This is a genomic window from Enterococcus sp. AZ080, from assembly GCF_051714945.1.
GTDB lineage: Bacteria > Bacillota > Bacilli > Lactobacillales > Enterococcaceae > Enterococcus_B > Enterococcus_B pernyi.
In genome coordinates, this window is record NZ_JBIOSV010000001.1 from 2,472,028 (window position 1) to 2,587,370 (window position 115,343).

General features: G+C 38.4%; 102 protein-coding genes, 1 tRNA gene, 2 pseudogenes and 1 other annotated feature (1 of these 106 running past the window's edge). Of the genes and pseudogenes, 22 read left to right on the top strand and 83 right to left on the bottom strand.

Translation table 11 applies throughout. From position 1 onward, the window contains the following. Window positions 1-159: 159 nt before the first annotated feature. Together groL and groES are read right to left on the bottom strand one after the other, a co-directional pair. Window positions 160-1,785: a chaperonin GroEL gene (gene groL, locus IGK01_RS11770; protein WP_010736685.1), complete on the bottom strand. Its 1,626-nt coding sequence runs from the start codon at window positions 1,783-1,785 to the stop codon at window positions 160-162. A gap of 36 nt (window positions 1,786-1,821) precedes the next feature. Then, a complete protein-coding gene (groES, locus tag IGK01_RS11775; RefSeq protein WP_019723198.1) occupies window positions 1,822-2,106 on the bottom strand; it encodes a co-chaperone GroES in 285 nt (94 codons plus the stop codon). A gap of 466 nt (window positions 2,107-2,572) precedes the next feature. Between groES and IGK01_RS11780 the strand changes: the two genes are divergently transcribed. Continuing rightward, a complete protein-coding gene (locus tag IGK01_RS11780; RefSeq protein WP_010736687.1) occupies window positions 2,573-3,235 on the top strand; it encodes a CPBP family intramembrane glutamic endopeptidase in 663 nt (220 codons plus the stop codon). A gap of 171 nt (window positions 3,236-3,406) precedes the next feature. Here IGK01_RS11780 and IGK01_RS11785 read toward each other — a convergent pair whose 3' ends face one another. The 9 genes from IGK01_RS11785 to IGK01_RS11825 all read right to left on the bottom strand — a co-directional run bounded on the left by IGK01_RS11785 (window position 3,407) and on the right by IGK01_RS11825 (window position 13,422). Continuing rightward, complete coding sequence (locus IGK01_RS11785) at window positions 3,407-4,216, bottom strand: MBL fold metallo-hydrolase (protein WP_023520314.1); 810 nt, start codon at window positions 4,214-4,216, stop codon at window positions 3,407-3,409. Window positions 4,217-4,270: 54 nt separating this feature from the next. After that, window positions 4,271-5,143 carry a two-component system regulatory protein YycI gene (locus tag IGK01_RS11790; RefSeq protein ID WP_010736689.1) on the bottom strand — a complete coding sequence of 291 codons (873 nt, stop codon included), beginning with the start codon at window positions 5,141-5,143 and terminating at the stop codon, window positions 4,271-4,273. Between the two features lie 2 nt (window positions 5,144-5,145). Then, a complete protein-coding gene (locus IGK01_RS11795; RefSeq protein WP_409173607.1) occupies window positions 5,146-6,453 on the bottom strand; it encodes a YycH family regulatory protein in 1,308 nt (435 codons plus the stop codon). Beyond that, window positions 6,450-8,291: a cell wall metabolism sensor histidine kinase WalK gene (gene walK / locus IGK01_RS11800; protein ID WP_010736691.1), complete on the bottom strand. Its 1,842-nt coding sequence runs from the start codon at window positions 8,289-8,291 to the stop codon at window positions 6,450-6,452. The genes IGK01_RS11795 and walK overlap by 4 nt, the downstream gene beginning before the upstream one ends. A gap of 4 nt (window positions 8,292-8,295) precedes the next feature. Beyond that, entirely contained in the window at window positions 8,296-9,000 is a 705-nt protein-coding gene (gene yycF, locus IGK01_RS11805) for a response regulator YycF (protein WP_019723593.1), read from the bottom strand. 301 nt (window positions 9,001-9,301) lie between these two features. Beyond that, window positions 9,302-10,309, bottom strand: coding sequence for a DUF1002 domain-containing protein (locus IGK01_RS11810; protein ID WP_010736693.1), 1,008 nt, complete (start codon window positions 10,307-10,309; stop codon window positions 9,302-9,304). A gap of 256 nt (window positions 10,310-10,565) precedes the next feature. After that, window positions 10,566-11,636: a baeRF3 domain-containing protein gene (locus IGK01_RS11815; protein WP_010736694.1), complete on the bottom strand. Its 1,071-nt coding sequence runs from the start codon at window positions 11,634-11,636 to the stop codon at window positions 10,566-10,568. Window positions 11,637-11,999: 363 nt separating this feature from the next. Next, on the bottom strand, window positions 12,000-12,857 hold the full coding sequence (locus IGK01_RS11820; protein ID WP_409173608.1) for a DegV family protein: 858 nt from the start codon (window positions 12,855-12,857) through the stop codon (window positions 12,000-12,002). Further along, window positions 12,847-13,422, bottom strand: coding sequence for a DUF1836 domain-containing protein (locus IGK01_RS11825; RefSeq protein WP_010736696.1), 576 nt, complete (start codon window positions 13,420-13,422; stop codon window positions 12,847-12,849). Before IGK01_RS11825 ends, IGK01_RS11820 begins: the two co-directional genes overlap by 11 nt. A gap of 382 nt (window positions 13,423-13,804) precedes the next feature. On the opposite strand from IGK01_RS11825, the gene IGK01_RS11830 reads away from it, so the two are divergent. Further along, window positions 13,805-13,877: transfer RNA gene (locus IGK01_RS11830), tRNA-Lys, on the top strand. 709 nt (window positions 13,878-14,586) lie between these two features. Here IGK01_RS11830 and IGK01_RS11835 read toward each other — a convergent pair. The 11 genes from IGK01_RS11835 to IGK01_RS11885 all read right to left on the bottom strand — a co-directional run bounded on the left by IGK01_RS11835 (window position 14,587) and on the right by IGK01_RS11885 (window position 27,408). Further along, window positions 14,587-15,591: an SIS domain-containing protein gene (locus tag IGK01_RS11835; protein WP_438840783.1), complete on the bottom strand. Its 1,005-nt coding sequence runs from the start codon at window positions 15,589-15,591 to the stop codon at window positions 14,587-14,589. An 11-nt stretch (window positions 15,592-15,602) separates the two neighbouring features. After that, window positions 15,603-16,652 (bottom strand): SIS domain-containing protein, encoded by a 1,050-nt coding sequence (locus IGK01_RS11840; RefSeq protein ID WP_023520316.1) that lies wholly within the window; start codon window positions 16,650-16,652, stop codon window positions 15,603-15,605. A 12-nt stretch (window positions 16,653-16,664) separates the two neighbouring features. Then, window positions 16,665-17,483 (bottom strand): PTS system mannose/fructose/sorbose family transporter subunit IID, encoded by an 819-nt coding sequence (locus IGK01_RS11845; protein ID WP_175401369.1) that lies wholly within the window; start codon window positions 17,481-17,483, stop codon window positions 16,665-16,667. Next, window positions 17,470-18,255, bottom strand: a complete 786-nt coding sequence (locus IGK01_RS11850) for a PTS mannose/fructose/sorbose/N-acetylgalactosamine transporter subunit IIC (protein ID WP_023520318.1) — start codon at window positions 18,253-18,255, stop codon at window positions 17,470-17,472. Before IGK01_RS11850 ends, IGK01_RS11845 begins: the two co-directional genes overlap by 14 nt. Before the next feature lie 17 nt (window positions 18,256-18,272). Continuing rightward, a complete protein-coding gene (locus IGK01_RS11855) occupies window positions 18,273-18,743 on the bottom strand; it encodes a PTS sugar transporter subunit IIB (RefSeq protein WP_010734330.1) in 471 nt (156 codons plus the stop codon). Between the two features lie 10 nt (window positions 18,744-18,753). After that, entirely contained in the window at window positions 18,754-19,173 is a 420-nt protein-coding gene (locus IGK01_RS11860; RefSeq protein WP_041684509.1) for a PTS sugar transporter subunit IIA, read from the bottom strand. A gap of 83 nt (window positions 19,174-19,256) precedes the next feature. Beyond that, window positions 19,257-22,031, bottom strand: a complete 2,775-nt coding sequence (locus IGK01_RS11865) for a sigma 54-interacting transcriptional regulator (RefSeq protein WP_438840784.1) — start codon at window positions 22,029-22,031, stop codon at window positions 19,257-19,259. A gap of 581 nt (window positions 22,032-22,612) precedes the next feature. Further along, window positions 22,613-25,288, bottom strand: a complete 2,676-nt coding sequence (mngB, locus tag IGK01_RS11870; RefSeq protein ID WP_153830029.1) for a mannosylglycerate hydrolase — start codon at window positions 25,286-25,288, stop codon at window positions 22,613-22,615. A 219-nt stretch (window positions 25,289-25,507) separates the two neighbouring features. Beyond that, on the bottom strand, window positions 25,508-26,608 hold the full coding sequence (locus IGK01_RS11875) for a PTS fructose transporter subunit IIC (RefSeq protein ID WP_010734326.1): 1,101 nt from the start codon (window positions 26,606-26,608) through the stop codon (window positions 25,508-25,510). Window positions 26,609-26,626: 18 nt separating this feature from the next. Continuing rightward, window positions 26,627-26,950, bottom strand: a complete 324-nt coding sequence (locus IGK01_RS11880) for a PTS fructose transporter subunit IIB (RefSeq protein ID WP_005225262.1) — start codon at window positions 26,948-26,950, stop codon at window positions 26,627-26,629. Then, entirely contained in the window at window positions 26,947-27,408 is a 462-nt protein-coding gene (locus IGK01_RS11885; RefSeq protein ID WP_010734325.1) for a PTS sugar transporter subunit IIA, read from the bottom strand. Before IGK01_RS11885 ends, IGK01_RS11880 begins: the two co-directional genes overlap by 4 nt. 247 nt (window positions 27,409-27,655) lie before the next feature. On the opposite strand from IGK01_RS11885, the gene IGK01_RS11890 reads away from it, so the two are divergent. Further along, window positions 27,656-29,590, top strand: coding sequence for a BglG family transcription antiterminator (locus IGK01_RS11890; RefSeq protein ID WP_023520324.1), 1,935 nt, complete (start codon window positions 27,656-27,658; stop codon window positions 29,588-29,590). A gap of 203 nt (window positions 29,591-29,793) precedes the next feature. Here the strand turns inward: IGK01_RS11890 and IGK01_RS11895 are convergent. The 5 genes and pseudogenes from IGK01_RS11895 to IGK01_RS11915 form a co-directional block, all read right to left on the bottom strand. Beyond that, window positions 29,794-30,160, bottom strand: a pseudogene (locus tag IGK01_RS11895) (HAD hydrolase family protein); the annotation flags it as partial. A gap of 55 nt (window positions 30,161-30,215) precedes the next feature. Continuing rightward, the gene (locus tag IGK01_RS11900) at window positions 30,216-31,946 is read right to left on the bottom strand and encodes an ABC transporter permease/substrate binding protein (RefSeq protein WP_010734322.1); all 1,731 of its coding nucleotides are present in this window, start codon (window positions 31,944-31,946) and stop codon (window positions 30,216-30,218) included. Then, on the bottom strand, window positions 31,939-33,132 hold the full coding sequence (locus IGK01_RS11905; protein ID WP_019723090.1) for a quaternary amine ABC transporter ATP-binding protein: 1,194 nt from the start codon (window positions 33,130-33,132) through the stop codon (window positions 31,939-31,941). Before IGK01_RS11905 ends, IGK01_RS11900 begins: the two co-directional genes overlap by 8 nt. A gap of 196 nt (window positions 33,133-33,328) precedes the next feature. Beyond that, on the bottom strand, window positions 33,329-33,964 hold the full coding sequence (locus IGK01_RS11910; RefSeq protein WP_010734320.1) for a GntR family transcriptional regulator: 636 nt from the start codon (window positions 33,962-33,964) through the stop codon (window positions 33,329-33,331). Window positions 33,965-34,199: 235 nt separating this feature from the next. Beyond that, window positions 34,200-35,018 (bottom strand): GH25 family lysozyme, encoded by an 819-nt coding sequence (locus tag IGK01_RS11915; protein ID WP_023520326.1) that lies wholly within the window; start codon window positions 35,016-35,018, stop codon window positions 34,200-34,202. 649 nt (window positions 35,019-35,667) lie between these two features. Between IGK01_RS11915 and nrdH the strand changes: the two genes are divergently transcribed. The 3 genes from nrdH (at window position 35,668) to nrdF (ending at window position 39,250) form a co-directional block, all read left to right on the top strand. Continuing rightward, window positions 35,668-35,892: a glutaredoxin-like protein NrdH gene (gene nrdH, locus IGK01_RS11920; protein ID WP_010734318.1), complete on the top strand. Its 225-nt coding sequence runs from the start codon at window positions 35,668-35,670 to the stop codon at window positions 35,890-35,892. 181 nt (window positions 35,893-36,073) lie between these two features. Then, window positions 36,074-38,233, top strand: a complete 2,160-nt coding sequence (gene nrdE, locus IGK01_RS11925; protein ID WP_062806161.1) for a class 1b ribonucleoside-diphosphate reductase subunit alpha — start codon at window positions 36,074-36,076, stop codon at window positions 38,231-38,233. 51 nt (window positions 38,234-38,284) lie between these two features. Next, window positions 38,285-39,250 (top strand): class 1b ribonucleoside-diphosphate reductase subunit beta, encoded by a 966-nt coding sequence (nrdF, locus tag IGK01_RS11930; protein ID WP_010734316.1) that lies wholly within the window; start codon window positions 38,285-38,287, stop codon window positions 39,248-39,250. Between the two features lie 76 nt (window positions 39,251-39,326). Here nrdF and IGK01_RS11935 read toward each other — a convergent pair whose 3' ends face one another. From IGK01_RS11935 to IGK01_RS11945, 3 genes are read right to left on the bottom strand one after another with little or no spacing between them, the layout of a single operon-like run. Continuing rightward, on the bottom strand, window positions 39,327-40,361 hold the full coding sequence (locus IGK01_RS11935) for an NAD(P)H-dependent amine dehydrogenase family protein (RefSeq protein ID WP_077151979.1): 1,035 nt from the start codon (window positions 40,359-40,361) through the stop codon (window positions 39,327-39,329). Between the two features lie 28 nt (window positions 40,362-40,389). After that, window positions 40,390-41,490, bottom strand: a complete 1,101-nt coding sequence (gene ald, locus IGK01_RS11940) for an alanine dehydrogenase (RefSeq protein ID WP_023520329.1) — start codon at window positions 41,488-41,490, stop codon at window positions 40,390-40,392. 18 nt (window positions 41,491-41,508) lie between these two features. Continuing rightward, window positions 41,509-42,849 (bottom strand): aminotransferase class III-fold pyridoxal phosphate-dependent enzyme, encoded by a 1,341-nt coding sequence (locus IGK01_RS11945; RefSeq protein WP_096081791.1) that lies wholly within the window; start codon window positions 42,847-42,849, stop codon window positions 41,509-41,511. 286 nt (window positions 42,850-43,135) lie between these two features. Here IGK01_RS11945 and IGK01_RS11950 point away from each other — a divergent pair, with 286 nt between their 5' ends. Together IGK01_RS11950 and IGK01_RS11955 are read left to right on the top strand one after the other, a co-directional pair. Next, window positions 43,136-44,164, top strand: coding sequence for an AEC family transporter (locus IGK01_RS11950; protein WP_077151978.1), 1,029 nt, complete (start codon window positions 43,136-43,138; stop codon window positions 44,162-44,164). 39 nt (window positions 44,165-44,203) lie between these two features. After that, window positions 44,204-45,220 carry an NAD(P)-dependent oxidoreductase gene (locus IGK01_RS11955; RefSeq protein WP_077151977.1) on the top strand — a complete coding sequence of 339 codons (1,017 nt, stop codon included), beginning with the start codon at window positions 44,204-44,206 and terminating at the stop codon, window positions 45,218-45,220. Window positions 45,221-45,530: 310 nt separating this feature from the next. Here IGK01_RS11955 and IGK01_RS11960 read toward each other — a convergent pair whose 3' ends face one another. Next, window positions 45,531-46,163, bottom strand: a complete 633-nt coding sequence (locus IGK01_RS11960; protein WP_062806156.1) for an NAD(P)H-binding protein — start codon at window positions 46,161-46,163, stop codon at window positions 45,531-45,533. Between the two features lie 171 nt (window positions 46,164-46,334). Between IGK01_RS11960 and IGK01_RS11965 the strand changes: the two genes are divergently transcribed. Then, window positions 46,335-47,243, top strand: coding sequence for a cation transporter (locus IGK01_RS11965; protein WP_438840785.1), 909 nt, complete (start codon window positions 46,335-46,337; stop codon window positions 47,241-47,243). Window positions 47,244-47,353: 110 nt separating this feature from the next. Here IGK01_RS11965 and IGK01_RS11970 read toward each other — a convergent pair whose 3' ends face one another. From IGK01_RS11970 to IGK01_RS11985, 4 genes are all read right to left on the bottom strand, one after another. Beyond that, a complete protein-coding gene (locus tag IGK01_RS11970; RefSeq protein WP_349520401.1) occupies window positions 47,354-50,371 on the bottom strand; it encodes a polysaccharide lyase 8 family protein in 3,018 nt (1,005 codons plus the stop codon). Window positions 50,372-50,508: 137 nt separating this feature from the next. Beyond that, complete coding sequence (locus tag IGK01_RS11975; protein WP_029593929.1) at window positions 50,509-51,309, bottom strand: PTS system mannose/fructose/sorbose family transporter subunit IID; 801 nt, start codon at window positions 51,307-51,309, stop codon at window positions 50,509-50,511. Next, window positions 51,302-52,099, bottom strand: coding sequence for a PTS mannose/fructose/sorbose/N-acetylgalactosamine transporter subunit IIC (locus tag IGK01_RS11980; protein WP_010734299.1), 798 nt, complete (start codon window positions 52,097-52,099; stop codon window positions 51,302-51,304). The genes IGK01_RS11975 and IGK01_RS11980 overlap by 8 nt, the downstream gene beginning before the upstream one ends. Window positions 52,100-52,116: 17 nt before the next feature. Beyond that, complete coding sequence (locus IGK01_RS11985; protein WP_375152505.1) at window positions 52,117-53,040, bottom strand: PTS mannose/fructose/sorbose transporter subunit IIAB; 924 nt, start codon at window positions 53,038-53,040, stop codon at window positions 52,117-52,119. Window positions 53,041-53,257: 217 nt separating this feature from the next. On the opposite strand from IGK01_RS11985, the gene IGK01_RS11990 reads away from it, so the two are divergent. From IGK01_RS11990 to IGK01_RS12000, 3 genes are all read left to right on the top strand, one after another. After that, window positions 53,258-53,965: a GntR family transcriptional regulator gene (locus IGK01_RS11990; RefSeq protein WP_023520339.1), complete on the top strand. Its 708-nt coding sequence runs from the start codon at window positions 53,258-53,260 to the stop codon at window positions 53,963-53,965. Window positions 53,966-54,232: 267 nt separating this feature from the next. Beyond that, on the top strand, window positions 54,233-55,396 hold the full coding sequence (locus IGK01_RS11995) for a glycoside hydrolase family 88 protein (protein WP_375152507.1): 1,164 nt from the start codon (window positions 54,233-54,235) through the stop codon (window positions 55,394-55,396). 12 nt (window positions 55,397-55,408) lie between these two features. Beyond that, window positions 55,409-57,196 (top strand): glycoside hydrolase family 35 protein, encoded by a 1,788-nt coding sequence (locus IGK01_RS12000; protein ID WP_438840786.1) that lies wholly within the window; start codon window positions 55,409-55,411, stop codon window positions 57,194-57,196. Window positions 57,197-57,259: 63 nt separating this feature from the next. Here IGK01_RS12000 and IGK01_RS12005 read toward each other — a convergent pair whose 3' ends face one another. From IGK01_RS12005 to IGK01_RS12035, 7 genes are all read right to left on the bottom strand, one after another. Continuing rightward, window positions 57,260-58,396: an AI-2E family transporter gene (locus tag IGK01_RS12005; protein ID WP_010734294.1), complete on the bottom strand. Its 1,137-nt coding sequence runs from the start codon at window positions 58,394-58,396 to the stop codon at window positions 57,260-57,262. Between the two features lie 107 nt (window positions 58,397-58,503). Beyond that, complete coding sequence (locus IGK01_RS12010) at window positions 58,504-59,217, bottom strand: MgtC/SapB family protein (RefSeq protein WP_010734293.1); 714 nt, start codon at window positions 59,215-59,217, stop codon at window positions 58,504-58,506. A 141-nt stretch (window positions 59,218-59,358) separates the two neighbouring features. Continuing rightward, complete coding sequence (gene nagB, locus IGK01_RS12015) at window positions 59,359-60,060, bottom strand: glucosamine-6-phosphate deaminase (protein ID WP_023520342.1); 702 nt, start codon at window positions 60,058-60,060, stop codon at window positions 59,359-59,361. Window positions 60,061-60,279: 219 nt separating this feature from the next. Then, window positions 60,280-61,494 (bottom strand): MFS transporter, encoded by a 1,215-nt coding sequence (locus IGK01_RS12020; RefSeq protein WP_409173612.1) that lies wholly within the window; start codon window positions 61,492-61,494, stop codon window positions 60,280-60,282. Between the two features lie 80 nt (window positions 61,495-61,574). Next, entirely contained in the window at window positions 61,575-62,252 is a 678-nt protein-coding gene (locus IGK01_RS12025; RefSeq protein WP_010734290.1) for a TVP38/TMEM64 family protein, read from the bottom strand. A gap of 615 nt (window positions 62,253-62,867) precedes the next feature. Beyond that, window positions 62,868-63,218, bottom strand: coding sequence for a hypothetical protein (locus tag IGK01_RS12030; RefSeq protein WP_010734288.1), 351 nt, complete (start codon window positions 63,216-63,218; stop codon window positions 62,868-62,870). A 123-nt stretch (window positions 63,219-63,341) separates the two neighbouring features. Beyond that, window positions 63,342-63,536, bottom strand: a complete 195-nt coding sequence (locus tag IGK01_RS12035; RefSeq protein WP_010734287.1) for a hypothetical protein — start codon at window positions 63,534-63,536, stop codon at window positions 63,342-63,344. Between the two features lie 560 nt (window positions 63,537-64,096). Between IGK01_RS12035 and IGK01_RS12040 the strand changes: the two genes are divergently transcribed. Next, a complete protein-coding gene (locus IGK01_RS12040; RefSeq protein ID WP_010734286.1) occupies window positions 64,097-64,354 on the top strand; it encodes a hypothetical protein in 258 nt (85 codons plus the stop codon). Between the two features lie 334 nt (window positions 64,355-64,688). Here the strand turns inward: IGK01_RS12040 and rplL are convergent, their stop codons facing one another. From rplL to rplK, 4 genes are all read right to left on the bottom strand, one after another. After that, window positions 64,689-65,057, bottom strand: coding sequence for a 50S ribosomal protein L7/L12 (gene rplL / locus IGK01_RS12045; RefSeq protein WP_010734285.1), 369 nt, complete (start codon window positions 65,055-65,057; stop codon window positions 64,689-64,691). 58 nt (window positions 65,058-65,115) lie between these two features. Continuing rightward, window positions 65,116-65,619 (bottom strand): 50S ribosomal protein L10, encoded by a 504-nt coding sequence (gene rplJ, locus IGK01_RS12050; RefSeq protein ID WP_010734284.1) that lies wholly within the window; start codon window positions 65,617-65,619, stop codon window positions 65,116-65,118. A 170-nt stretch (window positions 65,620-65,789) separates the two neighbouring features. Then, window positions 65,790-65,915, bottom strand: a sequence feature (ribosomal protein L10 leader region). A gap of 79 nt (window positions 65,916-65,994) precedes the next feature. Then, window positions 65,995-66,684 carry a 50S ribosomal protein L1 gene (gene rplA / locus IGK01_RS12055; protein ID WP_010734283.1) on the bottom strand — a complete coding sequence of 230 codons (690 nt, stop codon included), beginning with the start codon at window positions 66,682-66,684 and terminating at the stop codon, window positions 65,995-65,997. A 101-nt stretch (window positions 66,685-66,785) separates the two neighbouring features. Next, the gene (gene rplK, locus IGK01_RS12060; RefSeq protein ID WP_010734282.1) at window positions 66,786-67,208 is read right to left on the bottom strand and encodes a 50S ribosomal protein L11; all 423 of its coding nucleotides are present in this window, start codon (window positions 67,206-67,208) and stop codon (window positions 66,786-66,788) included. 320 nt (window positions 67,209-67,528) lie between these two features. Here rplK and sdaAB point away from each other — a divergent pair, with 320 nt between their 5' ends. Continuing rightward, a complete protein-coding gene (gene sdaAB / locus IGK01_RS12065; RefSeq protein ID WP_010734281.1) occupies window positions 67,529-68,197 on the top strand; it encodes an L-serine ammonia-lyase, iron-sulfur-dependent subunit beta in 669 nt (222 codons plus the stop codon). Window positions 68,198-68,212: 15 nt separating this feature from the next. Then, a complete protein-coding gene (gene sdaAA / locus IGK01_RS12070; protein WP_153830524.1) occupies window positions 68,213-69,085 on the top strand; it encodes an L-serine ammonia-lyase, iron-sulfur-dependent, subunit alpha in 873 nt (290 codons plus the stop codon). A 113-nt stretch (window positions 69,086-69,198) separates the two neighbouring features. Here sdaAA and IGK01_RS12075 read toward each other — a convergent pair whose 3' ends face one another. From IGK01_RS12075 to nusG, 8 genes are all read right to left on the bottom strand, one after another. After that, window positions 69,199-70,509, bottom strand: a complete 1,311-nt coding sequence (locus IGK01_RS12075; protein ID WP_096081795.1) for an amidohydrolase — start codon at window positions 70,507-70,509, stop codon at window positions 69,199-69,201. Next, the gene (locus IGK01_RS12080) at window positions 70,506-72,230 is read right to left on the bottom strand and encodes an adenine deaminase C-terminal domain-containing protein (RefSeq protein ID WP_062806143.1); all 1,725 of its coding nucleotides are present in this window, start codon (window positions 72,228-72,230) and stop codon (window positions 70,506-70,508) included. Before IGK01_RS12080 ends, IGK01_RS12075 begins: the two co-directional genes overlap by 4 nt. A gap of 109 nt (window positions 72,231-72,339) precedes the next feature. After that, complete coding sequence (locus tag IGK01_RS12085) at window positions 72,340-73,401, bottom strand: ABC transporter substrate-binding protein (protein WP_023520403.1); 1,062 nt, start codon at window positions 73,399-73,401, stop codon at window positions 72,340-72,342. 22 nt (window positions 73,402-73,423) lie between these two features. Then, window positions 73,424-74,464: an ABC transporter ATP-binding protein gene (locus IGK01_RS12090; RefSeq protein WP_010734276.1), complete on the bottom strand. Its 1,041-nt coding sequence runs from the start codon at window positions 74,462-74,464 to the stop codon at window positions 73,424-73,426. Between the two features lie 61 nt (window positions 74,465-74,525). Continuing rightward, entirely contained in the window at window positions 74,526-75,305 is a 780-nt protein-coding gene (locus IGK01_RS12095) for an ABC transporter permease (protein WP_010734275.1), read from the bottom strand. Further along, window positions 75,298-76,134, bottom strand: a complete 837-nt coding sequence (locus IGK01_RS12100) for an ABC transporter permease (protein ID WP_438840787.1) — start codon at window positions 76,132-76,134, stop codon at window positions 75,298-75,300. Before IGK01_RS12100 ends, IGK01_RS12095 begins: the two co-directional genes overlap by 8 nt. 343 nt (window positions 76,135-76,477) lie before the next feature. Continuing rightward, window positions 76,478-77,323, bottom strand: coding sequence for an alpha/beta fold hydrolase (locus IGK01_RS12105; protein WP_153830555.1), 846 nt, complete (start codon window positions 77,321-77,323; stop codon window positions 76,478-76,480). A gap of 125 nt (window positions 77,324-77,448) precedes the next feature. Next, the gene (gene nusG / locus IGK01_RS12110; RefSeq protein ID WP_010734272.1) at window positions 77,449-77,994 is read right to left on the bottom strand and encodes a transcription termination/antitermination protein NusG; all 546 of its coding nucleotides are present in this window, start codon (window positions 77,992-77,994) and stop codon (window positions 77,449-77,451) included. A gap of 373 nt (window positions 77,995-78,367) precedes the next feature. Here nusG and IGK01_RS12115 point away from each other — a divergent pair, with 373 nt between their 5' ends. Beyond that, complete coding sequence (locus IGK01_RS12115; protein ID WP_010734271.1) at window positions 78,368-78,529, top strand: hypothetical protein; 162 nt, start codon at window positions 78,368-78,370, stop codon at window positions 78,527-78,529. Between the two features lie 97 nt (window positions 78,530-78,626). Here the strand turns inward: IGK01_RS12115 and IGK01_RS12120 are convergent, their stop codons facing one another. The 4 genes from IGK01_RS12120 to rpmG form a co-directional block, all read right to left on the bottom strand. Then, the gene (locus tag IGK01_RS12120; RefSeq protein ID WP_023520406.1) at window positions 78,627-79,052 is read right to left on the bottom strand and encodes a hypothetical protein; all 426 of its coding nucleotides are present in this window, start codon (window positions 79,050-79,052) and stop codon (window positions 78,627-78,629) included. 12 nt (window positions 79,053-79,064) lie between these two features. Next, window positions 79,065-79,520: a helix-turn-helix transcriptional regulator gene (locus IGK01_RS12125; RefSeq protein ID WP_438840788.1), complete on the bottom strand. Its 456-nt coding sequence runs from the start codon at window positions 79,518-79,520 to the stop codon at window positions 79,065-79,067. A 156-nt stretch (window positions 79,521-79,676) separates the two neighbouring features. Beyond that, the gene (gene secE, locus IGK01_RS12130; RefSeq protein ID WP_034687112.1) at window positions 79,677-79,847 is read right to left on the bottom strand and encodes a preprotein translocase subunit SecE; all 171 of its coding nucleotides are present in this window, start codon (window positions 79,845-79,847) and stop codon (window positions 79,677-79,679) included. A 17-nt stretch (window positions 79,848-79,864) separates the two neighbouring features. Next, window positions 79,865-80,017: a 50S ribosomal protein L33 gene (gene rpmG / locus IGK01_RS12135; RefSeq protein ID WP_005878997.1), complete on the bottom strand. Its 153-nt coding sequence runs from the start codon at window positions 80,015-80,017 to the stop codon at window positions 79,865-79,867. A gap of 158 nt (window positions 80,018-80,175) precedes the next feature. Here rpmG and cbpA point away from each other — a divergent pair, with 158 nt between their 5' ends. Then, window positions 80,176-80,820, top strand: a complete 645-nt coding sequence (gene cbpA / locus IGK01_RS12140; protein ID WP_010734268.1) for a cyclic di-AMP binding protein CbpA — start codon at window positions 80,176-80,178, stop codon at window positions 80,818-80,820. Between the two features lie 124 nt (window positions 80,821-80,944). Here cbpA and IGK01_RS12145 read toward each other — a convergent pair whose 3' ends face one another. Next, on the bottom strand, window positions 80,945-81,448 hold the full coding sequence (locus IGK01_RS12145) for a QueT transporter family protein (RefSeq protein WP_019722317.1): 504 nt from the start codon (window positions 81,446-81,448) through the stop codon (window positions 80,945-80,947). A gap of 702 nt (window positions 81,449-82,150) precedes the next feature. On the opposite strand from IGK01_RS12145, the gene IGK01_RS12150 reads away from it, so the two are divergent. Next, window positions 82,151-83,155 (top strand): diacylglycerol/lipid kinase family protein, encoded by a 1,005-nt coding sequence (locus tag IGK01_RS12150; protein WP_438840789.1) that lies wholly within the window; start codon window positions 82,151-82,153, stop codon window positions 83,153-83,155. Between the two features lie 342 nt (window positions 83,156-83,497). On the opposite strand, the pseudogene recD2 reads toward IGK01_RS12150, so the two are convergent. The 4 genes and pseudogenes from recD2 to IGK01_RS12170 all read right to left on the bottom strand — a co-directional run. Beyond that, window positions 83,498-85,820: pseudogene (gene recD2, locus IGK01_RS12155) on the bottom strand (SF1B family DNA helicase RecD2); the annotation flags it as partial. Between the two features lie 18 nt (window positions 85,821-85,838). After that, window positions 85,839-86,492, bottom strand: a complete 654-nt coding sequence (locus IGK01_RS12160; protein ID WP_010734264.1) for a histidine phosphatase family protein — start codon at window positions 86,490-86,492, stop codon at window positions 85,839-85,841. Window positions 86,493-86,818: 326 nt separating this feature from the next. Further along, window positions 86,819-87,322: a tRNA (cytidine(34)-2'-O)-methyltransferase gene (locus IGK01_RS12165; protein ID WP_010734263.1), complete on the bottom strand. Its 504-nt coding sequence runs from the start codon at window positions 87,320-87,322 to the stop codon at window positions 86,819-86,821. Window positions 87,323-87,551: 229 nt separating this feature from the next. Then, window positions 87,552-88,409, bottom strand: coding sequence for a methyltransferase domain-containing protein (locus IGK01_RS12170; protein ID WP_041684305.1), 858 nt, complete (start codon window positions 88,407-88,409; stop codon window positions 87,552-87,554). A gap of 193 nt (window positions 88,410-88,602) precedes the next feature. On the opposite strand from IGK01_RS12170, the gene IGK01_RS12175 reads away from it, so the two are divergent. Next, on the top strand, window positions 88,603-89,244 hold the full coding sequence (locus tag IGK01_RS12175) for a copper homeostasis protein CutC (RefSeq protein ID WP_023520410.1): 642 nt from the start codon (window positions 88,603-88,605) through the stop codon (window positions 89,242-89,244). 187 nt (window positions 89,245-89,431) lie between these two features. Here the strand turns inward: IGK01_RS12175 and mgtE are convergent, their stop codons facing one another. Genes mgtE through IGK01_RS12195 form a run of 4 tightly spaced genes read right to left on the bottom strand, consistent with a single transcriptional unit; the run spans window position 89,432 to window position 93,192 of the window. Continuing rightward, on the bottom strand, window positions 89,432-90,793 hold the full coding sequence (mgtE, locus tag IGK01_RS12180; RefSeq protein WP_409173617.1) for a magnesium transporter: 1,362 nt from the start codon (window positions 90,791-90,793) through the stop codon (window positions 89,432-89,434). 17 nt (window positions 90,794-90,810) lie between these two features. Then, the gene (locus IGK01_RS12185; RefSeq protein ID WP_010734259.1) at window positions 90,811-91,710 is read right to left on the bottom strand and encodes an RluA family pseudouridine synthase; all 900 of its coding nucleotides are present in this window, start codon (window positions 91,708-91,710) and stop codon (window positions 90,811-90,813) included. 2 nt (window positions 91,711-91,712) lie between these two features. Further along, on the bottom strand, window positions 91,713-92,510 hold the full coding sequence (locus IGK01_RS12190) for an NAD kinase (protein ID WP_010734258.1): 798 nt from the start codon (window positions 92,508-92,510) through the stop codon (window positions 91,713-91,715). Beyond that, complete coding sequence (locus IGK01_RS12195) at window positions 92,488-93,192, bottom strand: GTP pyrophosphokinase (protein WP_019722324.1); 705 nt, start codon at window positions 93,190-93,192, stop codon at window positions 92,488-92,490. Before IGK01_RS12195 ends, IGK01_RS12190 begins: the two co-directional genes overlap by 23 nt. Before the next feature lie 130 nt (window positions 93,193-93,322). Between IGK01_RS12195 and IGK01_RS12200 the strand changes: the two genes are divergently transcribed. Both IGK01_RS12200 and IGK01_RS12205 read left to right on the top strand, forming a co-directional pair. Further along, window positions 93,323-93,898, top strand: a complete 576-nt coding sequence (locus IGK01_RS12200; protein WP_010734256.1) for a CYTH domain-containing protein — start codon at window positions 93,323-93,325, stop codon at window positions 93,896-93,898. A gap of 114 nt (window positions 93,899-94,012) precedes the next feature. Continuing rightward, window positions 94,013-94,681, top strand: coding sequence for a DsbA family protein (locus IGK01_RS12205; RefSeq protein WP_023520411.1), 669 nt, complete (start codon window positions 94,013-94,015; stop codon window positions 94,679-94,681). A 101-nt stretch (window positions 94,682-94,782) separates the two neighbouring features. Here IGK01_RS12205 and IGK01_RS12210 read toward each other — a convergent pair whose 3' ends face one another. The 15 genes from IGK01_RS12210 to spxA form a co-directional block, all read right to left on the bottom strand. Then, window positions 94,783-95,121 (bottom strand): RICIN domain-containing protein, encoded by a 339-nt coding sequence (locus tag IGK01_RS12210; RefSeq protein WP_438840790.1) that lies wholly within the window; start codon window positions 95,119-95,121, stop codon window positions 94,783-94,785. After that, window positions 95,024-95,383 carry a hypothetical protein gene (locus IGK01_RS12215; protein ID WP_438840844.1) on the bottom strand — a complete coding sequence of 120 codons (360 nt, stop codon included), beginning with the start codon at window positions 95,381-95,383 and terminating at the stop codon, window positions 95,024-95,026. The genes IGK01_RS12210 and IGK01_RS12215 overlap by 98 nt, the downstream gene beginning before the upstream one ends. A 73-nt stretch (window positions 95,384-95,456) precedes the next feature. Then, window positions 95,457-96,050, bottom strand: coding sequence for an RICIN domain-containing protein (locus tag IGK01_RS12220; RefSeq protein WP_438748698.1), 594 nt, complete (start codon window positions 96,048-96,050; stop codon window positions 95,457-95,459). 981 nt (window positions 96,051-97,031) lie between these two features. After that, window positions 97,032-97,979 (bottom strand): transketolase family protein, encoded by a 948-nt coding sequence (locus IGK01_RS12225; RefSeq protein ID WP_023520416.1) that lies wholly within the window; start codon window positions 97,977-97,979, stop codon window positions 97,032-97,034. Window positions 97,980-97,982: 3 nt separating this feature from the next. Further along, window positions 97,983-98,840, bottom strand: a complete 858-nt coding sequence (locus tag IGK01_RS12230; RefSeq protein WP_010734250.1) for a transketolase — start codon at window positions 98,838-98,840, stop codon at window positions 97,983-97,985. A 12-nt stretch (window positions 98,841-98,852) separates the two neighbouring features. Beyond that, window positions 98,853-100,217, bottom strand: coding sequence for a PTS ascorbate transporter subunit IIC (locus IGK01_RS12235; RefSeq protein ID WP_010734249.1), 1,365 nt, complete (start codon window positions 100,215-100,217; stop codon window positions 98,853-98,855). Between the two features lie 27 nt (window positions 100,218-100,244). Then, the gene (locus IGK01_RS12240) at window positions 100,245-100,526 is read right to left on the bottom strand and encodes a PTS sugar transporter subunit IIB (protein WP_010734248.1); all 282 of its coding nucleotides are present in this window, start codon (window positions 100,524-100,526) and stop codon (window positions 100,245-100,247) included. Continuing rightward, the gene (locus tag IGK01_RS12245) at window positions 100,523-102,562 is read right to left on the bottom strand and encodes a BglG family transcription antiterminator (protein WP_438840791.1); all 2,040 of its coding nucleotides are present in this window, start codon (window positions 102,560-102,562) and stop codon (window positions 100,523-100,525) included. Before IGK01_RS12245 ends, IGK01_RS12240 begins: the two co-directional genes overlap by 4 nt. A 294-nt stretch (window positions 102,563-102,856) precedes the next feature. Further along, window positions 102,857-104,329: a ribosomal protection-like ABC-F family protein gene (gene abc-f / locus IGK01_RS12250; protein ID WP_010734246.1), complete on the bottom strand. Its 1,473-nt coding sequence runs from the start codon at window positions 104,327-104,329 to the stop codon at window positions 102,857-102,859. A gap of 356 nt (window positions 104,330-104,685) precedes the next feature. Then, window positions 104,686-105,717, bottom strand: a complete 1,032-nt coding sequence (locus IGK01_RS12255; RefSeq protein ID WP_023520418.1) for a zinc-binding dehydrogenase — start codon at window positions 105,715-105,717, stop codon at window positions 104,686-104,688. Window positions 105,718-106,203: 486 nt separating this feature from the next. Next, window positions 106,204-107,979, bottom strand: coding sequence for a group II intron reverse transcriptase/maturase (gene ltrA, locus IGK01_RS12260; RefSeq protein WP_438840792.1), 1,776 nt, complete (start codon window positions 107,977-107,979; stop codon window positions 106,204-106,206). A gap of 975 nt (window positions 107,980-108,954) precedes the next feature. Beyond that, on the bottom strand, window positions 108,955-110,766 hold the full coding sequence (gene pepF, locus IGK01_RS12265) for an oligoendopeptidase F (protein ID WP_438840793.1): 1,812 nt from the start codon (window positions 110,764-110,766) through the stop codon (window positions 108,955-108,957). A gap of 130 nt (window positions 110,767-110,896) precedes the next feature. Next, window positions 110,897-111,892 carry a competence protein CoiA gene (locus IGK01_RS12270; protein WP_153830535.1) on the bottom strand — a complete coding sequence of 332 codons (996 nt, stop codon included), beginning with the start codon at window positions 111,890-111,892 and terminating at the stop codon, window positions 110,897-110,899. Between the two features lie 120 nt (window positions 111,893-112,012). Next, window positions 112,013-112,663: an adaptor protein MecA gene (locus IGK01_RS12275; protein ID WP_010734242.1), complete on the bottom strand. Its 651-nt coding sequence runs from the start codon at window positions 112,661-112,663 to the stop codon at window positions 112,013-112,015. Between the two features lie 163 nt (window positions 112,664-112,826). Then, a complete protein-coding gene (spxA, locus tag IGK01_RS12280) occupies window positions 112,827-113,225 on the bottom strand; it encodes a transcriptional regulator SpxA (RefSeq protein ID WP_019723016.1) in 399 nt (132 codons plus the stop codon). A 753-nt stretch (window positions 113,226-113,978) separates the two neighbouring features. Between spxA and IGK01_RS12285 the strand changes: the two genes are divergently transcribed. After that, window positions 113,979-114,701, top strand: a complete 723-nt coding sequence (locus IGK01_RS12285) for an HAD family hydrolase (protein ID WP_010734240.1) — start codon at window positions 113,979-113,981, stop codon at window positions 114,699-114,701. Window positions 114,702-114,837: 136 nt separating this feature from the next. Here IGK01_RS12285 and IGK01_RS12290 read toward each other — a convergent pair whose 3' ends face one another. Then, window positions 114,838-115,343, bottom strand: the 3' portion of a protein-coding gene (locus IGK01_RS12290; RefSeq protein ID WP_438840794.1) for a DEAD/DEAH box helicase. It continues 2,689 nt past the right edge of the window; 506 of the gene's 3,195 nt are visible here — the last part of the coding sequence; its start codon lies off the right edge, out of view — the gene reads right to left on this strand; it ends in the stop codon at window positions 114,838-114,840.

Sequence of the window (115,343 nt, forward strand, 5' to 3'; positions counted from 1 at the left end):
TTGATGATTGGCTTGTCAATTTAGTGATTTGCCCATTTTTTATTTACAATATGAATGCACAATCTCATTACGTCACACTCAATTTTACCCTGTTTATGCTTTTTTCTAAGAAGACAAAAAAAAGAAGAACCTTGATTGAACAAGGTTCTTCTGGAGTTATTACATCATGCCGCCCATCATTGATGGATCCATAGCTGGTGCAGCAGGTGCTGCTGGTTCTGGTTTATCTGCCACAACTGCTTCAGTTGTTAATAGTAATGCAGATACAGATGCTGCATTTTGTAATGCTGAACGAGTTACTTTTGTTGGGTCAACGATTCCGGCTTCCACCATGTTTACCCATTCACCAGTTGCTGCATTGAATCCTGTTCCTAAATCAACATTTTTCAATTTATCAACAATAACTGATCCTTCATAACCAGCATTTTCAGCAATTTGGCGAATTGGTTCTTCTAATGCACGAGTAACGATCTTGATACCTGTTGCTACGTCGCCTTCTGCTTCGATCATCGCTACTTTGTTGATCACGTTCACTAATGCTGTACCACCACCAGAGACCATGCCTTCTTCAACAGCAGCACGAGTAGCGTTCAAAGCATCTTCAATACGTAGTTTCAATTCTTTTAATTCTGTTTCAGTTGCTGCTCCGACTTTTACGACTGCTACTCCGCCGGCAAGTTTCGCTAAGCGTTCTTGTAATTTTTCACGGTCAAAGTCTGAAGTTGTTTCAGCGATTTGGTTTTTGATCAATTGAACACGTGCATCAATAGCTGTTTTATCGCCTGAACCTTCAACGATCGTTGTGTTGTCTTTATCCACAACAACTTTTGAAGCATTTCCTAAGTTTTCGATTGTTGCATCTTTCAATTCTAATCCTAGGTCATCTGTGATCACTGTACCACCAGTCAAGACAGCAATATCTTCTAACATTGCTTTACGACGGTCGCCGAAACCTGGTGCTTTTACAGCAACAACATTGAATGTTCCACGGATTTTATTCAATACCAATGTTGGTAATGCTTCGCCATCCACGTCATCAGCAATGATCAATAAAGGACGTGATTGTTGTAAGATTTGTTCTAATAAAGGTAAGATATCTTGGATATTTGAAATTTTCTTGTCAGTGATCAACAAGTATGGATTTTCCAAAACAGCTTCCATTTTGTCGTTGTCTGTTACCATATATTGTGACAAGTAACCACGGTCAAATTGCATACCTTCTACGACATCTAATTCTGTTTCGATTCCTTTAGATTCTTCAATTGTGATGACACCGTCATTGCCGACTTTTTCCATTGCATCCGCAATCAAACGGCCCACTTGTTCTGAACCAGAAGAAACAGCCGCAACTTGTGCAATAGCCTCTTTTGAGTCAACAACAGTTGAGATGTTGTGTAATTCTTCCACTGCTGTTTTAGTGGCTAATTCGATCCCACGACGAATACCTAATGGGTTAGCACCAGCTGTGACGTTTTTCAAACCTTCACGGACAATTGCTTGAGTCAATACAGTCGCTGTCGTTGTACCATCTCCAGCGATATCATTTGTTTTTGATGCAACTTCTGAAACTAATTTTGCACCCATGTTTTCAAAATGATCTTCTAATTCGATTTCTTTTGCAATCGTCACACCGTCATTTGTGATCAATGGAGAACCATATGATTTTTCTAAAACAACATTACGGCCTTTTGGTCCTAATGTCACTTTTACTGTATCTGCTAATTTATCTACACCACGTAACATTGCTGCACGTGCATCTTCTGCAAATTTTAATTCTTTTGCCATTTTTTCGTCACCTCATCAATTATTTTTGTTTTGTACTTACTCAACAATCGCCATGATATCTTTTCCAGAGACGATCAAATATTCTGTTCCTTCAAATTTCACTTCTGTACCGGCATATTTTTCAAACATTACTTGGTCGCCTACTTTAATAGCTGCAGGAACTTTTTCACCGTTTTCTAGCAAACGTCCCTCACCCACTGCTACAACTGTTCCAGTTTGAGGTTTCTCTTTCGCTGATGAAGCTAAAACGATTCCTCCAACAGTTTTTTCTTCTTCTTGCGCGACTTCAATGATGACGCGATCACCTAATGGTTTTAACACGATAAATCCCTCCGATAACTCTTTTTTTGAATCCATTAGCACTCTATCACATCGAGTGCTAACCTACATTTTTAATAATACTCATTCTCCTATTCTTTTGCAAGCTTTTTAAATCATAGAAAAAAAATTTTTAAAGAAGATTGTGAAAAAGCCGATCAGCTCCAAGTATTAAGGCAAAATTTGAGAAAATAGCTTCTCATATTTTTTCAAGTTTTGACTTAATATTGAAGGAGCTGGCTTTTGAACACCGTTTATCATAGGTCATGAAAAAGCCGATCAATACTAACTGATCAGAGAAACATCTTGATATGGTATAATGAACAATGGATAGTGTTTAGTAACACAGAAGTTGATTAAGCTACTAAGTTTCTTCAATTAAAGTTCAACGAACGGTTGCTTTTCCTATATTATTAGAGCAAGAAAGAAAGTTACACTTGGCTTTTCACTTAGCTCAAGGAGGTTTCATATGTCATTAAAAAAATATAGCTTTTTTAGCATTTTTTGTTACGGGCTAGTATTTGTCTCGCCTTTACTTCTGACATCTGTCGGACTTGTAAATTCAACGTCAGGTTTGATTAATGCTACAACAGTTGCGTATATCTTAGGTGCAATCATTCTGTGGTTCTTGTACTTCAGGCATAAAGAACCCATAGAAATCGAAGCAAACGTACCAGTTGCTTCTCGCTCAAAAATCATTTTATATGGAGTAGTTGGTATCTTTATCGCTCTAATTTTACAAAGTATTGCGGTTATGATCGAGAGTTTCTTTTTTGGAGAAGTCTCTCCATCTGAAAATACGCAAAATATTATCCAACTGATTTTAGATACTCCTGCTTTTATTATTGCTACAACTATTGCCGGACCAATCATGGAAGAATTTGTATTTCGTCGCAGTATTCTTGGCATCGTTGGTCACTATACCAACTTTTGGGTAGGTGCAAGTGTTAGTTCCTTGCTCTTTGCATTAGCACACAATGATGGGCATTTACTCGTCTACTTCTTTTTAGGATTTTTCTTTAGTTTACTATACCGATCCACTGGACGAATCTGGGCACCAATGATTACCCATATTGGTATGAACACTCTAGTTGTCATTGTACAATTGGCATTGCAACAAGGTTTACTGTAAAAAATAAAAAAAGCCTGTGACTTTCATCATCAGGCACTCCCTATAATAAAATAAATAGCATTCAGGAGGTAACTCCTTACGAAAAAAGCGGTAAATCCCAAAAATTCCTTCAAATTTTCGGACTTTACCGCTTATTTTTATGAGCCGATCACTTCCGTCACAACTGATTGATCAAATTGAAAATAATTCTGTTGCAGCATCCGGGTCAGTGTCGTACACATTGAAATCATATCCCACACCTAGATCTTTTTCCTTAAGAACATTTTCCATAGTCAAATGGGCCAATTCTTTCATATTGTTTTCTTTACTTAAATGGCCTAAATAGATTCGTTTTGTACGATCGCCAATTACATCAGTCATCACTAATGCACCATCTTCATTCGATAAATGACCACGATCGCCTAAAATACGTTGTTTCAAATTCCAAGGATACGGCCCCATACGCAACATCTCTAGATCATGATTGCTTTCCATCAAGTACCCATCAGCATTTTCAATGATCCCTCGCATATGATCACTACAATAACCCGTATCCGTCAGCATGACAAATGAACGATTCTCTTTATGGAAACGATAAAATTGTGGTGCAGCTGCATCATGAGAAACACCAAAACTCTCGATATCTAAATCGCCAAATGTTTGGACTTTCCCCATCTGAAATAAATGTTTTTGTTCAATTGGGACATTTCCGATCATCGGAGCCATAGCTTCCCATGTTTTTTCATTTGCATAGATATCTAAATGGTACTTACGCGCCAAAACACCTACCCCATGAATGTGATCTCGATGTTCATGTGTCACAAGAATACCGTCTAATTGATCGGGCGTCCGACCGATTTGTGCCATTAAGGAAGTAATTTTTTTCCCACTCAGTCCTGCATCTACCAGAAGTCGCTTTTTGTCACTCTCGATATATAATGAGTTTCCTGAACTCCCACTTGCAAGGATACTGATTTTAAAAGCTGTATTTCCTTCAGCCATTTTACTACTACTTCCCTTCTTACTTTGTAAACTTTTTTCATTATACCTACTTTTTTAATGATCTTCCACCTTTGGGATCGAATTATTTGTAATAATCGTATTACTAAATGCATTGACCGTTTCGATCTGATAAGTCTTATCCGGCGTTTCAATTGCAACATACCACACCGGTACATACACATTTTTCTCTCGTACTTTCAAAATACGAGAGTAAGCCAGCTGACGCCAAAGGATATTCGATCCTCGAGAGATTTTATTATTTACATACAATGTATTAATAGCTTCTTCTTCCGTATGCAATTCTGTTTTTTCTCGCAACTGTTCAATATTCGTTAAGTGGGTTTGAGTATACTTCAAAATGCGATACTCATCCCCCTTTTTTTCGAGGGAGAAAATAAGTTTAGCTGTATCATCATAGAATGGCAATCCTTCATACGTTTGGCTCGCTGTGATTTCAGGAGAATCACCTTCTAATACAGAGAAATTTTTCATATAGATATACTCATTACCAAATAAAACATCTTCCTCGTTATCCAAAAAATCATTGAGTGAACTTGCTATGCGATTTGGATCAAGGACTTTGCTTTCAGATTCAGAGTCCGATAATGTTTTAGTCAATATATTATCATTGATCGAAACTCCACTTTCTAATAAACCACGTCGATTATTATCTTGGCGATACTTGAACAACGTTTGACTCAGTTCCGTTTCTTCCGCACTTAAATAGTAGCCTTGCTTACTTTCAGAAGAGAAATCACCCGTATAAGTAATATCATCATTTGCTAACCGTTTTTTGATTGATTCTGTCTGATCTGAGCGTATTACCGTATGCTCTTGGTTGATCGATTCATGATAACTACTAAATAAAAAAACATTCAGTCCTAGAAAGGCGACGAAGAAAATCCATTCAATTTTTTTGAAATCCATAGTTACTCCGCCTCCTTCTCAGGTAGTTTGGTCAATAATTCATTTGCAGAATACCATTCTCCTTGATATTTCACATACCACTCTGGGAATAGATCAACCACCCGATTTGTTTCTTCGATGTTTTGCCATGTATAGCCAACAATAATCAACTCGATTTTCGATTCTTCTGCCCCATTATCTACTAATTCCTGATATACATCGTCGGTGCTAGGCAACTCGACTTCTTCATCTGAAGGAATCGGGACTTGGATGGTATTTAAACTCGTTTGGATACTTACTTGATTATTGACTTGCTCATTACCGATTTCGATTGCAACTTTTCCTTTACTGTCTGAACCAAATACGGGAAATCCTTCTACAAAAATACGATAATCGATTGTATTCTTATTACGATCAAAATATCGAACATTGCCTAACGCGCCACCTAGTTTGCTGACATAAGGAAAACTGTCCGTAAAAATATTGTTTGGTTCATCAATCGTCGGTAAATCTCCTCTAAAATCGACGATCTGATTTTCTGAATGGATCGTCATTGTTTCATTGCCATCATAAAAAATCAATTCCGTACTTTCATCATTGTTTTTAACCGCATCTGGCTGGGAAAAAAAAGCATTCCGAAAGACGGTGTATGGTTGCTGAGATAAGATATAACTGTATTTTTTTAGTTTCATTGGTTCTTTGATACTGTGCTGTGTTTCAATTCTTTCTGGCGTTCTGAATACAGGTGTCCAGTTGACATCTGAAGAATTCAAATCATGTTCTATTTCTTTCCAATCCATCGATAGACTGGCTTCGTAAATCGTCCGCTGATCATAATCAATAAAACTAACTTTTTCGTCTTTTAGATCAAATTGGACACTCGTAAAATAGACATCTTCATTTTGGACTGAACCTAGATCAATATTCAAACCAAATGCTTTCACATAGCCACTGAGTAGATAAGGTGCGTTATAAGAGAATTCGATTCCTTCATTGAGAGACTTCTTTTGATTGAACTTCTCTTGGTCTGCTTCCACGACTTCTGTCAGCTTGCCAAAACGAGCACCTTCGATCAACCCATGTATTTGAGAAATCAGGTTCTCACTATTCGTTTCTTTCACTGTATCTGTTTGAAACCATGCGAGGTGTAAAGGCAAATAAATTTCTGATGCTTTACGATAGCTTTGTGATTCAATCACTTGTGAATTGCTCTCTTCTAAGTTGATTGAAGTTTTCCCTGCTGGACTCAACCAAATTGCATAAGAGAAGTACAGGCTTAATGCAACCATCAAGATCAAACCAATTCGTATAAATTTTTCAGAAATCTTCATTCCCACCATTCCTCCTCATACGGTTCATAAGGTAAAGAAATATAGAAGGTTGAACCTTGTCCCTCCTTACTTTCTGCCCAGATTGCGCCACGATGTGCTTTCACTACTTCGCGAGAGATTGCTAAGCCTAATCCTGTTCCACCTTGCGCTCTAGCTCTTGCTTTATCCACTCGATAAAAACGTTCAAATACACGATTCAAATCTTTTTTAGGGATACCTAGCCCTTGGTCTGTAATACTTAAAATCACATTGTTATGTGTTTCAAGCAACCGGCAGGTGATTGCTCCCCCATCGGGTGAATATTTGATTGCATTGTTCATGATATTGTCAATAACTTGAATAATTTTATCTGTGTCGATCTCGACCCACAGATCTCGTTGCGTAAATTCTCGACGGATCGTATAATTTTTTTCTTGATTACCTACCATCATATCAAAACGATCTAACACAAAATTAACGAGTTCATTAAAATTGACATATTCTAATTGTAATTGAGTATTCCCCGTATCCATGCGAGATAGGTTCAGTAGATCATTGATCATGCGGATCATACGATCGGTCTCATCTAAGGTCACTTTTAAAAAGTTCGGTGCGACTTCTTCGTCCTTCCAAGCACCCTCACTAAGTGCTTCGATATAACTACGCATACTTGTTAAAGGCGTACGCAACTCATGGGAAACGTTCGATACGAACTCACGACGTTCCCGTTCTGTTTTCTCTTGTTCCGTTACATCATGTAAAACTGCAACCAACCCACTGATAAAGCCAGATTCTCGACGGATCATCGAAAAATCGACGCGTAAAATCATCTGGTCAGCTTCTCTCGCTCCAGTTGATCGATCTAAAATCATTTCATTCGGATCTTCTAACAGTTTTCGTAACGTGTATTCTTCTTCAATTGCTAAAAGGGTCAAGATTGACTGTCCGATTGCTTCTTCTTTTTTCAAGTCTAATAATGAGACAGCCATATCATTGATCGTAATGATCTTCCCTCGACGATCGGTTGCGATAACACCATCTGTCATATGTGACAAGACGCTATCTAACCGATTTCGTTCAGCTTCCATTGTATCCTGCGCTTCCTCGATCCGTTCTGCTAGTTGGTTGAACGTTTCAGCCAACTGACCTAATTCATCTTGACCATGGACCTTTACTTTACGGCTATAATCACCACGCGCAATGCGGATCGCTTGCTCACGCATCTCACCGATCGGTTGCGTAATGGAACGTGCGACCAGAACAGACACAACCATTGAGATAAATGCAGCAATTAACGAAGCCGTAAAGAAAATTAGTGCTGTATTATTGATTTCTGAATATTTTTGTTCGATATCACTTTTGACGTAAAGAGCCCCGATGACGGCGTCGCCGGTCGGGGACAAAATCGGTTGAATATTGATATTTACTCGTTTTCCGTCATCATCTAATGCGACATATCGTTTGGTTGTAAAATCATTCATATCGACGTAATCATTCTTTTTGCCGACTGAACCTTGTTCGCTTACCTCTGTCGTTGCTCGAATGATGCCTTTTTCATCCACGACACGGATCTCAATGATATCACTTGAAGCACTGGTCTCAATAAAACGCTTGATATTCCCATTGACATCATCGATAGTCGCACTTTCATTGCCTTTCCCATTCAGTTCTGGACTGATCGTTGTCGCTAATGTTTCGACTGTTTGGTTCATATCTTTGATAAAGGTATTGATCGTTGAACGTTCCAATCCTCTAATAAAATAAGCACCTATAATTTCAATTGAGATCAGTAAAATCAAAATAAATGTAATAGCTATTTTGAAGTTTACTGATCGAAAAAAACGGACTTTTCCTTTCATCCAATTACTCCTGTTCTTGATTACGCAAGTAATACCCTACGCCTCGGCGTGTAACTAAATAGCTAGGATGACTTGGATTATCCTCGATTTTTTCACGCAAACGACGAACGGTCACGTCTACTGTACGAACATCACCAAAATAATCATAGCCCCAAACGGTTTGTAACAAATGTTCCCGTGTCATGACTTGACCAATGTGTTTTGCTAAATAAAAGAGCAGTTCAAACTCACGGTGAGTCAATTCAATCGTTTCGCCACGTTTCGTCACCATATACGCATCGGGATGGATCGTTAAGTCCCCAATGATCAGTTCAGAAGGTGTGACTTCTTCCACTTCTTTGGTAGCAGAAGCGCCACGTCGAAGATTTGCTTTCACACGTGCCACTAATTCACGATTAGAGAACGGTTTGGTCACATAATCATCTGCTCCCAGTTCCAAACCTAACACTTTATCGATTTCAGAATCCTTAGCTGTCACCATGATGATCGGCATATCAAACGTTTTTCGTACTTCACGAGCCACTTCTAAGCCATCCATTTTTGGTAACATCAAATCTAGTAAAATCAAATCAGGTTCCACTTCGGCTACTTTTGCTAAAGCTTCTTCCCCATCATATGCTGTATAGACGTCATAGCCTTCTTTTGCTAAGTTAAATTTGACGATATCCGAAATCGGTTTTTCGTCGTCGACAACTAGTATTTTTTTCATAAAGAGCCACCTCTTAGTTAGTATTGTCATTCTGTTCTATTATACCGCATTTCTTATCAGGTTTCATCTTTCTAAAAAAATAGGAGGTTATTGATAAAAATTGCATGATTGAACAGGCGGATTCAGATTCCTACACCCCCCCACGAATCTCACTTGTCGCTTATCAAAGTATGCAATTAGATGATTATAAAAATAAACCGCTAACTCGGAAAAGTTATAGCGGTTTATTCTTGCTTCATTGACTAAAGATCCGTATAGGGTAGCTCAAATCAAATATTTCATACATAAAAAACTATTTCGATTATTGAGAGTCACCAGAAAACATGCCAGTGATCGAATCCCATATGCCACTAAAGAACCCTTTGATATTTTCCCAAAGCCCTTTTGATTTTTCTTGAATTTGCTTGCTCGCCTCAGTCAAGTCTAATTCTTTCACGAAGTCTTCAAAAATATTTTTATCTTTCATTTCACTCATCAACGAAGTTATTTCTGTGACTTGATCGCTTGTCATTACATCTTCTAGTCCATTATCCTTCAGAGCTTTTTCTACTGTCGTTTGAATATCCGCTTGTGTCAGCTCTTTGCCGTCAGCAGTCTTAGCTGCTAACTCTTCTTTCGCTTGCTCCTGTGCTTTATTTAATGCTTCATCGGAATAGCCATCTTTGTCTTTGTTTTCTTCTGTGATAGACGATAAAACATCCATCTCATTTTGAGCCACGCTGACACGGTCTTGATTAATGATGCCCCCTGACTCTTCAACGATTTTGTACACACCAGCTAAAGCACCTGAACCATCGATCGGTACTGCAGATGCGACCGTCAATTTTGCATCGGTAATCCCAGCTGTTAACGCTGCATTTTGATACTGAGCGGCTGTGATTCGTGTGATATTTTCTGGTGTCGCGATATCAACAGTGATCCCTTCGCCTTCAGCGAGCGTCTGCATACGTACAGAACTATAAACTGCCCAGTCTTTGGTAAATCCACCGTCAGGAATATAGGACATCAAGTCTGTACCGGACGTTTTATAGATCGGTGTTTCTCCTTTGATCCCTAATTTATCTAATGTATAAGTTTCTTGTTCTTTCGTTAACGCATTACCGATTGCTACTGCATTGATCTGTAATCGTTCACTAGAGCTGGTTGTCGTTGTTGAATCGGAAGAATGCGTAGCAACTGTCGAGTCGACCGTTCCTGAAATTGGGACAATACTTTGCGTTGTTGCTGTCTCGTCTGCTAATACGATTGGTGTTGCTAGTAAAACTTGGCTTGAGACCAAGAGAGTGGCAATAAGTTTTGTTTTCTTCATACATAACCTCCATGTAGCTGTTTTCTGTTTTAAACATTGTACTATAAGGTCTATAAGATAACCTACGCCTCAAGGCTGATTTGAAAAGAATCTTATACTATCTTTTAAGATTACGAGTGTTTTCTTAGCTATTCCAAACTTTTTAGACTTTATCTTTCATCAAAAAGCCCAACCTCCGAATGTATCCGAGTGTTGGGCTTGGGCTATCTCCTTATTCTTCTAAGCTTCCTAGTTTCCCATTTGTATGAATCGATTTTTAATAGCGTAATTGTAATAGGATCGGCGATTGATTTTCTAATACTTCTGTTTCGGCAAAGATAACTTCTCCTCCGTAACGCATGACTTCATAAATGATTTCATTGACGATATCTTCGACGTAGCCTTCGTCACTCGGTGAGATATCTACTAATTTGACTTGATGATCTCTAATCACCGCCTCTTGATAGTAAGCGTGATCTACAATCAATTTTTGCCCTTTTCCTTTAATTACTTGTCTGTAGATGTTGGCTACATCACGCTCTACACGCCCTTGGTTTTCCATTCCTACTATAGTGTGTAGTATCGTCTCTTTTTGATGACGAATGTATTCGTGAATCACCTGATTTGCTTGCTCTCCTATTGCCAACTCATTTTCGCCACTATCAACTGTAAAGTTCCCATAGATTTCTCCAACAATCCGTTCATCTTTATGTGAAATCTGTTTATATGTCGCAATATTTTCTGTTGTTCCAGCTAAAATGATTGGGTGTGGATGACGATTCAAATAAGGTTGTAACTCAGAATCAATCCATTTGAAGAACTCTTTTTTGTAATTCGTTTGAACACTTCCCATTGAATTCAATACGCGGTCTTTTGCCCAGTAGCCTTTATTCCTGATTGGGAAATGTGCGTCTTTCACTTCTTGTATCAGCGTATCATCTACATATTCTAGTAAACGTGAACAATCCATCCCAATCGTTAACACATAATAATGGTTCATTTTACTTTCACTTCGTAAGATTTCTTTTGTATGGAAATACGCATCAATAACAAATTGACTCTCCAACACAAACGGTACTTCGATTTGTTCATTGACGCTTGGCGAAATAAAATAGACAATGCTTCCTCTTTTATGCGTAGGTTGAAAGTCTTTTAACACTTGATCGATTTTACGAATCATTGTTTTCGCCGCTGTTCCTTCCCTTTCTTCCAACTCTAAAATAATCTGTTTTACTAGATTTTTTAACACTAGTTTGTATTTTTCAGCACTTTTCTCGTCATTTGGCATCCCTAACATGATCGTTACCGCTGGATTTTCTCTGTGGGCACTTAATTCTAAATAATTCATTTTTAAACTCCTTCTTTCTACCTAAAAATAAACTGGCATAGTGATCAATCGATATGATCCGCATTTCTATGCCTACTTTAATGATATTGGTTAGAGCGATTCTAAGGTCAACCTAATTTTTTATACAAAATCAAAAATGCCGGAATTGTGTTTTTTCTTCTCCAAAAACTCTTGAAGCATGTTCCATTAAATTCAAAAATTAAATTTCCCCATAAAAAATCCCGCCCTAGAGAAGTCAGACGAATATCTAACTTCTACAGAGCGGAATTCTATTTGCGATTCTTTTAGTGTCCACTATTTTTTTCTAATTATTTTAGATAAAAAATAATGCTGTTCTTTGATGATCACTTAGCTTCGATCATATTATGGTTCAAGTATTTGCACACCGATCCCTAATAAACCTGGGCCAGTATGGACAACCAATGCCGGTGAGATTTGTCCAAAATAAATCTCTTGGACATTAGGGAATTCACGTTCAAAACGAGCCTTCATTCCAATTGCTTCTTCTTCCGCCGCACCATGTGCGACTGCCAAGTTGAAGACTTTTGCATCCCCGACAGCTTCTTTCACATAGGACATTGTCTTGTCTAAACTTTTCTTTCTGCCTCGTGCTTTACCTACTGTATAATAGATGCCCTCTTCATTACAAGAGATGATAGGATTCAATTTTAAGGCATTTCCTAAAATTGAGGCAACTAGACCGATACGTCCGCCTTTTTGCAGGTATTCAAGTGTTGCTACATTGAAAAAGACTTTCGTTCGTTCAGCTAATGCAACTAATTCATCGATCAGCGTGTCCCATTCCATGCCATCTTCGATCCATTTTGCAGCTTGGATTGCTGTAAAACCGGCGCCAATACCAATATTTTTAGTATCTAATACATGTGTTTGGATTCCTTCTTGTTCTTGTGCGACAAGACGAACCACATTATTCGTCCCGCTCAAACCACTTGAAATAGTGATTGCTAGAACTTTATCATATCCATCATTTTTGATTTGATCAAAAATCTTAGTGATTGATTCTCCATCAGGTAACGAGGTACCCGGAATTTCCTCAGGTAAACGCTTATAAATCTCTTCAGGAGTAATATCGACTTTATCTGTATATTCTCTATCTTTATAAATGATTTTCAAAGGGATCACATAAATATTGTACATATCGATGATTTCTTGTGGCACATCTGTTCCTGAGTCTACTAAAATCGCAATCTTATTCTTCATTTTCTTTCTCCTTTTTTGCCTCTTGTAAATATTCGCTTTCTAAACTGATCGTTTTTTCTGCTAGTAGCTTCATTGCAAAAGAAATCGTCGCTGAACGTACAGCAACATATTCTAATGGAAGTTCTTGATTCAATAATTGTTCATGTTGTTTTCCTTGGGCTAATTGACTGACCATTCGTATCGCATTTTCTTGTTCATCACAAAAAAGATTGTATGCTTCACGGATGCCCACTGTTTTTCCTTGAAACAAAATTCCTTCTTTGATTTCAGGAATCGTCAACACTTGTTTAAGCGTTGTGATAGCAATCAGAAATGCCACATGTTGTTTGTTGTATCGCTTTTTGATTGGCGCCGGTACTAAACCTAGTTTCACATAATTATTAACCATTGAAGAAGTTAACAAAGGATGTTTTTCTCCTTGGATAACTGGTGATAAATGACGATCTACTAGTGTCTTGACTTGATCCATGTATAGCTCCAAGTCTGGAAGTTCTTCCCAATGTGGTAAACGAAACGTTTCGATACTGACAGCCCAATCAATTAATTGCTGACGCATTTTTTCCATTATGAAAGCTCCTTTAATATTCTCATTAATATCTTATCAAAGTTTTCAAAAACATTCAATCTAGTTACTCAAACTAGATAAATTAATAACAAAATCAAACATCGATAACAAGCGTTTAAACGATGCTTGTTCTAGATTCTTCTTGGAATAAAAAAAGACCCGCCATTTTCATGACGGGAAAAGGAGTAAAAAAATGAAAAAGTGTTATGGGTTGTTCTTTTGCAAGAACTTTGTTGGTTGGGATACATTTATCATAACGGTCATTTATGAATAAACTATGAATGAATTTCTAGGAAGTAGTAAAGTTTTCGTAGATTTTTTATTGTACGTGCCTTGCATTTTAAAATGCTTAGTGCTACTATAATAAAGTACTTTTTCATATGGGCCGTTAGCTCAGTTGGTAGAGCAGCTGACTCTTAATCAGCGGGTCGCGGGTTCGAGCCCCTCACGGCCCATTGGGTGCCAAACCCACGTCACCAGTACACTCTTGGCTACTTCGGTAGTTTGGAAAAGAGTGTGCGTGGTGACATTTTTTTGTTTTAAACCTTTTTTAGATTACCTTGAAAAAGGCATACAAGGGAGTCATTATGCCCTGTTGATCATTGAGATGCTTACATGATTATCATTATCTTTCATACTTATCTATTTACTCCCCAAAACATTTCGCCTCTAAGTAGTTAATCTATGCTCTTTTCAAGAATCAAAGTAATTCGGTCTAACTTTTTAGGAAGAACTCCCACTTCTCAGACGTCTTTCAATGATAGATTGCTGCCATTTTTTATAAATATTAGAAACCCTTTGATTCAGCCTCCCTCTTTTTCCCGTTAACTTTAAACTAACTTAATAGCACTTCGTTAGTTTATTTATCAACAAGGAGGTATTAGATTTTAGTAACTGTTTAAGTCCCTTCAAATCCTTTCCCTTATTCTTTTCGTTTCTTTTTGCTCCTCCAATAAATACCAAAAAAGCGTTCCATCAACATTTGGTTAACGAAACGCTCTATACATTGTTAAATTATGAATTCAGGTGTTCTTCATTTATGATGTTCAAGAATAGATCACTTTTTCTTATTAAGATAGCTTCCCTATCCACTCCATAGAAACATTATATTTCAGTGTTCTTTTGGGTTATCTTTCTATCGATCCTATTCCTCTTTGTTTTCTATCAGTACTCAAATTGGCGATAGTAGCGTCGAATTTCTAGCGGGTGGCAATTCATTTGTTCGACATAGGCATCAATCCGCTGTGTTACGCAATGCATCAATAAGTGAGATAGCACTCGGCCACGATATTTCTCACTTATTCCTGAAACAGGATAATCCTTCGTATCGATCAATGTATAGTTTGCACAAATTTTTGGCAACAATTTAGCAACTCTTTCTGATAATGGGCGTTGTTCGTCTTCTCCTAAAAACACGGTGACAGGTGTAGTTTCATCAACGATTTCCAACGTTCCGTGAAGAAACTCAGCAGCATGGATCGATTTTGAACGTAACCAGCTTTGCTCCTCCCAATAGCACATAGCATAAGAATAGACAGCACCCCATTGATTTCCTGCACCGATAAAATAATGCATCGCATCGTGACGATGTTTCTCCGCAAATGCTCGCCCAAATTCATCCGCCTGCTTTTCAGCTTCTACTAATCCTTTTGCTAAATATTGATACAATTCTCGATAGTAGGCGTCGTAATCAGGAAAATCCCCATGGTTTTTCATCAATCGATCGGCAACCATAAAGAATTTGATTTGTTCGGTTCCCGGTGCAGGATACGTGATGACATGATCACATTGTTCCGCCAAAATACTGCCTTTTGAATCAATAAATCCTAGTAATGTCGCTCCTACTTTTTTGATTTCTTCAACTGCTTTAACCACTTCTTGTGTCGTTCCAGTAACAGAGGACAAGATGACTAACGAGTCTTTGGTCAAACGACGGTTGCCGGTTGTATAATATTCTGCCGCATGTTGGACGTAAACCGGTAAGTCACTTTTTCCATTAATGTAAGTGACAGCTTGCATCGCAGAAGCATAGGTACCGCCAATTCCTAGATAATAGATGGCGTCAAAGCCTTTTTCGTCAATGGCGTCGACTAATTTTTCAACTTCTGGACGTAACGCTAACATTCCTTGGATATCATCAATTTGTTGTTGTTCATTAAATTTCAGCATCTTTTCCACCTCTAAATTTTACTTTTTAGCACTTGATCAAAGTCATCAAAAATACGTTTACTCAAATCGATCCCTTTAGCAGCAGCCCCGAGAGAGGAGAAAATTTGGAACGGAATCACTAAGAGCAAAGAAGAAAAAGTTTCTTCACATGCAACATCCAGCCCAAGTGTATCGGGATTCTTTGCCGCTGCTGTGGTGATCGTATAAGCTTTTCCCACATGGGATGCTAAATAATCATGCAACAGTTGGGCTCTTGATTGATTCGGGCTTGGTGCTTCAATAAAGAAAAGCACATGTTTATGGTTTGCTTCAAGATACGGCCCGTGCATATACGCTTCCAATTCAAATCCTTGCGAAGGCACTCGAATCGTTTCCGTAAATTTCGTTTCAAATTCTTTAGCGGTTCCCCAGTTTGGCCCATAACCGACTGCCACAAACCGATTCGCTAGTTTAAAAATACTTGCGTTTTTCTCAAAAAAATCAATTGTCTTAGCAATGACCTGAGGAATGGCTTCAATCATTTCCTCTAACTGATTTTTGATCATCGACACTTGGTCGTCGGATAATATACCTTTACTGTAGCCAATAGATACCCCCATTAAATAGAGTTGCAATACTGTTGCTACATATCCTTTGGTCACGAATCCAACGGTCTCGATCCCAGTTCCTAGATCAATGCTTTCGTTAACTTTTTGAGCAAGGGGACTTTCGGGATCACTGCTTAAACCGATCGTATAAATATCTTGCTTGGACAACTGCGCCACTGCATCTATCGTAGAAGCACTTTTTCCGCTTTGTGAAACCGCCAAAACTGTTTCGATATCTTTAGAAAGATTTCCGTAATGGTTAAAGTGGTATGGCTCTTCAATCGTGACAGTGATCTGCGCTAATTTCTCCATTGCGTACTTTGCTGCTAAACAGGCATTGGCAGAAGAGCCCGTTGCCAAAATCAGTAAATTCTCGATTGCAGCTCTTTTTTCTTCTTTTTTAGGAACAAACCCCTGCAAGATCTCAACTAGTGTTGCTTGCTCTTCTTGTATATAGTCCATCATCGTTGCCACAACAATTCCTCCTTAAAAGAGTCCAATCAAGGATCCTAAAATACCTACGACTGCTAATCCCAGCAGAATAATTAGCGGTTTGACTTCTTTTTTCAAAAGATAGAAGACAGCCCCAAAGGCACCCAATGACAATATTTTCGGAACGATATCATCAAAGATGCTTTGAACCGTAACTGCATTTTCTCCTGAACCAATCTGCAACGGAATGTTGATATCGATCATCGTAGCGGTCATTCCTCCTACGACCATCAAACCAATGATTGCAGCACCATAGGTTAAACTTTCCATCAAACCGTTTTCCTGAATTTTCTTTAAAAATCCTGTCCCAAGTTTATATCCCCAACCAGTCGAAAAATAACGAAATAGTAGATGAGGAACATTGAAAATCACTAGAAACAGAATCGGACCTAGGATATTTCCTTGTAATGCCAATGAAGTTCCTACCCCAGTAGCAATTAGCCGCAACGTTCCCCAAAAGAAGGAATCACCGATTCCCGCTAAAGGCCCCATCAAAGAGGTCTTGATGTTATCGATCGCTGAAGAATCAAAATTTGGATCATTGACATTTTCTTCTTCCATCGCCGCATTGATTCCTAAAATAAGCGTGACGATATGCGGGGTCGTATTGAAAAATTCCAGGTGACGTTTCAACGCATCGGCCATCGATTCTTTTGTTTTGTAGAGTTTCTTTAAAATCGGAATCATCGCATAGACATAAGCTAGGTTCATCTGTCGCTCATAGTTCCATGAGAACTCCATTTGAAATGAACGCCAGAAGACACGATTCAACTCTTTTTTGGTAATTTCGGATTTCTCATTAGAAGTCTTCATCATCATCTAGTACCTCCCCTGAAGTCATTTGAATAGATTGCCCTTGTCCACGAATGTTTCTTAAATTCACGACTACAACAGCCGTTATTGCTCCGAAGATTGCAATCCCTGTAACAGGAATCTCTAAATAAGCTGCTAATGCAAAACCTAAAAAGAAGTACGGTGCAACTTGTTTGTTAATCAGTAACCTAGCCAACATGGCAAATCCAAGGGCGGGAATCAAACCAGTTGCGGCAGATAGGCCGTTCTGTACAAAGGCTGGAATCATAGCCAATAATTTACTAATCGTATTGCTGCCTACCATAAAGGAGATCGTCACTACAAGGGCTAACATCAGGGATAAGCCAAAACCTGCTAATAAGTGCATTCGTTCTACACCTTTGTAGTTTCCATCAGCCGCGTACAAATCGGCTTTTTGGTTCATCATTGGGATAAGCAGCCCCAAGTAAACATTTTTCAAGATAAGGGTCAAGGTAGCGATTGGAAGTCCCAACAGTAAAGCCGTCTCGGTTCCCGCTCCTGCCGTAATTGCGAAAGCTGTGCCCAGAATCCCTCCGGTTACGACATCTGGTGGAATAGAAGCACCGACAGAAAACGAGCCAATAAAAGCTAATTCAAGTGTTGCACCCATAATAATTCCAGTGTTTATGTCCCCCAATACGATTCCTGTAAACAACCCAGTGACAATCGGACGCGACAGTAATGACGTTCCTAATGCGTATTCAGACTGCGCAATAAATGCAACAATTCCAAGTAATATTGCTTGCAGCATCTCTTTTGCTCCTTTCTTTATAAAACATCTTCGACAGCGACTTTTTTATCCGAAGGTACTTGACGGATATCGATAGCGATTCCTTTTGCAACCATTTTTTTCAAAAGTTCTTCTTCTACTGGTAAAACATTGACTGCTTTGCCAATATTTTTAGAGCCTTCTTTGGCTTTGATCCCACCTAAATTGATTTTGTCGATCTCTGGACAGTTTTCTGCTAACTTATACGCATCTTTGATGGAATCAACTACGATGAATAATTTGTATTTATCCGTCACACCGCTTTGCAGGGCATGAATTGAATCCTCAATTGATTTGATCACCAGTTTTACGCCTTGCGGTTTTGCTAATTTGATCGTTGTCTTACGAATATCATTTGTCGGTACATCATCATTGGCAATCAAAATACAATCGGCGCCTAAATTTTGGGTCCAAGAAAATGCGACTTGGCCATGTAATAGCCGATGATCGACTCGTGTCAAAATAATCATGTCGTCCCTCCTAAAATTCTTCTTCTTCGATTTCTTTTGCTATACTATCATTGCAAAACTGGATCATCTCTTTCGAATTGGCCAGCGTTTGGTGGATCGTTTCTGAGATTGCACCTCCTCTTTGAAATTGTGTCGTCAATTCAATCAGCAATGGCAAATTCAAACCTGTAATCAAGTAAAAATTTGGTTGTTGGATATAACGCAAAAATTCATTGTTCACGCTACCACCGAAAATATCTGTGATAACGATCACTTCAGAATGTTTATATGTTTGCATCAAGGTATCCACCGTTGTCGTCAGATCAAATGTTTCTTCCACATAGCAGTCAATCGCAAAGACTGATTGTTTTTTACCGCAGATAAGTTCTAACGAATGTAAGATTCCTGATGCAAATCGTCCGTGTGATGCTAAAATAACGATTTGTTCCACTGCTTTCACCTCACTTTGCTCCAAGTTACACTTTACTAAACGCAAAAAGCGTGCCAAAAAAAGTGGCACGCTTTTCTTATTGATTAAAAATCCGCTTCACCCATTGAATAATCAGTGTTTCCAAATAAAACATCATAAATGTAGCAAACTTCAGATTCCGGTATCGCGACACTGTAAACCTTCTCAATGACACTAAACGCTTTTTTGATTTCATTCAGCTGTTTTTCATGACACTGGAGTAATGTGTCGCTGGCATGATAATTATCAATAGCTTCGTTTCGAATAAGGCGCTCAATCAAACAACTCGTATGGACAAACAACGCAAGTTTGCGATCATTGGTGATTCGTTGCTGCCACATGCGTTCCAGATCTCCCGCGAAAAATTCCATTTGGGAAATTACTTTTTCTGTATCTAGAATCGTGACCGATTGAATCACTCGATCCAATGAAAAGTTTCTTACTAATTGATTGTTCACGTAGGCAATCATCTCTTCATCCAATTCTTCCTTTAGCCAACTTAATAACACTTCTGTCCCAGCGCCTGAAATCAGTTCTTCTAAAGAAATAAAGGGAGCCAGCTCTTGGCGAGGTTTAGTGGTTCCTATAATACCAACAACATCATAAGATGTTAATATTTGTTTCATATGTTCACTATTTTCCAAATGGTTGAATTCATAAGGAAGGATCCGAATCTGTAAATGATCAGGAATACTTTTTTCTAATAAGGTGGAGATTTGAACAGCGGTTCCAATTCCAGTCGAACAAGTCGTAATGACAACTTTCTCTTTTTTAACTTTTGGAAGAATGATCTCCCATTCATTTTGGTGGTAAGCATTTACCCGCTCAGGAATCTCTCTCAACGAAACGTGCTGCTGAATGCATTCTCCGACAGCGATGGCTACACTTGTCGTTACATTGTTCATCATGACAATCGGTACCGTCAATTCTGGGATATATTGATAGACTTCTTTCAAAGAACCCATGTCGAACAAGACAACGAGTCCATTAGATACATCGTTTTTCTGAATATATGCAGTGATCCTTTCCGCAATTTGCTTAGGAGTAACTTCTAATGGCATATCAAAAGATTGAAAAAACGATTCATTCAGTAAACGGTTCGCAACATTTGCGATACTGCTGGCAGTTGCATAGCCATGGGCTACTATGATGCTTCGTGGAAGCAACGTTTCTTTGGAATATCCCATATCATTGATATAAAGTGCAAAAATGATTCGGTCCATACTCGTTAGTTCAATATCCAATGCTTTTTGCACTAGCCCTAACAGATTTTCGGTGTAGCGGTCACTTGTAGAATAATGCTTTTTAACACTTTTCAATAGGTTTTCTGTCAATAAAAACTTTTCTTGATCATCTGGCAGCCATTCCACATTTCTCCGCAGCCATAAATAATAACTGATCGTATAGACCATGCTGCCGTTAAAGCTGATTTGGAAGGAATGCTCGATCTGCTCCATCATTCGCTGGACATGCTCGGTCACAAAAATCATTGTCCGTTGCTTTTGTTCTTGCTTATGATCAAACAATAAATTTTCGAACAGCCTTTCGATTACTTGAGAAATAGGATCAGCGGCAGCTGCAAAGTCCTGCCCTGTCTGGACATAATTGAGTAGGATCTGTTCATACGTTTGAATGATCTGTTGTTGTGCGGGTTCACTTTCCACAGTCAACTGCTGGATTTGCATTTGCCCATCAATCAGAACTGGTTCCATCGTCGCTAGTTCATTGGGTTCATCTGTTAATTGCAGTAAATGTTCTGGTAAATGATAGACCGTGACCGCTATTTTTAGGGCTCCCCGTTTTAGACTGGCGGTGTAGCTTTTGGCGGTAATGATTTTTATCGTGCTTTTCAATTCCCCGACGTTTCCCGAAAAATGACCGGTTGTCAGGATTTCGATCACTTGAGGTGAGATTTCCAAAGGCAGGCCGATTCGTTTTTGTTCCTCATAGAACGCTTGCAAAATCAGCTGTTTCCGTTCGGAAATCGTCCGTTCTACCAAAGCAGGCAGTGTTGCTTGAATTGGGATTCGTCGCAAAAAGGTTGTTAGAAATGTTTGTTTCAAATCTTCAGTCGTCGCAAACACCAGCCGACAATCCACTGGGGTTGACCGGCTCGTATCCCCCATTCGATAGATAACCCCCTGATCCATAAAAGTGAATAATTTTTCCTGTCCTTCGGCATTCAGTCGATGAACTTCATCTAGGAATAGTACCCCCCCGGCTGCTGCTTCAAATGCACCTCTACGATTTTCTTCTGCTCCAGTGAAGGCTCCTTTCACATGTCCAAATAAATTACTCGTCAATAGCTCATGGTTATTGGCATACTGCGCACAATTGATCGTGATCAGCGGAGCATCGCTCTCTAATAATTCATTTTCCACACAATAATGATGGAACATTTTTACAAGAAAACTCTTCCCAGTTCCACTTTCCCCCGTCAGCAAGAAGGGAAGCCCACCATTTGGATAGAAGGCTGCCATCTTGATCTGTTCAATCACTTCTGCCAGACTACCTTTGCTACCGATTACACTGGAAAAAAAATCTTCTTTTCGATCAAAAAAGGGCTTTTCTGCTCCAACAGCAGCTAGACTATCATATACGTTTTGGGTTAAGGGATAATTTTGGATTTCAAATGCCTGTTTATGAAAAAAATACACTGGCCGGGTAGTAATTTTTACTAGATGGCTTTCTTCCGTTAACTGATTTAAATAGTGACTGATCGTGTTTCTCTTGACTGAAAACTTCTCGGCGATATCCTTTGCAGTAAAAATATCGCTTACATTTTCGATAGAGAAAAAAGCTGTTTGATTTTGTAAGTAAGCAAGTAATTGTTCTTTCATCGTCGTTCTCCTTATCCTCTTTATCTGATTATCATAACTTAACAGGCTAAGACTTACTATACAATGAATAATAGAGCAATTATTCTTTTAAACCACAAAAAGTAGCATCCTGAATAACGATTGCTACTTTTTATTCTGTATATAATACTTATGTGACAGTCAGTAAATAGTTCTATTACTATTTCCGATTCATTTATGTTCGCTTAACACTATTAATTTCAATCCGATAGCACTATTCACCACTTCAACTTCAACTCCATCTTTTACCATATTGGTGAGGATCAGTGGTCCCTTATTTTTTTTGATCCAAGCGCCAATTACCCTTATTAGAGTTCGATCCATTTTTTTCAGTTATTTTTGTGCTGAAGTCATGGGCACGTGACATAAGTTAACTAGTTACGCTTTCCAGATTTGACTTTACACAACTTATTAGTCCTTATTGACAAAGAGCCAGATTCTTGCTTGTTTCGCATTAGTAAACAAAGAGGCTCGTAAGTACTTTAATAAGACTTACGAACCTTTTTCGCTTTTCTGTCTCATAAGCGGACTCACTACTTCGCGTCACTTTTTCTCAGTAGCGATCATTCCACATACAATGTCACAAATTTTGCATGGTCAATCTTTTCAAGAGTGACGGCATTATTTTCCACCAGAAGTGCTTCTTTCTTAGCTTCTTTTAGATTGACTGTTTCTACTACGTTCACTGGATGGTTGAATGTGATAGTCGCATGTCCCACTTCATCTAAAAGCCCATTGTATAGACGCAAAATGTAACCTGAACGCTCTTCCGCCTTTTTCAATACACTCAAGGTTAGATTGCCATTGATCTCAAAAAGACTAAAGTTTGTCGGCAAAGTTGGCTCAACCGATCCTAAAGTAAAAATCAATCGGGAATTCAGGAATTCTGCGTATTGATAAAGAGTGATCGGTGTTACTGCTTGTTTGGCACGTTGTGCGACATTTGCTTGGTCAAATCCCTGAGCAAAGTAAGCAATGGAGAAATCAAAATGCATCGTTTTGTGGCACTGTGCAGCTGGTGTCTCAATCACTGATTCTCCTGAAGCACGCCCTGGGCGATACAGTAGATTCTCTTTCCCCATGAAGCCATAGGTCCGGAAAATGGTTAAGCGAATCGTATCAAACGCTTCTCCCACAATCTCATATTCACGTACCCCTTGGGGCATGACTGCTACGCCATGGGACGCATCGAATAAACCGACAAAGGATTGACAAGTTTCTATGGCAATCGGTTGCTCATTCCATTGCTCTTTATTGGTTTCCCAAAGGGCCATTTCTTTTTCAAATACAACTGGGCGCTCCAACGTACCAAACTGTTGGTCAGCAAGCGAAAATTTCGAGGAAATCCCAGTATTAAATAGCACACATACCCGATGACTGTCCACTTGTTGGTTTTCAACCGTTAATTTGAAATCAATTTGTTGTGATTGTTTTTTCAACACCATCGTCAATTGGATCGGCAGTGGAGATGAGACTTTCTTTTCTGCACGTTCAGCTAAATCCTTCGGAACCTTCAACGTGTAAGCTACATGGATTTTCTGATAAATCTCTGATTGCTGAATGGTGATCGTTGGTTGCGCATCAATTGATGAAATCACAAAATCTTTCACAGGTGGTGAATAATTGAATGAATCACCATCGTCGCCATTTTCTTCAATGATCCCTTGGTTTTGGTAAAGCACTTGATTGGTTTTATCAAGAATATCCAAAGAACCATTGTTATTGACAGTGATCTGATAGTACTCATTTTCAACCGTATTGGTTTTAACATCCTGCAATGGTGCGCTTGTATCACCTTTCAAATCAACCGTCAGCTGGGTATACCCCATACTCGGCACATCCGTCGTTTCTAAGGCAATCTTCGCTTTATAGACTTTCTCCGGCAAATAGATTTCCTTGACTGGATTTAAAATATTTCCTTGATTCAAAACATACTCCGTTTGGTCGGTAAGCTCTAAAATCGTATAAGGCAACGCCTGACCAGCTTGATCAAGAATCGCAAACTCTTTTTGTGGCAAATAAACCTCTGCTTCAATGACCCCATTGCGCCTTGTATCATAGGTATTGAAGAGCGTGAAAGTAATTTCTTGTGCTTGTGGGTTATTGATTGCAGTAGAAATCTGTCGTAAAGTCAATTCGACAAGATTCATGGAAATATCTCGCGCCTGCTTATAGCGCATATAGATATCTTCATTGGTCGTATCAGAAACACAAGAACCAATGGAATCATGCGCCGCATTTTCAAACATTAACTTCCAAATCTCTATGACTGTTTCCACGGGGTACTCAAATCCTAATTGCATGGCCATCGTTAAGATAGGCTCCATGACATTGACTAAGTAATGTTGGATCTGAGTGTTCATCGCCTTCAAATCAGGACGTGAAGAAAAAATCGTTTTATGGATTCGCATCAATTTGCCATTGATCAGTTCACCGGCGATTTCTTCCAACTCAGGATGGCCTTCTTTGACTGCGGCAATGTATTTTTCAATCGTTGAAAATTGTAACTCATACTCATCCTCATAAAGTTGATTCATTCGATCAACTAATTCTGGAAGATTTTCTCTGACTGGTGCTTGGTCGAAACCATTTGGAAAATACACTTGATCGGTAGCACTGCGTCCCCAAGTCGTTTTAAACGGTTCTTGATGTAAGAACTCTGCTAATTCTGCTTCTCGTTCTGGAATGGCACCGCCAATGTAGTACCCACTTGGGATCTGGTAGACATTGACCACCGAACCATCTTCTCCACGCCATTTGTACTCTGTATATTTAACGTCGTCATCACTGACACCACGCCAAAACATCGTATCATTGATACCAAACTCACGATAGATTTGTGGCATACTGGCTGCTTGGCCGAAAGAATCTGGGACGTACCCAACATTCATGTATGTCCCGAAATCTTCACAAATTTTCATGCCGTATAACATATTCCGAACAATGCTTTCTCCCGAGATCACTAATTGATCGGTTTGAGTGTACCATGGGCCAATGATCAACTTCCCTTGTTGAACAAGTTGTTGAATCCTTTCTTTGTCCTGCGGACGCCACTTCAAGTAATCATCTAACAGCGAAGCCTGTCCATCTAAAATGAAGCTCTCATAGGGATCATCCTTTTCTAGTTGTTCAATGACTTTTCTTAAATTGTGCATCAAATAGATTTTCGAGCGACTTGTAGTAAAATACCATTCGCGATCCCAATGACTGTGGGGTACGACATGTACTGTTTTTTTCATTCAATCATTCCTCTCCCGTTATTAAAAAAGGCACGTAACGATGGTTGTCGTTAGTGCCTATTAATTTTTCTCAATTTTTTTACCATCTGGTACGCATAATTTGTTCCTTACGTAAAATATTTCGAATTTTGCCATTTTCGTACAAGCTAAAAGCGTTCTTAGAAAATCATCTGCTCGTGCCTTTTCTTTCGCTACTATTTAGCTAATCGGCTTTGTTACTCAATTTTCAAAGCTCAATTCAATATCATCAAGCGTAATGTCTTCTTTTTGTTCTTCTTGCTTATTGAAATTCACAAATAAAGGAGCGACAAAACCGATGAAAGCAGCTCCTGCAAATAGTCCAATCAAATACGCCCAACCGTTCCCAACAGTGAAGAAGCCATAAATCCCTCCAACAGGCGGCATTTTGTCATACATTCCTAACGCGATCCCCAAACCTGAAGCGATTGCTCCTCCCAACATGTTGATCGGTACAAGCCGTAATGGATTGACTAATGTAAAAGGAATTGCTCCTTCTGTGATTCCGATAAAGCCCATAATAAAGTTATTACGGCCAGCATCCAATAGCTCTTTATTGAATCGATTTTTGTGGAATAAAGTTGCTAAGGCGTATCCAAATGGCACCGCACAAATCGCAACATTTACGATAATTGCTGGTAAATACACACCTTCAGCTAGTAAAACATTTCCTGCCATCCAAGCAGCTTTGTTTACAGGCCCCCCTAAGTCAGAGCCAATCATTGCCCCCATGATGACTGCAAGCAAAATTTTGTTGACGTCGTTTTCAATCATGGTTCGAATCCATTCAACCAAGCTAGTATTAATCCATGCCAATGGCTCAGAGAGTAATGCGCCCATGACGATCGCTACGGATAATGTAGCAATCAAGGGTAAAATGACCAGCGGCATCACTCCAGCAAATGACTCCGGTAATTTGATATGTTCTTTAGCCCACTTCACTAAGTATCCTGCTAAGAACCCAGCAATAACTGCCCCTAAAAAACCAGCATTTGTGCTAGAAGCGACCGCACCGCCGATAAAGCCGGCCCCTAAAGCAGCTTTATCTCCAACAGAATACGCTATAAACCCAGCTAAGACAGTATTGATCAAACCGATTCCTGTCCACCCTACTTGTTCAATCAAATAAAGCGCATGTTTAAAGCCTTCAGTGCCAGCATAAGGATCTAAGCTTGTTATCCCCATACCAAGAGCAATCATTTTCGGAATGGCAACAACTAGTGAAGCGCCAATAATCAACGGCAGTACAAAACTAATTCCACTCATCAAGTGGCCTTTTACATCTGCTAGAACTCTTTTCATCATCCTTGCCTCTTTCCTTTAGTTTGCGTTTCTTTGTTCCACAGCTGCGACACATTTCTTTAGCACCGCTTCCGGTGCTTTGATACACGTATTAATATTTACCCGAATTTGCGGTTTTCCTTCAAACCGTTCCATCCCAACAACTTTTTGATCAGTCGCTAAAAGTAAGAAATCTGCTTCTTTTGCTTCTGCTGCAGTGATCTCGTTGACTTGCCCTAACGAACCTTGCTGTTCGATTTTGACCTCATAGCCCAGTTTCACACCAGCTTTTTCTAAAGCTTTTGCGGCCATCGGTGTATGTGCCAATCCTGCTGGACAGGCGGAAATCCCTACTATTTTCATATGATTTTCTCTCCCATCATTTCCTTTTTGATCAATTCTGCTAAATAAGCTTTATCTTTCGATTGTTGAATCTGCTGGATGAATGTATCTTCAAGCAACGCTGTTGCTAGGCGACTCAACATTTGCAAATGCACCGTTCCTTCATCTTTTTTAGGAACCATCAAAGCAAACACATTTTTGACTGCAGAATCATCGAAGGTTTCCCATTCGATGGCTTGTTCTAAGCGAATAAACAAAACGGTCGGTTTCAAAACCGGTTCAGCTTTTGCATGCGGAATAGCAAAGCCTTCTTGTAAGCCAGTTGAATATTGTGCTTCCCGTTCAATGAATGCCGCATATGTGTCTGTTGCATCGGTAACGATTCCGGATTCATAGGCATGATTCGCAATCACGTGAAACAGTTCTTCTTTTGATCTAACAGCCACATTCAAGAGAATATTTTTTTCCTGAAAATCCATCTCATCTGCTCCTTTCCTTTATTCTAAAACCATCATAGTAATTCGTGTGGTTTATTTTCTGTACACGTTTAATTTACGGTTTCTGATACACGATGTAAACACACCAAATTTCCAATTCAAGTGGCAATCATTAGTAAAGCGTTTTCCAAAATGATTGCCAACTCTTCTGGAAATTTTCAGTACTAGTGAAGCATTTCATTCTTATTCTTTCTATTGTATGATGAGGAAGAGCACGGAGGTGAAACAATTGTCAAAACTTGCTTATCAACGATTAGATGATCTATTGGAAGTATTAACTAGACAAACGGTGCCGCTACCAATGAAGGAGTTAACGAAAAACTTCTCGATTTCTGAACGAACGGTTCGGACAGACATTGCGAATTTAAATGATTTATTAACAAACGTGGGAGCCTCCATCAAGTTGATTCGAGGGCAAGGCTATTTGTTGTCCATTGGTTCAAAAGAACAATTTCATGACTGGTGGACAGAAAGTATGTCAACCACAGAGTTCTTTCTAACCACTAGTGAAGAACGACAAACCTACCTACTTTTCCTATTATTCAAGAATGAAAACCCTTTATCCTTGGATGATTTTCTCGATCGGTTATTTATTAGTAAAAACACATTTTACTCATACTTAAAAACGGCTCGAGACAATTTAGCCACCTATCACTTAAAAATAGTAAATCGACCAAATATTGGCTTTGAAGTCTTGGGTAACGAATTCGCCAAGCGTCAGGCTATCAGTGATCTGTTAATTGAAAAAGATCTACAAGAGTACTTGATCGGTTTTACAGAAATGGAACTTGAGTTGTTTGATACGATCAATCTAGTCCACTTACAAGAATTGGCATTAAATCATCTGGCATCCTTAGACTTGTTAGACTCTGACTACTATCATAAAAACATTCTTTCTCATTTTGCTTTAGCAATCAGCCGCTTTATAGCTGGCCATGAGATCAACGAATTTCCCTTGCATGTGCCTGCGCTCAAAAAAGACGCCCAGAAAGTAGTTGGTCATTTCTTAGAAGAAATCGATCATGCATTTGATATACAATTGACTGCAGGAGAAAAACAATACTTTATTTACTATCTTGCGATGAATGCACCACGTTTAGTTGAAACTGGCGATTCAAACGATTCTTCCACAGAAACTGCTAAAGCTATCGTCGAAGAATTACTAACTGCGATCAAACAGACGTCAAACTATGCATTAGAGACAGATAAGATGCTAATAGAAGATCTGACTTCTCATATAGAAGGTTTTATCAATATGAATCTAATGGATGCACGCCGCAGCAATCCATTACTGGCAACGATCAAAAAATCTTTTCCACAGGCTTATGATTTATGTTTGACCCATTTAGAAACGGTAAGCATGAAACATGGTTTTTATTTTTCTTCTGATGAGATCGGTTATATTGCTTTGCACATCGCAGGTGCTATGGAAAGGAGTTCTATCAGAAATCATCATAAACATCGCGTCATCCTTGTTTGTGGAACCGGTCGAGCCATGAGCCGTATTATTGAAGCGAAAATCATCAAGCACTATCAAGAAACGGTCGAAGTCGTTGATCGCTTTTCTTATGTTGAACTACAACAATGTGATCTTTCTGCAATTGATTTTGTAATCACAACCGTTCCATTAGAGCTGTTTTCTGTTCCTTCAATTTATATCAACATGGCACAACTAGACAAGGAAATCAGCAAAATCGAATCGTTCATTGAAACACTAAGCGAAGCAAAAAACGGCATCTATTCATTGTTTCAAGAAGCATTTTTTCTTCATGAAAATCATGCAGATAAAGAGACCCTGTTAGAGAAAATGGCACAGCAATTGTACCAAAAAGATTTTGTGCCAAAAGATTTTTATGACAGTGTGAAGAAACGAGAAGCAATCAATCAGACGAATATCAACGAGTGGTTAGCTATCCCCCATCCCATGACATTGATGGCGAAACGCTCGGTTGTTTCAGTGGCAATCATTCCAGATGGCGTTGATTGGGGAAATGGTGACTTGGTTAGATTTGTCTTTCTCTTTGCGATACAAAAAAACGAATATGAAGAGACAGAAGAAATCTATAGTCTTTTATTAGAGTTGATGGATCGTGAAGATGTTCAACAAGCAATCTTGCAAAAAAGTGATTATCACCACTTTTTGAGTTGTATGAAACAATTATAAAAAACTGGGAACACCGCTAGTAGCTTTACACGTCTAAATCAATCAGATGACTGGAACAGTGTTAAATTTGGCACAATGATCTTATTAGCTCATGCAGCTGATTTATCACTTGATGGATTCGTTGATTATTTACAGACAAAAAAAGAGTCTTCTGCCAATTAAATGGTTGAAGGCTCTTTCTCTGAAATCAACTCACTGGGTTTTCATGCTTGTAAAGCAATCATTTTTTTGATGGTATGGAGTACCGCATCTTCATCGTTCGACTTTGTCACAAATTGTGCAACTTCTTTGATTTGCTCAAAGGCATTGCTCATCGCAAAGCTGTAAGCGGCACATTCTAATAACTCGACATCATTTAGACCATCGCCAAATACCATGGTTTCTTCTGGTGTGACGTGGAGAATTCTTTGCAATTCTGTCACTGTTGTTCCTTTATGGACATTAAGATTTGAGATATCGATCCAAGCGGCTTCTGAAGCAACGATATAGGCTTTTTTTTTTAATTTTTCCAATTGTTTGACATGTTCAAAACAGTTTTTTTTTCGGATCAAACACGGTGATTTCCAAAAAAATGACTTTACCGAAACAGTTTTTGTTTCAATAAAGTCGATTTTTTTTTATTTATTTAGTTTTTCCAACTAGCAACTTTTTCTTGGTTCTTATCGATCCATTCTCTTGCTGCTTGTTGTGGATCTTTGCCGTTGTTGATTTCCAACATGACTTCTTCCATGTCTTTTTCTGTCCAGTTGAATTTATCCAACACAGCGTATGCTTCTGGTTGATCTTCTTTTAAGCCTTGGCGGACGATAGTGTGGATTTCTTCCGCATCTCCCATCGCATTTTTTGGATCTTCTAGATATTTCAAGTCATACTTCGCAAACATCCAGTGTGGTGTCCAACCAGTAAAGACGATTGGTTCTTGATTTTTGATTGCTTGTCCTAATGCAACCGTCATTGCACCTGAAGAAGAGGTCTCAACTGTCCACCCCTCCAGATTTGGATATTGGGCAATCGTATTTTCTGCAGCATTCACCACACCTGCACCAGGTTCGATACCGGTGATTTTTTTGCCTGCTTCATCGGTTAGATCCGCAATCGAGTTAACATCCATGTATGCTGGAACAGCTAATCCGACTTTGGCACCTTTCAAGTTTGCACCTAGATCATCGACTTGATCTTTGTATTGTTCATATTGAGAACCATGAGTCTTAGGTAACCAAGCAGCCACCATTCCATCTGATTCTCCTTTTGCAACGGATTCCCACATGATCGAATTATCAAGAGGTGTCACTTTCACATCATAGCCCATCTCTTTTAAGACTTCTGCTACGACATTTGTTGAAGCAACTTCTGTATCCCATTCCACATAAGAAAGATTGATCGTGTTTGTTTCTTTTGTTGAAGAACTAAAACTTCCAACACCGATCGCACCTAATAAAACAACGACTACTGCACCAATGATCACTCCTTGGCGCTTTTTATTTTTTTGTTTCGCAGTACCTGCTGCTTTTTGATCATTTGGTTGATTCAAGTGTTGCGTAAAACGGTCAATGATAATGGCTAAGATCACCAATGCTACCCCATTGACAAAACCATTTCCGACTTGTGCACGTTGTAAAGCAGAAAGGACACCACGACCTAAACCAGGCGCTCCGATCATTGAGGCAATCACGACCATTGAAAGAGAAAGCATAGTTGTTTGATTGATCCCTGCCATGATCGTTCCTTTTGCTAGTGGTAATTCAAGTTTCACTAGTTTTTGCCAACTCGTACTACCAAATGAATCAGACGCTTCTACTAACTCTTTCGGTACTTGGCGAATACCTAGGTTCGTAAAGCGAACAGTTGGTGGTAAGGCAAAAATCACTGAGGCAAACACCCCTGGAACCATACCAATTCCGAAAAAGGCAACCGCTGGAATCAAATAAACAAAACCAGGCATTGTTTGCATAAAGTCAAGGATCGGTTTAATGATTCCTTGCGCTTTATCATTTTTTGCCATGAGAATACCAAGAGGTACACCAATGATGATCGAGATCACACTAGATAGTAAAACCAATGTGACAGTATTCATCAAATCTGTCCATAGCCCTTGATTATAAATGAACCATAAGCCAATCAAAGTAAATAATGTCAATCCGGGACGTTTTTTTGAAATAAAGAACGCTGCAACTGCCATTAAAAGAATAAATAGTGGTGCTGGTATCACTAATAAAAGATTCGTGATAGCTGTCATCACTGCTTGACCAATCGTTTGAAGGAATGAGAACAGTCCTGCGAACGTTGTTGTCAACCAATCAGTGATCGTTTCGACCCAGTCAGCGACGGGTATTTGATAGTTCAATAGATTATTCATGTTCGCTCACCTCACTTGTTGCTGCTAATGCTTCGATTACGCTACCTCGGATAATAACGCCTTTTAATTTCCCGTTATCAACCACGGCTAATGGAGTCGGCGAATCATAAATAATATTGAAGATATCACTAACTAACATATCTTTACCGATCACGGTAACATTTTCATCAAGGAAATCGATCAATGGACGTTTTTGACGTCTTGCTTCTAATGCTTGATCTGCTGTAATGATCCCTTTTAAGTTACGTTTTCTATCAACAGCCATCAACATGCTGACTTCTTCATTACGCATACGTGTCAACGCAACGTTTGGACCATCTGATTCGATGTTTGTTGTTAGTGCAGGAACCATGATGTTTTGCGCCGTCAAGACTTTCGAGCGATCGACTTCTTCAACGAATTCTCTCACGTAATCATTGGCTGGATTAGTCAAGATTTCTTCCCCAGTACCGATTTGCATGATTTCTCCGTCTTTCATCAACGCAATGCGATCCCCGATACGCAATGCTTCATTTAAATCATGTGTGATAAAGATGATCGTTTTTTGCACATTGGATTGTAGTTCCAATAACTCATCTTGCATTTCACGACGAATCAATGGATCAAGTGCTGAGAAAGCTTCATCCATCAATAGGATCTCTGGGTCATTTGCCAATGCTCGGGCTAACCCAACACGTTGTTGCATCCCACCAGATAATTGACTAGGATATTGATCTTTAAAGGATAACAAGCTTGAGTTCTCTAACGCTTTTTCTGCTTTAGCTTGACGTTCTTCTTTAGGAACACCGCGAACTTCAAGACCGTATTCTGTATTTTCTAAAATCGTACGATGTGGGAATAGACCGAAGTTTTGGAACACCATGTTGATTTTGTGACGACGAACTTCGCGAAGTTCTTCTTTGCTAAGTGTTGAGATGTCTTCTCCATCAATCAAGATATTGCCAGATGTTGGTTCAATCAAACGATTCAATAGACGGATCAAGGTTGATTTCCCACTCCCCGAAAGTCCCATGATCACGAAGATCTCACCTTCTTGTACATCAAAACTCGCTTCATATACACCGACAGTTGCGCCGGTTTTTTGTAAAATCTCTGTTTTCGATTGGTGCTTTTTCATCATTTCCAAAGCAGTTTGTGTTCGTTTACCAAATATTTTCGTTAAGTTTTTGACTTCTACTTTTACCAAACAAATTCTCCTTTGTATGTAAATTCATTTTTCTTTCTGAAAAAAGTGACCACACTACGATAACATCATGTAGTCACTTTGTCAAAATTCAAGCATCTCTATTCTTAGTGAAACTATACAAAAAAATGGTCAATCCCTTATCAGTATAGGGATTGACCAAAATTAGAATTAAATGAGATTTTTCTTATCCGCTCGTTCACTGCCCATCTGGATAAAAAAAGTTTGTCATTCGTTGCAGCGTATACTCGTTCCCAATAAAGTGGACAGTATCCCCCGCTGAAAATTTAGCATATGGACCAGGCGAGACCAACAGTTCTTGATCGTGGGAAATTGCAATCACTGTTGCACCAGTGGCTTGCCAAATATTCAATTCGCTGATGGATTGGTTTAAGTGAGCCGCTTCCTCTGTCAAAGCAAGTTCAAAAGGCAGAAGTGGGTTCATCTTATGTATTCGTTTCGTTTGGCTCACCAGTTGATCCAATAGTTGTGAAAAATGGTTCAATTCTTCTTGTTGTTTTTTCACGCTTTCCATGATTTCTGCTTTTGTTTCTTGGATCGATTGCACATCTTGGTATTGTAAAAGGAAATCCTTTGCTTTTTCTTTAGATGCTACAAACGCGCCACTGCCATGACGAACTTCCATGATCCCCAGATCGACCAAAACATTGATTGCTTTACGAGTCGTCTCTGGCGAAGCGTTATACGTGCTTGCTAAAGTGGATCTTGCATGGATCTTCTCGCCGATTTGATAACGATTTTCTACGATTCGTTCAGCCAAATCAACAGCGATCTGTTGATAACGTGGGCGAACCAGTTTGGTTTTTTCACTCATTTTATTCTTCCTCTTTCATCTACTTGTCAGCTAACATCTTACTATGGACGCTTCAAAGAAGCAAAAGTAAACTTGTTTTATTTTTTTCTTCTATACAAGAAATCCGGTAGTTATCAGTTGATTTCTCAAACTAAACAGTTCGTATCACTCACTTCGAGAATAAAGCGACAACCACGAAAATCAAAAAATTTTCGTGGTTGTCTTTTTGTTTCTTGCGCTAAAAAATAAATTTCATTTAACTTGTAAATTTTTTCAAATAGTCACTACTTACATCAAAATGACGGCTAGGAAATTCTGGGAAATAAAGATCACTTGCCCACTGCCAAGCTGCTGTATCTGTATGCAAAGGATTTTTATCAGAAGGATCGTAGGGCCACTGTGCAACCCAACAATTTTCTTTTCCTAGACGTGTCATATCCAATTTGTTTTCGGTGAACCAAGAAGCACTCGAATAGTGGGCGACGTTTTGATAGCCTCCCTGTTGGATCGCTTTTTGGAAAACCAATGCATTATCTGTCACTTTGTCCACGTTCATCTTTGGATTTTCGCTATCGTTGACAACAACAGTTGACGATGACAGGTTCAACTCTTTCATATAATCCAATAAAAACTGAGCTTCCCCTTTTGTGTCAGCTTCTTCATTGAACCACGCATAATGATAGACACTTACTTTTAGGCCTGCCGCAACGGCTGAAGCAATCTGTTCAGGAGCAAGCGGATTTTTATACGAGTCTCCTTCAGTCAATTTTATGACTACCCCTTTAATGCCGTAGGTTTTCATCGTTTGAAATTCTTCACTCGATATCTTGCCATTATTGGAAGATATGTCAATAAAATCTTTAGCTGGTCTGCCTGGTTCTGCAGCGGAGATTCCTGAATCGTCTGTCAGACTTCGAGTGAATGACTCTGAGAATTGGTTGCTGCTACCTAACACATGTTGATTTTTTTCAGTAATCGTAGGTTTGATTGGAATCGAAGTTGCCTGTGCTGTTCCTCCAACGTAAACTAGTAAAGTAAAACAAATAACACCTACCCATTTGACCATTGTACGCATCTTGGATCGCTTCCTTTTATTGAATTTTCAAAGCATCAACAAGACGTCCTGTTGGCTCTATTTAAACAAAAATCTAGGAATAAAAAAACAGATAACATGACAATTAACCAATTTTTAAACATAACATCGTTATTAAAAATTAAAAAAATATTGTTAGTTCAATTTTTACAACATTTATCATCTTACTACTATATATAGTGAGTACTCTTTTGACTTTTGCTATTTTGATTCGGGTTTCTCTTTTCGATGATCCTTAGACACTTCATGATCATTTTTCGTTTTGTGAAAAAATTTCTATCTCTAAAATGTATAAATACCTTTTTCTTCTGGTTTTGATCTGCATTTATTTCTCTTCTTCTTTCCATCATTTTGCATACCTTTTTCGTTTGTGATTTTTCGATCGAACATTCATTTATTGGCAAGCAAAGGTTAAAAAAATATTTTTTAACGGAGTTTTCCACAAGCATTTCTGTATTAATACAAGCGAATCTGCACGAGATACTTGTTTTCATTGTTTTTCAAAAACCACAAAACATAGTATTCCACAATTCCCACAACACAAGATGTAGTGTTTGTTGATTGACTTTTTTACTAATAGATTTATACTATTGATTATAGAGAAAACACACGAGCAAGGAGGCAAATAATAATGAACGTAAAAATCTTTTCAAAAAATAATTGTATGCAATGTAAAATGGTGAAACGCTTTTTAGCTGAAAATAAAATCGACTTTGAAGAAGTAAATATCGACGAGCAACCTGAAGCAATCTCATGGTTAAAAGACCAAGGATTCCAAAGTGTTCCGGTCATCACTTCAGACGCAGCGACTGTCATTGGTTTCAGACCAGATCAACTACGTCACTTAGCTAGCTAAGAATCATTCAAACAGTTGTCAAATAGATCGAGGATTTACTTGATCCTCTGCCACCATGGATTTGATGGACTTACGGATATTGTCCGTAACCTCCCCAAATCCTTTTTTACAGCAATGAACACCACTATATCTTGTGGTCAAACACGTATCATCAAAATCAAAAAGAAGGTTGGGCGTATGTATGAGTCTTAAAAATCTAAAAGATGTCAGCTACTTTAAGCTGAACAATGAAATCAATCGACCAGTCAACGGGCAAATCCCTTTAAATAAAGATAAAGAAGCTTTAGCTGCTTTTTTTGAAGAAAATGTCAAACCAAATACGATGACGTTTCCAACAGTGATCGACAAAATCCAGTATTTGATCGACAACCAATATTTAGAAGCAGAGTTCATTCAATTATATAGTAGTGAATTTATTGAAAAACTTTATCAATTCCTATTCGAACAAAACTTTACATTTAAATCATTCATGGCAGCCTATAAGTTCTACTCTCAATATGCGTTAAAAACAAATGATGGTTCTGCCTACTTGGAATCTTATGAAGATCGTGTCGCATTCAATGCGTTGTACTTTGCGAATGGCGACGAAGAACTAGCCTTAGCTTTAGCTGATGAAATGATCCACCAACGTTATCAACCAGCAACCCCTTCATTTTTGAATGCTGGACGTAAACGTCGTGGTGAACTTGTTTCTTGTTTCTTGACTCAAGTAACGGATGATATGAATTCAATCGGTCGTTCGATCAACTCTGCCTTACAACTTTCACGAATCGGTGGTGGTGTTGGGATCACACTTTCTAACTTACGTGAAGCCGGAGCGCCGATCAAAGGATACGAAGGTGCAGCTAGCGGTGTTGTTCCAGTCATGAAATTGTTTGAAGATAGCTTTAGTTATTCGAACCAATTAGGACAACGTCAAGGTGCGGGTGTCGTTTATTTAAACGTCTTCCACCCAGACATCATGATGTTCCTTTCAGCAAAAAAAGAAAATGCAGACGAAAAGATTCGCGTGAAGACTTTATCACTTGGTGTGATCGTCCCAGATAAATTCTATGAATTAGCACGTAAAAACCAAGAAATGTATCTATTCAGTCCTTATAGTGTGGAAAAAGAATATGGTGTGCCATTTTCTTACGTAGATATCACTGCGGAATATGACAATTTAGTCGCAAATCCAAATATCCGTAAACAAAAAATCAAAGCCCGTGATTTAGAAAATGAAATCTCTAAATTACAACAAGAGTCTGGTTATCCGTATATCATCAATATTGATACGGCAAATCGTGAAAATCCTGTAGACGGTAAAATTATCATGAGTAACTTATGTTCTGAGATTTTACAAGTACAGACACCTTCTGTCATCAATGGCAAGCAAGAATATGAAGAGTTAGGGACAGACATCTCATGTAACTTAGGTTCTACAAACATCGTCAATTTGATGGATAGCCCTGACTTTGGTCGCTCTGTCCGCACGATGACTCGTGCATTGACGTATATCACAGATGCTTCAGACATTGACGTGGTTCCACCGATCCAAAACGGGAACAAATTGAATCATACGATCGGACTTGGTGCCATGGGACTTCATACTTATTTTGCCAAAGAGCAAATGGAATATGGTTCCGAAGAATCAATTGATTTTACCAATGTTTATTTCATGTTGTTGAATTACTGGACACTTGTTGAAAGTAACAATATCGCACGTGAGAGAAAACAAGTCTTCCATAATTTTGAAAAATCAGCTTATGCAGACGGCACTTATTTTGATAAATATGTCACTGGCGAATTCCAACCAAAATCTGAACGAGTTGCTGCTTTGTTTGATGGTATCTTTATTCCGACTGCCCAAGACTGGGAAAACTTGAAGCAAGCAATCATGAAAGATGGTTTGTATCACCAAAATCGTTTAGCTGTAGCACCTAATGGTTCTATTTCTTATATCAATGATACTAGTGCAAGTATCCATCCGATCACTCGTATGATCGAAGAACGCCAAGAAAAGAAAATTGGGAAAATCTATTACCCAGCGCCTTATTTATCAAATGAAACAATCCCGTATTACACTTCTGCTTATGATATGGATATGCGTAAAGTGATCGATATTTATGCCACAGCACAAAAACATGTGGATCAAGGAATGAGTATGACGTTGTTTATGCGTTCAGAAATCCCAGAAGGTTTGTACGAATGGAAAGAAACGACAAAACAATCCACACGTGATCTAAATATTCTAAGACACTACGCTTTCCACAAAGGAATCAAATCGATTTATTATGTACGTACGTTTACAGACGATGCAGAAGAAATCGGCAGCAACCAATGTGAAAGCTGTGTGATCTAATTTCACTTAGTGATAGAACCCGTTACTGGATTTTAATAAAGGAGCATTCTCATGTCAGAAACTTATTATGCAGCGATAAACTGGAATGAAATTGAAGATATCATTGATAAATCGACTTGGGAGAAATTAACTGAGCAATTTTGGTTAGACACACGTATCCCTTTGTCAAATGACTTAGACGACTGGCGTACGCTTTCCCAATTAGAAAAAGATACAGTTGGTCACGTATTTGGTGGATTGACTTTACTTGATACCGTCCAATCAGAAAGCGGGATGGATCAATTACGTAAAGATGTCCGCACGCCCCATGAAGAAGCGGTATTGAACAATATCCAATTTATGGAGTCTGTCCATGCGAAAAGTTACTCTTCGATCTTCAGTACATTGAATACGAAAAAAGAAATCGAAGAAATCTTTGAATGGACGAATACCAATCCTTATCTACAGAAAAAAGCGGAGCGTATCAATGAGATCTACAAAAACGGTACGCCGTTAGAGAAAAAAATTGCGAGTGTCTTTTTAGAAACCTTCTTATTTTACTCAGGATTCTATACACCACTTTATTATTTAGGAAATAATAAATTAGCCAACGTGGCAGAGATCATCAAGTTGATCATTCGTGACGAATCTGTCCATGGCACGTATATTGGCTATAAATTCCAACTAGGTTACAACGAATTACCTGAAGAAGAACAAGAAACATTGAAAGACTGGATGTATAATTTGTTATATGAATTATACGAAAACGAAGAGCGCTACACAGAAGAATTATATGATCCAATCGGTTGGACGGAAGAAGTCAAAACATTCTTACGCTACAATGCAAATAAAGCATTGATGAATCTAGGAATGGACCCACTATTCCCTGATACAGCAAACGATGTCAACCCAATCGTGATGAATGGGATCTCTACTGGTACAAGTAACCACGATTTCTTCTCTCAAGTCGGAAACGGCTACCTATTAGGTAACGTAGAAGCGATGAAAGATGAAGATTACTTGATTGGTTTAGACTAAACAAAAAAAGAGCTTGGATATTGCATCCTCGCTCTTTTTTTGTTTCTCTTTAACCAACTACCAACCTTAGTTCTGCCTATTTTTTATCTAAATAAAGATGTGCTGGATACGTCATATATTCGACAGGTTGCAATTGATCGATCGTGACATAGCCTGCGTTTGAATTGATCACCGTAGGTATCCGGTTAATCAACGTAGCGCACGTATGCTTTGGTGTATCTGGTTTGGTCACTTCAAATTGCATACTTGGCGTTCCTTCGATCGACCAAGTACATAAATCGCCTTCACCTGTCTGATAGACTTTCCCAGTACAACCGACTTCCACCACTGGACCTTGTACCGTTTCAATCGTTGCAACGGCAGACATGCCGATCGCTTCGCCTGCTTTGATCGGCCGTTCCATTGTTTTCGATGGAATATCTTTATCTAAAACGATTGGAACGTTCTTTTGAGCAATGCGTTTGATCGTCCAACCCATTTTGGCACAGATGGCTTCTGCGGTCATCCAAGAATAGGAAGGCAAATCGGTTGCATTGGCAATTTCTTTGTCAAATTTTACTTGATCATAGCCCACACCATGCGCTTCCGCTAACGCTTTCCCATAGTGTTCGACATCATAACTAACTTCCCCACTGATTTTTTGTACATCATTCATGCCAGCAGCCAGCAGCGTTGGAAACAACACCCAGTAAATATCTTGCATTCCTGTTCCTGAAATCGTAACGTTGTTGGCTTTTGCGATTTTATCCAAACGATTGGTTTCTGCAACCGAAGTCGTCCAAGAATATAAAGCTTCTTCACTGATTGTTAAAACATTGACTCCATAGGTCAAGGGTATCTCTAAACTTGGCATGAAATCTTTGATATAACTAGCTATCGTGACTAATGCCACATCGGCATCACAGTTTTGAAATACTTCATGGGGATCGTTAGAGATTTTCACTCCTAAAGCTTGGTCATATCCTAAATATAGCCCCAGATCCTGACCGATCGCCTCTGGACGATTGTCTACAGCTCCAACGATTTCAATATCTTTTGCCATGGCATATTTGATAATCTCTTTCGACATTTTTCCACAGCCGACTTGGACCATACGAATTTTTTTAGTCATTGTATTTCCCTCACTTTTTAGAAAATTTTTAAACGAGCTCACGAATATCGTCAACGGTTCGCTCAAAGACTTCCCCCACTTCAGGACAGGTCAGTTTTCCTTTATAGGTACCGATTCCTGGTAGGATCTCTGGATACGTTTGGATGACTTCTGTCAGTGATTGGGAGGCTAAGCCCTTGATATATCTCATCGTGACATTCGTTAAAGCTAACGTAGACGTTTGAGGAACTAAACCTGGCATATTCGCAACCGAGTAGTGGATCACTCCATGTTTAACGAAAGTCGGTTCTTCATGGGTGGTTGGCTGGCTTGTTTCAAAACAGCCGCCTTGGTCAATCGCAATATCCACCAAGATCGTTCCTTCTTTCATCTGCTTCACTAATTCTTCTGTGATAAGATGTGGGGCTTTTTTACCTGGTAATAAGACTGAACCAATCACGATATCACTAGTCAATGCCATTTTCTCAATATTCGCTGGGCTTGAGTAGAGGGTTTTTACTTGTCCATTAAACATCTCTGACAATTCACGTAAGCGGTCGACATTGATATCTAAGATCGTCACATCTGCTCCTAATCCGTGCAAGTAATGTGCCGCACTCACTCCGGCGATCCCACCACCTAAAATAGTTGCCTGAACCGGTAAAACACCTGTTACACCTGAAATCAATTTTCCACTTTGCTTCGCTAAAATCTCCGCACCCAATAGACCGCCTAAACGGCCAGCGACTTCACTCATTGGTGCGAGTAATGGGAATGCTCCGTTTTTCGTAACCATTTCATAGGCAATCGCTGTTGTTCCAGACTTGATCAATGCTTCAGTCAATTCAAGATTTGCGGCTAGATGCAAGTACGTAAACAAAATCAAATCGTTTCTAAAGTATTGATATTCTGATGCTAGTGGTTCTTTGACTTTCACGACGATTTCTGCCGACCAGACTGTCTCTGGATCAGCTTTGATCTGAGCGCCAGCTTCACGGTATTGACTATCTGTAAAGCCTGATCCTTCCCCTGCACGTTCTTCTACATAAACGATATGACCTGCTGTTACTAACTCTTTGACTCCTGCGGGTGTCACGCCTACACGTTTCTCTGAATTTTTGATTTCTTTTGGTACACCAATGATTGTCATATTATATCCTCCTTTGAATTATTGTTGCTTTTGCCACTTCTCAAAGCCCATATGAATCGCATCGAATAGTTGATCTGCGTTTTCCTTTGAAAAGGTCAACGATGGTGAAATGATAATCGTTTGTAATTCATCACGTAGCAAGACGCCTGCATTGATGGCATAATCAGCCACGGCTTGTACATTCTTTGCTGTTTGTTCCACATCATATTTCCCTGTATTCTCAAAATCGATAGCGATCATCAAGCCTTTTCCACGAACATCACTAATGCAGTCATATGTTCCTTCAAGTCCTTTTAGACGTTCCAATAAATATGCACCGACTTCACGGGCATTTTCAACTAAATTTTCTTCTTCCACAATACGTAAAGCTTCTAATGCTGCCACACAGCCGAGCGGATGTCCACCGTAAGTATGCCCATGGATAATGACATTAGCTCCATTGGTCGCTGATTCGATGCCTTCAACGATGCGTTTGTTAAAAACAGTAGCCCCTAGTGGAACATACCCAGAAGATAATCCTTTCGCTAGAACCATAGCATCTGGTTTGATGCCCCAGCCACGACTACCAAAAAGATGTCCTGAACGGCCAAAACCTGTCACCACTTCATCTGCAATCAATAAAATATCATAAGTATCACAAACCTCCCTTAAAGCTGGCCAATAAGAAGTTGGTGGAACGATGATACCGCCAGCACCTTGGATCGGTTCAGCAATAAATGCAGCAATATGATCTGCGCCAATCTGTTCAATCGTTTCAACTAGTTCAGCGATACAGTGTTTTGTCAATTCTTCTGGATCTTGGCAATTCCATTTATTTTTCTTCAAATGCGGGGAAGAGACACGTACACAATCTTGTAAACCTGGACCAATAAATTCCCGATAGATTGGGTTGCCACCTATCGACGTTCCACCATAATGCATCCCATGATAGGCTTTTTCCAATGACAGAAATACTTTCTTTGTCGGTTTACCTACTGCTTGCCAGTATTGTCTTGTGATTTTTAAAGCAGTATCTACTGAATCACTTCCTCCAGAAGTAAAGAATACTTTCGCCATCTCTTCTTCTTGCGTCATTTGAATGATTTTTTCTGCCAAGTCATATGCCTTGGGATGGGCAATATTCGTAAACAATTGATAGTAAGATAATTTTTCCATTTGATCAGCAATTGCTCGGTTCATTTCAGGGCGATTATGACCAACGTTCATACACCATAATCCACCAACACCATCGAGTAATTTTCTCCCCGTATCATCATAGATAAAATTCCCATCTCCACGTTCGATAACGATTGTTTCTTCTTCACTTGCTCGAGTATCCGTCATCGGATGCCAAAAATACTTTTTCTTGCGATTGTTCATATTATTCTCTCCTTTATCTGCTTTCCTGTTTACATGTTAAGACTAAAGGGTAGAACAACTCTAAGGTCAATCTTTTTTTTATTCTTTTAATAAAATCGCTTACATTAAAAAAGTAAAAAAATCACTTATATAGAAGAAAAAATACTTTTGTGATTTTATTTGTAAAGCATATTGACCTTATAACGATTCTAACCTCTAGGATGTAATTGAGGAGGAGTGGTACACATGCACAGCTGATTAAATAAAAAAATTAAAACATTCACAAGAATTGAGGAGGAAAATTTAAATGTCACTATCAGAAACATTAAGCAATGTCATCAACATGGAAATTATCAGTGCGATCACTTCCACACTGTTTATTATATTATTAGGTTACTTTTTAAGAAAGCGTGAGGTTTTCTCATCAGATGTCGGAAAGACTTTGTCTAAGGTCGTCTTAACTGTCGCAATTCCTGCATTAGCTTTTAATTCGTTTATGCAGGAATTGAATGATGAAGTATTGAATCAAGGAATCAACATTTTGATTCTCGGAATATTAGTCCACGTTTTCTTGATTTTTCTAAGTAAATTCTTCTTTTTTAGATATGCACCAAATAAAGAAGACACATTGCGTGTACTCTCTATTTTCGGGTCAACAACATTCTTCGGTATTCCTGTCGTCGGTGCAGTTTTTGGCGCAGAAGGGATTTTGTACGCATCGATTTTTAACATTGGTTATCGTATCTTTTTATACTCTTATGCTTATCTAAAGATGAGCGGATTGAAAATGGCACGCAAGAATATTAGAGAAATGATCTTGAACCCAATCGTATTGGCAACGTTTATCGGATTATTTATTTGGCTCTTCCAAGATAGCTTACCTCAAATTGCTCAGTCTAGTTCTGAATCTGTTGCTTTTTTAAGAATCGATCAGACGTTGCCATGGCTATTTAAACCTTTGACGTTCCTCTCTAGTTTAGCCTCCCCACTCGCTTGGTTGGCAATCGGGATCACATTAGGCGATCTGCCATTCGGAAAAACCCTCAGCAGTCACACCTCTTGGTACTATTCATTCATCAAAGTCATTGTCTTCCCACTTGTGATTTTACTTTCAATTTTACTGTTGAACGCAATGAATATTTTACCAGTGAATTCAGTTGGTCTAGGTACGATGATCATTATGATGGCTACTCCAGCTGCAACAGTTGCGGTTGCTTATGCCATCAATTTTGAAAAAGAAGCAGTACTTGCCTCTAACGCCTCTTTACTTTCTACACTCTTCTCGATCGTCTTAATCCCTATCTGGATCATCGTCTTAAACTTGATTGGAAATTAACCCACATTATATAATTAATTAACGAAAGGAAACTATACTATGAAAAATTTAAATGTTGTATGTTATGGTGTTCGCCCTGCTGAAAGATCTCTCTTTCAGCAGTTGAATGTCCACGGATTCAACTTGAAACTAGTAGAAGATTTATTAAATGAGACAAATTACGCAGAAGCAAAAGGAATGGATGCCATCATCGTTCGAGGAAATTGTTTAGCAAATCGCATGAATATCGAACGCTTTGCCCAATTCGGGATCAGGTTCCTCCTCACGCGTACAGTGGGGACAAATCATATTGATTTAATGGCAGCTCACGATCATGGAATGCAAGTCGCGTATGTACCATTTTATTCACCAAATGCAATCGCTGAATTATCTGTTACTTTAGCAATGATGCTTTTACGTAGAACAACTCATACAACGAATAAAACAGCTGCTTATAATTTTACGATTGATCGCTTTATGTTCAGTAAAGAAGTCCGAAACTGTACAGTTGGAATCGTTGGCGTGGGGAACATCGGACTAACAGAAGCAAAACTTTTCAAAGGATTAGGCGCAACGGTGATTGGTAATGACCTATATCCAAGTGAAGAAGCAAAAGCATTCATCGAATTTAAGTCGCTTGATGACTTACTGGCAGAAAGTGATATCGTCAGTATCCATATTCCTTACATCCCCGGTAAAAATGAACGTTTCATTAATAAAGATTTTATCGAAAAAATGAAGGATGATGCGATTTTGATCAACACTGCTAGAGGGGAGTTACAGGATAATCAAGCAATCCTTGATGCGTTGACAAGCAAAAAACTATCTGGATTTGGTACAGATGTCTTGCCTAATGAAGCGCTGATTTTCAACAAAAATTTTGATGAAGATCCCTTATTGATCGATGCAACAGCTAAGGCGCTGATCGATATGTATCCGCGAGTGATCATTACTCCACATATTGGTTCGAACACCGACGAAGCAGTATCTAATATGATCGAAACAAGTTTTGACAATCTTTATAAAATGTTCAATCAATTGGACTGTGCCAACACGCTTCCCACTCAGGCTGGGTAGTCGCCATCAAAGAATCAGCGATCCGATATTGCACCGAAGTGTTTAGCCTCATGAAATAAGGCGATAGCTATAAAAATTGCTCTTCCAATTTTTGTAGCTGTTGCCTTATTTTCGAAGTGGTTTCGTTAATTCTTCCCGTTGATTTGTTTGTATGGTGACAGACAAAAGTGAATCTTACGTTTGTCTTAACTACTTTCCTTTCGATCATCACAAAAAATAGTAAGACAGAATCCCCAGAAAATCAAAGAATGCTTTCTGGGGGTCCTGCCTTATTTCAAAGCTGAAAATTTCTGTCAAACCTCAATTATTTTTACTCGTGTATTTTTTCCTTTGCTGTTAATGCAATAGAGTCATACATATGAGTAGTTGGCTCGTTGATCAAAGTTGCTAGGTATTTCCCTACAGTTTGTCGGCTGATTTCACCAATGTAACTTTTTCCGTTTCTATTCTCGATACGAATATCCTCAACAATCTCTTTATCGGTTAACCAATTAGGACGGATGATGGTAAAGTCTAGATGACTGTTCTCAATCAAATCTGCTGCAATACGCTGGTCCCCTAAATAAGTATCAGGATCGCGATAGTCGCCCAACTCTGCAACTGCTTCTTCGTCATTGAAGTCAACTTCACCGTAGATCCCAAGTGTTGCCATCCAATATACGCGTTTGATCTTATTCTGGTTCATCGCCTTGATCACATGTTTAGCTAAAGGCACCATATTGTAAGGACCTAAGCAAGAATAAACGATATCAATGCCTTTCATTGCATGAACCAAATCATCTAGATTCATCGCATCACCAATGATACTTCGCTCCTTATCAAAGACTTTATCCGGATTTCTCAAAAATAAAGTGACATTCACAGTAGGATCATTTTTTAAAAATTCATAGCTATATTTAGCAATTGGTGCTGATGCACCAAGGATCAATACGTTTTTTTTCAATCTATTCCCACCTCTAGTTTTGATTTTTTACTTGTACAACGCTCCTCCTTTGATAAGATGAGTAAAGTATAAGGCTTAGAACGACTCTAACCGCAAGTATTTATTCGCATCTTTTATTACAATCAGTATGATTCTCAAAAAAGCATCTATTCCAGAAAGGGTTTTAGTTATATGAAAAATACGCAAAAAATAAAAAAATTATTAACCGCCTCCATCATTGCAGGAACCGTTTATGGTCTTTTAGCGCTACTTACAGGATTGATGATCAATTACAATGTCCTCTTGCTTGATGGTGTCTATACGATGGTCGGTGCGCTGATGTCTCTGATCGCATTATATATTGCTAAGTTTATCCAGACACAAGATTTTGAACGTTTTCCATTTGGAAAGGAATCACTGATGCCCTTGGTTGTTTTTATCCAATACAGTGTCATCCTATTGATTTCTTCCTATGGCCTGATTGAGTCTTTTTTCAGTTTGCTTTATGCAGATACCTACGTTGATTTAGCGATTGGTTTGCCTTTTTCTTTGTTTGGGACATTCTTTTGTTTTGTCTTTTATCTTTATTTGAAAAAAAATCCGATCAATCATTCCTTTTATAAGGTGGAGCTGGAACAATGGCGCTTCGGTTTTCTGTTCAGTTTAGGAGTCGTGGTCTCGATCATCGTCTCTGGTGTACTAGCAAAAACGCCATATCTTGCAATCACCCAATTGATCGACCCTGTGATTTCCATTGGAATCACCATTTTCTATATTTATCTATCAGTGACTGAAATCAAAAGTGCCACATTAGAACTTACTTATGCACCCCCAAAATATGAATTGCGCGAAAAAATATTGTTAGTAGTTGATAAGCTCTTGCAAAATGTCGCTATCGAAACCTATGTCTTACGAATCGCAAAAGTCGGGGATCAAGTCATTCTTGAACTAGATATCGTGATTTTACCCGACAGTGAATTAGATAGTATCCGCGCGCAAGATCATCTAAGAGATAAACTCAACCGCAAAGTAACTGAAGGTTTCTCTGACTATTCTTTATGGTTGAATATCAACTTTATCGGTGATCTCAAGTGGGCTTAAGAAAGAGCGTACTTTATAAAAAAACAGAAGCTCCTCCAATACGAAAACGATTGGGAAGCTTCTGTTTTTTTCAATTGTTCTGTGTTTAATTATGACTTAGAAAGGTAGATCTATTTAACAACAATCGTTTTACTTTCAAACTGTGCGAAGTCAATGGTGAATGTGTGCGTTTGACTATCATAGACAATCCCTTCACTCGTAGACACCACGTCAGTAAAATCACTTGGTAAAGTAAGTGTTACTGGTTCAGTTTGTTGCGTTGGATTGGTAATTGTATAAACTGTTTGTTCTGCCTTCGTTTGTTTTAGTAAAGAAATTGGTTTATTCGTTTTGATCCCTGCCATTTCTCCGCCTTGTTCTTGCCAAAAATTGATGCCTAAGTAACCAGAGGTTTTCACTTCGACTGCTTGGATTTCTTTGGTATTTTGCAAAATCGCAACTGGCTGTTTTGCTGCATAATCTGCTAATTCCGATTGAGTCTTGCCGGGCAACATCACATAAGCATATTCTGCATCTTTTGGTTGCTGTCCATGATTGATTGAGAAGGTGCGGTAGTCACCTGTATAGGGTGTATCACTAGGAAATGCTTCATTGATTTCTCGATAAGTACCTGTACGTGTCTCACTGATCACATCGACTGTTTCCTTTTGTGGGAAATAATAACCGATCGACGCATGTTGATGATCTGATTCTAACAATAACCAAGATGTCTCCTTCGTTTGTTGTGACTGATCAATCATTCCTGTATCCGAAAGTACTTGATACGTATACGAATCATTTAATAAACGATTATCGACAATTGTTTCGATTGAAGCAGTTGTATCTCCTGTAATACCGGCACCTAAGGCAATGATTTGCCCATCCAATGTAAACCATGACTTCTTCCCTTGTACATTCATCGGTAAGGTCGTTCCATTATTCTTTGTTCCTTCTTTGTTAAGAGCCATTCCTACTACACCTTGATCTCCAGCAACGGCACCGCCTACCCATGTTTCATTTGAAGTCACTGTAGTAAATGCTGAAATTTCATCTGCTAAAGGTACTGTATCGATGGTCGTACCAGGTAAACGATAAGGATCGATTGTTGGCCAATAACTCGGACCGAATTGGACTTGGTCATCATTGTAAAGATAGATCATCCCGTCAGACGTATGCCAGCCTCGTTGATTTTCCAGATTTCCTGCTTCAAATGAAGAGATTCGCTTCGAATACATGCTTAATCCTAAATGGTAATTCTCTGTTCGTTGGACAAACCGATCCATTGCATGGTACATCTTTGTTCCGATGAACGGTAGTTGCTTACCCATCACCGTGGTATTAGCCAATAGCTCCGTTGTCATCATCAAATCATTGTAATCTCTCGTATTTGTCAAATAATAGTTAGGATTAGACAACATCCAATATTTCACTGCTTCTTGTAAAGCTTTTTGCTGTGTTTCAGGTGCAAATTTCGCCACGATCATTAAATTGTACATCGTTGTCGATCCGTAACCCGTTTTTGTCGCTGCTGGTACTCGAGAAATGGAGCGACCATTGACTAAAGGCAACATTTCACCTTGATACACTAATGGGATAAATGCCGATTGTACGTTATCAACAAAGGACTTTATTTGATCAGCTGTCAACGTATAGCGAGATTCTTTGACGATCGATAAAATTTGGCCTACGCCTTTGACTAGTACATTGCCATAAGAGCCTGTATAAGGGATCGTTTCATGCTGGATAAATGAACCATCTTGATAAAATCCATCTCCATGGGTCACCAATTTAAAGACATCTGTGATACTCTCAACTGCTTGTGTAACTTTCGCTGGATCATTTTGTAAGAGACCTAGTCCTAAAACAGTTTGCGCTAAATCTGTGCGATTCGCACCAGTCGTTGAAAAATTTGGTATAAAATCAAGCGCGACAAAAGTTCCTTGTGGTTTTGTGTAGAGTTGTTTAAATGGATCGGGTACATATTTACTCAACACAGCCGTATACTCTTGAAGTTTCTCCTCTGGTACGTCTTCATCCAGCACCATCAAAATTGCCACAAATTTTTGAGCTACTCCGATTTGCCAATCCCACCAATTGCCATGATACTTTGTTCCATCATAGCCTTTTTTTGTGATCATAAAATCTAATCCACTTTGAATCGCTTGACTGATGACTTCATCTTGATAAAAACTTGTCCCATTCGTTCCATATGCTAACGCTAGTTTTTGCAACTTTGTAAATTGCGTGGTTAAATCTGCCGAAGCGGTATTCCCAGATTCTAATGGCCACAGATACGTGCGGTCAGGATCTTGATTCATTGTCTCGTAAAGTTTTTCTGCTTCGTCAGAAAGAGCGTTTACATAATTGGCAATCGCTGGATTAGCTAAATCGGTCGTTGTTGACACAAGTTGATCTTTCCAGTTTGCTTTCATTGTTTGAAATTCTTCTGTCGGTTCTTCCACTTGCAGACTATTGACCGCTCCACTACGCATGGAATAAATAGTTAATTTACTCTCATTCCCAAATAACCGAATCCCTGAATAACCTGACCAGTCCCCATTGATCGTTGTCCCATCAGAATAAAGAACTTCTTGATTTTCATACAACAAACGGTCGTTCAAATATGCTTGGAACGATGTTCCTTCATATCTTAGTAACAATTTATAGGTTTGTCCTGAAATCAGTGTAGGACCTTTGATGGCTGTCAACCATTTCCCCCCAGGCTGCCCCAATTGCCATTCACCATCGCGCATATAGGCAAACGATTGCCAGTTCGATGTCGTCTGATCGTTTCCTCGAAAAACTAGTCCAAAATTGGTCTGTCCCTCATATAGAAACGTGTATTCTAGATCACCTGAGCTACGGACACCTGCATCTAATAATAACGACACAGACTCAAATTGTTGATTGACTTTCTGGTTTGCGATCTGTAACCCATTCTCGTTGGTATATTTATCTGCTTTTCCAACAATGTCTTGCCAAGTACCCAAATGCTGCGAAAAATCTGACTCATAGTTCCCTGATGTCGTATTTTTTTGCATGTCAGTCTGTGTTCCTTCTGCACCGACTTGTTGACTGTACCCTAACCCAATACCAACGAATAAACTACACCCTAATGTCACCACTAATTTTGTTGACCAACGCTTCATTTTGTTCTCCTTTTTGATTATAGATATTTTTTGAACTAAAAAAATCTGCAAGAAAGGCGCATTCTTATTTCGAACGATTCTTTCTTGCAGATCGGATCACGACCTTGCGATCACTTCATTCATTTTTTATGAATCATTTAAGCTAAGATCCCGGCAGCACTTAATGCAATCGAAAGAATCAAAATGATCCAGATCACGCGAGTTGAATTCAATTTCTTCTGACCTAACATCCAGTAAGTCAATAAGACTAATAAAACCGGTACTAATGAAGGTAAGATCGCATCTAATGTATCTTGAACAACTAACTCCACCCCATTTTGTTTGTAAACGAAAGGAACCGTTGCTTTGATAACTGACGGAATCAAGGCACCAATAACTGTGATCCCTAAAACAGTTGCTGCGTTGGTGAATGCTGTTAGTTTATTTTTCAGAGTCGTAACTAATTTAACTCCTTGCTTATAGCCAAGTGGTAATAATGCTGCTCGTCCAAAAAGTAAAGCGATATTGGCAATGATCCAGATCACACAGCCAACGACTGATCCGCTTTGTGCCAATGTACCTGCGATTGAACCAAAAATCGTTCCCCAGATGACATGGAATAATGAATCGCCTACCCCTGCCAATGAACCCATCAACGCTGTTTTCAACGCGACAATCGTATCTTTTGCTTTGTAACCATCTTCTTCTTCAATTGCCACATCGATCCCCATGATCAAGTTCCCAAAAATTGCATTCGTATTGAAAAATTGATTATGAGTATTCATCATATCTTGTAATTGTGATTTGTCTTCCCCATAGAATTTTTTCAGTACAGGTAAAATACCATAGAGATAACCGGTACTCATCATACGCTCATAGTTCCAATTCAATTGGCTACCAAGGATATAGCGCCAACTGATGACATTCAATTCTTTTTTCGTTAACTTTTGATTACTCATCGCCATCAAAACCTCCTTCAAGTGTTCCAGTGGTTGTCACTGTTTGAGCAGTTGCTTCTTTTTCGTTATCTCGTTTGAATACTAGCAATGCAGCAATAACACCAACGATTGAAATACCAAGCATTGGTACTTGTAGATATGCTGATAAGAAGAAACCTAAAAGTAAGTAAGGAATATACTGTTTTGCTGGTAAATAATGTAAAAGGATGGCCACACCGACAACTGGTAGTACGCCACCTGCTGTACGCAATCCATTCATCAACCATTCAGGTGTATTTTCTGTGATTGTTGAAACTGCCGCATCACCGACTAGTAACATCAATAAGATCGGGATTGCTCGAGAAAGCCCCCATAGGAATGAACCAGATAATACTAACCGTGGGATACTGTTGATACGCATATCTTCAATCGCACGATCGACACGGTGAAGCAAAAAGACATTACAGAAGCGAGCAACGACATCAAGCTGTAGCATCAGTAATGATACTGGTACAGCTAGACCAATCCCATATTCCGCCCCTTTACCAGAAATAACAGCAAACGCCGTTCCTAATACAGCGCCAGTGAAGAAGTCGGGTACAGATGCACCTCCAAAAGCCGCAATCCCTAAACGCATCAATTGAAGGGTTCCCCCTACCATCAAGCCAGTTTCTAAATCTCCCATGATCATCCCGGAGATCATTCCCGCAATGGCTGGTTGCGTCAACGTATTTGAAATAAGTGAATCATTGATTGCAATAAAAGCATAAACTGTAATAAGAATAATTTGATACATGGCTAAATGTTGCATGATTATTTCCTCCTAAATCACTTTCTTAGTTTTTCCATAAAATCGATGACTGGATCATTTGGTACCAGTTGAGCGGTCACTTTTATGTCTTTGGCTGCGATTGCTTCAAACACTGCTTCCTCTTCTTTCATGACCTTGATGCTTTTCGTGATTTCTCTCGCACCTTCTTTATGACTCATGTTTCCTACATTAATTGCAGCCAGCTCACCGCCCGCTTCTAAATACCGCAAGACATCTGTTGGATTTTTAAAAAGTAAAAAAATACGTTGCTTGCCATATTTGCCAGATTGAACATTTTTTGCCGCCGCAGCAACAGTTAAAACGGATAGCCGCATAGATGTAGGCGCTGCCATTCTTAATGAAGATTTTTGTAAAGAATCCATTGCTGCCTCATCATTGATCACGATGATCCGTTGTGTATTCAAACTTGTGGACCAAATTCCTGCAACTTGACCATGAATCAAGCGTTCATCAATCCTTACATTGACAATATTCGCTTTGCCTTTAAATTCCTTATATTGTGCTAGATCTCCCTCTGCGGCTTGCGTTTCTTCCGCTTCCGTTGCGATCATCTTGTTTTTGACATCTACGATACCCCCGCGTGCCAAATCGATCAACGCCTCGATCGTTGCTTGTGGATTAAGGGTCGCTTCCATGACTAAAGGTAAAGACATCCCAGCAATAATTGTAACTTCTTCATCTTCTAGGTAATTTTTTAGCGCTGTGTTACATGGTGTCCCACCTAGCAGATCTACAATAATCAAGGTCGAACCGTTAAGGGCTTTCATTTTCTCAGTTAATTCATGTTCAAATTGTAAATTATCGCCATCTGGTCTTAAAGAAAGTGTGTGGACATGTTCTTGCACGCCAACGATCATCTCTAAACTGGCTTTGACTCCATCGGCCATGCTACCATGACTGACCAATAAGATATTTCTCATCTCTCTTCCCCCTTAAATAAACATCTAAGCTACTTAACATGTTAGCTATTGATTACGTACACTATATCACATATTAACTCAAACGTAAACCTAACATCTTAACATATTATATTTTTTTCTTAAAAAATTTAGATCCAAAATTAATCCATTGCCACAAACAAGTTAACATGTTATGGTAAGATTAATTGAATACCGCAAAAAAAGGAGGTCTCATGTGGTGATTCCCAAATATGAACAAATTAAGCAAGAATTATTAGCTGAAATCAAAAATCATTTATTTGTTCCTGGAGATAAGTTTTACTCAGAAGCAGATATCAAGAAAAAATATTCTGTCAGCTCGATCACAGCCGTTAAAGCATTGAATGAGCTTACAACCGCTGGCTATCTCTATCGCGTCCAAGGGAAAGGGACCTTTGTTTCTAAATCAAAAGTCTCTCAATCAGTCAAATTCTCAGATATCGAATTACATTCATTAGATAAAGAGAAGGTCAAGGTCGTTTCGATAGAAGAAGCGCAAGAACCTGAAATTTTAGAAGAACTTGGACTACCAAAAAATGGTTCTTATTATCGCATCAAACGAGTGCGATATTTTGAGGATATCCCTTTCCTTGTGCATATCACTCATCTGCCAAAACGTTTGGTCAAGGAACCTATTAGTAAAGACTTATCTCAATACTCCAGTATCTACGAGAGAGTGAGAAAAGATTTTGGGATCGACCTCTTCTCTCTTTCATCTGTTGAGACGAATGAAATTGTCTTTCCCGATGATCCAGAATTATTGAACTTGTTAAAGTTAAGCTTTCGCGAACCAGTCGTCAAACAAGTCAAGCATTCTTTTCTTGCCGATCGAAGCGTAGCCGAATATATCATTAGTTATAAGCACTGGAAATATTTCAAAACAAAAATCGAAGTAGAAGCAGAATAAGTAGAACGGTAATAGCCGTAATTTCGCACCCATTGAATTAAATAAGCAAAACCAGAAGGAATCCATCAGACCGTTCTTTGAACGTTTTGTGGATTCCTTCTTAACTATATATATCTATCCATGATCGGAGTTACCTACTTTAAAAAATAAATAAAGTTATTTATTTTCCGATCTTTCTGTTTTTTTATTTTGCCATTCGCTTTTTCTGATTATTTAGGTTATACTAGTTTAAAGTTAATATGTTAACAAATTAAGAGGAGTGGTATGATGGGATTACAACAAACAAAAGATTCCCTTATTTCCATAAGTCAGTCTGTCGATAGCGCCTGGCTAGCGAAGCAAATTGATTGGTGTTGCCAAAAAATCGAACATAATATGACACGCTACGGTCTAGATTTTCCGTCGGCTTGCGCAACAAATGGGATCTATCGGATCAAACCTAATGATGACTGGACGAATGGCTTTTGGACTGGCATGTTATGGTTGGCTTATGAATGGACTGGCAAAGAGAAATTTCTCGTACGTGCTATGGAAAATATCCATAGTTTCAAAGAGCGTTTAACCACACATCACGTATTAGATCATCATGATATTGGTTTCTTATATAGTTTATCTGCTGGTGCAGGCTATCGTTTAACCAACAGCTTATTATGCAAAGAAGAATTGCTTCAAGCCGCAGATGTCTTACTTGCACGTTTTCAAGAAAAAGGACAATTTATCCAAGCCTGGGGCGCGTATGGCGATCCAAAAGAGTATCGCTTGATCATCGATTCATTGATCAACTTACCTTTATTGTTCCAAGCTTCTGAGATTTCAGGTAATGATCATTATCGAGAAGTAGCAAAGAAACATTACGAAACAGTGTTACGTACCGTTGTTAGAGAAAACGCAACAACTTTCCATACGTATTATTTTGATCCTTCAACCGGTACACCAACTCACGGTGCCACACATCAGGGAAATAGCGATGCGTCGATTTGGGCACGTGGCCAAAGTTGGGCTGTTCTTGGGATTCCTTTAAATGAAAGTTATTTAAAAACTTCGTCTTTACCTACAAATTATGAAGCAATCGTGGATGTCTTTTTGGCACATTTGCCAGAAGACCTTGTTCCTTATTGGGATTTTGATTTCACAGATGAACATCCTTCTGACAAAGATAGTTCAGCCTTAGCGATCACCGCCTGTGGATTATTAGAAGCCGCAAATATGGAAGCGTATCCTCAGTCTGAAGAATTAGCGAAAGGAATGCTCTACCAATTAGGCGAACATTACACATCTTTGTCCGAACCTGATAATGAAGGTCTATTACTACATGGCGTATATGCCCATGCAGAAGGTAAAGGAATCGATGAACCTAATCTTTGGGGCGATTATTTCTATCTAGAAGCTCTGATGCGTTTAGCAAAACCCTCGTGGAAAAAATATTGGTAAGGAGAAACCAACATGCAAACTTTTGAAATAAAAGAAGACTTTCTTTTAGATGGGCAGCCGATCAAATTGATCAGTGGCGCCATCCACTATTTCCGTCTTCCTCAATCGCAATGGGAAGATAGCTTATATAACTTGAAAGCATTAGGCGCAAATACTGTCGAAACCTATATCCCTTGGAATATCCATGAACCCAACGAAGGACAATTCAACTTCGAAGGAATGAATGATTTCACTGCTTTTGTTGCACTTGCTCAACAACTTGGCTTGATGGTCATTTTACGCCCTTCTGTATATATTTGTGCAGAATGGGAGTTTGGCGGTCTACCCGCTTGGTTGTTAAAAGAACCAGGTATTCGTTTGCGTTCGACGGATGAACGATTTATGACAAAAGTCAAAAAATACTATGATGTCTTACTGCCCAAGATCCTCCCTTTACAAATTTCAAACGGTGGCCCTGTTATCATGATCCAAATCGAGAATGAATATGGTTCTTATGGGATGGAAAAAGCGTATCTACGTGAAACGAAACAACTACTAGAGAATGCCGGCATCACTGTTCCTCTATTTACTTCCGATGGCGCTTGGAATGAAGTATTGGATGCTGGAACGCTGATTGAAGATGATGTATTCGTCACTGGTAATTTTGGTAGTCATTCTAAAGAGAATAGTGCGGTCTTGCAAACCTTTTTTGAGAAACATGGGAAAAAATGGCCCTTGATGTGTATGGAATATTGGGATGGTTGGTTTAATCGCTGGGGCGAGCCGATCATCAAACGAGATGCTCAAGACCTAGCGAATGAAGTCAAAGATATGTTAGAAGTCGGTTCTTTGAATCTTTACATGTTCCATGGAGGCACCAATTTTGGTTTTTATAATGGCTGTTCCGCACGTGGAAATACCGATTTACCACAATTGACAAGCTATGACTACGATGCGTTACTCACTGAAACGGGTGAACCTACAGAAAAATATTATGCTGTCCAACAAGCAATCAAAGAAGTTTGCCCCGACGTATGGCAAGCAGAACCACGTACAAAACAATTAGAGTCTCTTGGTAGTTACCCAATTGATACTAGCGTTTCTTTACTAAACACAAAAGAAACACTAGCAAAAGCGGTACCTACCGCATATCCTATGACGATGGAACAAGTCAGTAATGGGTATGGTTACGTCTTATATTCTTTGGCATTGAAAAACTATCACCATGAAAACAAAGTGCGGATCATCGAAGCAAGTGATCGAGTTTCTGTTTATGTGGACGAAACCTATCAATTGACGCAAGACCAAACAACGATCGGTGAAGAGTTCATGATCCAAGGAAAGACAGAAAATGAAGAAATCCAATTAGATGTACTAGTAGAAAATCATGGAAGAGTCAATTATGGCTCAAAATTGAATAACCCGACCCAAACAAAAGGGATTCGTGGCGGAATCATGCAAGATATCCATTTCCATCAAGGCTATCTACATTATCCTTTGCCACTATCAGCCGAGCAACTTCAGCTGATCGACTATCAAGCTGGCAAAAATCCAGCTCATCCTTCGTTTTATCACGTATCATTTAATATAGCCGAGCCGATAGATACGTATATCGATTGTTCCAACTATGGTAAAGGAGTGATTTTTGTCAATGGGATCAACCTTGGCCGCTATTGGAATCGTGGACCGATCTATTCACTTTATTGTCCAAAAGATTTCCTTAAAAAAGGGGAAAATGAAGTGGTGATTTTCGAAACAGAAGGCGTCGAGATCCACTCTTTAGATTTTCTCGCAGAACCGAAAGTTGAGCAAAGTGTTTGATAATGATAACTAAACAAAGACGAGAGTCATCATCTGATGACCCTCGTCTCTTTTCGTTGACAGTTATTCATGTTCTAATTCAATTTTCTTGGGTTGTTCTTCTGCTGGAACTTGTTCAAACTTCCGCAATAAATAAATCTTACGAATATTCAATACTAATGTTTTGATCACCGCATACACAGGGATACAGATCAACATTCCCATGATGCCAGCAACACTTCCTGCACCGATCAATACTAAAATGATCGTTAGTGGATGAATGTTCATTGTTTTTCCGAAGAGTAATGGCTTGATCACATTGCCATCCAATTGTTGGATAACAAGAATGGATAACGCCATGTAGAGTGCTTGAAATGGCGAAATAAACAGTCCGACAATAATAGCTGGTACTGCACCAATAAAAGGGCCAACGTACGGTATGATATTCGTCACTCCGCAAACGACTGCCAGCAACAAACTATACGGCTGCTTGAAAATCGTCATTGCAATAAAACTCATCACGCCAATGATCACTGCATCCACAATCGTGCTACTGATATAAGCAGATAGTGTTTCATTCAACTCTCTGACCGTTTGGCGTAATTCTCCTCGAATTGCTTGAGGAAAGAAAGGCGATAACGCATCGATAAATTTATGTCCATCTTTGAACATAAATAATAAGATGAATGGGACAGTAAACAATAAAATAAAGAATTGCATCATAAAAGAAAGAATTCTTGAAACGCTCCCTGTCAGACTAACCAACAAGATATTGAACAAGTTGCTCAACGACAAGTTGGCAGACGCAAACTGTTCTTCTAGATTCAATGAACGAAACTCTTCTCTTTGCATGATCTCAGTCAACCAACGACTTGTTTCGTCTGCATATGCAGGGATACTTCTGGTTAATTGCACTGCTTGATCAACCAATTGAGGCAAGATGTTCATGATGGTCAAAAAGACGATCACTAATAAAACGATCAATGTCAATAGATAGCCCAACACGCGTGGTACTCGATGTTTTTCTAAAAACAAGACAACTGGATTAAACATGTAATAGAAAAATCCAGCAATGATCAACGGCATAATGATTGCAGATGCCATTCTTAAAATCGGGTGAAACACATTTGGCATACGTAAAATAAAGAAAACGCCAATAATCGTTAAGACTAATTCCACTGTCCAAAATAACAATTTTGACTCTTTGAACCTTGAATACATAGATATCCTCCAAATTTCATGCTTACAGATACTCTTATTTTATCATTTATTCATCGGTAAAGCGCTATTTTTTCTTTTATTTCTTGTTATTTAAAAAAAGTGGTTACTTAGGTAGATAAACTAACCAGATGTAAGTTAGTAATATTTTTATACGTGGATAATTCTTCGATCACTTCTGCATACGTCAATCCTTTTGGTAAATCGATCGTATAAACATTTTTATAAATACGGTAATCATCCACAAATTTTACATCAAAATTGACATCCTCGATCGTAATGTTTCTTTTTTCAAAATAATCATTCAAGAAATCCTTGGTTTCTTTTCGATGAATAAATTGGATCACTAATTTTTTCGTTGTTGGTACATGGATGATGCGCTTCACTACAGTCAATGCAAACACAATACCGACGAAACTAGTGAGTGCAATGGCATAAAAACCCATTCCGATTGCAATACCCAATCCTGCGATTGCCCAAAGTGAGGCTGCGGTCGTTAACCCAGTCACTGATTGTTTCGTAACAATGATCGTACCTGCTCCTAAAAAGCCGACGCCACTGACAACTTGTGCAATCAAGCGAGCTTCATCTGAACGGAGGGTCCCAACTAATTCAGGATACTCTAATGCATTTCTCAACGCACCACTGGCAATTTCCACTTGGATCAAGGCAATAATACAAGCCCCCATACAAACCAAAATATGTGTACGCATCCCTGCTGGACGGTTTTTATATTGTCGCTCAAAACCAATTGCTCCGCCAAAAAGCAATGCGATACTCAATCGTATAATAATTTCTGGTATGGATAAAACCATATCCTCCATGAATATCCCCCCTCCTATCAAATATAGCACGACTAAAAAAAACAAACAAAATATAACTATTTTTTATGACCTAAAAAAAAGCCACTGTGCCAGACCATCTGATAAAAACCAGATGATCTCCAGTGACTGAAATCTTTTCTATTATAATTTGCTTGCTGCTGCTTCATCAACAATGACTATCACGTCATCATGATTTTGCAAAGCACTTGCTGGCATATCTGTGGTAACAGGTCCGTTGATCATTCCTTTGATTGCTTCTGCTTTACTTTCGCCATAAGCCATCAAGACGATTTTTTTACCGTTTAGAATTGAGCCGATTCCCATAGAAACTGCTTTCGTTGGGACGTCTTCCACTTTATCAAAGAAACGTTTATTGGCATTGATTGTTGATTCAGTTAAATCGACAACACTTGTTTTTCCATCAAATGGAGCACCAGGCTCATTAAAACCGATGTGACCGTTTTGACCGATCCCTAAAATTTGGATATCGATTGGATGTTCTTCAATGATTTGGTCGTAGGATTGACAAGCTTGATCTAAATCAGCTGCTTTTCCATCAGGTACGAATGTTTCTTTAAATGGTTTCTTGTCAAATAATTCAACATTCATAAAATGGCGGTAGCTTTGATCATCTGAGCCACCTAATCCAACATACTCATCCAAGTTAACAGAAGTCATGTTACTGAAATCCATGTCGCTTGAAGTCATTTCTTTATATAAAGTGATTGGCGTACTCCCTGTTGCTAAACCTAGAACTTTCGCACCATTTTCCATTCCATTTTTAATTATCTCAAAAGCTTTTTTTCCGCCTTCTTCAGCATTTTTCACACGAATGATTTCCATAACGATTACTCCTTTTGTTTTGGTATAGCCCAATTATAGCACCTTTATTTCAAAATGACAATATCTGTATAGACCAAATATGCCATAATTATCAAAATATTATTGATTTCATCAAAACGTAACTAAAAGTTCCAGAATCAAAAAAAACTATAAAAGTCATCCATCTCTAATGGCTTTCATAGTTTTTTTGTCAATTCATAGTACTAGCCTTATTCCTATTTAGGAATCTAGTGATTGTTGGATGTTTTTTCTGCGAGTAGAGAAATAGTATTGAAAAATAAACGCGCACAATTGGAAAATCAGTCCCGTAACAGTCACACCTACCCAACCATAATGCTGCCACATCATTGAGCCTAATAAAGAGCCTGTTGCTCCACCGATAAAGTACATAAACATAAAAATCGTGTTGTTGCGGTTACTTGTTGCTTCGCCAAGACCTTGTACTCTGCTTTGATTCGCTACTTGCCCGAACTGGTTCCCAACATCTAATAAAATGATTGCAACTAATAGGACAGCAACATAATCACCAGCAATGAATAAGGCTAGGAAACTGATTGTCTGCATCACTAAGCCCATGCCAACGATTCTTCTTTCTGAATAACTATCCGCCAAGCGGCCCACGATCGGCGCAGCTACTGCTCCCGACAAACCAAAGATTGCCAAGATCCCTGCTTCAAAAGTTCCCCAACCATAGGCTGGACTACTGATATAAAAGATCAGCGTTGACCAAAAAAGCGAAAACGTTCCAAACATAAAAAAGCCATTGATTGCAGCTTCACGCAACAATCGTTGCTCTTTGACGAGTTTCGGTAAGCTTTTTAGTGAAGCAAGATAAGAGACTGTTGACTCTTTTTCCAACGTTCCTTGTGTTCTCGGTAATTTTAAATAGAGTAGCACAGTGAGCGCTCCAACTAGGCAAAGGGCAAATAGGTAAACACTACGCCAAGAAAACCAACTGGCAAGAAGTCCTGAAACAGTTCGAGAGAGCAAGATGCCCATTAGTAAACCACTCAATAAGATCCCCATGGTTTTTCCTCGCGCTGCTGGTCCTACAAGTACGGCGCCGTAAGGAATAATGATTTGCGGAACGATCGATAGTAGACCAATCAAGAAAGAAGCAACTGCAAATAGAGCAAAGTTTGGTGCGAAAAAGGCTGCTAATAAGGATAGTGCAGATAATCCCGCCATGCGAATGATCAATTTAGGTCGATCGACAACATCCCCTAATGGAACTAAAAATAATAATCCTAATGCATAGCCTAACTGAGTCAGCATCGTCAACAAACCCACAGCACTCGTATTGACTGATAAATTTGCCGCTACTTTTGTGCCAATTGGTTGGATATAATACATATTTGCGACGACTACTCCACAGGTGATCGCTAATAATAAAATCAATGATTTCGAAAGCGGTGTTTGCTTATTCATTTCCATCGGATTCCCCCATTTCCTTTCTTAGTTTACAACTTCTTAGAATAATTGAAAACAGGGAGGCTCAAATAAAATAAATAAAGTTATTTAACTAAATGTTTTCTTCGATCTCGATAGATAATGACCACCAATACTGTTAAAACTAACACACTAGCGACCAAAACAAGTGCTTTTATATGTTCCCCATGAAACAATGCTTCTCCGCCACACGCATATAAAAGGGAAGATGGCACTACGCCGATAAGGATCGATAATAATAACTCACGAACCGAAAGATTTAAGGAGGTTGCGGCAAAGTTCACGACAGAAGACGGAATCACCGGTACCATATAGCCGATCATGACTCCTATTTTTGGATGCTTCATCCGACGTATTGCTTTGACCCAACGATTCTCTTTTTTACTATGATCCATAAAGGATAAATGTTGCATCAAAACGATCGATAAGATATTTCCAAGTGCATTGCCTGTTACATTGATAACTGTTCCTAGAAATGGACCATAACTTAGGCCGACGACCACACCGATCACAGAAGTAGGAATACCTGGCACCGCACACATCAAACTGATCAATAACGTCAAAATAAACGCAGCAGATACTCCGTGTGAACGAATTTCTCGCATCCATTCTTTGCGACTTGCCCGTGGATCTAGCAATAAGTGGATATCTGGTCGATACTCTAAATAAAGTTGATAGCCAACAAACAAAATCAGCAGTAATCCTAAACCAATCAGTGTATTACGTATATATTGCTTTTTCATAGCGACTTCTTCTCCTCCTCAGACTTACTCACTGTTAGTGTATCATTAGATGAGGAAACAGAACAAACGTGATACTTAAAATACCAGACTTTCAATCACTATTATTCTAAACATGCTGAAGGCAATACAATTCGCTCAAAAAATACCGGAACTACTCATGTTAAAGTTTCGGTTCATAATCATGAATAGAAAAGATTTAATTACTTTTATTTTGCAATAATTCACTACTTTTAGTTTACCTTGGTGGCTTTAATATCTGGCTTTCTAATTTTTCATTTATTAATATTTCCTATTTCTTTCTACATCGTAAGAGGATTTTTTCGATTCATCAGACTTTACTATCAGAGGATTTATTGTACATGAAGTCTATAGCTACGTTTAAATTCAATATTTGCCATTTTCATCACTGCTTTTATTGCTTCATCTGAAGAGTCGAATTCATACTTACTCTTTTCGAATCCCTCTTCAACTATTGTATATCGTTCTTGATCATAACTGATAAGTAAATAGCGATCTTTTTTGAACGTAAGAATTTTTAACTTAAAACAATCCTTCGATTTAAATTTTCTTTTCAAAAATTGCTTTAATTGCTTTTTACAAATCATGTTCATTTTACTATGCCTCTACTTTCTTCATAGACTTAGTAATTCTGTGATTTTTATTGAATCGATGGACAAATCTATTTACTTCTTTATCAAATAATTCTTTTTTTAACGTTCGACTAATATAAAAAACTTGTACCTTTTTATCCTCTATCATAAAAGCAATTCGAAAATTTTCTTTTCCTAAGCGGATTTTCATTTCATAAATTGATTGTTTTACAGGTGTAACAACAAGTTTGATTCGATAAAAGTTGTGTGTCAAATACTCATTCACTTTATATAAGATTATTTCTTGATACCTTTTTGATTGATTCTCAGAAAATATATTCAGAATTTCTTTACTGACTTTAACTTCATATGTCATGCCTATCCCTTCTTACATATATTTTTAAAGTCTATCTATCCACACTTTCTCACTGATAACCTTTATAAAATTAAGCATGTGTTGTCCTTCTATTGCTTTGTCTGATTAAAGTTTCAATCATTTTCACTTTTCTATGATAGTGATATTTGCTTTTCCACAAGTTAATTCTTGTTCTAATATTGACTTTATTTGCAATGCACATTCTTTTGAAAATGGTTCAGCCTCTTCCCATGATCCTAATAATGGATAATTATGGCGTACCGTTTTAACATACTGTTTATTTTTTACTCCTCGCGTTTGGACTTCTACATAATACATAACTATACCTTCTTTGTTAAATTATTTATGTAAAGGCTACTCTTTCAAGCAGCTGAGAAAAAGTGGCAGAAAACACAGAAGCTCTGGTGAGACTAATTGAGGGTTGCAACAACAAGCCTTTTGTCCTAAAAGTTGGATAGAAGATCATGCACCACAACATAATTATAGTCTATAAAAACAAGGCTTTCTATTCGTTTTAATTATATATGTTATAAAAAATGCCATCCGAAGATGGTTAGCGCATAAGCTTTTACCTGTATTATAATTTTATAATTATTGATGACTTCTATTCACTTCAACCGCTTTAATATCAAGCTTTTAATATTACTAATAGTTTCTGTGCTTTAATGAAAATTACTATCATTTTTAGTTACTCCACCAAAGTATAGCTCAAAAACCCACCACTTTTTCAATCAAATAATCCTATGGAGGGGATAAACTATCAATTGTTGAGTTCTTCTACTCCTTTATGCAAATAAGCATATATAAGGGTTTTATTTTGAAGAATTTATGGCAACGTCCTATACTTAAATTATCAAATAAAAAGGACGTGAAGATAAATGTCAGATTTAGAACACAAAGAAGAAAAAGCTTTAGACAAAATTGTTGCTACAGTCAATAAACTGGATAAAGAATTAAATGAACTTGATACGTTATCTGAAAATCCAGAAAAAAAACACAACCTAAAAAAATGGTTAGTTGAACGTAAGGCGATTCATGAAATCAAAAAAATTCTTCATGAAGCTGATAAATACGAAAAATATGATGAAAAAGAACTTGATAAAGAATTTAAAGAAATTAATGATCTATTACAATAATCTGTTTAAACGACTCATTTTGAGTCGTTTTTTTTATACAAAAAAACGACCAGAACGAGTCTGGATAATAGTTGAGTTACAAGAAGATTGTACACGTACCCAAATTCCTTTTAGCTACCGTCATCTATCGCCAACTATATCTAATTACGAATAAGTTTTAGTAATATACTTGATGAACACCTTTCTTTTCTGCAACTCCTCATGGTCAAATGGTTTTTATGTTTTTACTTGTGTTGCTACGGTTTAGAACTAGAAATAAAAAGCATTTCAAAAAACAAAAAAAGGCTAAAAACCTTAATCAATAAGGTTTTTAGCCAATCAAAAATCAATAAAATTATTTAACTGTTACAGAAGCGCCAACTTCTTCAAGTTTAGCTTTTAATTCTTCAGCTTCTTCTTTAGAAACGCCTTCTTTAACTGGTGCAGGAGCGCCATCAACTACAGCTTTAGCTTCTTTCAAGCCTAAGCCAGTTGCTTCACGAACTGCTTTGATAACTTTAACTTTTTGGTCTCCAGCTGCAGTTAATTCTACAGTGAATTCAGTTTGTTCTTCAGCAGCAGCACCGCCACCAGCAGCAACTGCAGCTACAGGAGCAGCAGCAGATACGCCAAATTCTTCTTCAATAGCTTTAACTAGGTCGTTAAGTTCTAGGATAGTTGCTTCTTTTAACTCAGCAACGATGTTTTCAATGTTCAATGCCATTTTTGTTTCCTCCATTTTAAATGTTCTTTTTTTATTTATTGTTTATGCTATGCGGCGATTAAGCTGCATCTCCATCTTCTTTGTCTGCGACTGCTTTGACAGCGTAAGCCACGTTGCGGACTGGCGCTTGTAGTACAGATAGCAACATAGATAGAAGTCCTTCGCGGTTTGGCAATTTTGCCAATGCTGTGATTTCTTCCAATGTAGATACTTTACCTTCGATAATACCGCCTTTGATTTCTAATGCTTTTGCTTCTTTAGCAAATTCGTCCATGATTTTCGCTGGTGCTACTACATCTTCGTTACTGAATGCAACGGCTGTAGGGCCAGTGAAAACTTCGTCCATGCCTTCTAGGCCGGCTTTTTTCGCTGCACGTGAAAGGATTGAGTTTTTGATAACTTTCATTTCAACGTTAGCTTCACGAAGTTGTTTACGTAAGCGAGTTACTTCATCAACAGTTAATCCACGGTAGTCAACTACGACTACAGAAGCTGCTTCAGTAAATTTTGCACTTACTTCGTCAACGATTGCTGCTTTTTTTGCGATAATTGCTTCACTCATTTTTGAGTTTCACCTCCTGAATTTTGATGGAAGAGTTTTTTACGACTGAATCGTTTGTTCATCATCTAATCACTGCGTTCTTAGTGATTCTACTCGCTTGCGCTCGAAAGGAGACTCCTTTCGCTCAACTCAATGAGTATTGTTCATCATCTAATCTCTTCGTTCTTAGTGATTCACAACAAAAAACTCTATGCCACCGTAGACATAGAGGGACTATTGAATATATTCAATAAACGTCCTCGGTAGGAAATTAAGGCTACGCCACCTACTGTCTTCGGTACAAGTTAATTATTAACCTCAACTAGCTTAGCACGCTAAACTAGTTGAGTCAAGAATTATTTTTCAGTTGGATCAATCAACGTTCTAATCGTTGGATTAGAAAGAAGCTTGGTCTACATGGATACCAGGTCCAAATGTTGTTGTTACAGTAATGTTTTTCATGTATTGACCTTTAGCTGCAGATGGTTTAGCTTTCACTAATACATCATGGATCGCAGCAAAGTTTTCAACTAATTTTTCGTTGTCGAAAGAAACTTTACCGATTGGTACGTGGATGTTTCCAGCTTTGTCAACGCGGTAAGTTACTTTACCAGCTTTTACTTCGTTGATTGCTTTTGTTACGTCCATTGTTACAGTACCAGTTTTAGGGTTTGGCATTAAGCCTTTAGGTCCTAATACACGTCCTAGACGACCAACAGTAGCCATCATGTCAGGTGTTGCAACAACTACGTCAAAGTCAAACCATCCGTTTTGGATTTTTTGAACCATGTCGTCGTCACCAACGAAGTCTGCACCAGCTGCTTCAGCTTCTTTTGCTTTGTCTCCTTTAGCAAATACTAAAACAGTTTGTGTTTTACCAGTTCCGTTTGGTAATACAACAGCTCCACGAATTTGTTGGTCTGCTTTTTTAGGGTCTACGTTTAGACGGTATGCAACTTCAACTGTTGCATCAAATTTTGCAATGTTTGTTTCTTTCGCTAATGCTACTGCTTCAGCGACAGAATAAACTTTACTTGAATCCACTTTTTTCAATGCTTCTTGCATTTTTTTGCTCTTTTTAGCCATTTTGGTTCCTCCTTGATTGTGGTTATAACGGTTGTACCTCCCACGTGTCCTATACCTTTCAATACAGGGCCAACTGAGAAGCTACTTTCTTAGGGTGTAGATTATTCTACAGTGATCCCCATGCTTCGTGCAGTTCCTTCAACCATGCGCATTGCTGCTTCAACGTTAGCTGCGTTTAGGTCTTCCATTTTTAATTCAGCGATTTCTTTTACTTGATCGCTAGAAACTTTAGCAACTTTATTTTTGTTTGGTTCGCCTGAACCTTTTTCGATTTTCGCTGCTTTTTTCAATAATACTGCAGCTGGTGGTGTTTTTGTAACGAATGTGAATGAACGGTCTTCGTATACAGAAATCACAACTGGAATGATCAAACCTGCTTGATCAGCTGTACGAGCATTGAATTCTTTTGTGAATCCCATGATATTGATACCCGCTTGACCTAGTGCAGGACCTACTGGGGGAGCTGGAGTTGCTTTACCTGCAGGAATTTGCAATTTAACGATTTTTTCTACTTTCTTTGCCACGAGACATACCTCCTTAAGTCCGTGATGTGGTTAATTGGAGATGCATATTTCTCCTCCCACGTATTGTCAGTTGATCTTAAAACCAATTGACATATCATGTACATAACGAATGCACACTGATACAGTATAGCAAATTTTTCTCTTTTTTCAACAATTTTTTCTGATTATTTTCACCTTTATCCAAAAAAAAGCTAAATATCTGGTTAAAACGTGAAGAAATCTCTTTATAAATCGCTTATTTATGCTAAACTTACGCCTGTATGAACCTAATACATATTATATATAACAAATAAGTTCTTCTATTCTAATGAGGTGAAATAATGAAAGATCTAAAATACAGAAGTGTATTTGATATTATTGGTCCTGTCATGATTGGACCGAGCAGTTCGCATACTGCTGGAGCAGCAAGAATCGGAAAGATCGTCCGTAGTATTTTTGGTGATCAACCAGATTCTGTTGACATCTACCTATATGAGTCTTTTGCCAAAACCTATCGTGGACATGGTACTGATATTGCCTTAGTTGGAGGATTATTAGGCATGGAACCTGATGATTCTCGTTTAGCAGATTCGTTAAGGTTGGCTCATGAAGCAGGTATGGAAGTATTATTCGTACCTAAAAGTGAAAAAGCCGATCATCCTAATTCCGTCAAAATGTTGTTGAAAAAAGGCAGTCGAAAGCTTTCGGTTACAGGCATCTCAATTGGTGGGGGTAACATCCAGATTTCTGAATTGAACGGCTTCAAGATTTCATTAAGCATGGGAACACCTACCTTGATCATCGTCCACCAAGACGTTCCTGGCATGATTGCTAAAGTCACCAATATTCTTTCAGAAACCAACACCAATATCGGTACAATGACAGTTACTCGCGAGTCAAAAGGCGAAAATGCCATTATGATCATGGAAGTGGACGATCCTCAAGTAGAAGATACCGTAAAAAAACTAAAACAGTTACCAAATATTGACAGTGTCAATTATTTCGAGTAAAGGAGCAGACGAGGTATGTTTTTATCAATTGAAGAATTAGTCCAACAAGCACAAGACTACCCTAGCGTTGCCGAATTGATGATCGCAGTTGAGATGGAGATGAGCGGTCGTTCTCGTGAGCAGATCATCAAGATCATGGAAAAGAATCTACTCGTGATGGAACAATCTATCGCAGAAGGAAATGCCGGCGTAACTTCTGTCACAGGAATTACTGGCGGCGATGCCAAAAAGATGGACAACTATCTTTCTAACGCTGATTTTCTTAGTGGCGAAACAATCTTGAACGCGGTTCGTAATGCGATTGCTGTGAACGAAGTCAATGCCAAAATGGGATTGATCTGCGCAACGCCTACTGCGGGCAGCGCAGGAGTTGTCCCAGGTGTCTTGATGGCCGTACGTGATCGTTTGCAATTAACCCATGAACAACAACTCGACTTCTTATTTACAGCTGGCGCTTTTGGCTTGGTCATTGCAAACAACGCATCAATCAGCGGGGCTGAAGGTGGCTGTCAGGCAGAAGTTGGATCGGCGAGTGCGATGGCTTCGGCTGCCTTGGTTTGTGCGAAAAACGGCACAGCTCACCAAGCCGCCCAAGCGGTGGCAATCACGCTTAAAAATATGATGGGTTTGATCTGCGATCCTGTAGCTGGTCTCGTCGAAGTCCCTTGCGTTAAAAGAAATGCTTTAGGTTCGTCACAAGCATTCATCTCAGCTGATATGGCTTTAGCTGGCATCGAAAGCGTGATCCCACCTGATGAAGTAGTCGCTGCCATGTACCAAGTGGGCAGACAAATGCCTTCGATTTTCAAAGAAACAGCAGAAGGCGGACTTGCAGTGACACCTACCGCGAAACGACTAACTAAAGAAATCTTAGAAAAACAATCATAGTTACTTCTTATATCAAAAGCTGAATCAGACAATGCACAAAAATTCGTTATCGCCAAAGATATGCCGAATAACCATGGCAGCAAATTTGCTGCCATGGTTATTCGGTTTGTTTCTTACATCCTCTGCTTTGCTTCAAACACAAATTGCCCCATTTGTTCATAGAGATCCGCTTTGATTTGTTTAAAATCATGATGGACTAACTGATGATCACGTACGAGTTGTCTGCCATCCACCCATACATGGGCCACATTGGAAGCATTCGCTGAATAAACTAAGGCAGAATATGGATCAAAAATCGGAAACATATTCACAGACTGCGTCTCAACTACAATAAAATCTGCCTTGTTCCCTACAACAAGCTGACCAGTCTCTTTAAAATCTAACAATTCCGCCCCACCTCTAGTGGCTAAACGGACAATTTCCTTCGCTGGGAAAAGCGCACGATCTTTTTCAAAGGTTTTATGGAAATTGGCAAAGAGCTTCATTTGTGCAAAGAGGTCTAAAGTGTTGCCACTACTTGGACCGTCTGTACCTAACCCGACAGTTAACCCCGCAGACAGCATGGCTTTAACTGGTGCTACACCTTTCGCTGATTTTGTGTTCGCGCCGATACAGTGCGCAATTCCGACTTGCTCTCCTGCTGTAGCGACCAAGGCAATATCTGCTTCTGTCATATGGATACAATGGGCCATGATCAACGGTCTGTTCATAAAACCTAAGTCTTTTAATAACTCGAATGGCGTTTGTTGATACTGCTTCACTAATTCCTGCATTTCATAGTCCATTTCTGCCACATGCAAGGTGATCGGCACATCGAATCGTTCACTCAATTCAACTGTCCGCTTCAGCCCTTCATAGGTATTGGTATTCGGCGCATGAGGAGCCAACGCAGGCGTAATCAATGGATGATCTTTCCACTTTGGCAGGAATGTCTCACAATAAGTCAAGCCGCCAGAAGGCTCTACATTATCACACACAGGCATATCAATGATCGTTTCACCAAGAATCGCACGAATCTTAAACTGATCACATACTTGCGCGACTTGATCTTCAAAATAATACATGTCACAAAAAGCTGTCACACCACTAAGCAACATTTCACTAATTGCATATGCTGTACTTGCTGCCACTAGCTCTGGCGTCATGAACGCTTCTAATGGAAATAAGAACCGTCGTAACCGATCTGGCACATCGTCTCCTAAAGATCGAAAAGGAATCATCCCAGCATGGGTATGTGTATTCACAAAACCTGGCAACAAGATGCCGCCTGCTCCATCGATGACTTCCTCCGCAGAAGCTATCCCTTCCTGCCATTCTCCTATCTCAATGATACGATTTTCTTCAATCCGTACATACCCGTTTTTGTATTCAGTCAGTTGATCATCCATCGTTAGAACGTGGACATTTTTTATCAGTGTACTCATAACAAAACACCATCACTTGGAAAAACCAGCGGATAAAATTCCTGTGTTTTCGTATTCATCATTCCTTTATCTGTCATTTTGATTGCAGGTGAAACTGGTAGTGACAACGTAGAAAACGACATGATCTCATTCATGTTTTTATAGCCTAGATTTTGCATTTCTCTACGCACAGTTTTTAAGTCTTGGCCTAACTCTTCAATTGGCGCTTGTGAAACGATCCCGCCAATCGGTAGCGGGCAAGTTGCTGTTAATTTGCCCTCTTTAACTACCACATAGCCACCTTGTAATTCCAACAATTTTTGCTGAGCCAGCAGAATGTCTTGGCAGTTATTCCCCATCACCATCACGTTATGATGATCATGCGCCCAAGTCGTCGCAATACTTCCTGGTTTTGAAATGGGTTCTTCCATCAAAGCATACGCCACATTGCCATTCTTTCCATAACGTTCCATCACGAGCAATAAGGCGCAATCTGAATTTTCCCAATCGAGGTACCCATCTTTCACCGGAATTTTCTTCGTGATCCGTTCTGTAAATGTACCAACCTCATGTTTACGAATAACATTACAACGAACACTTGCCAAATCCGTTTTGACTGGCAACCTTAGATCGTCTAAAGAAAGCTTTTTACAATGGACCGTTTGACTGTATGAAGTAGGAAATTGTTCGATTTTTTCTGGATAAGTGATCGCCTTACCTTGCCTGTAGACTTCTTTGCCCGATTTAAAGACCGCAGAAATAGCGAATGTGGATAAATCATCTAACAAAATAAAATCAGCCATTCGTCCAGGTCCAATCAATCCACGATCATTCAAACCCATTCTACGTGCAGGCGTATAAGTCGTCATATAGATCGCTTGTTCGATCGGCACCCCCGCCTCTACTGCCTTTTTCAAATTTTCATTTAAGTGACCAGTGAGTAAATCGTCTGCCATCACATCATCAGTGATGAGACAAGCATAGTCATAATATTCATTTTCTGTGATCACCGCCATATTTTCCGGTGTGATCGACTTGTTTTGGAATTGGATGAACATGCCGTTCTCAATTTTTTCTGCTAAGGATTCCGGAAACTGATGCGTATGATCAGAAGAAATCCCGCTATACATAAATGCTGCCAATTCTTCTTCGTAAATTTTAGGACAATGTCCTTCTAACGGCATGGTCGGACGTTTTTCTTTACATAGGTCAATAATTTGGCGAATCAGCGAAGTTGGTTCATGGGCAATGCCGTGAAAATTCATGGCTTCGCCTAAACAAATCACTTTTGGATTGTCTAACAACTTTTCTGTTTCAGCTAACCCAATGATGCCACCGGTAGTTTCTAGTTCAGGTGTAGTGGAAGGAACGGACGATGGGATTGCATGGAAAATATCTAATTCCGTTTCTGCAGCCATAAATTCAGTCAACCCTTCAAGCCCAAAAACATTTGCCATCTCATGCGCATCCGCAATCACTGTAGTCACACCAAATGGTAAAACGGCCTTTGAAAAAATACTTGGCGTAGTCATTGAACTCTCAATGTGCATGTGGCTGTCAATCAAGCCAGGAATCATGTATTTCCCTCGGCCATCAATTTCTTGAAGGATCTCCAAGTGACTCAGATCCTTTGTTGTGATGTAATAAAATTTTTCACCGCTGACTGTGACATGTTTCTTCTCAAAACATTGTTTGGCTGTGTTATACACTTGTGCATCTCTAATCAGTAAGTCAATCTTCACATTTTTCCCTCACTTTTATTGTCCTTAGACAAGAATAGGGGGCTGTGCGCTTCCGACACAACCACCCCAATGTTTATTTTTTCAATGATTTCCCGTTATAGGAAAATGTTTATTGGTTGATCAAACGATTCCAACGATCGATCCAGTCAGTCATTTGACTATTCACGAAATCAAAGTCAATATTTTTTGCGCGATCAGCAACTGCCCCATACGTCATATTACCAGCTTCTTCTTCACTCAACTCCACTTTATCATTCGTCGGTGCTTCATTTAATGAAAGTGCCTTTGTTTTTTGTGATTCTTCGCTAATTCTATAGTTGATGAATGAGTAAGCCAATTCTTTATTCGCTGCTTCTTTTGGAATATTGATCGTGTTGTAGTTCGCATATGTGCCACTTTCTGGTACAACATACTCGATCGTATCAGAATCTCCTTTGACGATATCATAAGCAAAATCCATCACGATCGCTGCTTCGATTTCTCCTGCTTGGAACATGTTTGCTAAGTCAGAAGATCTTGCATAGGTCTTAACGATATTTGGTTTCAATTCTTCTAAGGCTTCAAATGCTGCCTCACCATTGTCATCTTCAATCGCTACACCCGCATGATCACTTGCAATATACATCATCAAAGGACCGGCAGTCGTAGTAATTTCCGGGATCGAGATTTTTCCTTCTAATGCTGAATCCCAAAGATCTGACCAGCTAGTAATTTCTTTTCCAACTTTTTCTCTGTCGTAAACGATACCTACACTGTTTACAGCAATCGGAACACCCGCACCACTATCAAAGACTTCCTTCGCTCCTTCAGTTAAGTCCGCTAAATTCGGGATTTTTGATTCATCTAGTTTTTCAAATAATTCTTGAGAAGCGCCATCCGCTGAGTTCGCTTGCGCTAACTCAATCACGTCGATTCCTCTAGGATTACTGATTAATTTGTTGAAGCGATCGCCACTGTTCCCTAGATCCATTGTGATCTTCGCATCGAATTCTTTTTCAAAAGGATCCATTACATCGCTTTTCACGATATCTTCACTTAAACCAAATGTTGATACAACTAGATCTTTTGACTCTTTCGCTTCGGATGAATTAGTTTCAGATCCTCCACCGCAAGCTGTCAATACAAACATACTCGCTAAAACTACTGAACTTACTAGAAAGCCTTTTTTCACTGATTTTTCCCCTTTTCTTTGCTTATTTATCTTCCAAAAGAACGATTTTATCTTTTGGGAAATACAGGTTGATTTGATCCCCTGCTTGGTAAATTTGTTTATCCGTACCGTTTACTAAGAACTTACCTAAAGCCGTTGTCACTTCATACTGGTAACTTTTCCCTAAAAATGTTCTGACTTTCACTTCACCTTTTACAACGTTATGTGTCGCATCAGAGGCAATCTCGATATCTTCGGGACGGATCGTCGCTACTAATCGTTCTGCTATCGGTTGCTCATAAGGTGTCTCAATGACATTCCCTGCTGCTTGATAGCGGATGCCTTCGATTGGTTCAACTGGAAAGAAATTTTCAAAACCGATAAAATGTGCAACAAAACGAGTTTTGGGATGCCGATAGATTGTTTCCGGTGTATCATATTGCTCGATAACGCCATTATTCATGACCGCGACTTTATCCGAGATCGAAAAGCATTCTTCTTGATCGTGGGTCACAAAAACTGTTGTGATACCAAGTTGTTGTTGAATACGTTTGATCTCGATCCGCATTTGGACACGTAGTTTAGCGTCTAAATTACTTAATGGTTCGTCTAAGAGTAGTAACTTAGGTTCAATAACCAATGCTCGAGCCAATGCCACTCGTTGACGTTGCCCACCTGATAGTTGTTTCGGGTAACGATCACCCAACTGTTCTAAGCCACAGATTGCTAACATATCTGCTACTTTCTTGGCGATATCCGCTTTATTTTCTTTACGCAATTTCAAACCGAAAGCAACATTCTCAGCAATCGTTAGATGAGGAAACAACGCATAGCTCTGAAATACCATACCAAAATTACGTTTATGCACAGGAACTTTCACTAATTCTTGATTTTCCAGAACAAAAGAGCCCTCATTCGGCGAAATCAATCCAGCAATCACACGTAGCGTCGTTGTTTTACCGCAACCACTGGGGCCTAATAAAGAAACTAGCTCTCCTTTTTCCATTGAAATAGACAAATCTTCTAATATATTTTGTTTTCCGTCATAACTCACACGGATATTGTTCAAATTTACAAAACTCACGGTTCTCCCCCTCATAGTTTCCAGTCATTCTCAAGTACGGTTCGATTTCTTCACTCAATAGTTAAGCGATTGAAGCCAATCCTAACGTTTTCTCAATAATAAACATCAAGAAAACGGTTAATACCATGATCATTACTGAAATCGCCGACACAGTCGGGTCATACGTATATTCAATGTAGCTCAACAATGAAGTGGGCAACATCGTTACTCCTGGTCCAGATAAAAACATTGAAACTGGTACATTATTGAATGAGTTGACAAAAGCCAGCATAAACGCCGCAAATATTCCAGAAGAAACATTTGGTAAGACGACTTGCATAAAAGCGCGGGTTTTGGTACAACCCAACGTCCAGGCAACTTCTTCAATCGAAAAATCTAATTGCTCCATGCTTGAACCTACGACGCGAATGATATACGGTAGGCTGATCAAAAAATGACCAATCAATAAAGCTTGGATCACCGGCAAGTTAAACTTGATCACAATGTATTGGAACAAGGAATAGCCGACAACGATACCCGGAATCATCGTTGGTGACAAAAAGAAATTTTTAAAAAGCTGTTTACTCTTCATGTGGTAACGAGAAAGTGCGTAAGAAGTCGGCACGCCTACTAATAAAGCTAACAGAGTAGCCCCTACGCCAATACTTAAACTCAATTTAAAGCTATTCATAAATGTTTCAGAACTTAGTGCTTTCTTGTACCATTCTAATGAGAATCCATCAATCGGAAATTGTATCGTCGATGATTGTCCAAAAGACGTTACAACAATAATCACTAATGGTAAAAACAAAAACGCAAAAACTAATACTGCGATGATCGTCATCCCTTTTTGCTTACGCATGATTCATTTCCCTCCGATCTAAACGTGCAGCAATCATATTCAATCCTTTATTCACCATCAGAGTCGTGATGATCATGATCAATGCAATGACACTTGCTGAAGTCCAATCACCTAAAGTCGATGCTTTCTGGTATAAGAAAGTCGCCATCATCATATTTTGGTTCCCACCTAAAAGTTGTGGTGTCGTATAAGCCGTCAATGTGCCTGTAAATACTAAAATACTGCCAACGATCACTCCAGGTATACAAAGCGGCATGACAATTTTATAGAACGTTTTAAACGGACTCGCACCTAACGTTTCGGCAGCTTCCAATGTTTCTTTCTCAATATTTTCCATCACGCCAACAAGTGTCATGACCATGGTAGGTAAGAATAAATAGACAGACCCGATAATAATTGCAAACTCCGTATATAGTAAGGCGATGGGTTGTTCGATCAGTCCTATGCGAATCAAGAAATTATTGATTACTCCTGTCCTTCCTAAAATGTTGATCCAAGCAAAACTACGGATGACTGAATTGGTCAATAATGGAAACATCGTCATTGCCATCAATAAACTTTTCCACTTTTTACCCACACCTGCAATAAAATAAGCAGTTGGAATACCTAAAACGGCAGAAATCAACGTCACAATGACAGAAACGCGAATTGTTCGAAGAAAAATCTTCAAATTGAAATCATCTGTCAAAAAACTGGTGTAAGCACTTAGACTAGCACCTGTTTCAGTAAAAATAGTTGGCCCTATAATATTGACCAATGGCAAAATCATAAAAAATAGTAATAAGATCGTTCCTGGCGCAATGATCAAATACGGAACATTCTTCCTCATTGTTCTCCCCCTCATTCGTGTTCTGTCTCATTATAAGAAAAAATACGAACATTTTCAAGAAAACTTTGTAATATATTCAGAAAAAAACATGAGTTATATGAAAAACATCGTAAAAAACCTGCGTTTATCCGTTTTATACAAAAAATACTCGTATTCATTTTATTTTTTTTAGTTATCTATGTTTATCCGCCAAACGATTATTAGTAATTAATGCGAGTTAATTATCAAAAGTGTCGAGGAATACATCTCATACGAAACAGAAAATCGGTTTTCTGGAAACCCAAAAAGAGCAATTACCGAACATTCACCCAAAAACGTTCGTTAATTACTCTTTTTATTCGACTCAACTATTCCATAAAAACTGACTAACTTCTCGATCCACTTCTTCATTTTCATGAAGCATACTATGTGAAGCACCTTCACCTTCTTCGACCTTTTCCATTACAGGGTTACCATGTTGTTTCAATAAGGCGTAAACTGCCAATGCACTATTCAGCGGAACAGTTCCATCACTTAGCTCTACTTCACTCAACTGCCCTGCAACTAATAAAAATTGTGTGTCGGTAGGGAGATTCCCTATCATTGTTTGATAATCTTGATACCTTGAAGACACCACTGTTGGCCCATTTTCGAGTAAATCAGCTAAATTCTGACCGCTATCATCAACAAAGTCATTGAACGGTGCGCCTAGTGCTACAAACTTTTCAACTTGCGGTAAAGTTGTTTCTTGGCCATACGTGACTAGATAACGGAGGCCGCTGACTCCACCCATCGAATGTCCGACAATGTTCACTTTGTTGATTTGATCAGTTGTCTGCAAATAAACCAGACATGCACGAATCCATTCTGCTTGATTCCACTCATTATTTTCATTGTCTTCGAAAAGCACTTGGATCATTGGATTGGTTGCTTCTTTTGATAACTCCCCTTGCGCTTGAACGTTCCCATTAGTATCTACAGTCAATGTCAATTCTTGTTGCCCTTTGCTTTCTCCTTCTAACCGATCGATCATTCCTTTGAATGAATTCACTGTTCCTTTATATCCGTGAACAAATAAGGTAGGCACACTCCCCTTTTCTACGGATTCTACTTGGCTTGTCCTCGTTGTTTCAGTAGAGGCAGTTTCTTTTTGGCTCTTGTTTTCTTGCGTTTGACAACCAGAGAGGATTAGCAGTACCAGCAACACCATGCCACTTAGCACCCGATTAAAATTCACTTCATTTTGTTTTATCACTTTTCTCACTCCTTTCATTCAAGACAAAAAAGAGCTGAGATGACTAGGCATCCCAACTCCTCCATTATTCTGATCACTGTTTAGTCGATTTTATCTACTTGATCAAAATCAAGCTCTGTACTTGTTTCACGACCGAACATGTCAATGTTTACTTTTAGTTTTTCTTTTTCTTCATCGACTTCTGTCACTTGACCTTCTAATCCAGCAAAAGCTCCTTCGATGATCTTAACAACTTCGCCAACTTCTACTTTCAGTTCGTTTTGACGTAAACTCATACCGATTGAACGTAAGATATGATTTACTTCTTCCGGTAATAAAGGTGCAGGCTTACTTCCTGCTCCGTGAGAACCAACAAAACCTGTAACGCCCGGTGTGTTACGGACAACATACCATGAAGCATCTGACATGATCATTTCTACTAAGACATATCCAGGGAATGTTTTATGAACGATTTCTTTTTCTTTCCCATTTTTCACTTCAGTTTCTGTTTCTTCAGGAACAACGACACGGAAAATAAAATCAGCCATTTTCATACTTTGCGCACGTGACTCGATATTTGCTTTTACTTTGTTTTCGTATCCAGAGTATGTATGCAATACATACCAATTTTTTTCAAAAGATTCCATTGAAGGCTCCTCATTTCATTTGTAAAATAAAAAAACCTCAGTTCCCCGAAGCTTTTCCTCTCTTTGATTATAGCACCGTTTGCTGGTTTTTACTAGTGACTTATTTTTAGTTCTCTAGTAATTTAAAAAGCGTTATTTATTCTTATTTTGGTGCAGAAATTATATTATCTACTGTTTTTTTGAAAAAAAAATAATTCCTTAAAAAGCTTATTTTATAAAGATGAATCAATAAATTTTTTTATTTTTTGTTATTCAGCGAAAAGGCATAGGAAAATACATACCCATGTCAATATTATTTATTCCTACAATGTACAATTATAGTCATAAGGCATCTTATTGAGCTTTAAAGAACTTTACGAGAGGAGGTATCCCCATGGAAACAATTAGACAACTCATTGCAACGGTTTTTGATTGGTTAGATTCTCTCGCCTTGATTCTCTCCTGTCTCACTGTTTTCTTTTTAAGTTTAAAAGTCTCATCTTTAGAAAAAGAAGTAAAAATACTAAAGGATACTTTTGAAAACCATTCAAAATAAGAGTCATGTTGTATGAATCAATACATATCTACATTTTCAGATAGTCCGATCAGTTCAAACTCTCCCTAAATAAGCAAACAAGAAATCTCTTTTAGCCTCATATATTAAAAATATGTTCAATCTCGTATTGTGTTTCAAATCTATGTAAATCAGCTAAAAATTCATTCTTCAACTTGCTCGCTCCAATCAATTCTAATCCCATAATAAAATCCTTTATTTTATTACTGACAGCCTCTCCTTCGATGTGCGCAAGTACAAGTTGATAAAACCGATGATATATTTCAGTTTCTCGCTGAAAAATAATTCTACGTCGAGTCTCACATAGTTTTTCCAAATAATACTTAGCTAATTTTAGCTCTTCTCTTTCAATCATCAGTAAAAACACATTATTATAAATACCTGATAATATGGAATGGAAGCTCTCCAACTCTCCTTTTTTCATCACATTCTTTTCTACTTCTTTCAATCGCTGTTTGATGTAACTTGTTTCAAATAAATAGATGAGAGTAGCAAAAGTCGTCATTTCAAATCTTCCTCACTCATCGATTTTCTCTAAATAATCAGATAATCTTTTCAGATAGTTAGTATCTTTTTTATTTAATTTTTTTACACCACCGATTCCCTCATACCACTTATAAGTTTTGACAGCAAGATAATTTCTTATGACGACTAAATCATCTGAGTATTCTACTTCTTGGGCTAGTTTTTTTAATTGATAATTGATTGCACCACTATTTTTTTCTAGATTTCGGAATATTTTCTTCAAACTCAAATTTTTTTGAGATACTTTATCTCCATCAAGATAAAACATGAATTCATCGATCGTCATATTCAAGCGTTCTAATAATTCTAAAAAGACTAATAATGGTAAATGATTTTTCCCATTCTCATATTTAACTAACGTTTCCCGCGAAACAATTCCATCGGCTAGCTTTTTTTGAGAGATGCCTCTGTCAACACGCATTTTTTTTAATAATTCATGAACTTCCATATGTTCCTCCTTACTTATCAACTAGCAAAGCAAAAGAATCATCAATGATTCACAAAAAACTTGTTGAAATTTCACGGTTACTATCAAAAAAAATAGAGCTTCCAATTGATTGATAATCATGGATAGCTCGCCTTTTATTTAGATAAACTTATTGAATTATTGCAAGATCCATGCAAACAGACTTTGGATCGCTGTATCCATCACGAAAAACATTAGTCCGAAGATGATCGATGTCTCGATAACGACTAGTGTATCTTTACGTAATTGTTTTTTACTTGGCCAAGTCACTTGTTTCATTTCATCTTTTACACTTTTAAGAAATTTCATCGTAAGCCTCCTCCTTGTTATTTTGTCTCTTTATGTAATGTGTATTGATTACAATATTTACAAAATTTGTTGATTTCCAAACGCTCGCCGCTTTTTCCTTCACTAATCGACTTAGTATAGTTTCGAGAACCACAAACGGAACATGCTAATGCCGCTTTTTTCTTTGCCATCCGTTTCCCCTCCTCACTGAAAACCAAATTTATACCATACTACATTATCATGTAAATTATTTTATGTCAATTAGTGATCATACGCTCTACTGTTTTTATTTTAGTTATGATATGATTACTTAAAGGATTTTAAAAATGAATAATCTGGAGGTATGACTATGCTATTAAAAACTCTTGTTTACAAGAAAAAAGATTTGACTACCGTCTCTGAGACAAGCAACTTGGAAGAAGCACTAGAAATTTTAGAAACATCCGGTTACCGTTGTGTACCGATTCTTGATACTTCCGGAAATATTTTCCGTGGGAATATTTATAAAATGCACATCTATCGTCACAAAGCAAATGGCGGCGATATGACTTTACCAGTCACTCATCTATTGAAAAACGCAACAAAATTCATTTATTTAGATACTTCTTTCTTTAAAGTATTCTTTACGATCAAAGAGCTTCCATACATTGCTGTACTTGATAGCCAAAACCATTTCTATGGGATTTTGACACACAGTACCTTACTTGGTATGTTGTCTCAGTCTTGGAGCGTAGAACAAGGAAGCTACGTCTTGACGATTGCTTCGACAGGTAAACAAGGTGACTTAGCGGCGATTTCAAAAATCATCGCAAAATATAGTAGCATTGCTAGTTGTATCACTTTGGATATCGAAAAAGATGAATACATCCGTCGTACCTTGATCACTCTACCAGCTCATACAGAAAAAAGTGTCTGTGATTCGATCGTCAATCACTTAGAAAAGAAAAATTACAAAGTGATCGAAATTGAAAATTTACAAGATACTGATAAATAAAAACCTGTTTAGTGGTTGATATTTACTAACTATTTTTCGAAAAATCATATTTCAAAAAAGCCAGAAATCCCAAAATCATTTACGACTTTTGGAATTCCTGGCTTTTTTACTCGATTAAAAACAATCATACACGATCGTTGAATTTCACTGCTTGGTCTAGATAATACATCAATGGCGCAGAAACAGCCATCACGATAAATTCACTTAACGCAAGTGTACCATACGTTGTCCAAAACGCTTGACCGCCAGTTGGTACTAACATATAAGCAATCATAAACATACTGATTGTAAAGAACGCTGTATTTAATGCTAAGCGCACTTTGACATTTTTCACTTTATTTTGGATAAGTGCCGTTAGCCCTAATGCAAGTAGTGTTTGACCACCACCGAAAATCACATCCATGACACCAAAACCATAAATGGCATTATAAACAATCACGCCACCTAAGACACCCCATAATAATTTTCGATTGAATACAACTAAATGATTCAAACTTTCTGAAATACGAAATTGGATTGGCCCCGAAGACACAGGTGCTACCAAAATCGTTAACGCTAGATATAAGGCCATGATCAGCCCATTAATAACGACTACCATCAGTCGTTGCCTACTCTTTGTTCTCTCCATATTCTATTCCTCATTTCTCCTAGTTTTGTTAATGCGGGATGGTTGATGAACCGCAAGGCGTATTATAACATAACAATTCTAGATTACAACCTTCCCTCCACCCCACCATTTCAGCATTTTTACCTTACCCTGAAAAGATTGTTATAAAAAATAAAAGAAATAAAAACAAGCAAGACACCTCGAGTAGTTAGCGCAAGACCTTATTGAACAGCCTCGTTGAGAGATTGAGGCTTGATAGATAAAGGAATCGCACTCTTCTTATCAAAAAAATGAGTGTCGCTGTTGACTAATACTCTCCAGACAATTCTTTGTTTCTATCTTTTACCTACGTTTTTTCGTTTGTTCTTTATTGTATTTTCTAACTTAACTTCTTTTTCATTTCCCCAAACCTCTGCTATAATAACCAAGATTGTAATTCTTTTGACAATAATGACGAGATGCTTTGTTGAACCTTCAGTGGTTGACTCTATTATTCAACCACTGCTTACTCAGGGTGAGACGATTTAGTAAAGCATCGCTGATCTATTTACATGACTAAAACCACAAGTATTCACAGCTGTTGATTAAATCTGACACTGCTTGCTCTCCTTTTGACTATGTCGCCTTGCTATCGTATGTTAATGAGAACTCATGAAGGAGCCCGACAAGACTTGTTTTCTCAACTCAGGTACACGATACTTTGGTGCATTCCAGGAGGAAAAAATGAATTTTCATTATCACCTATTAATCAACCAAGCTGCTGGTAGCGGAAACGGAAAGAAAACAGCGGATAAGATTTTACCAATTTTGGATCAAAAGAAACTTTCCTATACGGTTCACTATAGTGAATATAAAGGGCACGATGCCCTTATAGCGGAACATTTAGCCGAAGATACCCTCATTGAATGGGAAGAGGATATCGATGCTGATACTATCGGATGGTACCCACTTCTCATCGTCATTGGAGGAGATGGTACGCTTCATCAAGTCCTGAATACGTTTCATCATTTATGTGTATCTTTTCCTGTCGGCTTCATACCAGCCGGCTCAGGCAATGACTTTGCTCGTGGAATTGGGTTAAGTAGAGATCCAGAAAAAGCTTTAGAAACGATTTTAGCAACCAAAGAACCACAAAAAATAAATGTGTTGCATTATGAAGAAAAAGTAAACGATCGCGAAGGGCTGGCACTCAATAATTTCGGGATTGGTTTAGATGCAGCAATCGTTCATACTACGAATCATTCCAATGCAAAAAAACGATTGAATAAGTATAATTTAGGCTCGCTTTCTTATATTTTTTCTTTACTATATGCTCTTTTCTCACAAAAAGGCTTTCCGATTCTTGTAGATATTGGTGGGAAACGTGTGAATTTTAAAAAAGCCTTTCTATGTACGGCAACTAATCATCCTTATTTTGGTGGAGGAGTATCGATTGTTCCTACTGCAGATGTGACCAAGCCAACTATCGACTTCGTGGTTGTTGAACGAGTAAATCTATTTAAAATCGCTTGGTTGCTTCTTTTATTATTACAGAAGAAACAAATGCACTCGAAGTATTTCCATCACTATACAACAAGCAAACTTCGAATTGTTTCTACTATTCCCCAATATGGTCAAGAAGATGGGGAAGATTTAGAAAAACAATCGTTTGATTTACAACTAACAAATAAAACACAGTTATTGTGGTGTGAAAAAATAGTAATGAGGGATGAACAGTCAGCCTCTTGATCTGTGGAAGTTCTTCAGATGGAGCATCTACCTTTCCAATGAAAAGACACCCGAAACGTTAGCGTTTCGGGTGTCTTTTCTGGGCTGATACTTCACACTTCCAACTGATGTTGCCTGTTTATGGTCGAATGTTCTCCATACCGATCATTGGATCAATCCATTGCTGTTCCACAGCTTCGGTTGTGAGAATGTAATTATCAGGTAATTTTGGCGTTTCAGCTTCTTTCACTTCATTTTTTTCTTCTTCGATGGCAAAAAGCGAAACTTCCTGCGCTTGGTCAGTTGCCTCTTTACGGTCCTCTATTTGTTTTGTTGGCTCAGACACTTGTTCAATGGCTGCCGAATACGTTCCTTCTTCAAATGGATCATCACCTGTCAAGGAATCTTCATAAGCGGCTAATTTCGTACGCAGATTAAGAGTCATTTCGTTATCTTCGATCCGCTTCTTCAGTGTCGTCAATCGAACAGCGGATTCGTTTTTTGCACATGTCAAATATGCTTGCTCTTCCCCTAACAAAATCAATAATTCCTTACTACGAGTAACCGCTGTATACAACAGATTCCTTTGGAGCATTCGTTGGTATTGATGAACCATCGGCAAAATCACCATCTTAAACTCGCTACCTTGGGATTTATGGATCGAGCAACAATAAGACAGGGTGATCTTATTCCATTCATTTCGTTTGTAACTCACTTCATTGGCATCAAATTGGATGACGAGTTCGTCCACCTTATCTTCCGAATCTTTTGCTAAAACAATTCCCGTGATTACCCCCATGTCACCATTGAACACATTTAATTCTGGCGTATTGACCAAATGGAGTACTTTATCCCCAATTCGATAAACTGTATCATTCCAGTGAACTTCTTTCCGATTCCCACCGCCTGGATTGAAAATATTTTGCATCATTTTATTCAAGGCATCGATACCAGCTGCACCGCGATACATCGGTGCCAACACCTGAATATCTTGTGCAGTAAATCCTTTGTTTTTCGCCTTTTCCACGATTTTAGAAATCAATGGTTCGATTTGATACGCATCACTTGCAAAGAAAGAGCGATCCTTTTGATTTTTCGTAAAATCTGCTGGCAATCTTCCTTCTTTGATCTCATGAGCCAAAGGAATGATACTTGAGCCATCGCCTTGACGATAGATCTGATTCAATTCGATTTTAGGGATTTGATCGATTTCTAATAGATCATGCAAGACTTGCCCAGGACCTACTGATGGTAGCTGATCCTTGTCCCCTACTAAGATCACTTGCATATTCGTAGGGATCGCCTTGAACAGTGTATTGGCCAACCATGTATCAACCATCGACATTTCATCGACGATCAATAAGCCACCGTCTAATTCCTTCGTGCTGATTGAAGGGGTTTTCTCACGACCATTCAAACCTAAAAGCCGGTGGATCGTACTAGCTGGCAAGCCAGTCGTTTCATTCATCCGTTTAGCAGCCCGTCCTGTGGGTGCAGCTAAGAGGATCGGAAAAATCTCTTGTGTATATTTCGTCGGATCAAGATCTAAGCCGTTTAACTCTGCAAACAGATGAACGATGCCATTGATCACTGTAGTTTTTCCAGTTCCTGGACCACCAGTCAAGATAAATAGTGGTGAGCGAATCGCTTCAGAAATCGCTTCTTCTTGTGAATCCCCATACTGGATACCAAACATTTTCTCAATTCGTCGAATATTCTTTTTAATTTCTTTTGGTTCGTACTTGATTTCCTTTTTTCGACTCAACAAGCGTTGGATCGAATTGCCAATCCCCCATTCAGAAAAATACAAACTATTTTCATATAGATTCGTTTCTTCTTGTTGGATCTTTCCCTCTTCCACTAACTGAATAATGACAGTCGCTACTTGATCCGGTTCGATTTCGATTGGACGACTTGATTCCAAGATTTTGATCGTCTGCTGCAATAAAGATTCAGCAGGCACATAGGTATCACCGGTTTGGATCGCCTGTTGGAAAATCTGGTGCAAGATCGCTGCTCTGATGCGTCGTGGCGAGTCAGCAGCAATGCCGATTTGTTCAGCTAAGTTATCTGCACGTTTAAAGCCGATTCCTTCAATCTCTTCGACTAATTGGTAAGGATTTTCTTGAATGATATCCAACGCTTCATTTTTGTAAGCTTGATAGATACTAAAGGCTAATTGACTCCCAAATCCGTAACGGTTCAACCCCATGATCACTTGATCCATTCCATGATTCAAACGGATCGTTTCAGCAATCATTTCTCTTTTTGGCTTCGTTAAACCTGAAATCTGTTGCAATTGCGCAGGATCTTCGATGATTTTTTCAATCGCATCTTCACCAAGCAGTTCCACGATTTTCTCTGCGGTTTTTTTTCCGATACCGGGAAACTTGTCACTTGATAGGTAGTTGACGATCCCGTTGGCTGTCGTCGGCTTTTCCTGTTCGTAACGCTCTACCTTCAACTGTCTGCCATATTTAGGATGATCAACTAGCTCACCATAAAAACGATACACTTCGTTCTCTTGGATATCGCCAAAACTACCAGTTGCGACAATTTCTTTTTCCCGATAATCAACACTTGTTTCACTGACTTGGATGAGCAATACTTTATAAAAATTACTAGGATTTTGAAAAAAGATAGCGGCAACTGTGCCGACAAAATAAGGCATTTCTTCTGGCTCCATCGAGGCCGCCTCCTTTATTTATAGTAAAGGCTCTGGCTGTCCATTACCTAAAAAATCCACCTGATTCCATACTTTAAGGTCATATGGTAACAGATTGTTTGGTTCTCCTGTTTCTAAAATCGTCAAGCTACTATTGAATAAACCGCCCATTTCTCGTAACTGACCTAATTCTTTACCAGTCATCCACTGGATCGCAGCAGTTAAAGAGGCACCATGCCCTACAAATAGAATAGGCCCTTGATGTTGACAGACTGCATCCGCAACAACGGCTTCGATTCGCGTGATTGCTTCGGTGATCGGCTCTCCTTCAAAAGGTGTTGGATCATATTTATCTAAATGATTTCGTAAATTAGGTAAGTTCTCTGGAAATTTTTTGTACATCTCTTCGATCGACTGTCCTTCCAGTTTTCCTAAACCTAATTCTCTTAATTTATCTGTATAAATGATTTCTGTCGGATGGTCCAATTCTTGATTGATCCCTTTTGCTGTATCTCTTGCACGTTTTGCCGTACTGCAATAAATAGCTTCAAAAGGAACAGACTTGACCATTTGGCCGAATGTCTTGATCTCCTCATAGCTTTGAGGTAACAACGGTGAGTCTCCTTGGCTTCCTTGAAAGCGTCTTTCAAGATTCCATTCCGTTTTACCATGTCTTGTAAAGTATAGTTCCATAGATGTTAGACTCCTCACTCCGTACTTGTATATATATACTATCATATAGGATTTTCCTGTTGGACCGTGTAGAAAAGCTTGTTTCTAAAAAATAGAGGCTTTCGCCAATTGAATATCGCTAAAAATCGACTGTAAAAAAACTGTGCTATCGTTTATGTAGTCTTGTTTTCGATCAGCGATGTTCACGAAATATACTTCATCCACACCCTCGATCAAGGAAATGCAAAAGGAAGCTCCTACTCTATCAAAACGAAGGTTGAGCAGCAAGAGAAACTATTTTCTCAACTTCGTCTTCTTAATAGGAGCGAAACCTCTCTTTACAACCTTTAGTCTAGCTTATCATTTTCGTAATGATGTGTTAACTCTAAATTTGGGAAACCTTGTTGACGCAATGCCTCATACACGATCATTGCCGCTGTATTCGATAGATTCAATGAACGGACGTGTGTATCATTCATAGGGATACGTAAGCATTTTTCTTCATGCTCGCGCATAAAGGGTTCCGGTAATCCAGTTGTTTCTTTCCCAAACAAAAAGAAATGCTCTTCGCCATCTGCAAAGTTTTCATCACTGTATACTTTATTCGCAAATTTGGAGATCAAATGTAACTTTCTATCGCCTAAGTAAGCCATAAATGCTGGTAGATCTGCATGATACGTGATATCCACATCATGCCAATAATCAAGCCCCGCTCGTTTCAGCTGTTTATCATCTGTTGAAAATCCTAGTGGTTCGATCAAGTGTAACGGTGTGTTGGTCGCTGCACATGTTCGTGCAATGTTTCCTGTGTTTGCAGGAATCAAAGGTTCAAATAAAACGATGTGGTTCATACTATTCATCCTCTCATGTATATGTGAAATCCATTTTAGACTAAATCTTAATTTTTGCATAAAAAAAAACGTATCAACTCGGTGTCAGTCACTGCGAGTCGTTACGTTAGTGAAGCTCTTTTCACTATCTTTTATCAGAACAGGAACCTGATAAAAACCAATGAAAAAACAACTTGTTGCTACTATATCACCATTAAACGCTTTTTGCAACCTTAACTCTATAATATTCTTATTGGAATCGTTTTCTCTTATTTCCTTTTAACAATTCTACGTCAATTGTAATTTTTCTAAGGGGTTCTTCCATCAGAGCCTCTTTTATTTCTTTTGCTACTTGCCATTCCAGTGGCGACATTGCCAAGAGATCACGGCGATTTTCTTCAGGAATCGTAAATTCATACGTCACACGTTGACGTTCCACTGACGCCATTGATTCCATGAATTTGTCAACAACACGTTCGTTAGAATAATGGTGTTTTTCTGGCTGATCTGGATAAAAAGCTTGGCGTAATTCTTTTAAATAGCCTGATTGTGGAACGACTTTTAATACCATGCCGTCATCTGCAAGTACTCGCTGAAACTCTTGATAGTGAGAAGGCGAGAAAATATTCAATATCGTCGAAAATTGTTGATCCGCAAAAGGCAAATTCGTTAAATCCGCGACACACCAAAATGCTTGCATCGGCTGTTCAGTGGCTGCATAGACACCTTCTTTCGCGATATCAAAGCCAATTGCTTGTTTTAATGGTTGTAATTGATCGATGGCCGCCAAAAAGCTCCCTTCTCCACAACCGACATCTAGAACAGTCGCATCACTTGGTAGATGCTTAGCTAACTGTTCGATCAATGGTTGATACATACCTGATTGGATCATTCGTCTTCTTGGAGCAAACATACCTTGATCATATTCGGTTTTGATTGCGTGAGATAAAAAATACAACGTTCCCTTTTTAGATAAATCAAAACGATGATTCTTTTGGCAAATAAGCCCATTCGTGGTCGATAAAAAGGATGCTTGACATAACGGACAGCGGAACATTTGGGCATTCTCTGATAAAAATAGTCGACTCTGGTCTATTTTCTTTAACATAGTGATTATTCATTCCTTTAAAATACGTAGTGAGATAGTCATATAAAGATAAAAAACTTTCTTTAAAAACATTCGTTATCCGATGTTGCCTATCATGCTATCCCCTTCATCTTACCGTTTGAAGAGCGCTTTAGCAACTGTAAAAACTATGGTATAATTTCAACAAAAGTAGACATAATAAAGGAGCAAGAATATGATCAAAGAATTTTGTGCGGAGAATTATACATCGATCCCGTTAGCCATCGCAAATGGAGCCAATCGGATCGAATTATGTGACAACCTAGCAGTAGGTGGCACTACACCAAGTACTGGTGTCATTGAAGAAGTATTGAGCTACGCTAATGAAAAAAGTGTACCTGTCATGACGATCATCCGACCACGTGGTGGCGATTTTGTTTATAATGATATCGAATTGAAAATCATGCACACTGACTTGATTGAAGCCAAAAAACTAGGAACTGATGGTGTAGTGATCGGTTGCTTGACTCCTTCTGGTTGGTTAGATGAAGAAGCACTGGAAGTCTTGATCGACTCCGCAGAAGGCCTACAGATCACCTTCCACATGGCGTTTGATGCGATTCCTCAAGAACGTCAATACGAAGCCATCGATTGGTTGGTTGAACATGGCGTTCATCGTATCTTGACACATGGCGGTGTTGCCGGTACAAACATCGAAGATAATTTTGCACACTTAAAACAGTTGATCGCTCATGCAGACGGTCGAATCATCATTTTACCTGGTGGTGGTATCACTTCAGAAAATGCACAAGTAGTTGCTGATGCTTTAGGAGTCCACGAAGTCCACGGCACCAAAATCGTTCCTTTATCTGAATAAACAAAAATAAGAGGTCGGGACAGAAGTGTTCAGCCTCGAGAAATAAGGCGCCATCCACGAAAATTGTTCTTCAAATTTTTGTGGATGGCGCCTTATTTCCGAAGAGGTTACTTCTGTTCCCGCCGTTTATTCGGTTTTAGGTGGTACAGAGGACTAATGTCCCAGACACTATTTTAGCTCTATTATCTTACATAAAATACCTCATAAACAACGAAGCGATATTGAAATAGATCAATACACTGGTCAAGTCACTCAAGGTCGTAATAAATGGCCCGCTGGCAACGGCAGGGTCAAAGCCTAAACGATCCATCAACATCGGGATCAAACTTCCCGCAAGATTTGCCACTGTGATCGCAAATAGCATCGCAATACCAATAACAAAGCCTAGAATAAAGTTCTGCTTCCAAAATCCTACGATCAAGAAGATCGTTAGGCCAGTCACAGCGCCGGTCACTAAACCCGTCAATACTTCCGCCACGATCAACCGAACAAAGCCCTGATCTTTTTCATCTGGAATCGCTAGGCGACGTACAGCGACCGCTAACGATTGTGTACCGGCGTTTCCAGCCGTCCCTGTGATCAAAGAAATAAAGACAGCTAAAATACTTGCTTCACTGACCAATTCTTCATAATGACTGATCAAAGAGGCAGTTGACATACCTAAAAATAATAAAGTGATCAACCAAGGTAAGCGGCGAGAAGCTGATTTTACTGGATTCTCATTGATTTCTTCGACGTTGACCCCCGCCAATCCAGAATAGTCACTCGCGGCTTCATCATCGATAACGTCAATGATATCATCGACAGTCACGATCCCTAATAAATGATCATCATAATCCGTGACAGGCAACGCAAGAAAGTCGTAGTCACGGAAAGTTTGTGCCACATCTTCTTGGTCATCGCCTACGTGAACAGATAATACCCGTTCACTCATCAAATCAGAGATCATCGCATCATCATCATTGACGATCAAATCACGCAACGAGATAACCCCAACAAGTTGATTGTCCTGATTGACTACATAAATGTAATAGATCGTTTCTGCCACATCTGCTTCATTTTTCAAGACATACATCGCCGAACGAACGGTTTGGTTCGCAACGATCGAAATAAATTCGGTCGTCATGATCGCCCCAGCCGTTTCATCTTCATAATGCAAGAGGTCTTTGATCTCGCTCGCATCTTCTGCTGCCATCAAGCTAAGATATTTCGCCACTTGTTTCTTATCTAATGTATTCAACAAATCGACCGCGTTATCGGTATACATCTCTGAGAGCATTTCCGCAGCATAACTAGGACGCATTTCTGCTAAATATTCCTTCATATATTCGTTATCTTCTTCAATGACATCGAACATATCCGCCAATTCCTTTGGCGAAAGATAGGTATAAATCTGTTGACGATCTGCTTCCTTAAGGGATTGATAGAATTGCCCCTGTTCGTAGATATGCATCTCCAAGAAGTTATTTCTAAAATCTTGAATATTGTTTTCTCTTAGATCTTGAGCTAACTGGGCAAATCTTTCCTCTAATTCTTGATTTTCGTCCAAACCAATCTCACCTCACCTTAATCTTCAAATCGTTTCACTATTGTTGCCATATCTTTTGCTAAAGGCTGTTTGAATGCTAATAATTTTTCTGTAAACGGATGATAGAACTGTAAGTCATAACAATGCAACGCCTGTCTAGCTATGTCTTGATCCATCCTTCCCCCATACATGTCATCGCCTAAAAGAGGACACCCGATCGCAGAAAAATGCACTCTGATCTGATGTGTGCGCCCCGTATGCAATTGGATATCAACGAGTGCAATCTCTGCTGATCTGTTTTCTAACCAGTATTCCGTTTGCGCACTTTTCCCCGTAGAAGAAACTTTACGTTTTAATAATGATGTCATATCACGAGCAATTGGTAAATCGATCTGCCCATGCGCTTTCAACGTAGCCACATCGCCACTGACCAAGGCTTGATATTTTTTGACGAACTTCTTTTCGCGAAGCTGTACGTCCAATTTTGCATGCGCAAAACCATGCTTTGCAAAAAGCATCAATCCTGAAGTATCTCGATCTAGTCTAGTCACTACGTGGATCACCTGATTTTCATAGCCTTGTTGTTTATAATAAGCTTTCACTCGATTCGCCATCGTACCGGTAGGATGGTATTGTGCCGGTATCGAGGATACTCCAGCTGGTTTATTGACGACTAAGAGGTGTTCATCTTCATAAACGATCTCGATCGGTGTTTCGTCTAAAAGAACCGTTTCATGCTCGCCTTCTGCTGGAATCACAATGGTTACCTTATCATTTTGAGCCAAAGAAAACAAGACGTTCTCAACCTGATCATTGACCATGATCGTGCCGCCTTGAAACTTGATTTTCGCTAGTAGCCCTTTTGAGATCCCTTTTTCTTTTAAAAAATATTTTACTTGTTGCGCTTGCTCTTTTTCATAGATCCATGTAAACTCCATTGCTAAACCTCACCAATAAAGGCATCTTTCACACGGTGCCAAAAATGCATATGTCGATAAGAAGCAAAGTGGATTCTTTCTTCTGCAATCCGATAATAAATGGCTCGTATATTATTTTTTGAAACGTCCAATTGATCAATCGTCACCAAATAATCTGCGGTATTCTCTAAACGAATTTCCACCCATTCATCTTGAGCAATGACCATCGGCGCACCTAGCGTACGAAAAACGCGGTTATTCAATGAAGCAATCTCTGCTAATTGAAATGCATTGATACTTGGATGGATCACAGCCCCACCAACACTCTTATTATAAGCAGTCGATCCGGTAGGCGTAGATAATGCCAAACCATCACCACGGAAGCTTTCAAATAGTTCGTTTTTGATATACACATCTGCTACCATCGTTCGGTTAGAACGCTTGATTGTCGACTCGTTCAAAGCAAAAAAATGTTGATCAGGCTTATCATCTAAATAGCTGATTCGAACGTCCAGCAACGGGTAGCTGACACTTTGCTCACGATTAGTTTTCAGGCTATCGACTAGTTCTTCTAATTCATAGTCCCGCCAGTCCGTATAAAAGCCTAGATGCCCTGTATGGACGCCTAAAAAACGCACATCGTTCAAAGCATGGCTAAATTGATGGAACGCTGCTAATAGCGTCCCATCCCCACCAACTGAAATCACTAACTCTGGCTGTTGATCGTCGATTTTGATATTTGCTTGAGCCAAAAGATTTTTCAATCGTTCGGTGACTGCTAATGTTTTGGGCTCCTTGTTATGAACGATCGCTACCTTCATCTTTTGCCTCCTCATGTTTATTCTCTTGATTGATCAATGAGCGATAATAGGCATCTTCAGATTTGCCTCTGCCATGTGAGAATAACCGTTGTGCTTCTTGGATTTCTTCACGAATATTCGACATTTCTTCGTCGAGTTGATACGCGGCTTCCGCTGCACGTTGTAATCGTTCACTCATTTCTTCCGGAAATACACCTTGATATTTATAATTCAACGAATGTTCGATCGTTGCCCAAAAGTTCATCGCTAACGTTCGAATTTGAATTTCTGCTAAAATTTTCTTTTCACCACTGATCAATTGGACTGGATATTCGATCACTAAATGATACGAGCGATACCCACTCGCTTTTTTATTGGTGATATAATCTCGCTCTTGTAATACTTTCATGTCTTTTCGGTTACGGATGATCTCAACCACCTGATGGATATCTTCTACAAATTGACACATGATTCTTAGCCCAGCAATGTCTGACATTTCTTCCTCTAAACGCGCCATTGGGATATGACGCAATTGAGACTTGGTAACGATGCTTTCTACCGGTTTGACCCGCCCCGTCACAAACTCGATTGGGACATGGCGATTTTGTTCTCTAAATTGTTTACGTATTCCTCTTAGTTTTACTTTTAATTCTGATACTGTTTGTTCGTAAGGTGCTAAAAACTCTTCCCAGTCTCGTTCCATAATCTATACCTCTACTTTGTTAACATTCATAGATATTCTAACATATAAACATAGTTTTTTTGCACCTTCTGTCTTTGAAGTTGACCAAAAACAAAAAATTAGGCAAAATAAAAGAAAAGGGGCGAAGCCAATGACTGAAATGTTAGAGATCGAATTTAAAACATTGCTAGCTAAGGAAGATTACACGCGTTTGCTTTCGCACTATCAACTTACAACGGAATCCTTCCATATCCAAACCAATATTTATTATGACACGCCTGATTTCCAATTAAAACAGCGTGGTTGTGGCTTACGTATCCGCTTATTAGATACCTATGCGGAGTACACGTTAAAAACGCCAGCTGCAGAAGGAAAATTGGAAACAACAGACACCTATACGCTCCAAGAAGCCACTAAAATGATCGAGGATCAGACACTGCCACGAACGGGCGCTGTTTTAGAAAAACTTCATGAGCTATCGATCGACTCCAATCAATTGTTCGAAATCGGAGAACTGACGACTAAGCGTGTTGAATTTCCTATTGATGAAGGCTTGTTAGCCATTGACGAAAGTTGGGGGGAACAACTTCACGACTATGAATTAGAATTAGAAGTCACTGATGCTGCCAGTGGAAAAGTAGCATTTGAGCGCTTCCTTCAACGTCAAGGAATTCCTTATCATCCTTCAAAAAATAAAATCCAACGAATGTTTGAGGCCAAAAATTAGAACTCTATCATTTTCATAAGGCTCATGAGTTCATTTTTTCGGGATTTTCTGGTAAGTTATACGTTGTGAATATTATTCATGATTTGCATAGAATCTAATTTGGGGGAGATTCGTATGATCGAAATCTATTTTTTTGTTAATCCATTGGGGAAAAACTGCTTTCATTTAGAGCAACAGCTCGTTCAATTTATTGATGAGGAATATGGAAAGAAGCCGAAAGACAAAGTACAATTTCGTTTTCTACCACTAGTTAACTTGCAGACAATCGGGGATGTCATGCAGACTAACGGGATTTCTCAAACTAATCTTGAAGAGCGCAACAAACTATTTTCCATTACTTATTCAGCCGCATTAGATTGCAAAGCTGCGCATTTTCAAGGAAAGAAAAAAGGAAGACAATTTCTTAGCCGTTTACAAGAAGCAGTCAGTTGTAAAAAAATTCCATATTCTCAACAGCTTTCTGAATCGATTTTTTCAGAAATTGGAGATCTAAACATGTTCAAAGAAGATCGCCAATCTGAATTTGTCAAAGAAGCATTTTTCTCAGACCAAAAAATGGCCCGTGAAATGGGAATAAAGAAACATCCATCTGCTGTTGTTTATAATTATAATCGTGAACAAAATTTTGGAGTATTAGTTGAAGGCATGAACAGTGTTCGCCAAATCATGGCGATCTGTCAAGGAAAAGAAGACAGCTATCAGCTGTTTGAAAGCCATCCATTGCAAGCAACGAATCCACAACTTCATTCCGGAAATAGCCATTTATCTTTGCTTTCAAATTAAATAATAGATGTGTGTATCACACAAAATAAAAAGACACAAAACAAGGTAAACTGTTTTATGTCTTTTTTACTATTTTTTCAAATCAAATATATTGTATATGGTTAAACATTTCCTACAATATGAATACGGAACCTTTGACTTGACGTACCACGACCCTCTCCTTCGGTAGCAACTAATTTCTGACCTTGTGAAGGAGCCCCATTTTCAATATCCAGTACTTTACCTGTTTCAGTATTTTGTAATACAAAAAGTCCATCACCTAAAAGTTCATCTACACCTACTTTATACAATCGCCAATTTGAATTTAGACCTGTCGTTGCAATTCTTGGATTTCCTTTGCTATCAAAAGATTTTTCGGATACAGATAAGGATGGCTGATTTGATAAACCCGTTGAACTGATGAGGATCAGTTGAGAGAGTGTACGTCTCAGTAGCAACATTATAAAACATATTCCATTTTTGATTCCATGAGTTAGCACTATTATATATAATCACTTGGTCTAAATTGCTTTGATCCCAATCCAATACCATTCCTCTATTCATTTCACTTTGAATCTTTACAACTTTGTTGTTAAAGTAGTTAGCAACATTAGATCCTGGTATATTTTCTTCTATGCCTGCCGAGACTGTTTGATTTCCTCCTACTACTCCTAATGCCGTTACTACAAACGCTCCTACCATTAACTTTGTGAACACTTTCATTTTTTATTCCCCTTTTTTGTTTTTGTCTTTTTTCGTTTTTCTTCGATTTAAATGAAATACAGCTAGCGAAGGATCAAAGGTTACCTACTACTCTAAGAATAAATCGTTGACTAGCAGTTCCAGTACCCTGTCCTTCACGTGCGACTAGGCCTTTCGTGTCGTACGGGCTACCATTTTCCAGATCCAATACTTTACCTGATTCAGCATTTTTTAAAACATAAACACCAGCACCCACAGCATCGCCTACTCTGTACAGTTTCCAATTTACTTTTAATCCAGTCGTAGCAATCTTTGGATTTCCTTGACTATCAAAAACTTTGTCAGATACAGCCAATTCTGCTGATCTGATATAGCCGTTGATCTGGTGAGGATCAGTTGAGATAGTATATGTATCAGCACTAGAATCATAAAACATATTCCATTTTTGATTCCATGAGCCAGTATTATTGTACATGATTACTTGGTCAAGATTAGATTGATCCCAATCCAACGCCCTTCCCAAATCCATTGCACTTTCAATTCTCACCACTTGATTTTTAAAGGTGTCCGCAACATTAGAACCTGGTATGTTTTGATCCAAATCTGCCGAGACTGTTTGACTTCCTCCGACTACTCCTAACGTCGTTGCTACAAATGCTCCTAAAAATAATTTTGTGAACACTTTCATTTTTTTGTTCCCCTTTTTGTTTTTTTGTTTGATACAAATCGATTTGTTGAACACAGTATGCCATGTTTTTATTTAGTAAATTTATTTTGAGTGGTAATACAACACTATTTATTTTTTATTTAATAAGTGCGTTAATTATAATAAAAAGCACTTATTTTATAGGCTTTCTTGCTTTTTCACGCACAATGAAAAGTAAATTTACTATGAATTTTTTCATGTTTTTTATTTTTATTATTAAACATAAAAATATATTGTTTTTCAACTGTATAAAAAAGAGAATCATCGGTTACTTGAAACACCTACAATTCTCTAATTATTTCTGTTAAATTATAAATGATACACACTGCCGGACTAATTTCCTTAAACAGCAGACTGATCCTTCTTTCTTTTTTTATTGACAACAACTAGTAAAACCAAGCAGATAAGAAGACTAATGATTCTCAGTGCAGGAGTAAATAATAGGAAGATCATCAAATTAGAAAACCCTTGAACAATGGTAGAATCCGATTGATACAATTTGATCCAAAGGCTCTGCAAACACGCTCACATGGCGATAGACATATGCAGTAAATAAATACATAGCCACACCTACTCCTACTATAAGGATATTTTTTATTGATTTCGACAATTTCTGTTCCTCCATCTAGTGTTTATTGATCGGATTTCTCTTTTTGTTTCCATAATCGATCAATAAAAATTTCTTTGCTCTAACTAGAAATCCATTTTATCTTTAAATAACAAATCATAAAAAATATGTACATGTTTCTTTCTAATTAGAAAAGCTGTAGACATTCATATATCATCTCCTAATTCGTTAATCAACATTCTTCATCTCCTCACATTTATAACATAAGACAACATATTTATCCTATAAAAATCCATTGTACTACTAATAGATCACCCACTCAAAAAAGGAGTAAAAAAGGGTTACCCTCTCATTACTCCTTTTCGCTATCAAATAATCGTAGTCAATACGCTGACTTATTCCATCATCTGCTTTTTGATCCCCGCAACATCCAACCCAAATTCTTGTTGCAAGAAATCTGGTGTGCCAACTTGACCAAAACGTTCATTGACACCGATTCGTTTCAGAGGAACGCCAATCCCTTCTTCTGCAAGAACTTCAGCGACTGAACTACCTAAACCGCCAGTAATCGAGTGATTCTCAATGGTTACGATTTTTTTCTTACCAATTGCTTCACTGAGGATCAACTCTCGATCAATCGGTTTGATGGTAAACATATCGATCACTTCACAGCTGATTCCTTCTTCCATCAATTGTTCGGCTACTTGCAATGTTTCAGAAACGAGTTGCCCTGTTGCAATCAGCAGATAATCCGTCCCTTTACGCAAAACATTTCCTTTGCCTAATACAAATGTTGAACCTTTCTCATAAACAGGCGTGACGCCTTTACGATTTCCTCGTACATAATGGATTCCTGACATTTGATGAAATTCTTTGATGATCCATGCCATTTGTACGTCATCTGCCGCATCACATACTACGGAATGAGGGATGGCTTTCATTAAGGCCACGTCCTCCCAAGTCGTATGAGTTCCCCCATTGTGCCCTGCAGCAAATCCCGGATCTGAACCATAAATATTGATGGTATTCCCGCCGTAGCCACCTGAAATAAACAGTTGATCAAATACCCGGCGTGTCGCAAATGGACCAAAAGTATGGATAAATGGTGTGTACCCCGTTAAACTTAATCCTGCTGCGACGCCAACCATATTGGCTTCGGCAATTCCCATATTGATAAAGCGGTCAGGGTGTTCCTTTCCAATCGCTGTCCAACCACTTGCAGATCCTAGATCAGCATCTAACGCAATGACTTTCTCGTCTTTTTCCATCAATTCATTGATGGTTTCCACGACACAAGTTCGTAATTCTTTTTCGATCGCTGTCGATTTAGTTAAATGGAACATCCCTTATCGCATCCTCTCGATTTTTTCTTCTAATGTTCGGATTGCTTGATCTGCTGCTTGATTGACTTGTTCCGTATTGAATTTTACGGAATGATTCGCGCCTAAAGTTTCAAAATATGGAACCCCTTGTCCCTTCACGCTATCAAGTACAAGACAAACTGCTTGATCAGTCACTTCTTTACATTTGTTGATTGCAGCATCAATCGCTTGTATATCGGAACCTTTTACTTTTAAGGTATAGAAACCGAATGCTTCCATTTTTTTCTGTAAATCGAACGGGTCAAGGATGTCCTTTGTTTCTCCATCTAATTGCTTTTTATTATCATCGATGATCACGATACAATGATTTAATTTAAAATGAGCGATATATTGGAATGCTTCCCAACACTGGCCTTCATTCAACTCTCCATCTCCCACGATCAAGTACACATAGTTGTCTTTGTTAGCCTGCTTAAAACCTGTAGCGATCCCCGCAGCTATTGAAGTCCCTTGACCTAAAGAACCCGTAGTTGCATCAACACCAGGTGTTTTTTGGCGATCCGGATGAGAAGGCAGTCTTGTTCCACCTTCATTGATCGTCAGTAACCATTCTTTGTCAAAATAACCAACATTTGCTAAAGCACTGTATAACCCAGCTCCTGCGTGTCCTTTAGATAAGACCAACCGATCGCGTTCTTCCCATTGTGGATTTTTAGGATCGACCTTCATCTGCTTACCGTATAAGACGGCTAACAACTCAACGATCGAAAATGAACCACCTAAATGCCCTTGCCCCATATGTTTGATACTGATTAATGTATCTAATCGTATTTTAGTTGCTAATAATTCCAGTTCTTTTAGCTGCTCTTCCTTGATGGTCAAAATGATCCCCCCTTACTCTGCGACTGTATCTGATTTTTTACTTTTCTTTAAAAGTGTCAAACCGATCAAAACAGCAAGCACAGCGACCACACCAGAAATAACTGCAATTTGTCCGCCCATATTTGCTAAGTTTCCTAAAAAGATTCCTGAAACACCATAATCTGTATCTGAGAAAGTCGAACCTTGGAACCCGAGATCGCCCATTACTGGCATCAACAAGATCGGCATGAAACTAATGATGATCCCGTGGATAAAGGAACCGATGACCGCGCCACGTACGCCCCCAGTGGCATTTCCATAAACACCGGCTGTCGCGCCACAGAAGAAATGAGGAACTACGCCAGGAATGATCACTGTTGTCCCGGTAAAGACCATAATCACTAAACTAACTAATCCACCAACAAAACTTGTTAAAAAGCCAATCAATACGGCATTTGGTGCATAAGGGAACACGATTGGACAATCCAACGCTGGAATCGAATTCGGTACTAATTTTTCAGAAATTCCTTTAAATGCAGGAACGATTTCAGCTAAAATCAAACGTACACCGGCTAAGATCACAAAAACACCTGCGGCAAATGAACCCGCTTGTTGTAACGCATAAATAATATAATTCGTGCCATCGCTCAATGTGGTAGTAATATAGTCACTTCCGGCAAACAACGCAACGATCACATAGACGATTGCCATCGTAATCGTGATACTTACTGTTGAGTCACGTAAAAAAGCTAACCCTTTAGGAAAATTGATGTCTTCTGTTGATTTTTCTTTATTTCCAACATATTTACCGATCAAGCCACTCAATGCGTAGCCAAAGTTCCCTGTATGACCTAAAGCTACAGAGTCATTTTTTGTGATTTGACGTGTAAACGGTTGTGCGATTGCTGGAAAAATCGTATTACAGATGCCTAGCGCTAACCCACCGAATAAAATCAGACTAAACGTACTCATTCCTGTTACACTTAAAATGACTGCAATCATACATGCCATGTATAACGTTGCATGCCCTGTCAAATAAATGTATTTGTACCGAGTGATTCTCGCAATCAAAATATTGAATGCCATCCCCGCTAACATAATAAGTGCTGTATATGTTCCATAGGTAGTTAGAGCTAACGCTACTATCGCTTCGTTATTAGGAACAACTCCTTGCATATTGAATGCGACTTGAAACATTTCTCCAAATGGCGCCAACGAACTTTCTATGACCCCTGCACCAGCTGTCACAACCAGAAATCCTACAAAGGTCTTGATTCCGCCTTTAACAGTCGTTGCCACATCTTTTTTCTGCAACATATTCCCCAATACAGCAATCAATGCCACTAAGATTGCTGGTGTACTCGCAATATCGATCAATAGATCTAAAATACTATTCATTTATTTTTCCTCCCCCAAAAAAATTTTTTATAGTAATCCTTTTTGTCTACATGTCTCCGCTACTTTTTCTTTCAATTCATCTAGATCGATGATACTCTCCAACACGACGATTTCACCTAAATGTTGTGCGCTATCTGCTAAATCTCTACCGATAAAAAAGACATCTGCTAATTCTGGTGCTGCACTTCCTAGATCGTAATGAGCAACTTCCACTCCACTTACCCCTAGATCATTTAATACTGAATTGATATTCATCTCCACCATAAAACTGGATCCTAATCCTGAACCACATACTGCTGCAAATTTCATTTTTCATCTTCCCCTTCTTTGATTACATGGATGATTTCTTCTACATCTTTCGCTTCGAGTAATGACGCTAAACGTTCTTTATTCGACAAAATTTTCGTCAAGCTAGCTAAAGCTTTCAAGTGCATCTCGTTGTCCACTGCTGCTAAACAGATAAATAATTGGATGGGATGCTTTTCATCGTCGCTCAATAAGACTGGATCAGTTACCTTCAGTAATGACATCCCAATTTCTTTCACTCCATCTTCTGGTCGTGCATGAGGCAAAGCAATTCCTTTTCCGATATGGATAAAGGGCCCATGTTCCATGACCTTTTCGATCATCGCCCCCACATACTTTTCTTCGATTTTATTGGTCGTTAACAAAGGCTGAGCTGCCTCGGTGATGGCTTCTTGCCATGTCAGTTGTTTGTCCGTAAATTGTATGGTTTCTTTTGTTAATAATTCTGATAACATCGGCCGTTGATCTTCCCTTCTGTTCAATTCTTTGTTTATTTTTCTCTCGACGATCTGTCGCAGTTTCCTCTTTGTCATTCCCTCTTTCAAATCAATATATGGAAAAATCACTTCCAAAATTTCTTCGATCGAATGCACACCTCTTTCTGAAACATAAAATGCTTGTTGGACCTTTTTAACTAATTCATTTTTTTCTAAAGGAGTCATGATGGGTTTCACAACATAACTGGTCACCGGTGTTTTTAGTGGGACACTGGAAAACACCATATCAATGTCTTCCGAAAAACGAAGCATCTGATATTCTTCTGTTGATCGTGCTGGCAAAAATTCGATTTGTGGAAATAGCTCTTGTAATTCCGATTCCATGATCAAGCCAGAGCTGATGCCACTCGGGCAGACGATCATCGCCTTTAATCGTTGGTAATGATGTCGCTCCTTTTGTTTTCTGATCTCTCCACCAAATAAAATCGTAAAATAACCAATTTCTGTATCCGGAATCTCGCCAACTAATTGTTTGAGTGGATAAAGCGCTAAACGAGTCAATTCAAATAATTCTCGATATTGGGTTTTGATTTCATCGATCAACACATTATTCAATGTGAATCGATAGCGGATACGAAAATAAGCGGGAACAAGATGATAAAAGAAATTCATCAATAATTTCCGATAGTCAACAAACCGGACAGCGGATAAACGTTCCATCTCATGGATGACCTCTCTTGCACATTCCAATAAAAATTCTACAGAGTGATCCTCGATATCGCCTTGTAAAACAGTTTTTAACAGCACAGTCAAATAGCATTCTTCTTCTACTTGATTTTTGATTTGACCAAAATCTGTTAAAAATTTTTTGCTTGCTTGATAGACATTCAAAGAGGTCAGCATCTCTTTATCTTTTTCAGTTAGAAAAACTGCTTTTTTTGTGATCCGTGACAATAAAAAACTAATAAAATACAACATTTCCTCAAAACGACTAGGAACGATGATTAAATCAAATTCCTCTAAAATACGAAGCAGGCGGTCTCTCACCACAACATAATTCGTTCTAGAAATGCCATAGATCCCTTCAAAAAGTAACCAGTGGCCGTTCTTGGTGTCTGTTAGTACTCCCACAGTTGAATAAGCTACGCGGCGAACATCAAGTTCAGCGCCATCTATGTAGAAGCCTTTTTTTCTCGAATAAATCAGTCGAATGTCTTCCTCTTGGAGTTTCATTCTTAAATTTCTGACATCTTTTAAAACTGTATTCTTACTTACATTGAATAATTCTTGAAAATAATAAACAGATAAGTCATCAACCATCGAAAAAGCAAGAAGATAGATCAAGGCTTGTCTTTCCTCTTCAGAAAAATATAGTTCCTGTTTTGACACTTCGAAGAGGACTTCAGACCATCGTCGTCGAATCGCCTCTGGAACCAGTATCTCCTCTCCAGAGATATTTATTTTTTGCCCTAGCTTTTTTTCACAAAAATGATTGATTTTTGTTAATTCTATTTTTAGAGTCTCTTCCTCCAAGTTCGTCAGTCTTATCAATTTTTGTCTGTTCGTTTCCTCAAACAGATAACTCAAGCGGTAATTGATCATTCCCGTCCCCCCATTTCAACTATAATGACTTTTTACTGGAAACGCTATCACACTTCAGCCCAATTTGACTCGTGCTTTTTCCATTTTGATGGACCGAACAGAGTCAACGACGCAGCCGTGTATTAAAATTAAAATAAAAAAAGTAAGTCACCAGAAAAAAATCTTGCAAAAAGAAACAGCGAAATCCCAAAATAGGAAAAACGATTTCCGGATTTCACTGCTTATTCAGTTGCCTATTTTGGCACTCCCTTTAACTCTCACTTAGCAACAATAGCAAGCTCGTTTTACGCTGATTCAATCTCGTCGAATCAGTTTTCGATCCTTTATTTCATAGACTTGATCTGCCACTTGTTGAACAAAATAAGGGTCATGCGAGGTAAACAAAACAGTTCCATGATATTGTTTCAAAAAATACTCTAGCGCATTCATTGTCCGCAGATCAATAAAATTAGTCGGTTCATCTAGAATCAATACGTTGGAAGGCTTAGCAAACAAGGTTGCTAGTGACAGCCGTGTAGCTTCTCCTCCACTTAACGAACAAACTGATTGTTGGATAGCCTCCGGTGAAAAGCTTAAATGGTGTAGCATACTTCGGATCAAACTTTCTGGATATTCGGTCTGACGCATCAAATACTGTAGGACGGTCAGATCCTCAACATAGTGATAATCCCTTTGCTCATAGACAGCAAAAGTAACTTTGGGACTAAGCTTCACTCCATTTTTTTGCTGTAAGATGTGTCGTAATAAACTAGATTTCCCACTGCCATTCGATCCAATAATCGCGATATTTTTCCCTAGTGCGAAGGCAAAGTTAACTTCATCAAGCAGGATTTTTTCATCATAATGGATCGTCACTGATTCACCTACGACTGGGAACTTATTGTGTAAAACAGTTGTTTCTGACTGCGGGAAATCAATCGGATGCTTTTTTTGTACTCTTGCGACTTCCGTTAATTTTTCTAAACGTTTCTCCATTGACTTCGCCGCTTTCATTATCCCTTTTTGACCACTTTCTTTTTGTTTTGTTCCTGACAAACGATCAGGTTTCCGACTGTTTTTATTACTTCTGCTTTTTTGATTGGAAGATTGTGCCATTTTTTTGGCTTGTTGCTCTTTTTTGATCATGCTATTTTCTAATTTTTTACGTTCTCTCAAATAGTCATCATGCGCTCTTTCTTGAGCAATTACTTCTTGTTCTTTTTGCTTTACATAATCATCATAATTCCCTGTATATTCTTTGATCGTATGTCCCGATACTTCCCATATTTTGTCAGCTAATTCATTGAGAAATAAGCGATCATGGCTAACAAAAACTAAGGTTCCATAATAATACCGAAGTTCTTCAATCAACATTTGCACGCTTCGTTGATCTAAATGAGTGGTTGGTTCATCTAACAACAAACCTGTCGTGTACGTAGATAATACTTGTGCCAAACGATATTTCGTTTCTTCACCACCACTAAAGTGAGCCATTTGATTGGGAACTCGGAAACGGCTGAGTAACTCAAAATCGATTTCTTCGACTAGATGCTGACCAACGGTATCGATCTGTGCAAAATATTTAAAATCAATCCTTCGATCTACTCTTCCTTTTTCTGGTAGGATTTCTCCAGCTAATAATTTAAGTAACGTCGATTTCCCGCTACCATTATCTCCGACGATACCGATCCGCGCATTCTCATAAATCGCTTGCTCATTGATTGTTAATACTTCTTTTCCGTTATACGTAATCTCAATCTCTTTTAATAGCATTGCTAATGCTTCCATTGTTTGCACTCCTTTTGTGCAAATGAACATCCTTCTAACGGAAACACAAAAAAGAAGCAGCCTGTGAAAGACTGCTTCTTCAAGAATTTTGTCCATACTAAAAAAGCATAGAAAAAAAGCAAAGTTCCCGTGAATTGTCATTTACAAGTTATTTTTAAACGATTCAATTAATTGTTTAAAAATACTTGATCCAAATAAAACAACCACATGGCACATCGCTCCTTTTCTCTAATTACATTTATTTTATCATGATTGAAACCGTTTGACAAACGGTTTCAAGGTTAATGAAAGATACTATATTGAGTAATTAGATGGTAGCATTGCTTCTTGACCTCTGATCTATTCAAACTCAAGAACTATGTGATGACCAACAGTGATTTGATTGCTTTTCGTTCATCCATTGCCTCATAAGCAGCTTGAACTTGATCTAACTCGAATTGTTGCGTAAAGACTTTACCTGGTTCGATTTTATTTGATAAGACTGCTTCTAATAGTGCAGCTCGGTCGTGAGTCGTCACAGCCGCAATCCCTCCACGTAAACCGATATTACGATAAAACAAAGCGTTCGTATCCAACTCATCTACGTGAGGGACGCCAACACGTCCAACAACCGCACCTGGTCGGCCTACTTTTACAGCCGTTTCAACTGCTTGTTGTGTCCCTACACATTCTAACACTGCATCTGCGCCGGCACCTGTTAATTTCATGACCTCAGCGATTGCTTCTTCTCCACGAGCCGCAATGATATCCGTTGCTCCAAATGTCAAAGCTAGCTGTTGACGGTCTTCATGTCGACTCATCGCAATGATTTTTGATGCGCCTAACAATTTTGCTCCAATGACTCCACATAACCCTACAGCTCCATCTCCGATCACAACAACTGTATCTCCTTCTTTCACCTCAGCACTCACTGCTGCATGATAGCCCGTTGCCATAACATCTGCCAACGTAACAAAAGAATTTAACATATCATCGGAATAATCTTCTGGTTTACCAGGGATTTTTACTAACCCCCAATTCGCATTGCGATAGCGAATATACTCTGCCTGATACCCTGTTGAACCTGAAGTATCTGATAAACAATCACCATCAAACCCAGCTAAACAGGCCTCACATTCCCCACAACCATGGGTAAAAGGCACAATAACAAAATCACCCGGTTCAACGTTTGTAACATCTTCTGCTACTTCTTCTACGATACCAATCGCTTCATGTCCCGCAGCAGATCCTGCTTCTTTTTTAGAGATACCACGATACCACCATAAATCAGAACCACATACACTTGCACGTACCACACGAATGATTGCTTCGTTCTCTTGATTCAATTCTGGCTTAGGCATTTCTTTGATAGCCATTTTCCCTGGCTCTAAAAATACTGTTGCTTTCATAGCTTCCACTCCTTAGATTAATTGCTTCTAGTATATCCCCTTGAGTCAACTCCAAGTCAAATAAAAACAATTATAGCCAGTCTTTTTCCAATAAGCCGGAAGAAAATGAACTCGCTTTTATATACTCGTTATGGTATCATAACTCTGAAAAGAGAGCGTTGTATCAACAACCCTCTCTTCAGATAGCACCGTTTTACTGGTGGCTAGCTTGGTTAGTTACAGAAAATAACCGTTAAACTCGCCAAAGTTTAAGGAGCGGTTATTTTTTGTTGTCTTTGTCGCTGACGATCAAGACCAATGTTGCAAACGACAATGCAAACGACAATGCAAACATCAATGCCTCAAACACAGACATGCTTATTCCTTTCTAGGAGAAAGCCACAGATCAACAATTGTGATAGGTAAGTCTTTGTAGTTATCTCCAACTTTTCCCCCACACCACACCATGCATGAGAGTTTCCCCTCACATGGCGTTCCATCAAATAACTATTCTTTAATCGCTTCTAAATTACATTTCTTACGATATGTATTTATCTTCTTCAATTGTTTTCCATCCAGTTGAAGATTATCTACATACCATTTAATCGTCATGTTAGTTGTTGCATGAATTAATCTATGCACTTCTTTGGACACTATTACTAAGTTTTTATATTCATCCGTTCCACCAAGGTTTCTCGGAAGAACGTGATGACAATGAACCCTTTCTGCAAGGAGAAATTCACCTGTGATAGCGCAACACCCCTTTTGCATGGAGTATTTGGAGATGCGATTATCCATGTATTCCATGCTATTGTATTCAGTGGTGGAATACATCAGGGCATTGATTTCCTTATTAATCATATTATCAAGATATTCATGTTCTAATAATTTCCTGCCTTTGGCAGTATAGTTGCATTTCTCTTGAGTAAAGTTCAGGGCATTTTGAGTTTTTATGTCAGCAATAGGGTAGAGGTTTACTTTTTGAATCTCGAATGTACGATAGTTATTTTTGAAGTATTTCTTGTAGGTGATACTCTGGTTTCTGGGGACACCCCGCTTGCCAGTAGTTTTTAGACGATTGAATATAGTCTTATTAAGACGATAGGCAATTTCTCTGAAGTCTGTATTTACATGAGTTGTAATTCGGTAATAATTTTGTATCCCTAAGATGTATGAGTTGTATTTAACAATACTTTCGTAAGTCGGAGATTTTTGTATATTGATAATATGTTGTCTTAACTTTTCCTGGATTGTCTTTTTCTTTTTGTAGGATACAGATGTGTTGGCAACATATCTACTTCTCTTTTTAACTGCTTTAAGAGAGAATCCTAAAAACTCCGACTTATTTCTTCTCAGATTAGTAATCGTAGATTTTTCGGGTGATATATCAAGGTTCAATCTGTCTTTGAGATAACCTCTGACTGCGTGGTAGATACGAATTGCTGATTTGTGGGAGTTGGTGAAGACTTTGAAATCGTCTGCATATCTTACGATATACATTTGTTTCAATTTAGAAGTCCTTTTTAGAGCTTGTACTTTTCCGCCTTTTTGTGCATAGGTGTGTCTTGTTTTCATTTCTTCCCATTGGTTAGCTATCCACCAATCTAAGTCATTCAAAACAATGTTGGATAATAGTGGTGATAGAATACCTCCTTGTGGTGTGCCCTTCGCAGGTATACCCTCCCCTTTAATAGGCGCTTTTAACATTCTGTATATTATCGCTAATATTCGTTTATCCTGTATACCAATGTTATACATTTGCTTCAAGAGTTTTGAGTGGTTAACATTATCAAAGAATCCTTGTATATCAATATCTACTATATGGTGTAATTTACCTATATTAATAAAGAACATACTTCTAGCCATTGCATCATGTGTACTTCTATTTGGTCTAAAACCATATGAGTGAGCGTAAAATTTCGCCTCGCATATAGGTTCTAATACCTGTTTAATACATTGTTGTATTAACCTATCCTTCATGGTTGGTATGCCTAATGGTCTTTTCTTACCATTAGATTTAGGAATCCATATTCTGCGGACTGAATTAGGTTTATAGTTATTAAAATTATTTCGTATCTCTTCGATAAATTTCCCTTCATTTTCATACTTGTAATTATCGATTGTTAGCCCATCAGTGCCACAAGTTTTTGCCCCTGTATTCGACTTTATTGTTCTATATGCTAGTAAGATATTTTCTCTAGAAGTAATAATGGAGTATAAATCTATCCCCTTCGTATTACCTTCTTGGCTTCTTTTATAAAGTTCATCGAAAGTATCTTGCATACCATAGTATTCCGCATATCGTATAGCTGTACTTACTGGTGGTTACCTCCTTTGGTATTTGTCCCACCGTCTTACTCGACCTTGTAAGTTTCATTTATGAAGCAGTTAAATGTAATTATATGACTTGGGACTATCCCTCCACGTTTATTATACGTTTCAACGGTACTGTGTCCCTACTCTCACAAAAGTAAATGAATTTCGGTTCGTAGAACCTTATATCAACAATTCCGTTAGTAGCCGTTATATGAGTGTCTTTTGCTTTCCATGTTCCAATTAACCTAGCTATGCATATAACCTTAGGTGCTCACTTTGAGCCTGTTAACTGTATATCCTCATTGTTGGATATCTCGAATTTCATACGCCTAAATCTTACTTTTCGATAGATAACCTTCGTAATCGAATATATTCATTTCTGAATATTGGTGATGTAGACCCTTACATTCGCAAGTTCGTCAGTTCTATTTTGAACATTCTCACCCTAGATACTTTATAGCACTCCGACCTATCACTACTCGACCACCTCTGGTTCGCATTTCCTCAGCTTGACCTGTTAGGATAGTTCTCAGCCGACTTTACCTAGCTTCGCACCCTAAGTTGCTACTACAACTCAACGCACGTAGGAGTATCAAGTGAATGGTTTCAGCTCAACATGACGGCTTTCATTCCCATTCTCGGTTAATTAGTTGTAATTATCTTTTAGATAATTCTCCCATTTCATGCTTATACACTTATAGGGAAACATGTCACACTAGGCATCACCTCTTTTCTTAAGGTTAGCCACCGCATCAACTTTACTATCCCTGTCAGTATACTATAAACCGAAAATCCAAACCTTAATTTTTAAATTCTCATGTTATTTTTAACAGTAAAAACCGGAAAAGTGTTGAGCGAGAAACTCACACACTTTTCCGGTTTTTGGCAGGATCAGAACGGACCTAGAAAGATCCAATCAATAGATCACTCAACACATGATTTCTATAATTCTTCCACTAATGCTTCTAATTCATTTAATCGTTGTTCAAACACGGCCATTGCATCTTCAATATAAGCTACTTGGGTCATGTCCACACCAGCTTTCTTCATTACTTCTACTGGATAATCGCTGTTTCCTGCTTTTAGATACGTTAGGTAAGCATCTAATGCGCCTGGTTCTTTCTCCCAGATTTTCTTCGCTAAAGCAGATGCAGCAGAAAATCCTGTTGAGTATTGATAGACATAATAATTATAGTAGAAATGTGGGATACGCGCCCATTCATCTTTGATTTCTGGATCTTTTTCAACAGCTGGACCATAATACTTAGCATTTAATTCGCCATAGCTTTCACTTAGGTACTCACTCGTCAAAGGTGTTCCTTTTGCATCTTCTTGATGCATGAAGTGTTCAAACTCTGCAAATTGTGTTTGACGGAAAATTGTTCCTTTAAAACCATCTAAATAATGATTCAAGACATAGGCACGAACCCGAGGATCTTCTTCGGTCGCTAATAAATGTTCGGTCAAAATATTTTCATTTGTTGTTGACGCGATCTCGGCTAAAAAGATTGAATAATCACCATAGACGAAAGGTTGGTTCGAACGTGTGAAATAGCTGTGGACACTATGTCCCATTTCATGGACCAAGGTGAACAGTTGATCCAACGTATCATGCCAGTTCATCAGAATGTAAGGGTTGGTATCATAACTACCAGAAGAATAAGCGCCACTGCGTTTCCCTTTATTCTCGACTACATCGATCCAACGGTTTGAAAATGCTTCTTTTACGACAGCCAGATATTCTTCTCCCATTGGCGCAAGTGATTCAATGGCTTTTTCTACTGCTTCTTCATACGTAAATTTGATTGGTGCTTCACCTAATACTGGCGTATACAGATCATACATATGCAATGTATCTACGTTTAATAGTCGTTTCCGTAGTTCCATATATCGATGCAATAACGGCAAATGTTTGTTCACAACAGTAACTAAAGTATCATACACACTTTCAGGAATATGGTTATTGCTTAGTGCAGCTTCTCTGGCAGAAGCGTATCGACGTGCTTTGGCTTTGAAGTTGTGCCCTTTGATATGCGTCCCAAGTGTGGAAGCAAAAGTGTTTCTAAATTGTGCATATACGCTGTATAGTCCTTTGAACGCCGCTTCACGTACTTCACGATTGGTACTTTCTAATAATTGACCATATACACCATGCGATAATTGGATCTTTTCACCATTCTCGCCAGTGATTGTTGGGAACTCTAAATCAGCATTATTCAATACTGCAAATGTACCACTTGAAGCACCAAAGATTTCTCCGGCTCCAGCAAGTAATGCTTCCTGATCTGCTGACAAGATGTGTGCGCGGTTATCAACCATTTGTTTGACATAATGACGATAAACTTCTAATTTTGGTTCTTCTTCAAAATATTGCCAAATTTGCTCATCAGAAAGTTGCAATACTTCTGGCTCATACCAAGCAATTGCTTCACTCACTTTTGAAAGTAAACTTCCAGCACGAGCATACAATGCTTGATATGTCGTATTTGTCGTATCTTGGTCATTTTTTAAATGGGAATAGACATAAATAAGCTCAACTTTACGATACATTGTTAAGACAAATTCAAGCGCCTCCAAAAATGCTGTTGCTCCATTACCTAATGTTCCTTTATAATGCTCAGAATTTTTTAATTCTTCAGTCAATTCTTCGTACTTTTTATCAAATTCTTGATCGCTTGAAAAGATTGGTGTTAGGTCCCATGTCAATTTTTCAGGCAAATCTTCTCTATTTGGTAACTTCGTTGTTTCGCTCATCTGTTCCACTCCTTTTGTTCATCTTTGCAACTATGCTTTTCTGAATAAAAAATAATAGTTACTTTTTACTTACTCTTTTGAGTTTATCATAACTCTTTCATGTTTTGTATATGGAATTCTTCTCTGATTATTATTTTTGTACTAAACGTTTACACTCTTCATAAAACAATCGATAAATTTTTTGTTCATCAATCAAAGGAAATAACCACTCATTTTTATATTCCTTGATTTCCTGATACCATTTATCGAAAGAACTTGTTTTCTTATCATTCTCTTTGCATTTCATCTGTGAAAACAGCAACCGATAAAAGAATACTTGTTCAGAAAAAAAGCAAAAGAAATCACTTCCTTCATAGAACCACGATTCAAGATAAAGCACATGCTTCTTTCTTAGATAGCACTGTTCTTGTACTCCTAATACTTTTTTATTTTTTCGAATGATTTGTTTTGCTATCCAGTCTTTTGTTTTCACGGAAGAAGAACTTGGTATTTTTCGCAATGAGCCACTTTCGACTTCTAATACTGTTAATAGCTCTTTCTCAAAAAAGGACCAAGAAGATTGTTCAAACCTGATTTTCCCCGATAAGTCTGTGAAGATCTGACTATATAAGTAAACCCTTTGCGTAGACCAGTCGATTTGCCAAAAGTGGAGCTGTCGTAAATCGTCGTAGTAGCAAAACTTTTTTTCTAATCTTAAGCAATCGTTCCTTTTGAAAAATTTCATTCCTAATAGCCACCAAACAACATACCCATTTGCTTTGTAATTGATCGTCCTTTCGATCATTCGCTCATAAGACAATGGAGAACATTGGATCTCAAACGCATGATGACCAACCAAGATATCCGGACGTTGCATCAGTTGTGATAGATATCCTTCCATTTCTACTCTTGGATAGCTTTTTTTCAACCATCGGAAACATTGTCTTTTTAGATTAAGATGCTCTTCAGATTCCGCCTCACTAAATACTTGGCAGTCCGAAGTATCATGATGGAAAAAATGGGCGATTCTCTTCATTCCTCTTTTTAAAAACACTTGATTCCCACAGTTTGGACAATAGTAGTCGCACTCTTTTGTTGCATCAGTTGCTAAAAAAATAGACCCTTCTTTGTCTTTGGCGAGTAACATCGACTCACTTCCTTTCATTAGATAAATACGCCAACGAAAAAAGGTCTCAACAAATGTTGAGACCCTCGACAAAGCATACCTAGCAATGTCAACTATCGCTGTGTTAGCCTATCCTATGCTTTATTCAAAATAAAATTTTACTCGTTCCAGAGCATTACGTTCCATCAATTGCTGCCCATATTCATTCAATGCTTCAGCTGTTCGTGTACTTTTCTCAGCGAATTCTAAAATACGTGCATATTGATTTTCAACATCGGTTTGATTTAGATTTTCCATCCAAAAGTGAACAACTAAATAATAACGTTCTTCTAATTGGTATAGATCTGTCCAAGCTGATTCTAACTGAACATCATTGGCAAGCTGGATCACTTGCTCAAAGTCATTGAATACAAAGATTGCTCGTTGTTCACTTGCAGTAGTTGATTCTGTTAAGTCGCTTTCCTCTTCATTTGCAAGCATTTGACCTTGAAGAAACTCACTAACATCTGCGCTATTCAACGTCGATTCATTGTTTTGACCGATCTCTTCGTCTGGCATATTCTTACTGATAAACAGCTCTAGGCCATCCCCTTTTGGCAAAACTTGGAAAGTGACAGCTTCGCTACTTTGGAACTCCTCTTCAATATCCACTTCTTCTAAGATACTATAAAAAAAGTTTTCAATTTCTCTGTGGTTACCTAATAAATCTAAAAATGAGACCCCACGTTCTTCTAGGTCATCATGACCAATCATTACACGAATCGTATTCTCATTGATATGTTCCATTTCCATATGCTACACCTCACTTTATCCCAACTATCCATATAGATTAATTGTAGCGAAATAAGAATAAATGTAAAGAAAAAATCATTAAGTCCTAAAAAAACACAATTTATTTTTAATAAAAAAAAACTTAGAAAGACATCACATCCTCCTAAGTTTCATTCTGTGTTTTCTATAAACCAGCCATTAGCTGGGCTTGACGTAATTCTAATTGACGAACATCTCGTGGTAAGAAACGACGAATTTCATCTTCATTAAAGCCGACTTGTAGACGTTTGTTATCGATCATAATTGGTCTACGTAACAAACCAGGATTGTTTTGTACGAGCTCTAAAAGTTCTTGTAATGGTAACTCATCAAGATCCATGTTTAATTTTTGGAAAACTTTTGAACGGGTAGAAATAATTTCTTCTGTTCCGTCTTCCGTCATTTGTAAAATTGCTTTTAATTCAGAGCTATTAAGAGGTTCTGAAAAAATATTTCGCTCTACAAATGGAATCTGATGCTCTTGCAACCACGCACGAGCCTTTCTGCAGGAAGTACAACTTGGGGAAGTATATAGTGTTAACAACGTGCATCACTCCTTTTTGTGATTATAGCCACATTTTTGTAACAGAAGATCCTGAATATCTTCCATCTGTTTCTATTATACCTAATCAACATTTAAATAGCTAGCTTTTTTTTAAATTATTTTTTAAAAAAATGAAAGTTATCTAAGACAGATATACAGTTAAACCAAGGTTTCTACTTAATTTTGAGTAAAAAAATTAGAGTTTTCAAATACTTTTACAATACAAAAAACACATAACACAGCACAAAAATCTGTACTAGTCTTTTTGAAAACTTTAAAAATGATAGCGTTTTTTTCACATGTAATGTTTTTTATTTATTTAATAACAAAAAAAATTTAAAACTCAGAAAATAAAAAAAACTAAAAAAATGTTGATTTTAACGCCACTATAAAATTGAAGTAGCAGATGCGTTCAACGGAAAAGTTAAAACCTACTAGCCAGCTTGCTAGTTAACGTTATTTTATATTTTGCTAATTTTATTTTTTCTGTATTAAAAAAACAAGTTATCTTTTGTTTTATTTATTTTTACTATTATAATCCATTTGACAAAGTGGAAAATAGATTTGTTGATTTCTTTATAATAAAATTAATTATTTTTAGTTAAAAAAACTAAAATACACAAACCTTATTCTGTCAACTAATAAGAAATATAGTAATAAAAACCTTTAAATCTCAACGTTTTTATCACCTTTTTTTTGATACAATAAGCGAGGATTTGTGAAAAGATAGAATATTGAAAGGCGTGTAATAATTTGATTAAATCAGTTGTATTTGATGTTGACGATACAATGTATGATCAGCAACAACCATTTAAGAATTCAGTTCAAAGCGTGGTACCTCAAGTAGCAGAAGAAGATATGCATGGATTATATATCCGTTTCCGCCATCACAGCGATGAGAATTTCCCAAAAGTCATGGCTGGAGAATGGACACTCGATTATATGCGTGCACACCGCATTAGTCAGTCCTTGATCGATCTAGGTTATTCACCTATCTCTGATGAAAAATGCTTAGTTTTCCAAGAAGTCTACGAAGAGGAACTAGCAAATATCTCTCTTCATCCTGAAGTAAAAAAAACACTTGATTTTCTTAAAGAAAAAAATATTCCATTAGGGATCATCACCAATGGACCAACTGATCATCAAACAAAAAAATTAAATCAACTTCAATTAACAAATTGGATTCCTGCTGATTGTATGCTAGTTTCTCAAGCAACTGGCTTTCAAAAACCAGAAAAGGAAATCTTCCAATTAGCCGAGAAAACTTTCAATATGTCACCTAATGAAACACTATACGTTGGCGATAATTACGAAAACGATGTGTTAGGTGCTAAGAGTGCCAATTGGCAGACGTTATGGTTCAATCACCGCAAACGTTCCATCAACGAGCGTCCAGTGTGTGATGTAGAGATCAACGAGTTCGATCAACTGCTATCCGCTATAAAAACTGCTGTAGGAGAAGCTCAGCTTGTCTGATCAAATAAGCATTTGCGAATAAATAAACAAGAAAAACCAAGGAAGATCACTGCGCAGATTTGCGTGGCTATCTTCCTTGGCTTATTTACTGTTTCCTGTATAAGAGAGTAATTACTCAATAAATGATCTTTACGCTTTATTCGTCATTTTCACCAATACTTAGAATCAAACGAATATCGTCTTCTGTTAGTTTCGTCAATTGTTCTTCGTTTCCTTGGATTACTTTTTGGAACAATTCTCGTTTTTCTTGCTGTAAGGAATCCATTCGTTCTTCGATTGTTCCTTCAGCAATCATTCGCCATACTTCAACAACATTTTTTTGTCCAATACGATGGGCTCTTCCAGCAGCTTGTTCTTCGATCGCTGGGTTCCACCATAAATCATAAAGGATGACTGTATCTGCGCCAGTTAGATTTAACCCAGTCCCTCCTGCTTTAAGTGAAATAAGAAAGACATCTTTTTCACCCGCGTTGAAAGCATCGACCATGGTTAAACGATCTTGTGCCTTTGTACTTCCTCGTAAATAAAAGGTACTTAGCCCTAATTCAGCTAATTCCTCTTGAAGGATCGTCAGCATACCCGTAAATTGGGAGAACAACAAGACACGACGGTTATTTTCTTTTGCAGCTAGTAATAAATCTT

Bases quoted from the DNA above. Each gene is read 5' to 3' on its own strand.
- nrdF (WP_010734316.1), top strand. From the start codon at position 38,285: ATGTCAGAAACTTATTATGCAGCGATAAACTGGAATGAAATTGAAGAT.
- IGK01_RS12195 (WP_019722324.1), bottom strand. From the start codon at position 93,192: ATGGAACGAGACTGGGAAGAGTTTTTAGCACCTTACGAACAAACAGTA.
- IGK01_RS11855 (WP_010734330.1), bottom strand. From the start codon at position 18,743: ATGATTATTTTGACACGAGTCGATCATCGGCTATTACATGGCCAAGTC.
- IGK01_RS11935 (WP_077151979.1), bottom strand. From the start codon at position 40,361: ATGACTAAAAAAATTCGTATGGTCCAAGTCGGCTGTGGAAAAATGTCG.
- nusG (WP_010734272.1), bottom strand. From the start codon at position 77,994: ATGGAATCTTTTGAAAAAAATTGGTATGTATTGCATACATACTCTGGA.
- IGK01_RS11835 (WP_438840783.1), bottom strand. From the start codon at position 15,591: ATGCTGAAATTTAATGAACAACAACAAATTGATGATATCCAAGGAATG.
- IGK01_RS11945 (WP_096081791.1), bottom strand. From the start codon at position 42,849: ATGAACAATCGCAAGAAAAAGTATTTTTGGCATCCGATGACGGATACT.
- IGK01_RS12025 (WP_010734290.1), bottom strand. From the start codon at position 62,252: ATGAAAAAGCAATATATACGTAATACACTGATTGGTTTAGGATTACTG.
- IGK01_RS12120 (WP_023520406.1), bottom strand. From the start codon at position 79,052: ATGACGACTTTTGCTACTCTCATCTATTTATTTGAAACAAGTTACATC.
- yycF (WP_019723593.1), bottom strand. From the start codon at position 9,000: ATGAAAAAAATACTAGTTGTCGACGACGAAAAACCGATTTCGGATATC.
- IGK01_RS11950 (WP_077151978.1), top strand. From the start codon at position 43,136: ATGTCACTATCAGAAACATTAAGCAATGTCATCAACATGGAAATTATC.
- IGK01_RS11790 (WP_010736689.1), bottom strand. From the start codon at position 5,143: ATGGATTTCAAAAAAATTGAATGGATTTTCTTCGTCGCCTTTCTAGGA.
- IGK01_RS12275 (WP_010734242.1), bottom strand. From the start codon at position 112,663: ATGGAAATGGAACATATCAATGAGAATACGATTCGTGTAATGATTGGT.
- IGK01_RS12145 (WP_019722317.1), bottom strand. From the start codon at position 81,448: ATGGAGAGAACAAAGAGTAGGCAACGACTGATGGTAGTCGTTATTAAT.
- IGK01_RS11795 (WP_409173607.1), bottom strand. From the start codon at position 6,453: ATGAAGATTTCTGAAAAATTTATACGAATTGGTTTGATCTTGATGGTT.
- secE (WP_034687112.1), bottom strand. From the start codon at position 79,847: ATGAAATTTCTTAAAAGTGTAAAAGATGAAATGAAACAAGTGACTTGG.
- IGK01_RS12190 (WP_010734258.1), bottom strand. From the start codon at position 92,510: ATGAAGGTAGCGATCGTTCATAACAAGGAGCCCAAAACATTAGCAGTC.
- IGK01_RS11910 (WP_010734320.1), bottom strand. From the start codon at position 33,964: ATGAGTGAAAAAACCAAACTGGTTCGCCCACGTTATCAACAGATCGCT.
- IGK01_RS12160 (WP_010734264.1), bottom strand. From the start codon at position 86,492: ATGGAACTATACTTTACAAGACATGGTAAAACGGAATGGAATCTTGAA.
- IGK01_RS12010 (WP_010734293.1), bottom strand. From the start codon at position 59,217: ATGGAGGATATGGTTTTATCCATACCAGAAATTATTATACGATTGAGT.
- IGK01_RS12215 (WP_438840844.1), bottom strand. From the start codon at position 95,383: ATGAAAGTGTTCACAAAGTTAATGGTAGGAGCGTTTGTAGTAACGGCA.
- IGK01_RS11975 (WP_029593929.1), bottom strand. From the start codon at position 51,309: ATGAGTAATCAAAAGTTAACGAAAAAAGAATTGAATGTCATCAGTTGG.
- IGK01_RS11780 (WP_010736687.1), top strand. From the start codon at position 2,573: ATGTCATTAAAAAAATATAGCTTTTTTAGCATTTTTTGTTACGGGCTA.
- IGK01_RS12270 (WP_153830535.1), bottom strand. From the start codon at position 111,892: ATGTTACTCGCCAAAGACAAAGAAGGGTCTATTTTTTTAGCAACTGAT.
- IGK01_RS11915 (WP_023520326.1), bottom strand. From the start codon at position 35,018: ATGCGTACAATGGTCAAATGGGTAGGTGTTATTTGTTTTACTTTACTA.
- sdaAA (WP_153830524.1), top strand. From the start codon at position 68,213: ATGTTTTTATCAATTGAAGAATTAGTCCAACAAGCACAAGACTACCCT.
- IGK01_RS11900 (WP_010734322.1), bottom strand. From the start codon at position 31,946: ATGAATAATCTATTGAACTATCAAATACCCGTCGCTGACTGGGTCGAA.
- mngB (WP_153830029.1), bottom strand. From the start codon at position 25,288: ATGAAAAAAACAGTACATGTCGTACCCCACAGTCATTGGGATCGCGAA.
- IGK01_RS11785 (WP_023520314.1), bottom strand. From the start codon at position 4,216: ATGGCTGAAGGAAATACAGCTTTTAAAATCAGTATCCTTGCAAGTGGG.
- ald (WP_023520329.1), bottom strand. From the start codon at position 41,490: ATGACAATCATTGGTGTACCAAAAGAAATCAAAAATTCAGAGAAACGT.
- rplJ (WP_010734284.1), bottom strand. From the start codon at position 65,619: ATGAGTGAAGCAATTATCGCAAAAAAAGCAGCAATCGTTGACGAAGTA.
- IGK01_RS12240 (WP_010734248.1), bottom strand. From the start codon at position 100,526: ATGAAATTTGCAGCAGTATGTGGTTCAGGATTAGGATCCAGTTTTATG.
- IGK01_RS12030 (WP_010734288.1), bottom strand. From the start codon at position 63,218: ATGACATATGAAGTTAAAGTCAGTAAAGAAATTCTGAATATATTTTCT.
- IGK01_RS12235 (WP_010734249.1), bottom strand. From the start codon at position 100,217: ATGAATAGTATTTTAGATCTATTGATCGATATTGCGAGTACACCAGCA.
- IGK01_RS11955 (WP_077151977.1), top strand. From the start codon at position 44,204: ATGAAAAATTTAAATGTTGTATGTTATGGTGTTCGCCCTGCTGAAAGA.
- cbpA (WP_010734268.1), top strand. From the start codon at position 80,176: ATGCTATTAAAAACTCTTGTTTACAAGAAAAAAGATTTGACTACCGTC.
- nrdE (WP_062806161.1), top strand. From the start codon at position 36,074: ATGAGTCTTAAAAATCTAAAAGATGTCAGCTACTTTAAGCTGAACAAT.
- nagB (WP_023520342.1), bottom strand. From the start codon at position 60,060: ATGGAAATCATTCGTGTGAAAAATGCTGAAGAAGGCGGAAAAAAAGCT.
- IGK01_RS11885 (WP_010734325.1), bottom strand. From the start codon at position 27,408: ATGGATTTTCAGGAAAAAAATATTCTCTTGAATGTGGCTGTTAGATCA.
- rplL (WP_010734285.1), bottom strand. From the start codon at position 65,057: ATGGCATTGAACATTGAAAACATCGTTGCTGAGTTAAAAGAAGCAACT.
- groL (WP_010736685.1), bottom strand. From the start codon at position 1,785: ATGGCAAAAGAATTAAAATTTGCAGAAGATGCACGTGCAGCAATGTTA.
- IGK01_RS12105 (WP_153830555.1), bottom strand. From the start codon at position 77,323: ATGGTGTTGCTGGTACTGCTAATCCTCTCTGGTTGTCAAACGCAAGAA.
- walK (WP_010736691.1), bottom strand. From the start codon at position 8,291: ATGAAAGGAAAAGTCCGTTTTTTTCGATCAGTAAACTTCAAAATAGCT.
- IGK01_RS12035 (WP_010734287.1), bottom strand. From the start codon at position 63,536: ATGTATTATGTAGAAGTCCAAACGCGAGGAGTAAAAAATAAACAGTAT.
- IGK01_RS11995 (WP_375152507.1), top strand. From the start codon at position 54,233: ATGGGATTACAACAAACAAAAGATTCCCTTATTTCCATAAGTCAGTCT.
- IGK01_RS12075 (WP_096081795.1), bottom strand. From the start codon at position 70,509: ATGAGTACACTGATAAAAAATGTCCACGTTCTAACGATGGATGATCAA.
- nrdH (WP_010734318.1), top strand. From the start codon at position 35,668: ATGAACGTAAAAATCTTTTCAAAAAATAATTGTATGCAATGTAAAATG.
- IGK01_RS12005 (WP_010734294.1), bottom strand. From the start codon at position 58,396: ATGTATTCAAGGTTCAAAGAGTCAAAATTGTTATTTTGGACAGTGGAA.
- abc-f (WP_010734246.1), bottom strand. From the start codon at position 104,329: ATGGAAGCATTAGCAATGCTATTAAAAGAGATTGAGATTACGTATAAC.
- pepF (WP_438840793.1), bottom strand. From the start codon at position 110,766: ATGAGCGAAACAACGAAGTTACCAAATAGAGAAGATTTGCCTGAAAAA.
- IGK01_RS12040 (WP_010734286.1), top strand. From the start codon at position 64,097: ATGTCAGATTTAGAACACAAAGAAGAAAAAGCTTTAGACAAAATTGTT.
- rplA (WP_010734283.1), bottom strand. From the start codon at position 66,684: ATGGCTAAAAAGAGCAAAAAAATGCAAGAAGCATTGAAAAAAGTGGAT.
- IGK01_RS12175 (WP_023520410.1), top strand. From the start codon at position 88,603: ATGATCAAAGAATTTTGTGCGGAGAATTATACATCGATCCCGTTAGCC.
- IGK01_RS12200 (WP_010734256.1), top strand. From the start codon at position 93,323: ATGACTGAAATGTTAGAGATCGAATTTAAAACATTGCTAGCTAAGGAA.
- IGK01_RS12115 (WP_010734271.1), top strand. From the start codon at position 78,368: ATGGAAACAATTAGACAACTCATTGCAACGGTTTTTGATTGGTTAGAT.
- IGK01_RS11820 (WP_409173608.1), bottom strand. From the start codon at position 12,857: ATGAAGAATAAGATTGCGATTTTAGTAGACTCAGGAACAGATGTGCCA.
- IGK01_RS12245 (WP_438840791.1), bottom strand. From the start codon at position 102,562: ATGATCAATTACCGCTTGAGTTATCTGTTTGAGGAAACGAACAGACAA.
- IGK01_RS12220 (WP_438748698.1), bottom strand. From the start codon at position 96,050: ATGAAAGTGTTCACAAAATTATTTTTAGGAGCATTTGTAGCAACGACG.
- IGK01_RS11850 (WP_023520318.1), bottom strand. From the start codon at position 18,255: ATGCTGCAAGCAATATTACTTGGAATTGTTGCATTTATTGCGCAGTCT.
- IGK01_RS12020 (WP_409173612.1), bottom strand. From the start codon at position 61,494: ATGGAAATGAATAAGCAAACACCGCTTTCGAAATCATTGATTTTATTA.
- IGK01_RS11825 (WP_010736696.1), bottom strand. From the start codon at position 13,422: ATGGAAAAAATGCGTCAGCAATTAATTGATTGGGCTGTCAGTATCGAA.
- IGK01_RS11965 (WP_438840785.1), top strand. From the start codon at position 46,335: ATGAAAAATACGCAAAAAATAAAAAAATTATTAACCGCCTCCATCATT.
- IGK01_RS11970 (WP_349520401.1), bottom strand. From the start codon at position 50,371: ATGAAGCGTTGGTCAACAAAATTAGTGGTGACATTAGGGTGTAGTTTA.
- IGK01_RS11815 (WP_010736694.1), bottom strand. From the start codon at position 11,636: ATGAATTATTTAGAATTAAGTGCCCACAGAGAAAATCCAGCGGTAACG.
- IGK01_RS12165 (WP_010734263.1), bottom strand. From the start codon at position 87,322: ATGAACCACATCGTTTTATTTGAACCTTTGATTCCTGCAAACACAGGA.
- IGK01_RS11985 (WP_375152505.1), bottom strand. From the start codon at position 53,040: ATGAGAAATATCTTATTGGTCAGTCATGGTAGCATGGCCGATGGAGTC.
- IGK01_RS12210 (WP_438840790.1), bottom strand. From the start codon at position 95,121: ATGTTGCTACTGAGACGTACACTCTCTCAACTGATCCTCATCAGTTCA.
- IGK01_RS11845 (WP_175401369.1), bottom strand. From the start codon at position 17,483: ATGAAGACTTCTAATGAGAAATCCGAAATTACCAAAAAAGAGTTGAAT.
- IGK01_RS12205 (WP_023520411.1), top strand. From the start codon at position 94,013: ATGATCGAAATCTATTTTTTTGTTAATCCATTGGGGAAAAACTGCTTT.
- ltrA (WP_438840792.1), bottom strand. From the start codon at position 107,979: ATGCAAGATACTTTCGATGAACTTTATAAAAGAAGCCAAGAAGGTAAT.
- IGK01_RS12000 (WP_438840786.1), top strand. From the start codon at position 55,409: ATGCAAACTTTTGAAATAAAAGAAGACTTTCTTTTAGATGGGCAGCCG.
- IGK01_RS12150 (WP_438840789.1), top strand. From the start codon at position 82,151: ATGAATTTTCATTATCACCTATTAATCAACCAAGCTGCTGGTAGCGGA.
- IGK01_RS11810 (WP_010736693.1), bottom strand. From the start codon at position 10,309: ATGAAGAAAACAAAACTTATTGCCACTCTCTTGGTCTCAAGCCAAGTT.
- IGK01_RS12100 (WP_438840787.1), bottom strand. From the start codon at position 76,134: ATGAGGAAGAATGTTCCGTATTTGATCATTGCGCCAGGAACGATCTTA.
- rpmG (WP_005878997.1), bottom strand. From the start codon at position 80,017: ATGGCAAAGAAAAAAGCGGCATTAGCATGTTCCGTTTGTGGTTCTCGA.
- IGK01_RS11875 (WP_010734326.1), bottom strand. From the start codon at position 26,608: ATGAAAAGAGTTCTAGCAGATGTAAAAGGCCACTTGATGAGTGGAATT.
- sdaAB (WP_010734281.1), top strand. From the start codon at position 67,529: ATGAAAGATCTAAAATACAGAAGTGTATTTGATATTATTGGTCCTGTC.
- IGK01_RS12170 (WP_041684305.1), bottom strand. From the start codon at position 88,409: ATGTTAAAGAAAATAGACCAGAGTCGACTATTTTTATCAGAGAATGCC.
- IGK01_RS12255 (WP_023520418.1), bottom strand. From the start codon at position 105,717: ATGAAAGCAACAGTATTTTTAGAGCCAGGGAAAATGGCTATCAAAGAA.
- IGK01_RS12225 (WP_023520416.1), bottom strand. From the start codon at position 97,979: ATGTTCCATTTAACTAAATCGACAGCGATCGAAAAAGAATTACGAACT.
- IGK01_RS12095 (WP_010734275.1), bottom strand. From the start codon at position 75,305: ATGCGTAAGCAAAAAGGGATGACGATCATCGCAGTATTAGTTTTTGCG.
- IGK01_RS12185 (WP_010734259.1), bottom strand. From the start codon at position 91,710: ATGGAGTTTACATGGATCTATGAAAAAGAGCAAGCGCAACAAGTAAAA.
- IGK01_RS11980 (WP_010734299.1), bottom strand. From the start codon at position 52,099: ATGCAACATTTAGCCATGTATCAAATTATTCTTATTACAGTTTATGCT.
- IGK01_RS11865 (WP_438840784.1), bottom strand. From the start codon at position 22,031: ATGAAAGAACAATTACTTGCTTACTTACAAAATCAAACAGCTTTTTTC.
- IGK01_RS12125 (WP_438840788.1), bottom strand. From the start codon at position 79,520: ATGGAAGTTCATGAATTATTAAAAAAAATGCGTGTTGACAGAGGCATC.
- IGK01_RS11880 (WP_005225262.1), bottom strand. From the start codon at position 26,950: ATGAAAATAGTAGGGATTTCCGCCTGTCCAGCAGGATTGGCACATACA.